The following is a 115343-nucleotide window of genomic DNA, read 5'->3' as shown; positions in this document are numbered from 1 at the left end:
GTGCGCGCCGGACAACAGGCTGATGCCGAGCACGTCGACGTCCTCCTGCACCGCGGCCATCGCCACCTCCTCGGCGGTGCGGTGCAGACCCGTGTAGATCACGTCCATGCCGGCATCGCGCAGCGCGCGCGCCACGACCTTCACGCCGCGGTCATGCCCATCCAGGCCGACCTTGGCGAGCATCACCCGGATCGGGGCTTGCTCGTTCATCGTGTTTCCTCCCTGAGTTCATGGCGCGTTTTTCTTCTTGTGGCGCGTCCGTCTTCAGCTTTGCCTGTATCTCGGCCGAAGCTGCTTCAACATGTGCGCGGGACAGGGCGCCCGCCCGTTCCGCGTGGCCATCAGCGATGGCCTTGAGGATGTCGGCGTGCTCCTGCCAGAGCCTCGTGCGATAGCTGGCCGCTTCGACAACGGCCATCATCACGCGGCGCAGATGGTGCAGATGCGGCTCCAGCGCCTGCCGGATCAGCGGGTTGCCGGACAGGCGGTAGACGCATTCGTGGAACGCCATGTCGCATTTCACGAGATCGCGCACCGCGCCGCGTTCCGCCAGTCGCTCGCCTTCTTTCAGAATGTCCCAACCCTCGGCGAGGTCGTCCGGCCGGGCGCGCTCGGCGGCAAGGCGCGCGGCGGTTTCGTCCAGCGACCCGCGCAGTTCGTAGATCGCGCGCACCATGTCCACGCTGACCGGCGTCACGATGAGGCCACGCCGCCCGGCCTCGCGGAAAAATCCTTGAGATTTCAGAAGGACGAGCGCCTGAACAACCGGCTGGCGCGACACGCCCAGCCGCTCCGCGATGTCGTCCTGCGTGATGCGCGCGCCCGGCGCCAGCTCGCCATCACAGACGGCGTCGCGGATTGCGACGTACACGGAGTCGAGGATGCTGGATCGTCTGGGCAGAGAGTCCATCGGTGCGCTTTCGTATTTTGTATACAGTATTCGCAATGCTGCGCGGGCGTCAAGCGAATGTGCACGAACGCGGCAAGTGCGCGTGTACCGTGAGCCGCTCACAAATAGTTCATCGTCATAGCGCGACGTCTTTCACAAACGTTATTGGACAGTGATCAAGAAGAAAGTCATTTCTGTCAGGGAAAGGCATGCAATTTCTATTTCTGGATTAGACAAGGAGCGATCTGATGGCTGAGCAAACCTACGTTCAAACCCCCGCGGCTGTGCGCATCTCCTCCGACTGGCTGCTTCGTCTTGCGCTTGCCTCGGTGTTCATCTTTCACGGCATCTCGAAGGTTCAGGGCCTGATGGCCGGTGGTCCCGTCCCGATGGGCCATTCTTTCGAGGTCTGGTCGCTGGTCGCCTTCGCCGAGGTCGCTGGCGGCGTGGGAATCATTCTGGGAGGTCTGCTGGCCGGCTTCATGGGCGACATCATCACCCGCCTGAGCGGGCTGGCCGTTGTCCCGGTCATGCTCGGCGCGATTGTCATGGTCCACTGGGGCCGCTGGAGCTTCGTGCCGTCGGACACGCATCCGATGGGCGGCATGGAGTTTCAGGTCGTGCTGATGCTGATCGGGCTGTATTTCGTGCTGCGGGGCAACAACGAGTAAGCTGGGACCGCGGCTCTCTCCCTGGTGACTGCTATTGGCGGGCGCGTCCCTTGGCGGGACGCGCCCGTCTGTCGTTTGTGCGTGTGAAGCCGGTCAGCATGACGAAATGCAGCTCATCGAAGTTGGTTGCTGCAGACAATGCAATTGCCCTGATTACGGAGTGAGATTATTGACCTGGAGGATCAAGAATTGTGAGTGAGGGAGGCGCGCATGATCAAGAAGGAGCAGAACCGGGTTGTCAGAGCGCGGCGCTGGGTGATGGCCGGCGCGGTCGCAACGGCGGTCGCAGGTTCCGCCGGATCCGCCCAAACGGCAGGACTGTCCGGCGAAAACAATGCGGACTGGAACGCTTCGCAGGACGAATTTCTGGTCGCGTCCGCCGAGGGCGAAGGCGAAGGAGAAGCAGCGTCTGAGGGCGGTGAAGGTGAAGGTGAGGGCGAAGGTGAAGGCGAAGGCGCTGCCGCCGTCGACCCCGAAATCCAGCTTCTCACCGACCTGGGCTTCATGCAGGGCCATGCCTATGCCGGCTTGAAGCTCTATGAGATGGGCGAAACCGAGTTGGGCGTGGAGCATATTGGCCATCCGATTGTCGAGAAATACGACGCCGTCGCCGCTCCGCTGGAAAAGATGGGTCACGCTGACCTGAAAGCGCAACTCGAAGTGATGAGCGAAGCTGCCGAGGCCGGCAAGCCGGCGGACGACGTCGCCGCGCTCTATGACGAGATGACGGCTACGCTGGAGGCTATCCGTTCGGAAACCGAGGGCGGCGCGGCGAGCCAGCTGAAGGCGCTGGCGCTGCTGACCCGCATCGCGGCCGACGAGTATCAAGTGGCTTTCAAAGGCGGCGAGATGGTCAACGCCAAGGAATACCAGGATGCCTGGGGCTTCCTCCAAATCGTCAAGCAGGAAGCGCGCGAGTTGGCCGAAAGCGATGACAAGAAAGTCGCCGAAGCCGCCGAAGCGGTCCTCGGATATGCCGAAAATGCCGAAACGGTTTTCAGCGGCGTCACGGGCGAAGGTATCTCCAAGCCCGACGCATCGGAGATTTACGGTGCTGCCGCGCGCATGGAGATTGCGGCGGGGCGATTGAGCTAGGCGATGTTCCTCGTTCTGGGAGAAGTGCTCGACCACTATGAGGTCGCGGCTTTGCGCGAGGCGGCGGGTGAGCTTGATTTTCAGGACGGCCGCGCCACCGCGGGGAAATACGCGAAACCGGTCAAGCACAACGAGCAGGCCGCTGCCTCACCCGCCCTGGACGCGATCACCGAGAAGGTCAAGACGACGCTCACGAAGAACCGGCTATTCAAGGCGGCGGCCCGCCCGCGCCGGTTCGTGCGTCTGCTCGTCTCGCGTTACAGCCCCGGCATGGAATACGGCCTGCATGTCGACGACGCGATCATGGACGGCCAGCGGACTGATCTGTCCTTCACGCTCTTCCTGTCGCCGTCCGACGCCTATTCCGGCGGCGGACTGGTCATCGACGACCCGCTTGAGGCGCGGACCATCCGGCTGGAGGCGGGCGAGATGGTGCTCTACCCGTCGAATACCCTGCACCGGGTCGAGCCGGTAACGCAGGGCGAGCGGCTGGCAGTGGTCGGCTGGGTCGCAAGCTGGGTGCGCGACCCGCAGCGACGCGAAATCCTGTTCGATCTGGAAATGACAGCCTCGGAGCTTTTTGCGCGCGAGGGCAAGTCGTCGACGATCGACAGGCTCAACAAGGCGCGCACGAACTTGTTGCGCATGTGGGCGGACGACTGAATTCGGAAGCGGAAAGGAAAACAAAATGAAACTGACAGCTATCTTTGCGGCTGCTGCGCTTGGGCTGACGCTTGTCTCAGGCCCCGCAACGGCGGACGAGGTCGACCACTACCGCGCCAAGCCGTCCGAAACGCTTGAAGAAGCGGTCAAGAATTTCTCAGAATATAACCGGAAGCTCGCCGAAGTGCTGAACAAAGACAAGCTGACGGTGGATGAATTGGAGCGCATCCATCAGTTGACCTACACGCTCGAGGTTGCCCTGGCCAAGATCAACGAGGAAATGGCTGCCTTACCGGCGACGCTTGAGCGGCTGCATCTGTCCTCCGAGGCGCACAACGCGGCTGAGGCGCGCGGAGTCGGCAAGGTCTATCTGGAGATTGGGCAAACGGTCGTCGACTGACAAACCTTGCGCCGGCTTCTTAGGCCGGCGCATTAAGCCGGCACCGGTTCGGGCGGTTCGGTTTGCGTTACCCCCTTAGCGCACCGGCGAAGGTGATCACGCAGCCAGGCATGGCAGGCGTCCCGCTCCTTGCTCAGATGCCAGATCAAATGATGCGGAATGGATGGCAGGGCGGGACTGGTGGTCAGGGAACGCGTGGCCATATGCCGCGCGGCAAGCGTGGCGACGCTTGCCGGGACCAGCGCGATGCCCTGACGCGCCAGCGCGGCATGAATCGCGATCAGCGGTGAGGCGACGGCCTCCAGTGTCGCGGGCTGCGGGTGGCCGCGCCCGTCGAACAAGTGCGTAACGTGACCAGCGGCGGTGAACAGAAGCGGCGAATCATCGGAATTAAGCCATAGGGTCTTGGCGCTCTGCCGCTCTGGCGCGAGGGCGACGAAAGGCTCGTCGTAAAGACGCTCCGCCGAAATGTCGTTGGCGCTAGGCTCCGCCTCGCCGTCGACAATCGCGAGGTCGATGCGGCCGGTACGCAGCGCGTCCACCACGCCATCAGCCTCGCGCTGATGCAGCGTGATGCCCGGGGCAGCGCTGGCAAGCGCCGCTCGCACGGCAGCCAGCAAGGTCAGCTCCAGCTCGGGCCGGCAGGCCAGCACGAAGCTGCGCTCCTGCGCTTCCGGCTCGAAATTGCGCTCGTTGTTGAGCAGACCTTCGAGCCCCGAAACGATGACATGCACCGTCGGCGCGAGTTGTGTCGCGCGGCTGGTCGGCACAAGGCGCTGGCCGGCGCGCACGAACAGCGGGTCATCAAACACCTCGCGCAGGCGCGCCAGCGCATGACTGACGGCCGAGGGGCTTCGGCCCAGCCGCTGGGCGGCCTTTGTCACGCTGGCTTCGAGAAGCAGCGCGTCGAGAATGACAATGAGGTTGGCGTCGAGTTCGCGCAGGTGCATCGCGGTTCAGTGGATCGCGCCGTCGGTCGCAGCGCCGCCGACAGGATCGACTATCGGCCCCGGCCCAAGTACCACCTGGTTGTGTCTTAGACACGCGGCAAAGCGCGACGCGCTTACGATCACCTCTTCAATGGGTTGAGCACCCAGCAGGGCATAGGCGCACGCCTTGATGGCCGGACAGTCGTGTTGGGCGGCGGCGATCATCGACACAGCGAGACACTCGTCATAGGCGAAGCGCTCACACCCAGCCGGACAGAGCCTGATCTCGCGCTGTGCATGGCCGCTGACCGCGCGCACCCAGCATGACAGGTCACGGATGACTGTCCGCGCCGCGTCCGGCCCAAGTTCGCGCGCATAGAGGTTCCAGGCATCTTCCCAGCAGGTCATTTGACCGTTCTGCTGGCCGGCCAGCCAGCAGCGGAAGCCCATGCCCGTCAGCCGCTCGGGCCCGTCGAGGTCGCGCAGGAACGCGCCTTTTGACCCATTCGCCGAGACCAAAAGGGTCCGACGGGAGATGCCGCGCTTGACCAGCGTCATGGCTTACCCTTCTGCGCTGCTTGTCTTGCCTGACCGGCTACGGCGCGAAAAGGCCACAAGCCGGCGCAAGTGATATCCGCCCGTATTCCCGAGCGTGAGAGTATGGTATTTGGCGGCGCCAGATCGGTCAAGAAGAATTCAAGTCTTATCGCTGTGTTTCTGCGAAATGGCGACAATTTAGACTTGATGTAATTCTAATAGAGATGATTTTTCCTGCCCAAGCGGAATAATTATTAGATTTATTCTAATTTCAGTCTGACGGGCCGGGCCATCACGCGCGCCCCGCCGAACCGACCCTGACCGACCAGGATCAGAGCGGAGCTTTGTCATTTACGTCAGACAAATTCCTGACTCCTGCACTTTAGAATTAGAATTAGACTGCTTCTAAGTTATTGTTTTCATTGCTTATTTTGTTTGACTCAAATCAATTCCTCCGCTTTTATTTGCCGTGGGCGTGGCCGGTCACCCTGCTGCCGACGCGTGCGACGCCCGCCATATCACGTCTGTTCAATCCGATTCCGGGGCTTTGACCCCCGATGATTGGAGGGAGAAAAATGCGACACGAATACTTTGGGCGCTTCGCGGGTTGCGCCCTTGTGGCGATGGCCGTAGCGGTCGGGATGCCCGCGCCGGCCGCAGCCAATGGCGAGTTGAATATTTATTCGGCCCGCCACTACGATACCGATGACGTGCTCTTCGACGAGTTCAAGGAGCGCACGGGGATCACCGTCAATCGCATCGAAGGCAAGAGCGACGAGTTGATCGCCCGAATGCAGGCCGAAGGCGAGAACAGCCCCGCGGACGTTTTCCTGACAGTGGACGCTGGCCGCATCTGGCGCGCGGACGAGGCGGGCCTGCTCTCGCCGGTGGATTCCGAGGTGCTGAAGGAGCGGATTCCGCCGCACCTGCGTCATCCGGATGGCCACTGGTTCGGCATGTCGCAGCGCGCGCGTATCATCTTCTACGCCAAGGACCGAGTGGAGGATCCGCCCCAGACCTATGAGGCACTGGCTGACGACCAGTACGATGACATGGTGTGCTCCCGTTCGTCCTCGAACATCTACAACCTGTCGCTGATGGCCTCGATCATCGAGACGCATGGTCGCGACACGGCCAAGGAATGGGCCGCCGGCGTTTATGAGAACATGGCGCGCGAGCCGCAGGGCAACGACACGGACCAGCTTCGCGGCATTGTCTCCGGCGAGTGCGACATCGCCATCGCCAACCACTACTACTATGTTCGCGCGCTGGTCAGCGACGTGGAGGGCGTGACCGACAGTACCGACGAGATCGGCTGGGTCTGGCCCAATCAGAGCGGTCGCGGCGCGCATGTGAACCTGGCGGCCGCAGCCGTGACGGCAAACGCGCCGAATCGGGAGAATGCTGTGGCGTTCCTGGAGTTCCTGACCTCCGATTTCGCGCAGTCGCATTTTGCCAAGCAGAACAACGAGTTCCCGGCCGTTCCGGGTGTTCCGCTTGATCAGGGCGTCGCGCAGCTTGGCTACTTCATCCCGGACACCTCAACGGGTGCCGAGGTCTACGGCGAGAACGCACCCGAAGCGCAGGCCGTCTTCAACGAAGTCGGTTGGCCGTAAGTCTCTCTCGCATTCTGCCAAGGGAGGCCGCGTCCGCTTTGGGCGCGGCCTTTCTTTGTGCGCTCAGCCGGCGCTGATCGCCGTGCCCTGACGCGCCGTCGAGGGCATGCCCTCCTGCTGCTTGCCGAGCGTGCGGCAGAGCAGGATCACCGGGATAAGCCCGACGGCAACCAGCGCGAGCGAGGGGACTGCCGCCTCGGCAAGGCGCTCATCCGCCGCCAGTCTATGCGCCTGCACTGCCAGCGTCTGGAAGTTGAACGGGTGAAGGATGAGCGTTGCGGGCAATTCCTTCATCACGTCGACGAACACGATCAGCAGCGCCGTCAGTACGCTGTTGCGCGCCAGCGGAAGATGCACGCTGCGCAGCACCCGCGGCGAGGCATGCCCCAGGGAGCGGGCAACCGCATCCATGTTCGGCGGAACGGTCGCCATGCCGCTGTCATAGGCATTGAGCGCCGCGGCCATGAACCGGCTCATATAGGCCGCAACCATGAGCCAGATGGAGCCGGTGATGAGCAGGCCCGTGTCGATGCCGAAACGCGCTTCCATGAATGCATCGATCGCATTGTCCAGTGCTGCCACCGGCACCATCAAGCCGACGGCAATGACGCCGCCGGGCACCGCATACCCCAGGCCGGAGACGACGACCAGCCAGCGGGACAGGCGGCTGGGCTTCGTGCGCGCGCGAAACCCGATGACCACCGCACCGAGTACGGTCAGGGCTGCCGCGATGCCCGCCACGGTCACGGAGTTTGACACAAAGCCGAGATAACGCGGATCGAGGATGCTCTGGCCGGAGTCGACCGCCATCATTCCAAGCATTATCAGAGGGATCACGAAGCCGCCGAGAACCGGCAGCAGGCACACCGCGGTCGCGCCCCATCCGGACCAGCCCGACAGCCTTGCGCGGTCCAGTGCCTCGAAGCGCGTGCCGTTGCCGACCGTGCCGGCGCCGCCCCGCGAGATACGCTCCAACGCCGCCACGAGCAGCGCGAAAGCCAGCAGGCAGAGCGAAAGCTGGGCCGCCGCGGCGCGGTCGTAAACGGAGAACCAGGCCTGATAGATCCCCGTCGCAAAGGTCTGCACGTTGAAGAATGAGACTGTGCCGAAATCCGCGATCGTCTCCATGATCGCCAGCAGCGCTCCGCCCGCGATCGCCGGCCGTGCCATCGGTAGCGAAACGCGCAGGAAGGCCCGCGCCGGGCTGCGGCCGAGCGTGCGCGCGACCATGTAGGCATTTGCCGATTGCTGCCTGAACGAGGCGCGCGCCAGCAGATAGACATAGGGGTAAAGAACGATCGTCAGCATCGCCGCCGCGCCGCCGAGGCTGCGGATTTCCGGGAACCAGTATTCCCGCGGCCCCCAGCCGGTGATCTCGCGGAGCAAGGTCTGCACCGGCCCCGGGTGGTCCAGCATTTGAGTGTAGGCATAGGCTAGCACGTAGGCCGGAAATGCCAGCGGAAGGGCCAGCGCGACCTCCAGCCATTGGCGACCGGGAAACTGATAGGCGGTCACGAGCCAGGCCGTGACGCTGCCGATGATCGCGGTGGACACGCCGACAATCAGGACGAGCAGCAGCGTGTTGTAGGTATAGCCCGGCAGGACCGTGGAGAGCACGTCGCGCCATGTGTCGAGATCGCCCGCGACAGCCGCCAACGCCGCCGCAACCATGGGCGCGATGCAGATCAGAACGAACAGCCATGTGAGGCGGAGCAGGGCTTTTTCGGTCATCATTCGTTGATAACCTACCTGCGCTGTCAGGAATAAAATGTCAATCTAATTAAGGCGCGTCGCGCCCCCCGGACGTCTTGGGGTATCGCGGCTTCGGCGTCTGTGATTTGGTATGTCGGCAAGGGGCTATTCCGAGAAAGATCCGCACCACAAAAAGGAGCCGCGTCATGGCCGACCATCCGCACAGCACAGCTGACACCCGGACCACGAGCGGGCAAGGCCGCCTCTACGAGAACATTGTCGAGACCGTCGGCAATACGCCCTGCGTGCGGATCAACCACCTCGCGCCGGCCGGCGTACGGCTCTATGTCAAATGCGAGTTCTTCAACCCGGCGGCCTCGGTCAAGGATCGGCTGGCACTGGGCATTATCGAGCACGCCGAGCGCACCGGCGCGCTCAAGCCTGGCCAAACCGTTGTGGAGGCCACGAGCGGGAATACCGGCATCGGGCTTGCCATGGTTTGCGCGGCGAAGGGGTATCGTCTGGTTGTGACGATGGCGGAGAGCTTCTCCATCGAGCGGCGCAAGCTGATGCGCTATCTCGGCGCAAAGGTCGTGCTCACGCCAGCGGCCGAGCGCGCGGTCGGCATGTATCGCAAGGCCAAGGAGCTTGCGGATGCCAATGGCTGGTTCTACGCCCGCCAGTTCGAGACAGAGGCGAACGCCGACATCCATGAGCACACCACCGGCCGCGAGATCATGGCGGACTTTGCTGGCGACCGACTTGATACCTTTGTGACGGGCTTTGGAACCGGCGGGACCGTCACCGGCGTCGGCCGGGTGCTAAGGCGCGAGCGCCCGGAGACGCGCATCGTGCTATGCGAGCCAGACAACGCCCAGCTCCTGGCAAGCGGGGAGCCGCAGGAACGCGGCCCGGAACACGCACCGGCGGAGACGCACCCGGCCTGGCATCCGCATCCCATTCAGGGCTGGACGCCCGACTTCATTCCCTGGGTTTTGGAAGAAGCGCGCCAGAAGCGGCTTTACGACGAGCTTCGTCCGGTAAGCGGCGACGATGGTGTTCACTGGGCCCGGCAACTTGCGGCCAAGGAAGGCATATTGACGGGCGTATCAGGTGGCGCGACCTTTGCCGTCGCGATGGAGATCGCGCGCGGCGCCCCGGAAGGCAGCGTCATCCTGGTCATGTTGCCCGATACCGGCGAGCGTTACCTGTCCACACCGCTGTTCGAGCCGTTCGGTGCCGAGATGAGCGCGGAGGAACAGGCGCTCGCCGATTCATCCGGCGGGGGCTGAGCCGTCGCCCGGGCCCCGCTTTTGCGGCGTCGGGCGTTTAAAGTAGAGGTTGAGCGTCCGAGACGACGGGCGATGCCTCTCAATTCAGGCTGAGGATCGCTCTCGCCTCGGCGGGAGAGGCCGGACGACGACCGTAGTCCTGCATAATGCTCGTGATCTTCTCGACGAGTTCGGCGTTACTTGCCGCGAGACGGTTACGATCGAAGCGGACGTTGTCTTCAAGCCCGGTGCGGCAGTGTCCGCCAAGTTCGAGCGCCCACTTGTTGACCTCGAACTGGTGACGCCCGATCCCGGCGGCGGTCCATGTGGCACCGGGCAGGATTTCGTTCAGCTCGCCCACCAGAAACTCCAATAGCTGGCGACGAGCAGGCAGAGCGTTGGGAATAGCGATGACGAACTGGACATGAACGGGCTCCTTCAACACCCCCGCTTCACGAGGTTGGCCGCATTGTAAAGCATTGCCACGTCGAAGACTTCGATCTCGGGCTTCACGTTATAGTCAGTCATCGGTTGAGCAAGCCCCTCGACGAAATCGGGCGGGTTTTCGTAGATGGAGTTCGGAAAGTTGACGCAGCCCGTGGCAAGAGAGGCCATGTCCGGCCGCAAGTGAAGCATTGCGCCTCGTTTTGACTGGTCGCGTCCGCGTCCGCCAGTCGAGAACTGCATGATCATTCCCGGACAATGCTTTTGGATCCCCTCGCCGACTTCAGCAAATTTTTCGGGATCGGAAAGGAATTCTATGCTTGACTGGATGGAATCCTGACGGCAGGCGATTCACGACAGGCCAGCGCTTTAGGTGATCGCCCGCGATACGATGTCGATAGTGTCCGCCGTGGCATGGCGAAGTTGTCGGAGAGTTGGAAAGACAGGCTCTCCATCAACGGCTCCTTCAACCTTGCCGAAGAATATGTCCGGGGTCGCCTGTGTGTCTTGATCCAGTTCGACACGCTCCCCTTGACGCAAACCTCTGATGTCGAGCAGAGCGCCGGAGCCGCGTTTGAAGGTGCAATTCTCCCACTTCGTTTTGAGAAGGCCATCGGGGCTGGAGATTGTGAAGTTGGAGAGTTTTGCGGCACTTATGACCGGGGTGAGAGCGAAGTGTTTGTCCGCGTTGTCGAGGCGACTGAGGGAATAGAGCGGTTCACCATGCCCGGTTGGGAAAGCCTCCGTCGCTTTGAGAACGGCAATAACGTTCTGGCTGGGTGTTTTTATTCCTTTGCAGGCGGCTTCAAAACTCCTGCGGTCGCTCCCAGTGGGGAATTTGAGGTTGCGGTTCTGCGCTCCGCCGTCGCGTCCGATGAGTTCCCATGTCATATGGTCGAGGGCGGTTCGCAGATTGTGGATAGAATCGCCTATTATCAGGGCGAATGTCTCAGGCAGTTCTTTGCCGAAACGGATGCGGACAGCGGGACTCCCGGTCGCATGATTCTTGCCAAACGACAGGGTATAAGGGTTGCGCTCGACGAAGCGCATGAATGCGGACTCAAGCTCCGCGATGTGATGATCGGCCCGTTCGACCTTTAGTTTGGCGCTTTCAAACATGTTAGTTTTGCAGGCTGGAGGTGGGATTATGAATGACGAACCGGATCCGACAAAAGACCCGAAATTCAAAGAGGTGGTGGACCATTTCCTGAAAACGCCGCCCAAACCGCACAAGCCGAAGAAGGACGAAGGTCGCAAACAGGGCGTTAACTAAAATCAGGATAGCGGTACAAACGGTGGCCGCCACCGGCGTTCATCTGAAGGCGATTAAGCGGGATTAACTACCGCTTGCCGCACTTCGAGGGCTTGGACCGCGTATGGCTATCCACCTTGACGGTCTTGGGCCCTGGCTTAGAGGAGGTCCGCACGGTGCGGACCTTCCTTGTACATGCCATGAGTCACCTCATATGGCCGCCGGTAGGTTGAGCCTACCGCCCTGAACGACACCGCGTCGTCCGCCTGTAAAGACTTGTGGTGTGTTCAGATGGCCAAAGAGGCTGCCGGTGGCAGCCGGCGACAGAATGTGAGATTCACCGTTTTGTGTCGAATCTGGAGCGCGATTTTTTACGCGATTGCACAAGGCGCTTCGCCTTCTGCTTAGGCGTGCGCGGCTCCGTTAGTCCGCCGATAGGTCAGCCTTTTGCCTTCGATGCCGCGCAAGGCGAGATGGGCGCGCTGGGCATCGTCCAGCTTGCGACCGTTTCATGTGAACGCGGCCTCGTTCACATAGCGCTGTAGGAGCTGCTCGGAGATGGCGTGATGCGTTCATACTCGCGGCGCTTTAGCAGGGGAAGAAGCTCTCCGCGCCGCTCACATGCACGAAGGAGCCGAAGGGCACATATTCATCCGCCGAATGGTTCACCGAGGAATGGCCTTTGAACTCCTTGGTCACGCCGACATAGACCATGCTTTCATCGGTCATGAGGTAGCTGGCGCGGTCAACTGAGGTGGCAAGGTACTTGCGCACCGTCTTTGCGGCCACGTCCGGCACATGATGGGCGCGGATTTCGCCGTCACGCTCGACCTGGGCAACAACGGCGTGCTTCTTCGGGATCGGCTTTGACTTGTGCGCGTTGCGCGCCTTGCCGCCGACGAAGGTTTCGTCGCTCTCGACAACCTTGCCTTCGCCGCCGATGGGGTCGTTGCCGTCTTTGTCCGGCCCCATGCCCTCGCGGATGCGATGCGCCATGAACCAGGCGGACTTGTAGGTGATGCCGAGCATACGGTGAAGCTGGTGCGCGTTCATGCTCTTCTTGCTGGAGCACATGAGATGCGTGGCCAGAAGCCACTTGTGCAGCGGGATATGCGAGCGCTCATAGAGCGTGCCGATTTGCGGCTCGCCCTTCTTGTTCTTCATGGCTTCGGGCGGCAGGGCTTTGACGGTCGCGCGCTGCTCGCAGAACGGGCAGACCGTGCCACCGGGCCAGCGCTGCGACTCCAGACGCTCGCCGCCGTCCGTGACCTTGTCCACAGCGTTGTGATTTACCCAAGCGAGGAACCAGGACAGGTGGAAGTCGAGATGTTCGCTCAGCTTAGAGTGCTGACCAAAACCGGGGCTGGCGAGTATAAGACGGTGGTTGCGGGGGGAGGATTTGAACCTCCGACCTTCAGGTTATGAGCCTGACGAGCTACCGGGCTGCTCCACCCCGCGCCAAATGTGCATCCCCGGCTGAACTCTGCCAGCGACAGACGCTCTTTTTGTCCAGAGAAGTCATCGCGTTCAACGCGTTACTCAGTAATATAACGCATGCGCCGACGATGTGAACCCCCTTGTCATCGAGATTTCATTATCTCCACACCGGTCATCCACCCGACGCGAAATCCAGCGCCACATCCAGACAGCGGGCCGAATGCGTGAGCGCGCCCGCGGAAATCAGGTCGACGCCGGTTGCCGCGATCGCGCCGACCGTTTCGAGGCTGACCCCGCCGGATGCCTCCAGTAGCGCGCGCCCGCCGGTGCGCGCCACAGCTTCGCGTAGGTCATCAAGGGACATATTGTCGAGCAGGATGGCGTCAACGCCCAGAGCCAGCGCCTCGTCAAGCTGCGCGAGCGTGTCGACTTCCACCTCAATTCGGACCATGTGACCCGCCGCCGCGCGCGCCCGCTCGACCGCCGGACCGACCCCGCCCGACGCGGCCACATGGTTGTCCTTGATGAGCACGCCGTCGAACAGGCCGAAGCGATGGTTGACGCCACCGCCCGCGCGGACTGCATATTTCTCGAGCGCACGCAGCCCCGGCGTGGTCTTGCGGGTGCAGGTGATGCGCGCCTGCGTTCCGCTGACGGCAGCCACGTATTGCGCGGTCAGCGTTGCGATGCCGCTTAGCCGGCCGAGGAAGTTGAGCGCAACGCGCTCCGCACTCAGCAGTGTCCGCGTGTTCCCGGTGATCAGGGCCAGCTCCGTTCCGGTTTCGACGGGATCACCATCGGCGACCTGCGCCGCGAAAGCGACCTGTGTGTCCAACGCGCGGACTGCAGCCTGCGCGAGTGGTAGCCCCGCCACCACGCCCGGCTCGCGCACGACGATGCGGGCCTCACTCGTCTGAGTCGCGGGAATGGTGGCCGTGCTGGTGATGTCGCCGGCTAGGCCCAGATCTTCCCGCAGCGCCCGTGTGACGGCTTCCTCTAGTAAATGCTCGGGCGGCGGAATGAGATCGGTCATGCGCTTAGCCGTATGGGTTCGCTGGCCGTCCCCGTGACTTCGGCGGCGATCGCTTCGGCCTGCCTCAGCGTGAGCAGGCTGTGACGGCGCCAGGCGTCGTCCGGCTCGGGGTAATCGCTGCGATAATGGCTGCCGCGGCTTTCGGTGCGCAGCAGCGCCGAGACGGTGATCAACCGCGCCGCGGCGATAGCGTTCGACAGCGCGCCCTCTGGGCCGACATCCAGCGAGTCCAGGTCGTGCAGCGCCGCGACCAGCCCGTCGCGCGAGCGCTCCATGCCCACATGTCGGCTCATGGTCTCGCGAAGTTCGGCGATCGCCTCAGCCGACGGCTCGACCCGTGCGGACACCGGACTGCTATCAACCTTTGGCGGCGGGCTGCTCCGCCAGCCCGGGGCAAAGCGCGCGATGTCCCGTGCGATGCGCGCCCCCATCACGACAGCTTCCAGAAGCGAGTTGGAGGCCAGCCGGTTCGCGCCATGCACGCCTGTGCAGGCGACCTCGCCGCAGGCCCAGAGCTGATCGACGCTGGTGCGGCCCATGCTGTCCGTCCAGACGCCGCCCATGTGGTAATGCGCTGCCGGTGCGACCGGAACCAGTTCGTGCGCCGGGTCCAGCCCTGCGTCCTTGCAGGCGCCGTAGACGGCTGGGAAGTCCTCGGCCATGCGCCCACCGATTGCGGCACGGCAGTCGAGATAGGCGCCGCGTCCGTTGACGACCTCGCGGTGGACGGCACGGGCTACGACGTCGCGTGGCGCGAGTTCGGCGTCTGGGTGTATGCTTGGCATGAACCGTTCGCTGCGGCCGTTGACGAGAATCGCGCCTTCGCCGCGGAGCGCCTCGGTAGCGAGTGGCGCTGGGTCGCGGGCCACCTCGATGCCCGTGGGGTGAAACTGGACGAATTCGGCGTCGCCGATGATCGCGCCCGCGCGCGCGGCGATCGCAAGCCCATCGCCGCGGGAGAGCACCGGGTTGGTCGTCGTGGCGTAGAGACCCCCGACGCCGCCGCTTGCCAGAACGACGGCGCGGGCGGGGATTACGTAACCCCCGGACCCCTCAGCCGAGCGGACGCGCACGCCGGTTACGCGCCGGCCGTTCTTAATAAGGTCTTCGGCCACATGCGCCTCGATCACGCGGATCGAGGGCGTGCGCCGCACCGCCGCGACGAGCGCCTGCATCACGGCCTGCCCGGCCTGATCGCCCTTGACATGGACGATCCGGTCGGCGCTGTGCGCGGCCTCCCGCGAAACTGCCAGCGCGCCCGTGCCGTCGCGGTCCAGCGGCACGCCAAGCGCCAGCAAGTCCTGGATGCGCGCCGCGGCTTCCCGCGCCAGCGACTCCGCCATTGCTGTGTTCACCAGCCCGCCGCCCGCGCGAACCGTGTCGGCGGCGTGGGCCTCCGGCGTGTCGCCCTCCGCCACGGCGGCGGCAATGCCGCCCTGCGCCCAGGCGCTGGAGGCACCGTCGCCAAGCCGCTGCGGGGAAATCAACGTAACCGGATGCGGCGCGAGCTTCAGCGCCGTGAACAGCCCCGCCAGTCCCGCGCCGACAATGACGACATCGCTCGCATCCCCTGTCTGCATCGCCTGCTCCGCCACGGACGCTACACTGGCAGGTTGATCATTCGCTCGACCGCCTCCCGCGCCTTCATGGCGACCGCTTCCTCGACATGCACCTCGTCGCGCATGTTCTCCAGCGACTCCAGGATTTTCGGCAGCGTGATCCGCTTCATGTGCGGGCACAGATTGCACGGGCGGACGAACTCGGTGTCAGGCGCGTCGACGGCGACGTTGTCGCTCATCGAGCATTCCGTGACCATCAGCACCTTCTGCGGCTTGTGCGTCTCCACCCATTTGATCATGCCGTTGGTGGAGCCGGTGAAGTCGGCCTCGGCCAGCACATCCGGCGGGCATTCGGGGTGGGCGATGATGCGCAGGCCCGGCTCGGCCTCGCGATAGGCTTGCAGTTCGTCGGCGGTGAACCGCTCGTGGACCTCGCAGTGCCCCTTCCAGGATAGGATTTCAACGTCGGTCTGCGTGGCCACGTATTTCGCCAGATATTCGTCCGGGATCAGCAGCACGCGATCCACGCCGAAGGATTCGACGACCTGCACGGCATTGGACGAAGTGCAGCAGATGTCGCATTCCGACTTCACCGCCGCCGAGGTGTTCACATAGGTCACGATCGGCACGCCCGGGTAGGCTTCGCGCAGCGCGCGGACGTCCTCCGCCGTGATCGACTCGGCCAGCGAGCAGCCCGCGCGCTGGTCCGGGATCAGTACAGTCTTGTCCGGGTTCAGCAGCTTGGAGGTCTCAGCCATGAAGTGTACGCCGCACTGGACGATGACGTCGGCATCCGTGCTTGCCGCTTCCTTTGCAAGCTGCAGCGAGTCGCCCACGATGTCCGCGACACAGTGGAAAATGTCCGGCGTCATATAGTTGTGCGCCAGGATGACCGCGTTGTGCTCCTTCTTCAGGTCGTTGATCGCCTTCACGTATGGCGCGATCGCAGGCCACTCCATCGGCGTAATGACCTTGGAGACCCGATTGTAGAGTTCACGCGTTTCTTCCGCGACTTCCGGCGTGTAAGCGAGTCTGCTTCGCGCGGGCGTGCGCTTGCGCTCGGTTCGGGTGTCCAGAGCAATATGCGGTGTCGGCATGACGAAAACCTCCTTGCATCGCCCGCGGGCTACTTTTGCTCAATCTGAGCATAAGTCCGGGCAAAAAGCAACTCGCCATTCCGCGTGGCTGCCATGAATATCTTTAAATGGTCGTGCGCGGATGCTGTTTGAAGAGGTGGCTGCTCACGCGATGCCCTTGATCTCCTCGTAGGTCAGGTTGCCGGGCACGATCGTGATCGGGATCGGGAAGCTACCCGCGCCCGCGCCGGCCGCGAGCGTCGTGACCAGCGGACCCGGGCCGCTGGGATCGGCGGATGCGCCGAGGGTGAGGACCGCGATGTCCTTGTCCTCTTCGATCACTCGACGGATTTCGTCGGCCTTGTCGCCTTCGCGTACGATTTGTTCGCGCGGCAGTTCATCCAGGCCCCAGTACTTCAGCTTGCGTGTATAGAGGCGAAACACGGCCTGCGCCTTGCTGAGGCCTTCCTCGCGTTGCGCCTCCTCAACCGCGAGCCAGTGCTGGAAGCTGCCCGGTTCGATGACGAACAGCAGGACCAGCCCGCCGCCAGTGCGCTCCGCGCGCGCCGCGGCAAAGGAGAGCGCCGTCTCGCATTCCGGCGTTTCATCGAGAACCACGAGGAACTTCCGGCGATGTCCCTCGTCGAAAACGCGTCGCGTGATGTCGGCCATGATCTTTCGCCGCCTTTCCTGCTCGTGATGCCGCGCCAGCCGCCCAGCATACTCAATGCCCGATGAAGCCCACAATATCCTTGATGATGTTCATATTCGGGTCGGCGATCTCCCGCGCGCGTCGGGCGCCGTCTGTAAGGATGGCATCGATATGGCCCGGGTCGGCCATCAGCCGGCGCATTTCCGCGTTGACTGGCGCCAGCTTTTCGATAGCCAGTTCGGCAAGCGCCGCCTTGAAGGTCGCGAAGGTCGCCCCGCCATGCTCCTCCAGCACCTGCGCGGAGGTCTGATCCGCCAGAGCCGCGTAGATGCCGACGAGGTTGCGAGCTTCCGCCCGCTCCTCCAGCCCTTCGAGTTCCGATGGCAGCGGCTCCGGATCCGTCTTGGCCTTGCGGATCTTCTTGGCAATGGCGTCGGCGTCGTCAGTCAGATTGATGCGCGACATGTCCGACGGGTCGGACTTGCTCATCTTCTTTTCGCCGTCGCGCAGCGACATGATCCGCGCCGCGGTCTCGCCGATCAGCGGCTCCGGCAGCGGGAAGAAGCCGTCCGGGTAGCCACGCTCGGCCGCGCTTTCCGCAAAGTCCACGTTGAACTTCTGCGCGATGTTCCGCGCCAGCTCGAGATGCTGCTTCTGATCCTCGCCCACCGGAACATGCGTGGCACGATAGGCGAGAATGTCGGCGGCCATGAGCGTGGGATAGGCGTACAGGCCCACCGAGGCGTTTTCGCGGTGCTTGCCCGCCTTCTCCTTGAACTGCGTCATCCGGTTCAGCCAGCCGATGCGCGCGACGCAGTTGAAGATCCAGGCCAGCTCGGAATGCGCGCAGACCTGGCTCTGGTTGAAGATGATGTGCTTCTCGGCGTCCACCCCGGCCGCGAGGAACGCCGCCGTTACCTGCCGCGTGCTGGAGCGCAGACCCTCTGGCCCGCCCCAGATTTCGCGGTCCTGCGTGATGGCGTGCAGGTCCACGACGCAGTAGATGCAGTCGTAGTCCTGCTGCAGCGCGACGAATTTGGTGATCGCGCCGAGATAGTTGCCGAGGTGCAGATTGCCGGTGGGCTGAACGCCCGAGAACACGCGCTGTTCGTTCATCATCCTTCCTTCGTGTCGGACCGGCGCAGTTTATCGCGCGCTCGCCGCGTCCGCGCAAGCCTGCGGAACCTGCTTTCCCGTGGTCACGCCGTCTGGCGTTTGAGGAGGCTGCGCATCAGCCGCGGGATGCTCGCCGCGCCGGTGAGTTGCGCCGCCAGCCCAAAAGCAATCAGGCCGCTGCCGACCAGGCCAGCGAGCGCGACAACCTGCAAGCTCAAGCCGTTGGCGGGCGCGAAAAGATGCGCCAACTGATCCTGCACGCCGATGAGCACGCCGCCCATGATGAGGCTGGACAGCAGGATTTTCGGTCCGCGCCGGCGCAGCGCCGCGTCTGTTTCGAAGAAGCCGCGCGTGTAAAGCGTGATGAGCAGCAGCAGCGCGTTGACCCAGCCGGAAACCGTCGTGGCTATGGCGATGCCCACATGGCCGAAGAACGGGAAAAGCGCAAGTGATGCCGCCACGTTCACGACCAGCCCCGCACCGGCATAATACATCGGCGTCTTGGTGTCCTCGCGCGCGAAGAAGGCTGGCGAGAACACCTTGATGAGCACGAAGGCGGGCAAGCCCCAGGCGAAGGCCGCGAGTGCCAGCGCGGTCGCTTCGGTGTCGGCGACGGTGAACGCGCCGCGCTCGAACAGAACCTGGATGATCGGGCCGGGCACGACGAACAACGCGACGGAGGCCGGCAGCGTCAGCAGCAGGGCAAACTCGAACGAGCGGTTCTGGCTGGCGCTCACTGCCGCATCATCGCCCGAGCGCAGGCTGCGCGACAGATCGGGCAGCAGCACCACGCCGATGGCGATGCCGACTACGCCCAGCGGAAGCTGATAGACCCTCTCGGCGTAATAGAGGAATGAGACCGCGCTCTCCTGCATCGACGCGATGATCGTGCCGATCAGGATGTTGAACTGTGTGATGCCGCCCGCGATAATGCCCGGAATGCCAAGTTGGACAAGACGCCGCACGCCGGGCGTAATTCGCGGCCAGCGCAGCTTAAGCTCCATACCCATGTTGCGCGCCGCCAAGGCCAGCGCGAGAAGCTGCAGAAACCCGGCTACCGACACACCCCACGCGAGAACGATGCCCGAGGCCGGCTCGTCGCCGAGGCCAAGCGCCAGCGCCGCGACCATGACGCCGATCAGCACGATGTTGAGGATAATCGGCGCGGCGGCAGCCATTGCGAACTTGCCGAGCGCGTTCAGAACGCCGGACAGCAGCGCCACCAGGGACATGCACAAGAGGTAGGGGAAGGCGATGCGCGTAAGCAGCGTGGCGAGGTCGAACTTCTCAGGGTCCTCGGAGAACCCCGGCGCGATCACATACATCAGCCAAGGCATCGCCGCTTCCGCCACCGCTGTGAACAGCAGCAGCGCGAACAGCAGCACCGCCAGGGCTTCTTCCGCGAACTGCCGCGCCGCGCTCTCGCCCTCGCCCTCCAGCCTTTTCGAGAAAAGCGGCACGAAAGCCGAATTGAAGGCACCTTCGGCGAACAGCCGGCGGAACAGGTTCGGAAAGCGGAACGCCACAAAGAAGCTGTCCGCCACCCAGCCGGTCCCGAGCACCGCGGCGATCAGCACGTCACGCGCGAAGCCGAGCACACGGCTGATGATGGTAAAGCCGCCGACGGTGGCGAAGGATCGGTAAAGGCGCATGGATCACTGCTGTAGCGGACGGCGATCAGGCCGGCAAGCCTGCGCGCCGCATGGGTCGGCATGTCCCCGGGGGTGACAGTAGTGTGTGGCGCCGACGTGGCCGCGCTTTCAGTTGCGCAGGACGATGCAGACGCCGCCGGCGGCGCGGAGGCGGTCGCAGAGCTTGCGGGCCTCCTGCCGGCTCGGCGCGCCGAGGCGGGCTTGATAAGTGGGGCGGCGACCGAGACTGAGGTTGCGCTCGCGTCGGAGGATCGGCTTGCGGTCGCCGATGATGCTGCTGAACTGGCGCTGCACCCGGCGGAATTGGGCAATGGTCTTGGCCTTGGAGAAATGCCCGGCGACCTGCACGCCCCAAGGCGCAGACGGCGCGGTCTCCAGGTCGGGCGCGCCGCGCTCAAGCACCTGAACGAGCCGCGCACAGGCGCTGTCGTCCGGCGTGACCGGCTTGTGCGTGAGTTCGCTGTCGTTGGCGCCGCTGCGCCAGTCTTGCGGGAGCCGCCCGGTAATGATTGCGACATATTTGCGGGTTTCGGCGGGCAGCATCACCAGCTCGTTCGACAGCCAGTCCCGCACGCGCTGCGGCCCGGCATTGTAGGCCGCCGCCGCGAGGCCGAGATTGCCAAATTCCTTGCGCAGATCGGCGAGGAACGCAGCCGAGGCCACCAGCGCGGATTTCGGCTCGAACGGATCGGCTAGCCCGCGCAAGTCGGCCGTGCCGGGCATGAATTGGGCGATGCCCTGGGCGCCTTTCGGGCTGACCGCGTTCGCACGGAAGCGGCTCTCCTGCCAGATCAGGCGGGCGAAGAACAACGGCGGGATTCCGGCCTTCTCCGCGATCTCGTCGAGCAGCGGACAGACGCTTTCCGAGCGCTGGCCGAGCTTCTTGGCGATGGTTTTTTCCGTCGCGTCGCGCTTGGCCTTGTCGTGCACCGGCTGAGCCCGCGCCTCCTGGGGCACCGTGAGCCCCAGCAGGAGCAGGCCTGCGAGCAGTACGCGCGCCCGGCCCCTAGCTGTCGGCTGACAAGCAGCCCACCAGCGCGTCAACGTTCTGACGCATGAGTTCGAAATACAAGTCTGGTCCCGCCGCGATGTCCGCGCCGAGGGGATCGAGCACGCCTGCCCGCGCATCCGTACCCTCCGTAACCACTTCCACCAGTTTAGGCTCGAACTGCGGTTCCGCAAAGATACAGTTGGCGCCAGCCTTTCTGACTTTTTCACCAATTTCGCGCACGCGCTGCGCGCTCGGCTGGACGCCCGGGGTCAGGGTGATCGCGCCGACGGCGTTCAGGTCGAAGGCGGCCTCGAAATACTGATAGGCGTCGTGAAAGACGAGGAACGGCTTGTCCTGCACCGGGGCGAGTTTTTCGCGGAGTTCGGCGGTCAGCTCGTCGAGCCGCGCGATCATTTCTTCGCCGTTCTGCGTATAGGTTTCACCGTTCGCCGGGTCGGCTTCGCTCAGGACACCGACGATATGCGCGATCATTGCCTTGGCGTTTGCCGGATCGAGCCAGATATGCGCGTCCGTGTCGCCATGCGCGTGGCCATGCCCGGCGTGATCGTGGCCGTGGCCTTCGGCATGTTCTTCGCCATCCTCATGGCCGTGGCCTTCGCCGTGGGCGTGCTTTTCGCCATGGTCATGGCCGTGCTCATGGCCATGTCCATGCGCCTCGCCATGCGCGTGCTGTTCGCCGTGGCCATGCGAATGCGCTTCCCAGTCGTCGCCCGTGCGGACATCCATCAGCGTCACGCCCGGCGCTTCGGCCAGCGGCACCACCTTGGCATCACCGGCGAGCGCGTCGAGCGGGCGCACCATGAAGGTCTCCATGTCCTCTCCGACCCAGAACACCACATCAGCGTTTTCCAGCGCCTGCGCGTCTGACGGTTTCATCGAGTAGGCATGCGGGCTTGCAGCGCCGGGGATCAGCAGGTACGGCTCGGTCACGCCGCGCGTCACGCCGGCGACGAGCGAGTGGACCGGCTTGATCGACACGACGATTTCGGGTTTTGCTTTGGCGGGCGCGCCGGCGAGCGCGGCAACCGCACCCAGCGCGACGGCAATTGCAGTCAGCTTGAACATGCGTTGATCCTCGTCCATCTATGGAATGTTACTTTATAACGTTAAACATATCGCCGGCGGCGTGGCAATCCCCGTCGGCGCTTGAGGCCCAGCCATGCTCAACCTGTTGACCACCAGAGACAGCCGCACTGATAGCCATCCGCACGCCGCGCCGGGCGCACCGCTGGTGGAGGCGACCGGCCTGTCCGTGTGCCGGAGCGGGCGCTGGCTGATCCGTGACGTCGATCTGCGCATCGCGCGCGGCGAAATCGTCACGCTGATCGGCCCGAACGGCGGCGGCAAATCGACCACGGCAAAGGCGATCCTCGGCCTGATGCGCTTTGATCGCGGCAGGGTCTGGCGCGCGCCGGGGCTGCGTGTCGGGTATGTGCCGCAGCAGCTTTCGATCGACTGGACCTTTCCGCTCACCGTTCGCCGGCTGATGTCGCTGACCAGTCGCCAAAGCGATGATGCCATTCGCGACGCGCTGGCGGAGGTCGAGATCACGCATCTCATTGACGCGCCGGTGCAGTCGCTCTCGGGCGGCGAATTCCAGCGCGCGCTGCTCGCCCGCGCGATCCTGCGCAAGCCCGACCTGCTGGTGCTCGACGAGCCGGTGCGCGGCATCGACTTCAGCGGCGAAATCGCGATGTATGACCTGATTGCGGATGTGCGCCGGCGGCTGAACTGCGGCGTGCTGCTGATCTCGCACGACCTGCACGTCGTGATGGCGGAGAGTGATACCGTGTTGTGCCTGAACCGGCATGTCTGCTGCCAGGGATCGCCGGAGCATGTCGCCGCGCATTCGTCCTATCGCGAGCTGCTCGGCCCGCGCGCGGCGCAGACGCTGGCGATCTACCGCCACCATCACGACCACGCACATGCGCCAGACGGCTCGGTCGTGCCGCTCTCCGAAAAAGCCGAAGCGGAGGACAGCGATGCTGGATGATTTCTTCATGCGCGCCCTCATCGCCGGGAGCGGCGTCGCGCTGGCGGCCGGACCGCTGGGGTGCTTCATCGTCTGGCGGCGGATGGCTTATTTCGGCGATACGATCTCGCACTCCGCGCTTTTAGGCGTGGCGCTCGGGTTTCTCGCGGACATCAATCTGGTCCTCGCCGTTTTCGCCGTCGCCGGGCTGGTCGCCGTGGGCCTGATGGTCATGCAGCGGGCAAACACGCTTTCGAGCGACGCCATTCTCGGTATTCTGTCGCATTCCACCCTGGCGATCGGGCTGGTGATCGTCGCCTTCATGACATGGCTGCGCATCGACCTGATGGCCTATCTGTTCGGCGACATCCTCGCGGTCACGACGCAGGACATCGCGATCATCTACGGCGGCGGGGCGGCGGCGCTGGCTGTCCTGGCGCTGATCTGGACGCGGCTGCTGGCCGACACCGTCAGCTTCGATGTGGCGCGGGCCGAGGGGTTGCGCCCGGAGGCAGCGCGCTTCATCTTCATGCTGCTGGTGGCCGCGGTCGTGGCGCTGACAATGAAGGTTGTGGGCATCTTGCTGATTACCGCGCTGCTGATCATTCCCGGCGCCGCCGCGCGCAATTTCGCCACCACGCCCGAGACGATGGCTGTTATCGCCGCGGGTATCGGCGTCGTCGGCGTGGTCGGCGGGCTGCACGGCTCGCTTTATCTGGACACGCCGGCCGGTCCAACGATCGTCGTCGCCGCGCTTTTGCTGTTCCTGGCGAGCTTGGGCGTGCGCGGCCTCACGCAATGGCGCGCAAGTCGCGTCGCGGAGGATCATCATGCCGTCTGACACGCCCAGGCTGACCAAGAACCAGGCCGTTGTGCTCAACGCGCTCAAACACGGCGATACGCCGATGACGGCCTATGAAATCCTGGGCCTGGAGGAGGTGCGCGAAGCCGGGCTGAAGGCGCCGCTCACAATTTACCGCGCGCTCGACAAGCTGATGGAGGCGGGTCTGGTCCACCGGCTGGAAACGCTCAATGCGTTCGTGGCCTGCGAGCGCTGCCCGCATCCCGGCCCCGCCGGCTTTGCCATCTGCGAGAAGTGCCGCAAGACCGTGGAGCTGACCCTGACCGACTGCGAAGCGCATCTGACCGAAAACGCGCGCCGCGCCGGCTTCCGCGTCGACGCCATGAATGTCGAGATGCGCGGGCTCTGCGCCGATTGTCAGTCATCATGAAAAAGGATGCGGCGGCGCGAAACGCGCCAAAGGACACCTCAGATAACGACACGCCGGTGATCGTCGCGCGCGACCTGGTCAAGCGCTTCGGCGCGCTGGAGGCCGTGCGCGGGGTTTCGTTCCAGGTGGAGCAGGGGCGCTGCATCGGCCTGCTCGGGCCGAACGGCGCGGGCAAGACCACCATCATGCGCATGATCGTCGGGCAGTCCACCGTCACGGCGGGCGAGTTGAACGTGTTCGGCGAGCCGCCCTATCGCTTGAGCCGCGAGATCAAGGCACGCATCGGGCTGGTACCGCAGGCCGACAATCTCGACCCGGATGTCTCCGTTCAGGAAAACCTGGAGATCTACGGCCGCTACTTCGGCCTGCCCGAGGCGACGATCGACGCGCGCGTGCCCGACCTGCTGGAATTCATGCGGCTGGAGGAAAAGGCCGATGCGCGCGTCTCACAGCTTTCCGGCGGCATGAAGCGGCGTCTGGTGATCGCCCGGGCGCTGATCGCCGAGCCGGAAGTCGTGATCCTTGACGAGCCGACCACAGGCCTCGATCCGCAGGCGCGGGTGATGATCTGGAAGCAGCTCCTCGCCTTGAAGGCGCGCGGCAAGACCATGCTGCTGACGACGCATTACATGGATGAGGCGCAGCGGCTTTGCGACCGGATCATCATCATCGACCACGGCGAAATCCTCGATGAAGGCTCGCCGGAGGAACTCATCAGCCGGCATGTGAAGGGGCACGTCTATGAGATCGACAAGCCCGTTCCGGAGCCGCTGAAGAACGGCCGCTGGGACAGCGAGGACATCGGCGATTCCGTGCTCATCTACGTACAGCAGCAGGACGACATCCGCCCCGCGCTGACCAAGGACACGAGTTATTACCACCGGCCGGCCAACCTGGAGGACGTGTTCCTGCGCCTGACAGGGCGGCAGCTACGGGAGACGTGATGCAGGCGATCCGCAGCCTTAACGCCGGCAGCATCCTCGCCGTCACGCACCGGCAATTCATCGTCTGGCGCAAGCTGATCTGGTCGGCGCTGGCGACCAATGTCGCGAACCCGCTGCTGTTCCTGTTCGCGTTCGGGCTGGGGCTGGGGCAGTTCGTCGAGCGCATGGGAGACGTGCCTTATCTCGCCTTTGTGGTGCCGGGCATGACGGCCTATGCCGCGATGTTCGCCGCCAGCTTCGAGACGACCATCGGCGCCTACACCCGCTATCAGCAACAGGGCAACTGGGATGCGATCATGGCCACGCCAGTGAGCCTGGCGGAACTGCTGCTGGGCGAGGTGCTCTGGGCGGCACTGAAGGCGCTGCTTTCGGCCGCGTGCGTGATCCTCGTCGGGTGGCTGTGGGGTGGCGTGCTGTCACTGCCGGGGGCGCTGATTTCGCTGCCGCTGGTGTTCGCCGCGTCGCTCGGCTTCGCCTGCTTCGGGTTGCTCGCAACGACCTACGCGCACGGCTATGAGTATTTCAGCTATTTCTTCAGCTTCTGGATCACGCCCATGTTCGTGTTTTGCGGCGTGTTTTTCGACATCAGCCGGTTCCCCGACCCGGTTCAGGTGATCGCCTGGGCCTTCCCGATGACGCATCTGATCGCGATTGTGCGTCCGCTGACGACCGGCGCGCCGCTCGATCCGGTGATAGTCGTCGTGCATATCGCCTACCTCGGAGCGATTTCTGCCCTAGCCTTCTGGCTCGCCTATCGTGAGGCCCGGCGGCGAATGTTCGATTAGGACGTGTCGCGGACGGCGTAGACGTCGCCGGAATTCGCGGAATGCGGCAGCGCGGCGATCACGTCGGCGGTCTCGCGCGCGGACAGCCAGTGCCGATACTCCATCGCGAAGCTCTCGCCGAGCGAAAGGTTATAGCGGTAGTCGCCCAGCGTCTCCAGCCGGTCGATGCATTGGAAGGCCACGCGCCGCTGTATGGTTGTGAACTCGAAGGATAACGCGGGAACGGCCTGCGACAGCCCGGCCAGCGCCGCGGCCTCGAAGCCCTCCACGTCGATCTTGACGAAATCCGGCTGGCCAAAGCGCGCGATAAGCGTGTCGAGCGTCGTGGCCGGCACAGTTCGCGTCTCCTCCCAGCGTTGATCCGCCCAGCCTTCCGCCCCGTCGGCGGCGGCGACGAAGTCGCGCGAGGCGGTCGAGACGGTCGGGTTGGCGAGATTTATGTTGAGCAGCACCTCGCCCGCCGTCTCCGCAACCGCGGCATTAACCAGGTGGACGCATCCCGATCCGCCGAACAGCCATTGCAAACATTTGAAGGCGCGCGGCTGCGGCTCGACCGCCACGACCTCGGCGCCGAGCGCACGGAACGCCCGCACACGGTCCCCAACATGCGCGCCAATATCGAACACAAGCCCGCCAGCCGGCACGAACAGGCGGTAGAAGGCGCGCATCCGCCGGGCGCGGCCAAGGCTTGCGTGATATTGCCAAAGCGAGCGTGTGATGCCTGCCGCTTCACGCAGTCCTCTCTGAAATTTCGGCGGACCCATTGCCGCAGCCTATTTCATCCCGCGGAGACGGGCGAGAGCTCTTTTGCGGTACTGGCCTCGATCTCCCCGAGCAGTTCGACAGGCGCAGGAGCGGTGTCATCGCGCAGTTCTGCAGGCATCTCGAATTCTTCCGGAATGGCGCAGCCGCCCCAGCGGGCGAACCACGCACCAAGTTGGGGCGAGGCGGACAGCACCGCGAGCGGCACGGCCAGCAGGAGGCCAACGACCATGGGCGCGATCCAGGGCAGGATTTGCGGTACGAACACGGCGAACACGGCGATGAGCGCCGCGCCGAACAGCGTTTGTGGCCATAACCCCTTGATCGCCGTGCGCCAGGTCAGGCGGTAGGCGTCACGCGCCTGACCGTTCCAGCGCACCGAGCGACGAAACACCAGGCCGGCCATGAAGACAGTCAGCGCGAATGCGATGACCGGCGCCAGTAGCATCATGAACAGGATTTCGACCAGCGCCCCCAGGGAAAAGCGGAGTGCACCGCCATACCGCGCCACACCGCCAGGCGCGAGCGCCGCATCGGCCAACCCCGTCATCTTGGGTGTCAAGCTCATGGTGATGACCGTGACGAACAGGCCTATGCCGATCACCGGATCAAGGCCTTCCAGTTTGCCGCTCGCGGCCTTCACGGCGCCGAGCGTGACCATGGCCATCCAGGCGGCCGCGCTTAGATACATCATGATCGCGATGAAAAGCTGCACCCGGCTCGTGAGGGTGAGGCGCGGCAGACCGAGCAGCCGCCAATACTGCATGTTTCCTTGGCACCAGCGCATGTCGCGCTTGGAGAAGTCGAGGAGCGTCGGCGGGTTGTCTTCCCAACTTTCACCCTCCACAGGCATTACGCGCACCTCATAGCCTGCCCCCCGCATCATCGCCGCCTCGACCTGGTCATGGCTCAGCACGTAGCCGCCCAGCGGCGGGTCGCCCGGCAGGACAGGCAGGTGGCAGTGCACGGCGAACGGTTTGACGCGAACGAGCGCATTGTGCCCCCAGAACGGGCCGCAGTCGCCCTGCCACCAAGCGCTGCCCATGGTGAAGGAGCGCATCCCGTGGCGCATGCCGAACTGGAAGATGCGCGCGAAGGCGCTGTTGCTGGGCGTGCCGACGACGAGGCTCTGCAGGATGCCAAGGCGCGGATGTCGCTGCATGATCCGTACCATCTGCAGGATCGCCGGTCCGGACATCAGGCTGTCGGCATCCAGTGGCAGCATCAGGTCATAGTCCGCGCCGAAGCGCTCAACGAAGTCGCGGATGTTGCCGGCCTTGAAACCGGTATTCTCCTTGCGGCGGCGGTAGACGATGTGATGTTTCCCAACGAGGCCCGCGCGCCAGTCGGCGACCAGCTTCTCCTCTTCTGCGGCGATTTCGGGATCGGAGGTGTCGCTGAGCACGTAAAAGTGGAACTGCCGGCCGAACCCCGTCGCATCAAGGCTGCGCCGCACCCGCTCCAGCTTGGCGAGCGCACGCTTCGGATCCTCGTTGCGCAGCGTCATGAGAACGGCGGTCTTTGCGTTGATCGGCGCATCGCTGTTGCCCGCCGCCAGATAAGGCGCCACTCTGGCGCGCCAACGCTTGTCGACATGCAGCAGCCAGAACCCGATAATTGCATTCCAGAAGCCGAGCACCGTCCAGGGGGCGGAGATGAGGAAGCAGGCAATCAATCCGACATCCAGCACATCGAAGCCGTTCGCGCCGAGCAGATGCGCCCACAGCGCGGTGAGGACAGCAACGGTTCCGCCGACGAGAGCGGTGATGGTGACGCGGCGGCGGTTGAGCGTGGACGCGCTTTGCAAGCCGGCGGGCGTGAGATGCGCGGACTCGTCCTTGGCTGTTGTGCAGTGCGGTGTTGTAAGTTCGGACATGGATTAGCTAAGCCCCCGGCTAGAATCACGGTGGATGGCGCGCTTCGCAGGGCGAGCACGGGAAAAACGACAGTGTAGGTGGCTTATGGACGCCGAAACGCGACGATCTGATCGCCAGCCCGCACGCGCATTATACTACGTTGCACCGCAGCAGGCCGTGCTTCGACAAACAGCGTTACTAACGGATCATGACCCGGATGTGACGCAAATTCGGTTGCTGACGCTTTTTACGGGTCTGAGCCGTGGGACGGAGCGCCTTGTTTTCGAGGGCAAATTGCCGCAGAGCGAATGGCACAGGATGCGCGCGCCCCATCAGGAGGGGGATTTTCCGTTCCCGGTGAAATACGGCTACGCGGCGGTTGGCGTCGTCGAGAGCGGACCAGAGGCGCTGGTTGGGAAAACCGTATTCGGGCTTTTTCCTCATCAGGATCAGATCCTTGCGCGCGCCGAGGATGTGGTCCCTGTGCCAGCGCGTGTGCCACCCCGGCGGGCGGTTCTGGCAGCAAACATGGAGACCGCCCTGAACGGTGTCTGGGATGCCGGCGTCACGGCGGGTCACAATGTTTTGATCGTGGGCGCCGGGGTGGTCGGGGCGCTGCTGGCGGCGATCCTCTCGCGGATGCCGGGCGTGAGTCTGGGGCTGGTCGATGTGCGGCCGGAGCGCGCCGGATTGGCCCAGACTCTTGGCGCTGATTTCTTCGCGCCCGACGACGTGCCGGGCGGCGCCGATGTTGTATTCCACACCAGCGCGAGCGAGGCGGGGCTTCGCCTTGCGCTGAACTGCGCCGGGTTCGAAGGGCGCATCGTCGAGATGAGCTGGTTCGGCGACCGAAGCGTGAGCCTGCCGCTTGGCGAGGCGTTCCATAGCCAGCGGCTGCAACTGATCTCGTCGCAGGTCGGCCATGTCGCGCCGTCGCACCGTGCGCGCTGGAGCCACCGCCGTCGACTGGAAAAGGCGCTGGCGCTGCTGGACGATCCGCGTCTCGACGCGCTGATCACCGAAGAGGTGGCGTTCGACGACCTGCCACACGAACTCCCGCGGCTGCTTGCGCCGGACGCCCCCGGCCTTGCTACCGTGATCCGTTATCCGCAAGCCTCTTAGGAGATGCCATGTATTCCGTCGAAGTCAGCGATCACATCATGATCGCGCACAGCCTGAAGAAGGAGTTTTTTGGCCCCGCCCAGAACCTGCACGGCGCAACCTTCGTCATCACCGTGGCGTTCTTCCGCCAAACACTGACGGAAAACAACGTCGTCGTGGACATCGGACGCGCGCTGGATGTGCTGAATGAGGTGCTGTCGCCGCTCCGTTACGCCAATCTGGATGAGAAGCCGGAATTCGCGGGGCAGCTCACGACGACCGAGTTTCTCTGCCGGCACATCTTCGATCAGTTCGCGCTGGCCGTTCGCGACGGTCGGCTGGGCGACGGCGCGGAGGGGCTGGAACGGATCCGCGTGACGTTGCAGGAGACGCCGAACGCCGCGGCGACCTATGAAGGGCGGGTCGGTACGTGATAGCCGCCGCCTTCGCGATTCCCGGCGACCTGAATGCGCCGACCGGCGGTTACGCCTATGCGCGGCGTATCCTGCCGCTGCTGTGCGACCATGGCGTCACGGCGCGCCACCTGGCGCTGCCGGGCGGCTTTCCCTTCCCTGACGATGCCGCGCTGCAAGCAGCGGGCGATGCGCTTGCAGCCATTCCGGCTAGCGAGGTCGCGCTGGTCGACGGGCTGGCTTTCGGCGCGCTGCCGGAAAGCGTGATCGCGCGGATCGCTGCGCCCCTCGTCGCGCTGGTGCATCATCCGCTGGGGCTGGAGACGGGCCTGTCGCCCGAGGAAAGCGCGCGGTTGATCGAGACGGAGCGGCGGGCACTTGCCCGTGCGCGCCGCGTCGTGGCAACGAGCGAGACGACAGCCGAGACATTGCGCGCGGACTTCGACGTGCCTGCTGAAAGACTCAGCGTGGCGATTCCGGGCACCGAACGGGCGGAGCGTGCAGCGGGCGGTGGCGAGGTTCCGCATCTGCTTGGCGTCGGCGCTGTCGTGCCTCGCAAGGGCTTTGACGTGCTCGTCGCGGCGCTTGCCGAGCTGGCGGATCGGCCGTGGCGCTGCACGATTGCGGGCAGTCTCGACCGCGATCCAGCGACGGCGGCTGCTCTGAGGGCGCAAATTGAGCGTTTCGGCCTGTCGGAGCGCATCACGCTGAGCGGTGCGCTGGAACCGGCGGCTCTGGACGATGTTTATCGCAGCGCGGACATCTTCGTGCTTCCCTCGCGGTACGAGGGCTATGGCATGGCATTCACGGAGGCGATGGCCCGCGGACTGCCGGTCGTTGCGGCAGCGGCAGGAGCGGTACCGGCGACGGTGCCGCCGGAAGCGGGTGTCCTGGTACCGCCGGACGACCCGGCGGCGCTGGCGGAGGCGCTGCGCAAGCTGCTGGACGATCCGGCGGAGCGCTTGGCGCTCAGCGATGCGGCGTTCGCCCATGCCCGGGGCCTGCCCTCCTGGGACGACACGGCGCGGCGGGTGGCCGAGGCGATCCGGGAGACGCACGAACAATGACCGGCTTTTCGACCGACTGGCTCGATCTGCGCGAAGAGGCGGACCAGCGTGCGCGCGACGCCGACCTCGAAGCGCGGCTGGCTGATCATTTCGCAGGGCGCGAGGAACTGCGCATTGTCGATCTCGGCTGCGGCACCGGCGCGAACGCCCGCGCGCTTGCCGCGCACCTGCCCGGCGTGCAGCACTGGCGCTTCGTGGATAACGATCCGGACTTGCTGGCGGCGGCGCGCGCGCGCATGGCGCAGTGGGGCGCGGCGGCGGGCGACCCGCAGGGCGATCTACACATGGTCGCCCAGAGCAAGCAGGTTCACATCACCTTCCAGCAGGCGGACCTCAGCAGCGATCTATCCGCCGTGATCGAGCCGAACGACGATCTCATAACGGCGGCAGCCTTCTTCGATCTTGTCTCGCCGGCGTGGATTGCGCGCTTCGTCGAGACGGTCGCCGCCACGGGGGCGGTGTTCTATACGGTCCTGATCTATGACGGCGAGGAGGTCTGGATGCCGTCGCATGAAGCGGACAACGCCGTACACGCGGCGTTTCGGCAGCACCAGCGGGGCGACAAGGGCTTCGGGCCGGCGGCCGGGTCAGACGCCGCGGACCTGCTGATCCGCCGCTTCGCGGAGGCTGGCTATCACGTTCATGCTGCGCCCAGCCCGTGGCGGCTGGAGGCCCCCGACCGTGCACTCATCGCGGCACTTGCGGACGGAACTGCGCAGGCCGCCCGCGAGACCGGCCTGATCGACGCCGCGACCGCCCACGACTGGAGGACCGCCCGCGCTAATGCCGACGCCGCCATCATCGGCCATGTCGACCTGCTGGCGCTGCCCCCTGCGGATTAGATCATCCGGCTCAGCACGCCGTCGCGCCGGATAACGCCGTGATAGAGACCCGCGGCGATATGCAGGATGGCCACCGCAGTCAGGAAGAAGCCCAGATACCCGTGAATCGCGAGCAGCTGTTTCGACAGCTCGCGATCTTCGCCGACCAGGGCGGGCATCTCGAACAGACCGAAAACCGGGACCGGCGCCGGGAACGCGGAGGTGCCCGCCCAACCGAGGATCGGCATGGCAATCAGCAGCACGTAAAGCGTGAAATGCACGATCCGCGAGACGAGGTACTGGGTTGGCGTCAGCGCGCCGGACGCCGCAGGCGCGCCGAAAGTCAGCCGGTAGCCGACGCGCACAGCCATGAGCCCGAGGATCAGCACGCCGAAGGACTTGTGCAGATTATACAGCGTGTTCCTCGTAGCATCCGGGAGTTCAACATTCACCATCACGATTCCGGCCGGGATGATGAAGATCACACAGGCCGCCACCAGCCAGTGCAACACTTTCGCGACCAGCGAATAGTCGCGCTCAACTGCCGTTGCCGTCGCCATGGCGTTCACTCCCTTCGTTTCGCCGCATGTCGCAATCGAAGATAACATCGCCATCGGGCAACGGATAGGCGTGCGTGCGCGGTCGCAGCGCCTGTGATAGACTGTCGATCGGCGGCAACACCAATCCGGGTTTGCCCGAGCCGATGATCATCGGGGCCATGAGGATGTGTAGCCGGTCCAGCGCGCCGGCTTCGATGAAGCGCGAGATGGTCTGCGCGCCGCCCTCGACCAGCAGTTTTCGGAACCCTCGTGCGAACAGCGCTGCCACGATTTCCCGGGGACAAAGACCGTTCGCCTCGCGGTTGACAAGAACCTGCTCCATACGGTCCGGGCAGTCGGCGGCATGGGCCCGGATGACCAGCACGCGCGCGCCGTCGTCAGTGAGGCATTTGGCGTCTTGCGGCAGCCGCGCATTGGGGTCGATGATGATGCGCGCCGGGTTGCGGCCGTCGGCACGACGTACGGTCAGTTCTGGGTCATCGGCGAGCACGGTGCCGATGCCCACAACGACGCCGTCCACGGCAGCGCGCAGGCAGTGAAGGTGATCGAGTGCGCCCGCGCCGTTAATGTATTTCGAGGCACCGGTCTGCGTGGCGATGCGTCCGTCCAGGGTCTGGCCGAGCTGCGCGATCACGAATGGCCGCGCGGGATCGCAGGCGGTCAGGCAGGCCAGGGGGCTGTCGAACGGTTCAACGGTCATGCGTGACGGGACTTTCGGCTGCTAACTGATCCGGAACGATGTTGCAGCATTATAATGGGGCGGGTGCTTCCGACATACAGCCGACTTTTTGCAGCTGTAAGAAAGACCACATGGAAGTGTGTGGTGTTCGCTTAAGGAAGGCTGAAATGCCGGCGCACCGATTTTGACAGAGACGATCACCGTGACTGAGGTTTCATTGCAGGATTTGTTCGGCGATCCCGACACCGTCGCCATCGAACGTGCGCTGGCCGAGATCCGCTCGGGGCGCCCGGTCGTCGTATCAGGCGAAGAGGGGTCGGCACTGACGCTCGCGGCCGAAAGCGTCGACAGCAAGGCGCTAAAGAAGCTGCGCACAGCCGGCATGACCGATCTTCGGCTGGTCCTCTCGCCGGCACGCTTGCGCCTGTTGGGACATGACGTGGAGACAGCCGGCAGCATCGAAATCGAGGATGACGACGCCGAGGCGCTGCTCAATGTCGTCTGCCAGGTCGATGCGCGGCTGGAGCGCGCGGTACCGCGTTCGGCGTGTCGCACTGAGACAGCCGGCCTGGAACTGGTTCGGCTGGCCTACCTGTTGCCCGCTGCGGTCGTCGTGCCGATCGAGGGCAAACCCGACCTGTCCGGCGTCGTCACCATCGAGACCGCGGCAATCGAGCATTATCGCAAGCACGTGCTGACCGCGCCGCACATCGTCTCGCGCGCGCCGGTGCCACTGGAGGATGTTGGCGATACCGAGTTTGTCGTGTTTCGCGGCGGCGAGGGGATGCGCGATCAGGTCGCGGTCATCGTTGGCAGCCCCGATCCGAACGAGGCCGTCTATGTGCGCATCCATTCCGCCTGTCTGACCGGCGATCTGTTCGCCAGCCTGAAATGCGACTGCGGCGACCAGCTTCGCAGCACAGTCAAGCGCATGGCCGAGATGGGTGGCGGCGTGCTGCTGTATCTCGATCAGGAGGGCCGGGGCAACGGTATCGCCAACAAGATTCGCGCCTACAGGCTGCAGCACGCGGGCTACGACACCTACGAGGCCGATGAAATCCTCGGCTTCGACCTGGACCAGCGCCGGTTCGACTTCGCCGCGGCGATGCTGCGCGAGTTGGGCTTCACCAGCGTGCGGTTGATGACCAACAACCCGGAGAAGGTCGCGGCGCTGCGCGAGGCAGGGCTGAACGTCGCGTCGAGCCACCGCGTCATGGGCCGCTCGACCGAGCACAATGTCTCCTATCTGGAGACAAAGCGCGACCGCGCGGGGCATATCATCGCCAAGGATCTGAAGGCTTAAGCAGGGCTGTCGTCGGCCGGGGTTTTGCCCGCTGCGCGCGGGCCGACGCCAAGCGCCTTCTTCGCCCGTTCGCGCGACCACTGGAACACCACGTAGAGCGCCGGGATGGCGAACACGCCGATCAGCGTCGCCACGATCATGCCGCCGGCGACCGACGTGCCGACTGTGCGTCGGGTGATCTGCGCCGCACCCGAGGCGAACACCAGTGGCAGAATGCCGACAACGAAGGAAAGCCCGGTCATCATCACGGCGCGGAAGCGCGTGCGCGCCCCGTCGATCGCCGCGTCCACGATGGGCATCCCTTCCTCCCGCCGCGCCTTGGCGAACTCGACGATCAGGATGGCGTTCTTCGCCACCAGTGCGATCAGGATGACAAGCCCGATCTGCCCGTAAATGTCGAAGGACAGGTTGGCGATCAGCAGCGCGCCGAGCGCGCCCGCCACGCCGAAGGCGACCGTCAGCAGCACCGGCACGGGGATCACCCAGCTCTCGTAAAGCCCGACGAGGAACAAGTAGGCGAACAGGACCGCGAAGGCGAGGATGATGGCTGTCTGGCCAGCCGCCTCGATTTCCTGCAGCGCCGTTCCGGTCCATTCATAGTCGAAGCCGGGCGGCAGGGTTTCCGCGGAAATCTCCTCCATTGCTGCCAGCGCCTCGCCCGAGGCCACGCCGCGCGCCGGTCCGCCAGTGATCGTCACGGAGCGATAGTTGTTGTAGCGCTTGATCGACTGCGGCCCCTGAATGTAGCGGGCTGTCGCCACCGCCGCGACCGGCACCATCTCGCCGTCCCGGTTGCGCACATGGAGCTTGTTGAGATCCTCGATAGCGGCGCGATCGGCTTCCTGCGCCTGCATCCGCACCTGCCAGGATCGGCCGAACAGGTTGAAGTCATTGACGTATAGCGAGCCGAAGGTGCCGCCCAGCGTCGTGAAGAGATCGCTGACGCGCACGCCCAGCGCCTGCAGCCGCTCGCGGTCGATGTCGAGGAAAAGCTGCGGCGTGTCGGCTGAGAAGGTCGTGAAGGTCGGGCCCAGGCGAGGGTCCTGGTTCGCCGCGATGATAACGGCGCGCGCGACGGCGGCGAGGTCTGCCGGGTCGCGGCCCTGAAGGTCATTGAGCTGATACTCGAAGCCCGAGCCGGTGCCCAGCCCGATGATCGGCGGCAGGTTGAAGGCGAAGACTTCCGCCTCGCGCACCGCCGCGCCCTTTCGCGTCGCCTCTGCGATGGCGGCGAACACGCTCTGGCTGGCCTGGGTCCGTTCAGCGAAGGGTTTCATCGTGACGGCGGCAAAGGCCGTGTTGGATACGGCCAGCGTGTCGAGCAGACTGAACCCGGCGGCGCTGACGACCGCCTCGACGCCCTCGATCTGGCGCAGCTCTGAGACGAAAGCGCGGCGCACCTCGTCGGTCCGGTTGACCGAAGCCCCCTCCGGCAGGCGCATCTCGACGAGAAACGCGCCTTGATCCTCAGCAGGCAGGAAGCCGGTCGGCACGACGGTGAAAAGCAGGCCGCTCGCCGCGATTGCGCCCACAAGCAGCAACAGACCAAGTAGCGCCTTGCGCGCGAGCCATCCGGCCACCCGCGTATAGCCGTCACGCGCGTCGTCGATGCGCCGCGAAATCCACGCCATCACGCCGCGCGGCGGGCCACTGCGCGGGCGCAGCAGCAAAGCACAGAGCGCCGGACTGAGCGTCAGCGCGTTGATCGAGGAGATGACCACCGCAACCGCGACCGCAACCGCGAATTGCTGGAAAAGCTGCCCGCTGATGCCGGGAATGAACGCGACCGGCACGAACACGGACAGTAGCACTAGGGTCGTGGCGATGACCGGTCCGGTGATCTCCTGCATGGCCTGGCGCGTGGCGTCGCGTGGCGACATGCCGGGGTTCTCGGCCATCACGCGGTCGACGTTCTCGACAACAACGATGGCGTCGTCCACCACCGTCCCGATCGCCAGCACCAGCGCGAGCAGCGAGATGGTGTTCAGCGTGAACCCGAACGCCAGCAGGACGGCAAAAGTGCCGATAAGCGACACGGGCACGGCGGCCACCGGTACCAGCGTTGAGCGGATACTGCCCAGGAATATGAACACCACCAGGATCACCAGCACGAAGGCTTGAAACAGCGTGATCTGGAGTTCGCTGATGCTGGCCTCGATGAAGGTGGTGAGGTCGTAGGTCGTGTCATAGCGCACGCCCTCGGGGAAGTTTGCCGACAGCCGGTCCAGCGTAGTTTCCACGCCATCCGCGATGCGCAGCGCGTTGGCGCCGGGCGACTGATAGATGCCGATCAGCACCGTCGGCCGGTCATTGAAGGCGGCGATTACGTCATAATTGCGCGCGCCAAGCTCGACCCGCGCCACATCGCGCACCCGCACGAAAGAACCATCGGGGCGCGCGCGCAGCACGACGTTGCCGAACTCTTCCGGGTCGCTCAGCCGGCCCTGCGTCACGAGGTTCAGCTGGAACGCGGGGTCTTCGGTCAGCGGCTGCGCGCCGACCCGGCCGATGGCGGCCTGCACATTCTGCTCGCGCAGCGCCTGCACGACATCGGCGGGCGTCAGGTTGAGGCTGGTGAGTCGGTCAACATCGAGGATGATCCGCATAGCATAGTCGCGCGCGCCGATAACGTTGACATCCCCGATGCCGGACACGCGCTTGAGCGGGTCGACGAGATTGATCGTCGCGTAGTTTGACAGGAAGATCGCGTCGCGCTCGCCGCTCTCGTCATAGATGCTGATAAGCTGCAAGAGCGCGTTGGAGCTTTGGCGCACGGTCACGCCGGTGGCGCGCACCTCCTCGGGGAGCTGCGCCTCGGCCGCTGCGACTCGGTTCTGAACGTTGACGGTGGCGATGTCCGGGTCGGTGCCCACGGCGAAGGTGACTGTCAACCGGTAGCTGCCGTCTGAGCCGCTTGTCGAGGACATGTAGATCATGTCGTCGACGCCGATGACCTGCTGCTCGATCGGCTGGGCGACAGTGGACTCGACCACGTCCGCGCCCGCGCCGGGGAAGTTGGCCGTGACCGTGACCTGCGGCGGCACGATTTCCGGGAACTGCGCGACTGGCAGACGCGTCAGGGCGATCAGGCCGGCGATCGTGAGTACGATGGAGATCACCGCCGCGAGACGCGGACGGTCGATGAAAACCGCTGAGATCATCCAGCTAGCCGCCCGCAGCCGGCGCGGCGTCGACGACGATGCCCGGCCGGACCTTGTTGATGCCCTCGGTGATGACGCGTTCGCCCTGCTCAAGGCCCGAGCCGATCACGGCGCGACCCGCCGTCGTGCGCGCGACCTCAACGCGCCGCCGCTCCACCTTGGACTCGCTGTTCACGACGAGAACGAAAGCGCCTTCCTGGTCTCTCTGCACTGCACGCCGGGGCACGCTGAGCACGAGCTGTTCCTCGCCAGCTTCCAGCATGACGGTGACTAGCGCACCGTCGGGCAGCACGCCATCGGGGTTGTCGAAGCGAGCGCGGACCGTGACCGTGTCAGTACCGCGGTCGACTTTGGTATCGACGAAGTCGATCTCGCCCTTGCGAGCATAGGTGGTGCCGTCCGGCAGGCCAAGTTGCACGCTCGGCGCCCGACCCGCTGCCTCTGCGGCGCGCTGCCGCCGGAACCGCAAAACCTGAGATGTTGCCACGGGGAACTCGACCTGCATCGGGTCGAGCCGCGTAAGCGTTGTCAGCGCGCCGGTTTCCGGGCTGACGAATGCGCCGACATCGACGTTGCTCAGGCCGGTGATTCCGTCGAATGGCGCGGTGATCGTGGTGTAGGAAAGATCGAGCTTGGCCTGCGCGAGCAGCCCTCTCAGACGCTCCAATTCGCCCTGTGCTCTGCCCAGTTCGGCCTGGGCAATATCGAGCTGCGCCGGGGCGCCCGTCCCCCGCTCGACGAGCGTCTGCTGGCGGTCGCGCTGAAGCTTTGCCAACTCAAGCTGCGCTTCGGCGGCGCTGATCGAGCCTTCGGTCTGCTGGACAGCCGCGCGATACACATCGTCCTCGATCCGGTAGAGCGCGGCGCCGGCTTCCACCCGCCTGCCCTCGGTGAACGCCACCTCCTCGACGAACCCCGAGACGCGGGCGCGGATATCCACCCGCTGGATCGCCCTGAGCCGGCCAGTAAAGGTGGCGCGTTCCCGCAGGTCCCGCATCTCTGCCGGCGCTACGACCACGGCGGGAACGGCGACCGTGTCGTCGCCCTGCGCGGCTGCGGTGGATCCGCTCAGCACATACAGGAGAGCAGCCATGAGGGCGCCCAATGCCGTTCTGGCGCGCTCATCGCCTGCGGACAGCATGGCCACCTCTCCTCTAAAACGGTTCCGCGCGGCGCGCGAGCGATGCCGGCGGATCGGGTCATGCTACGAAGAATTGCATAACAATGCGTTGAAGCACGGCAAGCGTGTGCGGGCGGCGCGAGACCGAGCGCGATACGCTGGCCATGGTGCTGAATTCGCGTCGGCGTAACGGCGGTACCGGGTCTGGGGCGCTGCGTCCGGCACACCGCATGGGGCAAAACGGATTAGCGCTCCGGCTTTTTATCGGACTGTCTGGCGCGCTGGTGCTCCGCGCGATCCTTCAGGATACCTTCCGCCACGTAGCGAACTAACGTCACGAACAACCCAAGCCCGATGATCACATAGACGATCGTGAAGGCTTTCCCGAAGACCGTTTGCGGTGCGAAGTCGCCATAGCCCACCGTTGCCAGGGTGATGACGGTGAAATAAAGCGCGTCGAACCAGTGCCAGCCCTCAACGACGGCGTAAAAGACCGTGCCGAGGCCGACGAGTATGAGGATCAGGATTGCAATATTGCGGAATTCCGGGTTGTGCCACAGAAGCGCAACGGCCTTCACGAGCCGAACGAAGGTCAGGAGAAAAGAAAACATCAGTCTATCCGTTAGTGGATGGCGTGCCCTTCTGCATCCCTGACCACCGCGCCCTGCCGGGCGGATGCGTCCTGTTCCCGCGTTTTTTGCGGGCGGGTTGCGGTAGCAGACGAACCGGAACCGAGGTACACCAAGCTTCTGAGCATCGCGAAGCACCGCCGGCCGCGCGCGTTATCAGTTTTTGAGCGCATCAAATATATACGCCATAATTTTCTCTCCTATCGTGTAATATCTGCTGTTACGCTTACATCCCGGGCGCTCCGAAATGCAGAGATAACGTCAAATTTCACGCGGAAACCGGGAGTTTGCTACGCGACCGCCATGTCCGGCGCACAATGCGGCGATACTTTTGTGGCGGTCGTCCAGGCGGTGTCATAAGCCGATGTAGGGGAGGTCGCCGTGACACACGAAGCACGCAGGAATTCCGCCGATGCTAATGCCAGGCCCCAACCGCCGCGCCGTACGCCGGTGCAAGGCTCGTGCCTCGCGATTGCTGGCGTGCTCGGCTTGCTGACGATGGAGGGGGCAGCGTTGGCCGAGACACCCGGCCAGGTCGAACGGGCGGCGCGCCTGGTCGAAGGCGAGGAGGTCGGTGTTCAAGGCCAGCGCATCGCGCAGAATGTCTCCAGCGGTTTCGCTGTTGCCGAGATTTCCGGGCCGCCGAAAACGCCTATTCCGATCCGCGTGCAGCTGCCCGAAATCAACGACGGCGTTTACAACTTCCTCGTCTTCCAGAACCTCCCGGGTGAGTTCGATATGTCCGCCGGCTTTCCGGTCGATGACCGCTGGGTCGTGCCCCTTGACGAAGTGAGCGACCTCACCGTGACAGCGCCGCAGGGCTACAACGGCTCCTTCGATCTCCGGGTCAAGCTCCGCATCGGCGGCACGGAGAAGTCCGAGACGCGGACCGTCACGGTCAACATCTCCGAGCCCGGCGCCGGAGAACGCACCGCCAAGGCGAATGAGGCAACGGGCTCGACCGGGGCGCTGTCGCCGGAAACCGAAGCGGCGATGATCCAGCGCGCTGAGTCCATGTTGCAGACACGCGACGTTTCCGGCGCGCGCAACATTTATCTTTTCCTGGTGAGAAAGGGGAGCGGAAAGGCGGCCTTTGGCCTGGCACGCACTTATGACCCCGCCTATGTCGAGGAGATCGGGGTTGCTGGGATGGACGCCGCTGATCTGGAAAAGGCCAAGAAGTGGTATGAGCGCGCAGCGCTCCTCGGCCACAAAGAAGCGCAGGAGCGACTGAAAGTCTTGGCGGCGGGGGGCTGAGCACCCCGCCAGCCGAAACTGGCAGCGCCTATTGCTGCCGTACCCACTCGGTGAACCTGCGATAAAGCTCGCCGATCTCCTGCTCGCTCATGTTCTCGCCGGCGACGCTCTTGACGAATGCCGCGAAGAGCTGCCGTTCGTTCTGGCCGCCCTGCTGGCGGCGCTCGGCGAGGATCTGGCGCAGCTTCCGCTCGGCCGGTCCGAAACGCTGCCAGCCAGGCACCTCGGCGGCGAGATTGACTTCCTTCCACTTGCGATGGCGCGACGGCGCGAGGAACTGTTCGAACTTGTCGAAGAACGCGTTCACGAACCGCTCCAGCTTGGCATAGCGCTCGGTGTCGGGCTTCCAGTTATAGACGGCCAGCACCTCGCCCACCGCAACGGTCGGGACGACTTCGCCTTCGGGGATGATGTTCGGATAGCTCGTGCTCGTGAATTCGGAAGGAATGTAGTACTGCGCCAGCTCCGGCGTGAACTCCAGCGGTACGAGATGCAGCCCCTGCTGTTTGGTCAGGTCGGCCACGGCGTCAGCCGGCTTGCCGGTGACGATAAACATTGCGTCGATCTGGCCGTCTTCGAGCTGCTCAAGCGCCTTGTCGCGGTCGCGGAAGACCTCCTCGACCTCGATGCCGGCCAGCTTGAGAATGGTGCGCCCGGTGATCAGTTCACCGGATCCGGGCTCCCCGAAGCTGACGACCTTGCCGTCCAGCTCTGCCAGCGAGTTGATATCGCGGCGTGCGATCAGGTGAACCTCGCTGTTGTGCAGCTTCGTGATGTAACGGATGCGCCCGTCGACGTCCTGATGGAGTTTGTTCTGCTTGATATAGGCCAGAGCATCGGCCTGCACGATGCTCATGTCGATGCCTTCCAGATAAAGCACATCGGCCATGCCCTGAAGCGAGCCGACGCCCAGGATCGGCAGCACCCGCGTCTCGCCGAGTTCGTTGAGCACCTTGGCCATGTCGGAGGCGAGTTCGGTACATGTGCAGCCGGCGCCCTTGGTAATGATGCGAACGGTCCCGGCGTTGACCTGCTGGCGCCATTCATTGGGCGTGAGCCGCTGATCTCCGGTGTCCTGCGCCGACGCCCCGGATGCCATCACCCAGGTCGAGATCGCCAGCGTAGCGCTGAAAGCCAGCAACCGGGCGACCTTTCGCAACGCACATGTCATCATTTCTACCTCCCACTCGACTGCTCGCTTACTCGCCCGCTGAACTTGGGGCGCCGCAGATATTCCTGTCAGTGTTTGCACACATAGTGGAATATCCGGCGGGTATTCCAAAAACAAGACATCAGTGGGGCAGACATACTTATTTTCGCCGCTGCCGCACAAGTCATTTTAAATCATTCGCGTGAACGCGACGGGTGACATACCGGCGGCGCGGCCTTTGCATGTGCAGGCGGGGATGGAACGTGGCGCGCCGCCAGACGTTGCATCCGGAGGGACACGGCGCGGGCGGCGCGGTCCATCAAAAGGCCCGCATCCGCGCGCCGTCGCAACGATCCGGGAGGCCGCAATGATCCGCAAAAGTCTCGCGATCGCGGGCGCCGTCGCCATCGGGATGGCCGCCGGCTTCACCCCTGCTGCCGCGCAGGAAAATGCGAATGAACTTACAGAGGAGCGCTTCGTCGGCACGTTTGACGAAGTCAACCCGAAGCTGGGCGCTCCCCCTGTCGGGATGGTTAGCATTCGACGCAAGGGTGATCAGTTGGAGTTCAATTTGCGCGGCACCGGTTTTGACCGGAAGATGCACCTGGTGCACATCCACGGCTTTGCCGAGGCCGATCCGCGCGAGGCGGTGTGCCCCACGATGGAAGCCGACACGAACGAAGACGGTTTCGTCGATCTGATTGAGACGCGCCCGATCGCCGGTGTGACGATGGTGCCGTTCACTGATGATCCGGCCAGCCTGAAGATCCAGGCGGACACCTATCCAAAGCCAAACGAAGACGGCAAGGCAACCTATCACCAGAGCGTCGACCTGAAGACCCTGGAGAGCGCAATGGAGGAGACCTTCGGCACATCCCCTGCGCTGGGTCGTCGCGTGGTATTCATCCACGGCGTGCCGGAGGGCACCCAGCTGCCCGACACTGTCGGATCGCTGGAGGGCGTCCCGGCCGAAGTTACGATACCGGTCGCCTGCGCCGAACTCTGAGGCCGGGGATGCGAGGGCTGACTTAAAACGCGCGAGGTTGCCATGACGCTTCATCCGAAGGCGGAAGCCACCTGCCGCAATCCGCCCGCCGACTATTCGGACCTGAAGGCCCTGTTTCTCAGCACGACCCTGAAGAAGGACCCGGAGCCCTCGCACACGGCTGACCTCATGGGTGTGTCCAAGGCGATCATGGACAGCAACAGCATCAGCACCGAACTGCTGCGCCTGACCGACTACCAGATCGCCTTCGGCGTGTACCCCGACATGACCGAACATGGCTGGGCCCGTGACGACTGGCCGGATATTCAGCGAAAGGTGATGGAGGCGGACATCCTGGTGATTGGCACGCCGATCTGGCTGGGCGAGGAATCCTCGGTCTGCCGCCTCGCCATCGAGCGGCTTTATGGCTATTCCGGCAATCTGAACGATCACGGCCAGTCTGATTATTACGGCCGTGTGGGCGGCTGCATCGTCACCGGCAACGAGGACGGCGTGAAGCACTGCGCGATGACCGTGCTCTATGCCCTGCAGCATCTTGGCTACGTGATTCCGCCGCAGGCCGACGCGGGCTGGATCGGCGAGGCCGGACCGGGACCGTCCTACGGCGACGACGGCGCCGGTTACGACAACGACTTTACCCAGCGCAACACCACCTTCATGACGTGGAATCTGATCCACATGGCCCGCGTGCTGAAGGACGCCGGCGGCATTCCTGTCCACGGCAACCAGCGGTCGGAATGGGCGGCTGGCTGTCGGTTTGACCATCCGAACCCGGACTATCGCTGAGGTGTCGCGTCAACCGCTGTTGCGCAGGCCCGCCGCGATGCCGTTGATGGTAAGCTGAATGCCCCGCAGGATCTTCGGGTCGTTGTCGCCGGCGCGGTGCTTGCGCAGCAGATCGATCTGCAAGTGGTTGAGCGGATCGATATAGGGGAAGCGGTTGCGGATCGAACGCTCAAGCATCGGGTTCTCCGCCAGCAGCCGGTCGTGGCCGGTGATGGAGAGGATCGCATCGACCGCGCGTTCATGCTCAGCCTCGATTTGCCGGAAGATGTGATCGCGCAGCCCGGGATCCTCGACCAGTTCGGCATAGCACCGGGCAATGGCCATATCCGTCTTGGCCAGCACCATGTCGATGTTGGAGATCTGCGTGCGGAAAAAGGGCGTCGTCCTGTAAATCTCCCGCAGAATCTCCATGCCCTCCCTCGGGTGCTCTTCACACCAGCGCGCCACGGCCGTGCCGAAGCCGTACCATCCGGGTAGCATCACTCGGCTCTGCGACCAGCTGAACACCCAGGGGATCGCGCGCAGGTCCTCGATGCGTCCGAGTTTCTTCCGCGAGGCCGGGCGCGAGCCGATGTTCAGCGTCGCGATCTCATTGATAACCGTCGAGTGCCAGAAATAATCGGCGAAGCCGGGCGTCTCGTAGATGAGCGCGCAATACGCCTGGAACGCGGCCTGTGAGAGCGACTCCATCACGTCTCGTGCTTGCGCCAGCGACGGGGCTGTGCGCGAGATGCTGTTCGCTGCGGGCCCGCTCGGCAGCGACGCCTCCAGCGTCGCCGCCACGAGGGTTTCCAGGTTGCGTCGTCCGAGATGCGGGTTGGTGTACTTGCTGGAGATGATCTCGCCCTGCTCGGTCATGCGGAACTGGCCGTTCACCGCGCCCTCGGGCTGCGCCAGGATCGCCTCGTAGCTTGGCCCGCCGCCACGGCCCACGGCACCGCCGCGCCCGTGGAACAAACGCAGCCGCACGCCGCGCTTGTCGAACAGGTCGATGAGTTTCTCCTCGGCCTTGTGCAGCTCCCAGCCGGAGGTGAAATAGCCGCCGTCCTTGTTGCTGTCCGAGTAGCCGAGCATGACCTCCTGTACGTTCCCGCGCGCCTCCAGCAGACGGCGATAGGCGGGCAACGCCAGCAGCCGGTCCATGATGCCGGTGCAGTTGCGCAGGTCGGCTATGGTCTCGAACAGCGGGACGATCTGGAGGCCGGGCGCGCCCGCAGGGGTGAGCAGCCCGGTCTCTTTCAGAAGCACCGCGAGTTCCAGCAGATCGGAGACCGACTCGGTGTTCGAGATGATCGACGTCGTTATCGCTGAGGCGCCAAGCCGTGCCCGGCCGCCCGCCGCGCATTCCAGAATGGCAAGTTCGCGCTTTGTGACATCGGAATAGTCCCAGTCGCGGCGGACCAGCGGGCGCGGCTCCTGCAACTCGCTGCAGAGCAGCTCGATCCGGGCGTCCTCGTCCAGCGCGGCGTAGTCCAGGGCGGGCCGAACAGCGGCGAACAGCTCCGTCACAACTTGCTCATGGACCGCGGAATTCTGCCGCAGGTCGAGGCTTGCCAGATGGAAGCCGAAGCAGCGCACCGCGCGGCGGAGATAGCGCAGGCGCCCGCGTGTCAGCCGGCCGGAGCCGTTCTCCAGCAGGGAGGCGTTGATCGTGTCGAGATCGGCGGCGAAGTCGGCCGCCCGTTCATAGGCGGGCTGATCGTTTGTCGGCTCGCTCGCCTGGCCAAGCAGCCGGGCCTCCGTGGCGGCGAGCCGCTTGCGGATGACGATGATCGCGCGGCGATAGGGCTCGACGTCCAGATGCACGTTGTCCTCGCCATACTGTTCGGCGAGGGCGGTCAGTTCCGCCGAGACGTTCACCAGCCGGCTGGAGAGCGACAGTTCCCCCTCCAGCTTCGACAGTTCCGACTGGTAATAGCCGATGATCTTGCGGGCGTGCCGGTCGAGCGTTTCCCGGAGGATGTCTTCTGTCACGTAGGGGTTGCCGTCGCGGTCCCCGCCAATCCAGCTTCCGATGCGCAGAAAACAGGCGAGATCGCGGTTGTCCGATTCTGGTGCCAGTCCGGCGTAAAGATGCGTCTCTTGCCTCTGATTGCCGCGCCGGATTGTGTTGAGTTGGTCGCTCAGCGACTCGTGCAGGCGCGGAACCTCCTTGAAGAAGGTGTAATCGTAATAGCTGAGGCCGTTCTCGACTTCGTCCAGCACGTTGAGCTTGGTCTGGCGCAGAAGGTTGGTTTGCCACAGGCCCAGAATCGCGCGGCGCAGCTTGTCGAGGAGTTCCTGGCGCTCTTCCTCGGTCCAGCCGCCGCGGTCGAGTTTGTCGAGCAGCTCGGCCATCTGAAGCTCGCGACGCATGGTCGACTGCCGGCGCACCTCGGTCGGATGCGCGGTCAGCACCGGACTGATGAGCGCGTCGTCGAGGAATCGGGCGATGTTGTCGGCCGTCCAGCCGGCCTCCAGCATCCGGTCGAGCGCGTGCGCCACCGAGCCGGGCCGCGGCGGCGAGCCGGCGATGGCATGGGCGCGGGTGCGGCGGATGTGGTGCTCGTCCTCCGCCATGTTGGCGAAGTGCGAGAAGTAGCTGAAGGCGCGCGTGACGACGATGGCCTGATGCGGATTGAGCGTGCTGACGAGGTCGGTCATCTCCGCGCGGCCGCTTGGGTCGTCCCGCCGGTAGAAGCGCACCGCCGCCCGGCGGATGTTTTCGATCAGGCCGAAAAGCTCGTCGCCCTCCTGCTCGCGGACGGTGTCGCCGAGCAATTTGCCGAGCAGACGGATATCATCCTCAAGCGGCTGATCCTTTTCCGGGTCGGTGATCAGGCGACTGACCGGATCGTGCACTGCGGCAGCGGTGGTCATGCGCACCTCCGTCAACGTAAGAACGCGACGGCGGCCAGGCCATCGCGCGAACTGTCCAGAGCCGCAATGCTGCGCTGCGGCTAAACCAGCATCACGTTGTGAGCGTTTTCGACTTCTGGCAAGAGACGTGGCACCACCGACCGGAGGACGCCGGCGGCGGCGATGGTCTCGAACCACAGCGCGTAGGCAAGAGCCATCTGGTCGACCGCCACAGCCGCCGGATTGACGATAATCGTGCCGTGGGGCCGCATGGCGTTCAAAGCCTTGCTGTCGAGCCAAAAATCGGCTCCCGTCGCCTCGACTGCCACGACGACATCGGCGATGGACAACAGCGTCTCGGTATCCTCGACGAGGTGATAGCCGTGCCCGGCGGTGCCGTCCGCGGTGCAGCTGATCGCCATGCCGAACGCCGTGCGGAGCCGCTCGGCAAGCGCGCAGTGGGTCGTCGAAGCGCCCACGATGCCAAGGCGAAGGCCGCGCAGGCTGCGCTCCGAGGCGGGCAGGTCAGCCGCGCCCGACTCCGCGCGGGCGGCATGAAGGCGCGGCGCAAGCTGTAGAATCGCCCCGACAATACGGTCCGCATCCGTGTCGGGCGTCGCCGTCTCCTCCTCATAGGCCGTCAGTGCCGCGGCATCGGCAAATATGGTCGCAGGCTGGCGCGGCGTTAGACCGGTACTGGCTGCGTCCGGCCCGATCTGGTGTCTGATTAAAGCCATTGCGTCTCTCCTAGGCGACTTCGGCAAGGACATCGGCGACCGTTGCACCAATGTCGGACGGGTGTTCGACGATGGTCACGCCCACTTCGCGCAGGATCTCGACCTTCTCGCTGGCGCTCTCGCCGAACGCGGAAATGATCGCGCCGGCATGGCCCATGCGCTTGCCCTTGGGCGCGCTGAGGCCCGCCACGTAGGCGACGACCGGCTTGGTCATGTGATCGCGGATGAAGCGCGCCGCGTCGGCCTCCTGCGGCCCGCCGATCTCGCCGATCATCATCACGGCGTGGGTATCCGGGTCTTCCTCGAAGAGCTGCAGGATGTCGCGGAACGAGCTGCCGTTGATCGGGTCGCCGCCGATGCCGACGCTGGTCGACACGCCGATGCCCAACTCCTTCATCTGCGAAGCGGCCTCGTAGCCGAGCGTGCCCGAGCGTCCGACGATGCCGACATTCCCCGGCTGATAGATATGACCCGGCATGATGCCCAAGAGCGCCTTGCCGGGGCTGATGACGCCGGCGCAGTTCGGCCCGATCAGGCGCATCTTCCGGTCCTGGCGATAGCGGCGCATGAACCGCTTGACCTGCATCATGTCCTGCGCGGCGATGCCGTCGGTGATCGCCACGCATAGCGAGATGCTGGCATCGGCGGCTTCCTGGATGCTGTCCGCGGCGAAGGGCGGCGGGACGATGACGATGCTTGCGGTGGCGCCGGTCGCCGCGACGGCTTCCTTCGCGGTGTCGAAGACGGGCACACCGTGGGCCACCGTGCCGCCTTTGCCCGGCACGACGCCGCCGACGACATTCGTGCCGTAGGCGATCATCTCCTCGGTGTGGAAGCCGGCGATGCGCCCCGTGATGCCCTGCACCAGCACGCGGGTGTCGCGGTCGATCAGGATGCTCATACTGCCGCCTCCGCGTTGCCGGACTGCGTCTTGTGGTTCTTCCAGGCGGTGACCACCCGGTCGGCGGCCTCGGACAGCGTCGCGGCGCGGATGATCGGCAGCCCGCTGCGCGCGAGGATTTGGCGGCCTTCCTTGACGTTGGTACCGGCGAGGCGAACCACCACCGGGATGTTGATTGGCGCCGCCTCAAGCGCCTGAACGACGCCCTCGGCCACCCAGTCGCAGCGGTTGATGCCCGCGAAGATATTGACCAGTACGGCCTCGACATTCTGGTCAGAGCGCACGAGGCGGAACGCCTTGGCGACCCGGTCGGGCGACGCGCCACCGCCGATATCGAGGAAGTTGGCGGGTTGGCCGCCGGCGAGCTGGATCATGTCCATGGTGGCCATCGCCAGGCCCGCGCCGTTGACGATGCAGCCGATATTGCCGTCCAGCCCGACATAGCTCAGGCCCCGGTCGGCGGCCTGCATCTCGCGGGTGTCTTCCTGCGTCTTGTCGCGCAGCTCGGAAATCTCCGGGCGGCGATAGAGCGCGTTGTCGTCAAACGCCAGCTTGGCGTCCAGCGCGACGATGCTGCCATCGGCAAGCTCGCCCAGCGGATTGATCTCCACCATGGTCGCGTCCATATCGCGGAACGCCTGATAGCAGCCGCGCAGGATGCGCACCGCATCCTGGATTTGCGACGGCGCGAATTTCAGCGCGAAGGCTATCTCGCGGGCCTGAAAGTCGAGCAAGCCGATTGCCGGGTCGATGGTGGTTCGGATGATGGATTCAGGCTGGTTAGCGGCGATCTCCTCGATCTCCATGCCGCCTTCGCGGGAGGCGACGACCATGATCCGCTCGGAGGCCCGATCGAGCACGAGCGCCAGATACGTCTCGCGCTGAATGTCTACTGCCTCCTCGACATAGACGCGATAGACGACCTTGCCGGCCGGCCCGGTCTGCTCGGTCACCAACCGCTGACCGAACATCTCGTTCGCCGCGTCGAAGACCGCGCTTTCGCTGTCGCAGATCTTTACGCCGCCGGCCTTGCCGCGTCCGCCCGAGTGGATTTGCGCCTTCACCACCCACTTGTTCCCGCCGATCTCGTGGGCGTGGTAGGCCGCCTGCTCCGGGCTGTAGGCCAGCCCGCCCTTCGGGGATGGCACGCCAAAGCGGGCGAGGATTTCCTTCGTCTGATATTCGTGAATGTCCACGGCGATGCGCCCTTTTGCCGTTTGTTGTGGCACACCGTTCGAGTCCGGGCAGGTGTCGGAGCCGCATTCAGCTGCCGTGCCCGAGGCTCGATCCTTGTGCTGGTTTCCTCCCGGTGGGTAACCCCAACTGTGTCACCCCATTCACATGCTAGAGGACAAAAGACATTCGCCCCACACCCAAATCACCCTCTTTGGAAGAGCCGAAAGGGTGGGTTTTGACACACTCTTCAAGACGGCTTACGCTGTTTGTTGATCGTCAGGACCGCTCTTTCGGGTGGGTATGCCCATGATCCCAGCGGATCAGAACGCAGCCAGCCAAGCTGCTGACGTGATCCTCGCCGACCCCAACTCGCTGATGCTGGGCGCGCTCTCGGAGTATTTCGAGAATGATCCGCGCTTCAGCCTCGTTGCCACCGCGCGCTCGGCGGAAGCCTTCGTAGAGCTGGTGCTGCAAACGCATGTGAGCGTTGGCGTCATCGACTGGACGCTGCCGCAGATGGGCGGGGCGAAGCTGCTGGAGATCCTGCGCTCGCACGAAACCGCGCCGCGCATTGTCGTCTATGGGGTGCAGCACGGCACCAGCGTTGCCCGCCAGGCGATGGCCGCCGGCGCGGCCGGCTTCTGCTCACGTGACGAGCCGCCGGAGCGGCTGCTGGACGTGGTCCACGAGGTCACGCAGGGGCGGATGGTCTTCCCGTTCCTCGATGTGCGCGAACTGGGCCGCAACCCGCTGGACACGCTGACAAGCCGGGAGCGCCGGCTGGTCGAACTGCTCGCCCAGGGCCTGAGCAACAAGGAGCTGGCCCGCGAACTCGATATCTCGCTCAACACCGTCAAATTCCACCTGCGCAATGTCTTCGAGAAGCTGTCCGTGCGCAGCCGCACCCAGGCCGTCGCGCTCTATTATGCCTCCGGCGAGGCCCCGCCGCCGGCGAAGGACAGCGCCTGAGCGCCTTCCGAATACTTCCGAACAACTTTCGCTTGACAGAATCTCGCACGGCCCGTCCCCTTTCCCAGGAGGAAACGCCGTCCGCGAGGGAGATGCGCATGAGCTTCACGTCGATTGAGCAGGCGCCCGCGCGCCTGAACCGGAGCGAACTGGCGGTGCCGGGCAGTCAGCCGCAATTGTTCGAGAAGGCTGCCATTTCGGCCGCCGATGTCATCTTTCTGGATCTGGAAGACGCGGTCGCGCCGCAGGACAAGGAGCAGGCGCGCAAGAACATCATCGAGGCGCTGAACGATATCGACTGGCGCGGCAAGACCATGTCCGTGCGCATCAACGGCCTGGACACGCATTACATGTACCGCGATGTCGTCGACGTGGTGGAGCAGGCGGGCGACAAGCTCGACCTCATAATGATCCCGAAGGTGGGCACGGCCGCGGATGTCTACGCGGTCGACATGATGGTCACGCAGATCGAGCAGGCGAAGGGCTTTTCCAAGCGCATCGGCTTCGAGCACATTATCGAGACCGCGCTCGGGATGCAGAACGTTTCGGAGATCGCCGCCGCCAGTAAACGCAACGAGTCGCTGCATTTCGGCGTGGCGGACTACGCGGCGTCCACGCGGGCGCGGACGACGAATATTGGCGGGGCGAATCCGGATTACGCTGTGCTTACCGATGCGGACGGCGGCGAGCGTGAGCGTCACTGGGGCGACATGTGGCATTACGCGATTGCGCGGATGGTTGTGGCGGCGCGGGCCAACGGCTTGCGGCCGATTGACGGGCCATTCGGCGATTTCTCCGACCCCGACGGCTATCTCGCGGCGGCCAAGCGCGCGGCGGTGCTGGGCTGCGAGGGCAAGTGGGCGATCCACCCGTCGCAGATCGAGCTCGCAAACCAGGTGATGAGCCCGGGCGAGGAAGAGGTGGAGCGCGCCCAGCGCATCCTCGCAGCGATGCGCGAGGCCGAGGCGCAGGGCAAGGGCGCGGTGTCGCTGGACGGGCGTCTGATCGACTACGCTTCGATCCGGCAGGCCGAGGTGCTGGTCGAGAAAGCGCGCGCGATCGAGAGCCGCGGCGGGTAATAGCACTGCGGCTTTTTCTCCGGGCTGATCATTTATGGGATGCGCGCCCCTCAATGAATATGCTTTCATTGCGCATGACGGGAGAGCGGGCCCTGCTGCGTACCGCCACCTCCGCGCATAGCTGCTGACCGGCTCCCGAAGCGCGGTTGGATCGCGGCGTGACCTGCGGTAACATCCGTTAACAAAAAGCCCGGAGTCATAGAATCATGGAAATCCTCGCTGCGAGCGCGCCAGAGCGCGTGAACTCTCTCGAAGAGCACTGGATGCCCTTCACCGGCAACCGGGACTTCAAGGAGAAGCCCCGGCTGGTCGTGTCCGCGGAGGGTGTTTATTACATCGATCACCGTGGAGGGCGCGTGATCGACGGCTCATCCGGCCTGTTCTGCTCGCCTGCTGGGCACGCGCGCCGGGAGATCGCGGATGCGGTTTACAAGCAACTCACGACCAATTCCTATTCGCCATCGTTCCAGGTCGGCCACCCCGCGTCGTTCGAACTGGCCCGGCGCGTCGCGAGTCTCCTGCCGGATCCGCTGAACCATGTGTTTTTCGTCAACTCCGGGTCCGAGGCCGTCGACACCGCGCTCAAGATGGTCATGGCCTATCACCGCGCGCGCGGTCAGTCACAGCGGCTGCGCTTCGTTAGCCGCGAACGGGCCTATCATGGCGTGAACATGGGCGGCGTGAGCCTTTCCGGAATGGTGAAGAACCGGGAGAGCTTTCCCGTGACCATGCCGAATGTCGTCATGCTGCGCCATACCTTCACGGGCAACGAACTGTTCTGCGACGGCCAGCCCCAGAAGGACGGGGTCGAACTCGCCAACGACCTTCAGCGCCACTGCGAAACCTATGGCGGCTCGACCATCGCGGCGGTGTTCGTCGAGCCGGTGGCGGGGTCAACGGGCACGTTGGTACCGCCGGTCGGCTATCTGGAGCGGCTGCGCGAGATTTGCGACGAGCACGGCATCCTGCTGGTGTTCGACGAGGTCATTACCGGCTTCGGCCGTCTGGGCACGCCTTTTGCCAGTCAGCGTTTCGGTGTCACGCCGGACATCACCACGATGGCCAAGGCGCTGACCAACGGCTCGATCCCGATGGGCGCCGTCGCCGTCCGCGACGAGATCTACGAGACGGTGACCGAGGCCAGCCCGGATAATGCGATCGAGTTCTTCCACGGTTACACCTACTCCGCCCACCCGGCCGCTTGCGCGGCGGGGCTGGCTGCGCTCGACATCTATCAGAACGATGGGCTGTTCGACCGCGCAGCGGAGATGGCGCCGTATTTCGCCGAGGCTATGATGAGCCTGCGCGACCATCCCCTGGTTATGGATATCCGTACGATCGGGATGATGTCAGGCATCGAGGTGCATCACGACGGCGTGCCGGGACGGCGCGGGCAGGCGATGCAGAAGGCGCTGTTCTGGAATGGCTGCCATGTGAAGTTCACCGGCGATGTCGGGATCGTCGCGCCGCAGTTCATCGCCGAACGCGCGCATATCGACGAGGTCGTGGACAAGCTGCGCCGGACGCTCGACGAGTTCGCGTAGTGAAAGATGCTGGGTCGTGGCCCACGCGCCGCGACCCTATCCGTTGTTCAGTGGACGTGATTGCAGGGCGTGAGACCGGGCGATCCAGGCAACTGACCTGGCGATGAGATGAAGGCCCGCATCAGGCGCGGGCATGACGTGGCAGTCCGGAAATCAACGTCGTCAAGGTGAGGCCGCCGCATCCGGCGGCCTCGTTTCCGTCCTACACCTTGCCCTTCCATGGCACGAGCTTGCGCTCCACCCAACGCATGAACAGGTCGAACAGGTAGGCGATGATGCCGATCACGATGATTCCCATGACGACGATGTCGGTCACGAGGAACTCGGACGCTGTCATGATCATCGCGCCGAGACCTTCCTGCGTCGCCACCAGCTCGGCGGCGACCAGCGTCGTCCAGCCGAACCCGATACCGATGCGCAGGCCAGTGAGGATTTCGGGCATCGCCCCCTTGAGGATCACGTGCTGAAGGATCTGCCGGCGCGATGCGCCGAGCGAATAGGCCGCGTGGATCTGCTCGATCGCAACCGAACGCACCCCGGCCCGCGTGTTCAGCACGATCGGCGCGAACATTGCCAGGAACAGCAGCACCAGCTTCTGCGTCTCGTCGATGCCGAACCAGATCACCGTCAGCGGCAGATAGCCGAGCGGCGGCAGCGGGCGATAGAATTCGATCGGCGGGTCGAAGATGCCGCGGAAAATGCGGTTCGTCGCCATCGCGATGCCGACCGGGATGCCGATCACCAGAGCGAAGAAGAACGCGCCGAAGATACGGGTCAGGCTCGCCCAGGTGTGTTCCCAAAGCGTGTAGCCCTGATAGCCGTCGAACCCGACGGAGATGAACTTGTTCCAGACGGCCAGAGGTGAGGGCAGGAACAGCGGCGGGATCAGCGGGCTCTCGCCAGCCGTCACGAGGATCCACAGCACGAACAGCGAGATCGCCGCGGCGACAGCGATACCCGTCGAGTTGCCCATGCCAGGCGCCCCGTAGGAATCGCCCGGCTTGGCAGGGCCCGCCGAGAACTTGTCCGAAATCCAGCGCAGTGCCGCCCACGGACGCGGACCGCGGTTGAGGGGAGTCGTTGTTACGTCAGGATTGGCCATGCTGCGCCTCGTCGGCGTGGATGATCGAAAGGATTTTTTCGCGCATTTCGATGAAGTCCGGGTCCGACTTTACCTTGCGCGCGTCACGGCACTCGAAGAACCGGTGGCAGAAGTCAAGGTCGTATTCGTGTGTGATCCGCCCCGGCCTTGGCGACATAACGATCAGGCGTGTCGCCATGAACAACGCCTCCTCGACCGAGTGCGTGATGAAGAAGATCGCCTTGTGCGTCTCGCGCCAGACATCGAGGATCAACTCCTGCATGCTCTCTCGCGTGAGCGCGTCGAGCGCCCCGAGCGGCTCGTCCATCAACAGCACCTTGGGGTCGCTGGTCAGCGCCCGCGCCAGCCCGACGCGCTGCTGCATGCCGCCCGAGAGCTCATAAATCTGGTGGGTTTCAAAGCCCTTCAGCCCGACGAGTTCGAGGTTTTTCAGCGCGATCTCACGGCGCTTCGCCTTGGGCACGCCCTGAAGCTTCAGCCCGAACGTCACGTTCTGACGCACATTCAGCCAAGGCAGCAGTGCGTGTTTCTGGAAGACCACGCCGCGGTCGGCGCCAGGGCCGGTGACCTGCTTGCCAGCGAGCGTGACAGTGCCCGAACTCGGCTTGATGAACCCCGCAAGCAGGTTGAGGAATGTTGTCTTGCCGCAGCCCGACGCCCCAAGCGCCACGACGAAATCGCCAGGGTCAATGCTCAGCGAGACATTCTCCAGCGCGTGGACGCCCTCACCGTCCTTGGTGGGATAGACGACAGCAACATTCTCGGCCCTGAGCCCTTCACCCGTTCCGGCGGGACGGGTCGTCGACGTTTGCGTTTCGGGCGGGGCGTCGGCTTTGACCGCGCTCTCTGACATGGTGTCTTTCTCCTTCTCGGAGCTTGGCGAAGCGGGATGCAGAAGGCGGGCAGCACGAGAGGTCGGCCGCGCCGCCCGCCAGTTCAGCAGTAGGCTTTAGCAGCCCTCAAGAGCCATATTCACGAAGCGATTGGTCACGACTTCGCTGTAGTCGGGAAGCAGGCTGTCGATCTGCTTCTGCTCCTTCAGGAAGGCGGAGGTCGCGCGGAGGGCCTTGGCCGCGCCGGTATCTTCACCGCCGCCGAGCCAGGCATCCGAAGCCTGCTCTTCCATCGTCGGGAACTCGTACAGCTCCAGAACGCCCGGCACCTGCGCCGGCTCGCCGCCAACGAGGCTCACGATCTTCTTGGCGTTTTCGGAGTCCGGGCCGAAGGCTTCCGGGTTCGAGCGATAGGCTTCGTCGGCTTCGGCCATGGTGGCCACGAACTTGCACATGAACTCCGGGTTCTCTTCGGCGAAGTCATTGCGGACGACCATGCCGTCGAACGTGGCCCGGCCTTTCGCGGCCAGATCACCCGAGGTGATCAGCACTTCGCCGGATTCCTTGATACGGCCGAGTGCCGGGTTCCAGACGAAGGCGGCATCGATGTCGCCCCGCTCCCAGGCCGCGGCGATCGTGTTCGGCTGCATGTTGAGCAGTTCGACCTCATCCGGACTGATGCCCCAGAGTTCGAGCGCGAAGAGCGTGTGGAAGTGCGTGGTCGACACGAACGGCACGCCGATGCGCTTGCCCTTCAGGTCTTCCGGCTTTTCGATGCCCGAGCCGTCGCGAACCACCATTGCTTCGGCGTCTGCGATGTTCTCGACGATCCAGAACAGCGAGATCGGCAGCCCGCGGCTGATGCCTGCGGCGATCGGGCTGGAGCCGGCCATGGCGATGTCGATGTCGCCGGAGGACATGGCGTTGATGACCTTGGACCCCGAGTCGAAGCGGCGGAAATTGATTTCGGCGCCCGTGGCTTCCTGGAATTTGCCGTCAGCGATGTAGACCTTCCACGGGTTATAGGGCAGTTGGTAACCGACATTGACCTCCTGCGCGGCGGCCGGGCCAGCGGCAATGCCGAATGCCAGAAGGGCAGCCGTTACGAGTTTTTTCATCTCTCTCTCCTCTTTCTGCCTTCTCATCATACCTGAGCCACCTCGGCTCCGGTAGCCCCGTCACTCCGGCGCTCCAGCTTGGAGCAGAGGCCCCTTGAGCGGGCGTTTGCGCCGCGGCGCCGGGCGGTAAAACGTTATCATGCTGTTTAATCAAGGCGCAACGATCGAAACTCTTGGTCTCATTTCCAGAAATGTTTTGGCTGGAACGGCCCCCTTCCGTCGCGTTTTGTGTCGGGCGCGGAAGAAGCCGGATTTGACCTCGCGTCACGTTACGCAAGGAGTGTGCCAGATGGGGGGCTCGTGCAGGCGGGCGCCGTCCGCCTGCATCGCGGTGGGGAAACCGGGCCGCCGGCGGGTCGAGCAGCGCCCGATGCGCGGCCGGGGTGCTGATTTTTTGGGCGCGTAGGCAGCGCTGGCGTCCCGAGAGGCATCTGCCAGCGGGGTGGCCAGATGATCGCGGTTAGCGCCGATCGCGGGATGCGGCTCCATCGGGCGTGTTCTCGTACCGGTAGTGAAGCGTCAGGTGATAGGCAATCCGGTTGAACAGATGGTGTGCAAGCGCGGCCTTTCCGTCGGTGGGGGCGTCCTGCGCGTTGTAGATGGCGGCAAGCCGGTCCAGTTCGCCGTGATCGAGCGCCCCCTCGGCGTCGAGTTCGCCTTGCCTGCGGTGCCGTGCCTGCCTGATCAGGCGACGGGCCACCCCTCGCGCAGCGCATGGTTCCAGAAGCTTTGATGCCGTCGCCACCTGCGTCTTCCAGCCCGCCGGGTCGTCGGCGACCGCGGCGAGCGAAAGAGCCCGGCTCAAGCGGATCTGGCCGGGACCATAGCTGAAATCCGGTGGTGTCAGACCAAGCCAGCCACTCACGCGCACGGCCAGGGCTTCTGCCGTGGTTTCGAACGGCGAGACGCCGAACCTTTCCAGGGCGAAGAGGGCGCTAATCAGGTTGTCGAGGTCATCCGTCGGTCCGGTGGGATGGCACACGGCCGTTCCGGCGCCGAACCGCTCGGCGATCGCCGCGGCCGCCGAGGCGGGAGATTGCGCGGCGGTGGACAGTATGTCGGACCGTCGGTAATCGTGCCGGATCGCCTGCCCGATAACGAAGACGAACAGGATCGCGGCAGCGGCGAGCGGAAACAGCGGCCAAATCCGCCCGTCGCGGACGCCGCTGCGCGTCATTTTAGGTCACGGCCGCCGTCAGCGGGATCACCATGTTGGTGGCATAGACGGCGATGTTGATAAAGACCGACGCGCCCAGATTGATGATGAAGTCCCGGAACGTGACGGCATTGGCCGCGGCCGAATTCCCGGCGGTCGTCAACAAAGGCTCGGATCGCCGCATCACCCCGCGCCGGATCAAGGCTCCGATGACCGCGCCGAAGCGGGCTGTGAAATAGAACGACAGGATGTAGACGCCATAGAACACGAGGAACAGCGGTCGCTGGTCGTTCCACCGAGGATCGACGAGGTTCTCCCACATCAGCATCAGCGGCCAGCTCAGAAGGAAGGCCGCGAGTGCCGCCGCTACCGAGATCGAGACGAATTCGTGTCGCCCGAACGCGATGCCGGCCACGATACCGAACAAAAGCACCGCAGCGAGCCTGATGAGCGCAGAGGCTGCGTAGTCACGCAGACCGGCTGCAGAGAGTTCGGTGAAGACGACTTGCTGAAGCTCGTCGCTGCTGCGTAGCTGCAGGCCTTGAGCGGCCACGGCGTTCGTCAAGGTGCTATCAATGACCGCCTTCATTGGCGCGGCGTGATGCTCGGTGATTTTCGCAGAGAGGTCGTACTTGCCCCAGGCGTTCTCCACGAACCCGTCCAGATCGGATTTTCTGACAGGCGGCGGTGAGGCCTGGCCGATGCGCGTGTTGATCGCTTCGATGAAGGCTGAATGGGCGGCGCGCAGGCGTGCCTGCTCATTTTCGTTGAGCGGGGGCAAGCTGAGCCGCTCGCGCGTGGCGCCGGTGTATGCCGGCTCGGGCAGCGCGGCGAGAAGCTGCTCGACATTCTGCCGCAACGGCTGCTCGATCCCCTGGTTGACCTGATAGCTGTATCGCAGGGAAATCGCTTTGACCGCGGCGTCCACCGACTGGGCGCGCGTGAGAATCTCCTCAAGCTCCTCGCCGGTCATGGGGGTCAGCCGGAAGCGGTAGGCAAGTTGCTGGCTGCGCTCCTGCAAGCTCCCGGAATTGACCAGAACGCTGTTGTAGATCGCGTCGATTTCCTGCGGCGAGAAACGCGGGCCGGTCGCCGCCGATTCCGATTGCCCGGCGAGCATGTTCTGGTTGCAGTCGATCTCGACGGTCTGGAGATCTTCGCTCGAAATCCGGTTGCGGCGGAGGAGTTCGCATAGCTTGGCGCCCGACACGCTCGGTGGGTCGACAAGAAACGGACCGCGATCGCCCGAAACGAGTTTGGAAAAGCTGAAATAGTACTGGGCCGGTAGCAGGGATGTCAGCTTGATCAGCAGCATGACACTGAACGCGCCGAGAAAAACCAGGGCAAGGTTCACGCGAACCGTCAAAATCTTGTGCAACATCTGCTGGCCGCCGGAGGATGTTGTAGGAAGGCCGAGACATTAGGAAGCCCCCGCAGCCCCGTCAACTGGAACGTCGTCTCGGTGTCGCCGGCGCGCACAGGGTTGTTGCCGATTGGACTGGGGCTGACGAGAGCCACAGAATGAAGAAGCGGTACCGCGGCTGCGGCAGCGCGCCTGGCTAGCCTCCGCGCTGGTTCCTCAGATAATCAACTGCGCCGTCCACCGTCGTGAGCTTCGGGTAGTCCAGCTCCGGCACATTCACGCCGAGCCGGTCGTGCAGCGCGGTGATGAAGTTCAGGAAATCCATGGAGTCGATGTCGAGTTCCTCGCGCAGATCGGCCTTGGGGTCGACCGTGCTCATGTCTGCTTCCGGCGCGATGTTGCCCAACTCTTCCAGCACGACCGCGCGAATATCCACCTCGTTCATAGCTTCTCCGGCTCCTGCAGCAGTTGACCGATTTCCGCCAGGAACAACCCGCCAGCATGGCCGTCGGTGACGCGGTGATCGGCGGAGAGCGTGATCGTCATGACTGTGCGCGGGACCACCGCGCCATCGACGATCCAGGGGCGCGTCTCGGGCTTGCCGAAGCCGACGATGGCGACTTGTGGCGGATAGATGATGCCGTAAAGCGCCTCGACGCCGCGATCCCCCATGCTCGACACGGTGATAGTCGGGTCGGAGATTTCGGAACTGCGCATCCGCCCGGCGCGCGTGCGGGCGACAAGATCACGGATGTCGGCCATCAGTTCATCGAGCGGCTGCTTGTCCGCGTCGCGCAGCGCGGGGGCGGCCAACCCGCCGCCGCGAATGGCGATCGCCATCCCGACATGGATCGCGTCGGAGGGCTGGAATTCGCCATCCTCGAAAAAGCCGTTGAATTTGAGATGTTTGCGCGCGGCGAGCGCGGTGGCCTTGACGTTCAGCGCGCCCATCAAGAGGCGTTCGGCGGGCGGGCGCTCCGCGTTGACCTCGGCGAGCCACTCTTCGCAAGCAGTCATGTCGATGCGGTGCGCGAGGTAGTAATGCGGAATTTCGCGCTTGGAGCGTGCCATCGCCGCGGCGATCGCCTCGCGCATCGCGTCGAGGTTGAGCGCGGCGCGCTTCTTTTCGGGCTTTTCAGGCTGGGCTGCCGCCGCCTGCTCAATATCTTCCTTGACGATCGCGCCACCGGGGCCGGTGCCCTTGATCTGCGAGATGTCGACGCCGCGCTCATGGGCGAGCCGGCGCGCGACAGGCGAAATGCGCACCCGGCCGGCGCTCGGCGGGGCTTTGGCGGCGGCGGGGGGCGGCGCGGCAGCTCTGGGCGGGGCGGACGGTTCTACCAGGGCCTCGGGGGCAGCGCGCGCTTCGGCTTCGGTTTCCCCTTCCTTGCGCACGATGGCGAGCGGCGTGCCGACGGGCACCTCGGTGTCCTCGTCCACCAGCAGCTTCTCGACCTCACCGCTGTCGAAAATCTCGATCTCGATCGCGCCCTTCTGCGTCTCGACCACCGCCACGATGTCGCCGCGCGTAACGGTGTCGCCTGGCTTCACCATCCACTCGACGAGCGTGCCCGCTTCCATGTCAGCGCCAAGCGAGGGCATGCGGAATTCTGCCATCGGCTCACTCCCGCCCCATCAGCGCCTTGGCCATCGCCACGACCTCGTCGGCCTGGGGGATCGCGGCCTGTTCGAGGTGATGCGGATAGGGGATCGGCACCTCTTCGCTGCAAACCCGGCCAAGCGGCCCGTCGAGGTCCCAGAACGCCTGCTCCATAATCCGCGTGCAGACCTCCGCCGCGAGGCTGCCGGAGCGCCAGCCCTCATCCACGACGACGGCGCGGCGCGTCTTGCGCACCGACGCCATGATCGTCTCATCGTCCAGCGGGCGCAGCGTGCGCAGATCGACGACCTCTGCCGAAAGCCCCTCCCCCGCGAGCGTCTCGGCGGCCTCCAGCGTCTTCCAGAGCGAGCCGCCATAGGTGATCAGGCTGATGTCCGCGCCCTCGCGGCGGACAGCGGCCTTGTCGATGTTGACCGCGCCCGCATCCTCGGGAAGCTCTCCGCTCATGTTGTAGAGCATGACGTTCTCGAAAATCAGAACCGGGTCCGGGTCTTCCAGCGCGCTCCAGAGCATCCCGCGCGCGTCCGCGAGCGTGGCCGGGGCCAGCACCTTGATGCCGGGGATGTGCGCGTACCAGCCCTCCAGGCTGTGCGAGTGCTGCGCGGCGAGCTGCTTGCCCGCGCCGGTGGCCATGCGGATCACCAGCGGCACGCCAAACTGGTTGCCGGACATGTGCCGGATGGTGGCGGCGTTGTTCATGATCTGATCCAGCGCCAGCAGGCTGAAATTGACGGTCATAAGCTCGACAATCGGGCGCATTCCGCCCATCGCGGCGCCAATACCTGCGCCGGTGAAGCCGGATTCCGATAGTGGCGTGTCGCGAATGCGCGCCGGCCCGAATTCCTCCAGCAAGCCCTTGCTGACCGCGTAGCAGCCGCCATAGCGCCCGACATCCTCGCCCATGAGGAACACGCGCTCGTCGCGCTGCATCGCGTCGCGGATCGCCGCGCGCACGGCCTCGCGGTAGGTGATCTCGCGTGTTGTGCTTTTCGCCGCCGCGTCCGCCATGGCTCAGGCCGTCCTGTCCGCATAGGTGAAGCGCGTCAGCTCGGTGACCGGTTCCCAGCTTCCACGCTCGGCGAAGGCGACCGCCTCAGCGACTTCGCCCTCGATCTCTTCCGCGATCTTTTCGATCTCCTCGCCGTGCGCCATGCCGGCGTCCTCAAGCCATTCGCGAAAGCGCACGATCGGCCCCTTCTCGCGCCATTCCTCGACCTCCGACTTGTCGCGGTAGAGTTGCGCGTCAAACATCGAATGGGCGCGGAAGCGGTAGGTCCGGCATTCGAGGAAGTGCGGCGCGCCGGTCTCCCGCACCTTGGCGATCGCGCGGCGGGCGGCCGCCTCGACCGCAACCACATCCATCCCGTCCACCACCTCGGCGTCGATGCCGTAACAATCCGGTTTCTTGTGGATGTCGGTGACGGACTCTGAACGGTCGAGCGCGGTCCCCATCGCGTAGAGGTTGTTTTCGCAGATGAACAGCACGGGCAGCGACCAGAGCGCGGCAAGGTTCAGGCTTTCGTGAAACTCGCCCTCGGCGACCGCGCCCTCGCCGAAAAAGCAGGCCGTCACGACATCGTCGCCGCGCATGTGGTCCGACAGCGCCAGCCCTACGGCCACCGGCATCCCGCCGCCGACGATGGCGTTGCCGCCGTAGAAGTTGGTCTCGCTGCTGAACAGATGCATCGAGCCGCCCCGCCCGTGGCTGCAGCCTTCCTGCTTGCCGAACATCTCGGCCATGACCGCGTTCATGGGAATGCCCCGCACCAGGGCATGGGCGTGCTCGCGATAGGTCGCCACGATCCGGTCGCGCGCTTCGAGCACCGGGATGATGCCGGCTGCGATCGCCTCCTCGCCATCATAGAGATGCAGGAAGCCGCGGATCTTCTGTTCGGTGTAGAGCCGTGCGCACTCGCCCTCGAAACGGCGGATGCGCATCATCGCCCGCAGCAGGTCCAATGCATGCTCGCGGGACAGATGCGGTTTGTCGGCGGCGCGGCTCATTTCTCGTCGCTTTCCAGGGTAGAGGTGTCGCCTTCCGGCAGGCCAAGCTCGCGCGCTTTCAACAAACGGCGCATGATCTTGCCGCTGCGCGTTTTCGGCAGGTTCTGGCGGAACGCGATCTCGCGCGGCGCGACGGCTGGGCCAAGCTTTTTGCGTGCGTGGCCGAGCAGCTCCTTGCGCAGCGCTTCGTCGGGCTCGTGGCCTTTCTTGATCGCGACATAGGCCTTCACGATCTCGCCGGCCGCCTCGTCCGGAATGCCGATCACGCCGACCTCGGCGACCGCCGGATGCTCCATCAGCGCGCTTTCCACCTCGAACGGGCCGATGAGGTGCCCGGCGCTCTTGATCACGTCATCCGCGCGGCCGACGAACCAGAAATAGCCGTCCGCATCGCGCATGGCGAGATCGCCGGAGAGATACCAGCCGTCCGCGAAGCTTTTGTTGTAGCGTTCCTCTTCGTGGAGATACGCGCGCATCATCGACGGCCAGCCAGGTTCGAGCGCGAGTTCGCCGACCGTCATCGGCTCAGCGACTGGGCGCATGTGCCCGTCCTCACCTTTCTCGACGACCGCCGCCGTCACGCCGGGCAGCGGCTTGCCCATGGAGCCGGGCCGCACATCCATCGCGCGGTAATTGGCGATCATGATGCCGCCGGTCTCGGTCTGCCACCAGTTGTCGTGGAAGGGCATCCCGAAGGCCTCCTCGCTCCAGACCACGGCTTCGGGGTTGAGCGGCTCGCCCACACTGGCCATGAAGCGCAGCGCGGACAGGTCGTGTTCCTTCACGATGTCGCTGCCGATGCGCATCAACATTCGGATCGCGGTCGGCGCGGTATACCAGACATTGACCTTCTGATCCTGCAGGATGCGATACCAGCGCGCGGCGTCGAACTCGGCCTGATCGACGATCATGGTCGCGCCATTGGTGAGAGGCGAGATGATGCCGTAGGAGGTGCCCGTGACCCAGCCGGGATCGGCGGTGCACCAGAAGACGTCGTCGGGGTGCAGGTCGAGCGCGAGCCGCCCGGTGATGTGATGCGCGACGACCGCTTCATGCACATGCACGGCGCCCTTCGGCCGCCCGGTCGTGCCGCTGGTGAAGTGCAGCAGCGCCATGTCTTCGGGCCGCGTGCGCGCGGTCTCGAAGCTGTCGGAGGCGTCGGCCATCGCCGTCGTCAGGTCAACAGTGCCCTCGGGCAGGGTGTCCGGCGCATCGATGATGAAGACCTGCTTGAGACCGGGAAGCTCCTGCCGCCACGGCGCGATCTTGCGGCGATAGAGGGAGGCGGTCGTGACCAGCGCGCTCGCCTCGCCGATGGTCATTCGCGCTTTCACAGGCTCCGGGCCGAAGGCGGAGAACAGCGGCGAGAACACGCTGCCATTCTTCAGCGTGCCAAGCGCCGCGATATAGAGCTCCGGCTCGCGACCGAGCAGCGAATAGACCCGCTCGCCATTTCCGATGCCATGTGCTTGGAGGACATTGGCGAAGCGGGCCGTCTCGCGGGCAAGCTGGGCGTAAGTGAAATCGCGAGTTTCGCCGTCACGGCCGATCCAGCGCAGCGCGATCTTGTCGGCCTTCTCGCCGGCGGCATGCCGGTCCACCGCCTCGTGCGCGATGTTCAGTCCACCGCCGGGGAGCCCGTCAAGCTGCGCTCGCGCGTCATTCCAGGAGAAATCAGCCGCGAACGCGGGATAATCGACAAGATTGGCACCCGAGTAATCCTCGGGGCGCTTGTGAATTGGAGCCCATTCCATCGAACCGTTTCCACCCGCGTTCGTGAAGCATTTTGCGACTTTTCGTTCAGATTGCGGGATCATCTCGGCCAGCGCCTTGATCCAGGTTAATTTCGTGGCTTTCTCGTCTGGTCGCCGATCATTCGCCTGGTGTGAAAACACGAAACCGCATTGGTGGTGTGCGGAGCGGCGTGATCGCCCTCATGCGTTGCTCAGCCGTCTCAGGCGCCCGACTGAGGCCCCTCAGCGGAAAAATCGCCGTTTACAGTCGGCTTACTGGAAGCCTATTCGCGCTTCGCGGAGACTCTGGGAGAGGCCGTGAGAGCAGTTTTGACAGTGCTGCCGAGCCCCGGGGGCTGTTCCGACAGATCTGGCCTTGCCCGTTTGGTCTTCATGCATCAGAGGCTGCCGAACGCGGTGCTGGAACTTCTCGGCAGCTTTGATCATGCCGGGCCCAATCTTGAGGGCCAGCGGATGTCTTTGCTGATCCGCGGATTGGAGCGGCAACAGGCAACCATGGGCGCCACGTTTGCCGTCGCCTTTCAGTTGAAGACCGAAATCCTCGCGGCAAGCTGCCGGGCGTTCGGCACTGTCAGCAGCAGCGCAAAGCCGGCCGTGAAGAACACGAGCAGCGCGCTCATGCCGATGACCTGGCTTCCCGTCCAGTAGCTTATCCAGCCGACCGCCAGCGGCCCGGCGAAGGACGTGGCCTTGCCGGAAAGCGCATAAAACCCGAACATCTGAGCCCGCAGCTTCTCGGGCGCGATCTCCGCGAGGAAGGAGCGGCTTGCCGCCTGCACCGGCCCGACAAAGACTCCGAAGAGGAGCCCGAACAGCCAGAATGCCATCAGGACGTCGCTGGTGTAGAGCATCCCCAGCGCGGAACTCATCAGCCCGACGAGGCCAAGCAGGATTGCCGTCCTGCTGCTGAGCAGATGGCTGATGACGGCAAAGACGAAGGCGCCAACCCCGGCGCTGATGTTGAGCGCGATCCCGAAAAGCAGGACCTGCTGCGCATCCATGCCGACCGTGCCGCCTGCGAAGACGCCGCCCATCACGAAAACCGCCGCCAGCGCGTCGATGTAAAGCATGTGCGCGACGAAAAACCGGAACAGGGGGCGGCAGCGCAGGATTTGGCGCACGGTCCTGCCCAGCCGGACCAGCCCTTTGCGGACGGCCTCGCGAAGCGGCACGCCGGTTGCCGCTGCATCCGGCGTGATCAGTATTAGCGGCAGCGAAAAAAACACGAGCCAGCCCGCGGTAAAGAGGCAGGCGGCGCGCACCTGCATGCCGGTTTCGTTGGGCAGGACAAACACGGGGTCAGCGCCGAGAAACCCGAACCAGATGGCGGTGAGGCAGGCTAGCCCGCCGAAATATCCAAGCCCCCAGCCCCAGCCCGACCATCCGCCCTGCCGCCCGGGCGGCACGAGGTGCGGGAGCATCGCATTGTAAAAGATGAAGGCGAGATGGGCCCCCAGAGTGCCCACCCCGACGAGCGCGAGGGCCAGGACCAGCGATTCCGGCGACGGCTTGACGAACCACAACCCCGCGGTGGCCGCCGCGCAGAGCAGGGTGAACGCGGCGACCCAGGGCTTGAGCCGGCCTTTCTTGTCCGCCAACGCGCCGAGAAAGGGGGCGAGCACGGCCACGATGAAGGTTGCAATGCCGACGGTGTTCCCCCACAGCGCCGTTCCCGTCGTCGTATCCGGTGCGATCTGGCGCGTGAAATAGGCAGAGAAGACGAACGTCAGGACGACGGTCCCAAAGGCATTGTGCGACCAGTCATAGATCGCCCAGGCGACCATGCCCTTTGTGTCGGCCATGCGGCGCTGCTCCGGGGTTAGGCGGCCACGGCGCTCCCCGGTCACAGCATGTCATCCATCTGGTCGTGCAGAACCCGGTTGATCCGCTTCCAGGGCCGGTCTTCTTCGCCGGCATCGGCCATTGCCCCCGGATCGAGCGGCTGGCCGAAGCGTACGCGGACCGGCTTCGGTTTCGGGATTTGATGCCCGGGCGGCAGGGCGTCGCTGGTGCCCTGAATGATGACCGGCACGACAGGCACCTGGAACTTGTCCGCGAGCAGTGCCGCGCCGGGCTGAAAATGCTTCAGCTTTCCGGTTCGGGAGATGTCGCCCTCGGGGAACCATACCAGCGTTTCGCCTTGCTTGAGCGTCGCCGCGCCATAGGCAAGGTCCCGGCGGGCTGAGGCGCCGGGATCAATCGGCACGATTCGCGCTGCTCGCGAAAAAAATCGCCTGATGCGGCTGCTCATCAGGATGTTGCGCGAGCCGGCCCAGCGCAGCCGCGACAGGATATCATTGTCCAGGGCGGCGGCAAGCGCCGGCCCGTCCATGTAGCTGGTGTGATTGGGCGTCAGTATCACCGGGGTGTCCTTGGGGACGCTCTCGGCGCCCTCGACCTTCAGCTCAAAGAAGGTGCGGAAAATCAGCCGGTTCAGGCCGTATCCGATCGCCCCGAGCCAGCGCGTCGGCACACTGGCCGGCCGGAGCCAAACCCGCTCCGCTTCGGAGAGCACTTTTTCCGGATACTCCAGCGGATCGGGCGGCTCTGCCGCGACGCCCTTTGGCGTCTTCCGGGTAACCGTTCGCAGGAGGTCGCGGACGGTCTGGATTTCGGCGACGTCGTCTTCCGTGAGCTCCGCGCCAGAAGCGTGCTGAATGTCCAGTGACAGGTCGACCCAGCCCAGCGAATCCACGCCGAGGTCATGCGTGAAGGAGCTGTCGGGCCGCAGCCTGACGTCCGGAAACCGGTCGGCGAGAAAGCGCCAGACCTGGCGCGCGGGCTCATGCTCCAGCAGGGCGCGGTCTTCCTCGCGCATGTTTTCCAGTGGGATCGAGCCGGTTTCCGCTTCGGCCTGGCCGGCGCGCAGGGTATCATAGCGTTGCTGCAGTTTCCTGCGGCGGATCCTGCCCAGCCGGGTGCGCGCCAGCGGCTCGCGGCTGACCTCGAAGCCGCTCAGACGCTGGAAGGATGGGAGGCTGCGCGCCTGTGCACTCAGCGCCTCGGAAATGGCGGCGCGGACGTCCTCGCCCGCGGCTTCGACCTCCGGCACGACAACGGCAACCAGCTTGTGGTCGCGCTGCAGAATGCCGATCTCGCCGATGGTCGGATGACGCTCGTAATGTTCTTCGAGCGGGTCCGGCTGGATCTTCTCGCCCGAGGGCGTGATGATGAGTGTGGAGAGCCGCCCGAACAAGTGGAGCACCCCGCTTTCGTCGAGGCGCCCGCGATCGCCAGTCTTGAACCAGCCATCTTTCGTGAAGCTTTTCGCCGTTTCCTGCGGATTCTCCAGATAGCCGGCAAAGACGTTCGGTCCCTGGACCTCGACCTCACCCAGCTCGTCCTCGGTCTTGCGAATCCGCACCGTGACACCGCGCACCGGCTTTCCCGCCCCATCGAAATTGCGGCTCTGCGGCGTTATCAGCGTCAGCAGCGGCGAGGTTTCCGTCAGCCCGTAGCCGGCAGCGACCTGCCAGCCGAACCCTTCAAGCCGCCGGGCCAGATCGGGTGCGAGTGGGGCGCCGCCCGAGACAAGCGTGCGCAGCTTCGGCGCGAACCTGCCGTGCAGGGGGCGCAGCAGCCATCGTCCCGCGGAGACGCCGAAGCGGGCGCGCAGCCAGGTGCTCAGACTTGCTAGCCCGCGAACCGCCGGGCGCAGCGGCCAGCGCAGCTTGGCAACCCGGTTCTGGATCCCGTCGTAAAGCGCGCTGTAGAGCCGCGGCAGGCCGAGGATGAAGGAAGCTTCCTGATCCCGAAGCGCCGCCATGAGTTCAGCACCGGTGAGGCCGGCTGGAAAGATGATCGGAACGCCTAGATACATCGGCGTAAGCAGCCCGATCGTGAACGGATAGACATGATGCAGCGGCAAGGGCAGGAGCAGCCGGTCTGTCTCCGTCACGAGCCGAAGATCACGCAGGACTTCGAGTTGGTGCATCAGGTTGCGGTGGCTGAGCGGGACCCCTTTGGGCGGCCCGGTTGTGCCCGAGGTGAAGAAGATGACGGCGGTGTCGTCGGCCGAGACCTCGGGGAAATCGCGCTCGGGATGCTCGGCCTGTCCGCCACGGAGGTGGCCTTCGAGCAACTCGGTTTCCGGCGCGTGTTCCAGGTCGATCGCCGCCAACCTTTTGCGCAACCTTTCGGAGACAAATGCTTTCTTCGGCCGAGCGAGCTGGAGCATGTGCTTGAGCTGCTCATCGGTGGCCTGGGTGTCGATCGGGATGCAAACCGCACCGGCGCGCAGGATGGCAAGCGCAGCAATGACCCACGCGGCGCTGTTGGGGGCGATCAGCGCGACACGATCCTGCGGTCTCAGGCCCTCGGCGAGAAGACGATTTGCCAGGGACTCGCTTTCGTCGCGGAGCGCTGGAAACGTCCAGACATTCTCCATGTCGCTGGAGAGGTCGACAAGGCCCGTGCGGTCTCCGTATGCGCCGATCCGGTCAGTTAGCTGCTGCAGAGTTTCCATGCTGCAGTCCTCAGGATCTCCTTGCCTGCAAAGCGCAATGAACTCCGCGTGGCCTGAACTGTAGGCGTGTTGGCTTGTCGATCGAAACGCCAGCGCACGTTTCACCGGAGCGAACGAACACCTCCCGCACTTTCAACGCCCTGAAATTGGGGAAGGTTCCAATCGACCTCCTTACCGGCTTGCGTATGCACGCGCGAATTGCGCCGCACAAATTCCACACTCTGACGTCATGTCTCGCGGCCAGGAAGGTAAGTTCGGGAAACAAGATTGATGAGCGTCATCGGGTTACGACACCCTGAACCGCGCAGCAGTGTTGCGGCTGTGCTGTTTCTGTTCCTTTCCGCCAGCTCTCAAACCCTTCAGGCGGCGAGCATCTGTGAAAGTGAGGGAACCGTCGTCACCACTTGTGCTGACCGGCTCGCGGACGTGCATCAGAACCTTCTGCAGCAGCGCAAGGATCGCGCCATCAACGTCGAACCCGAGCACGGTCAGGTCGCTGGACGCATCAACGGACGCGCGTGGGATGCGGGCGCCAACGGCAATTTTCCTTTGTTCCTGGCACCGCAGGGAACAGCCGTCGAGCTGCGGACCAGCCTGAGCCAATGGGGCGCCTATTTTGCCCGCGAGGACGCCGAAAAGATCGAGAAAGTACAGGGCTCCGTGCCCGAGGGCACCGATTTGCCCGATCCGGCGACCGCTGCAAGCAAGAAGGTTGACGTCTGGAGCAGCACGAAGATCGAAGGAATCGCCCCCGGCAGTTCCCGACAGGGCGTCATTAGCCATTTCGGTGCGGATTATACCGTCAGCGAGGATTTCCTGGTCGGTGCATCGGTCGAATTCGAGGACCTGGAACAGCAGACCGGCATTTTGGGCGGCGCGACCGCTGCCGGAACCGCGTATATGATTGGGCCATATGTGGCGCAGCGGCTTACGGAGAATCTGGTATTCGACGCGCGGCTTGCCTGGGGTGAGAGTGACGATCTTGTTGACCCAGACGGGGTTGCCAGCCGTTTCGCCGCGGAACGCAGGCTCGCCAAGGCCCGGCTGAAGGGGGATTTCGACTTGGCGGGCTGGCAGGTTTCATCTTCCGCCGCCTTCATCCATGCAACCGAGGTTCCTGAGGGGTTCGGGCAGGGCGTAACGACCAACAAGCTCAGTCTGGGGCCGGAAATGCGGCGCAGCTTCCAACTGGAGAACGGATCGGTTATCGAGCCGTTCCTGCATTACCGCAGTACGGCCGAGCTCGAGCCCGTTGAAGGGCTCTCCGAGCTGGACGCCCTTGCCGTAAATGGTGCCCTGGGCGGAGGCGTGAACGTCACCATGCCGGATGAATATCGGATTCAGGCGACGACCCAGTTTGAGAGCGTGGATGCCCAGACCGATCCAAACGTGACGGGCCGCGTGCAGCTTACGGTGCCTCTGCCCTGAGCGCTCGCCGTGCCGGTGCAGCCGGAAGTGCTGGCGCTCGGGTCGTCATTTCTGGCCGGCGGGATCATCCTCGTTACGACCGTCAGCGAGCTGCCGCATATGCGCACGCGGCTGGAGTTTGGCGCCTTCACGGTGGGCGCATCCGTCGTCGCGGTGCTGCTGCTCATGCTGGAGGGGTCGGATCACTGACTTGGCCAGGCGAAAGCGGCGGTTTCCGTTCGCGGTTTGCTAACGACGGACGCAGGCTGGGATGGCCAACTCTGGTCTCGGGGGCTTATTCGTAGAGTCGTATCGTCCCGCAGCGCCCGCTATGACCGGAAACGGCGCCCATGACCGCCCGCAACGTTGTTGCCATTGATCTCGCGCTTCAGGGCGGCGGTTCCCACGGCGCCTTCACCTGGGGCGTGCTCGACCGGCTGTTGGAAGAAGACTGGATCCAGATCGAAGCCGTCAGCGGCACCAGCGCGGGCGCGATGAACGCCTGCGCCCTCGTGGAAGGTCTGGCGCGCGGCGGGCCGGACGCGGCGAGGGCGAAGCTGCGTGCTTACTGGACGGCGGTCGCTCGGGCAGGGCTGTTCAGTCCGATCCAGCGTTCGCCGCTTGACCGGATGATGGGCCGCTGGTCGCTGGAGTTCTCCCCGAGCTTTCATTTCTACCGGAACGTGCTGAGCAGGATTTCGCCCTACGTTCTCAACCCGTTTTCGGTGAACCCTCTGCGCGATGTCGTCCGCGATGTTTTCGACTTCGACGCCATCAACGCCTGCACCTCGGCCAAGCTGTTCATCGCGGCGACGAACGTGCGCACCGGACGGCGCAAGGTCTTCCGCCAGCCCAAGATCAGTGCGGAAGCGGTGCTGGCGTCGGCCTGTCTGCCGTACCTGTCCCACGCCGTGGAAATTGACGGGGACGCTTACTGGGATGGCGGCTTCATGGGCAATCCGCCGCTATTCCCGCTGGTGGACGAGACCAACGCGCGCGACCTTATGATCATCTGGATCAACCCGTTCGAGCGGCCGCAACTGCCGCTCACCGCTTTCGAGATCGAGGACCGGCTGAACGAGATCGTCTTCAACGGCAGCCTGATCGAGGAGCTGCGCGCGCTCGGCTTTCTGGCCGAGATCATCCGGGAGGAGAACCTGGAGCGCGACGCCTATCGCGAAATCAACCTGCACTGCATCGACGCCGAAGCCGAGATGCGCCAGCTCGGCGCATCCAGCAAGCTGAATGCCGAGTGGGCTTTTTTCGACCATCTGCACAAACTGGGCCGGCGCACTGCCGACAACTGGATGACCAGGCACGGCAACGATCTCGGCGCCCGCACAACCTTCCGTCCGTATTTCGTTTTCGAGGAAAGCCTGCGTCCGGCGCATCTGCGCGGCGGAACGCGACGGCCGCGAGAGGTCGATCCGGCGAAATGATCGACGTCTTGATCGTCTTTCTGGCCCTCGTCCTGCTGATGTATCTCGCTTATCGCGGGATCACGCTGTTGATCCTCGCGCCGGGTATCGCCGTGCTGACCGCCCTCGTCACCGGCGGGCTACCGGTTCTGGCGGCGTATACGCAGATCTTCATGTCGAACATGGGCGATTTCATCATCGCCTTCTTTCCGCTGTTCCTGCTCGGCGCGATCTTCGGCAAGCTGATGGATGACAGCGGCTCGGCCACAGCGATCGCCAACACGGTCATCCGCTGGCTCGGGCCGGAGCAGGCGATCCTTGCCGTCGTGCTGTGCTGTGCTGTGTTGACCTATGGCGGCGTCTCGCTGTTCGTCGTCGCCTTTGCGATTTATCCGATTGCCGCATCTCTGTTCCGCGATGCGGATATTCCGAAGCGGCTGATCCCTGCAAGCCTGGCGCTCGGCTCGTTCAGTTTCACCATGTCGGCATTGCCCGGCAGTCCGGCCATCCAGAACGCGATCCCGATGCCGTTCTTCGGCACGACGGCCTTCGCGGCGCCCGGCCTCGGCATCATCGCCGCGCTCATCATGCTGGCTTTTGGCATGTGGTGGTTGAACCGGCAGCGCGCCCGCGCTGGGTCCAGGGGCGAAGGCTACGGGGAACACGACGATGCGGTGCCCGAAAGCGATCTGATGATGCGCGAGGGCGCGGTGCGCGACGGCTACGACATCCGCGAACTGCCGCTGGGGACGCCAACGGAGGCCGCGCCGCCCTCCTTTCCGGCGGCGATAGCGCCGGTCGTGGCGGTCGTTCTGGTCAACCTGCTGTTCATCCAGTTCGTTGTTCCGGCCATGGACACGACCTATCTCGCTCAGCCGAAATTCGGCGCGACCGACATTGACGCGGTGCGTGGCGTCTGGGCGATTATCGTCGCGCTGGTGGCGGCAATCCTGCTGATCGTCGGGCTGAACTGGTCGCGGCTGACCCGTCTTCAGGCCAGCCTGGACGAGGGTGCGAACGCGTCCGTCCTCCCGATCGCCGCGACGGCGAGCCTTGTCGGCTTTGGCGCGGTCATCGCGGCGCTTCCGGCGTTCGAGATTATCAGCGACGCGCTACTGGCCCTGGGCGATTTGAACCCGCTGGTCTCGCTGGCGGTGGCCGTCAACCTGCTCAGCGCCATCACCGGCTCGGCTTCGGGGGGCATGAGCATCGCGCTGGAAACGCTCGGGCCGACCTATGTGCAGCTTGCCGAGGCGCAGAACATCTCGTTGGAGGCGATGCACCGCGTCACCTCGATCGCATCCGGCACACTCGACGTGCTACCGCACAACGGCGCGGTCATCACCGTGCTGAGCATCTGTAAGCTCGACCACAGACAGGCTTACGGCGATATCTTCATGGCCGCGATTGTGGGCCCCCTGATCGCGCTCATAGCAGTCATCCTGCTCGCCAGCCTCTTCGGGGGCTTCTGAGACCCACGCGCCCCAAGCTCACATAGATGTGCGATCATCACTTTACTGATTTCGCGCGTGTCTAACCCCGCCTTAACTCTACAGCGATAAGTTGTATAGCGATGGGGATGCGGAAACGAAACGATGTTACGCGTCGCTCTCGGGATCCTCGCACTTGTTGCGGGGCTTTATATCGTCGTTGGCGAACACCTGGCGGGCGTCAGTGCAAATGCCACCGTCAATGCCCGACTGACTACGATCCGCGCCCCCATTGACGGCACCGTCACCTTCGCATTCGACCAGATCGGCAGGGTGATCCGCCGGCGCCAGCGCCTGGGAGATATCAAAAACGACCGCGTCGACAACTCCCGTCTTTCGGACCTGTCAAACCGCCGGGCGCGGCTTGCAGCCGAAATCCGCAAGGTGAAGGCCCAACAGCGGGACACGAAAGCCGCCCGCAAGGCGCTTGACACACAGGTCGCGTCCTACAAGCGCGGGCGCATCGACCAGCTTCGGGCACGTATCGAGGAGGCGAGAGCACGGATCGAAGCAGCCGAAGCGCGCGAGCGCGAGGCGTTGCAGGCTCATAAGCGCGCGCAGAAGCTGCGGTCGCGCGGCGTCATGTCGGCGGCCAATCTGGAGGAGGCTAAGTCAAACTACGAGGTCGCGGTCAAGGATACCGAGGCTGTGCGCCAAAAGAAGGCCTTTCTTCAAGTCGAGTTGTCGGCCGCGCGGCAGGGCACCTTCCTCGGCGACTCCTACAATGACGCCCCTTATTCCCAGCAGCGCATCAAGGAACTGGAACTGCGCCTGAAGCGGCTCGACGCGGAACTGGAAAGCCTGCGCGAGCAGAAGAAACAACTTGAAACCCAGCTCGATGTGGAACGGGTCCGCCTTGCGCGCCTGTCGCGCGCCGAGCTGGTCTCGCCGGTCAACGGGGTCGTCTGGGACTTTCTGGCCAATAGTGGCGAAACGGTCCGGAAGGGCCAGGACCTGCTGCGCGTCGTCGACTGCGACACGGTGATGGTAACGGCGGGCGTGAGCGAGCGGCTCTACAATGGGCTGAAGCGCGGTGACGCGGCACAGTTCCGCTTGCGCGGCGGCGAGCGGTCATATCAAGCCACTGTCACACGGCTGGCAGGCTCGGGCGCCGGCGGACGCTATGACAAGCTGGCCATCGCCCCCGGGCCGGAGCAACTGGAGCGCTATGACGTGCTCCTGAAAGTCCCGGACCTCAACTTCAAGCGCGACACGGGCTGCATGGTGGGGCGGACCGGGCGGGTGGTTTTCGCACACTCGCCGCTCAACGCAGCGGATTCGCTGCTCATGCGGCTAGGGTTGTGAGCGCGAGAGGCTGACATGCTGGTTTTCAACGAGTACCTCGCCAATCTCGGCCTGACACTGGCGATCGTCGGCTTCGCGTGTCTCGTGCTTCCCTATTGCCGGCGTGACAATCCGTGGCTTCGCGCGGTCCTGATGGCCGTCGTCATCATACTGAGCTGGCGCTATATCGCCTGGCGCTTTGGCAGCACCATCCCGCCGCTGGCCTTCGAGATCGACAGCGTCGTGGCCTGGAGCTTCGCAAGTCTGGAGGCTTTGGCGATGGCCTCCTCGACGATCGCCGCGCTCATTCTTTCGCGCAGTAGGGATCGCCATCAAGAGGCCAACCAGTTTCAGGGCTGGTGGGGTGATCGCGATCCGCCCCGCATCGACGTCTTCATCGCCACCTATAATGAGGACTCCGACGTCCTGCAGCGCACAATTGCCGGGGCGCAGGCAACCACTTACTCGAATGCCCGGACCTTTGTGCTGGATGACGGGCAGCGTGACTGGCTTAGGGCGCTTTGCGCCGAGAAGGGCGTCGGCTACATCACCCGACAGGACAACGCGCACGCCAAGGCCGGCAACATCAATCACGCCTTTACCCTGCGCAGCCAGGCCGCCGACGCGCCTGACTTCATCGCGGTTCTCGATGCGGATTTCGTTCCGCATCGCCAGTTTCTGCACCGCGCCGTCAGCCTGTTCCACGACCCCGCGGTAGCGCTCGTCCAGACACCGCAGCATTTTTTCAATCCCGACCCGATCCAGCACAATCTCGGCGTGACCGATGTCTGCCCGGACGAGCAACGCTTCTTCTTCAATCACGTGCAGCCCGCGCGCGACGCCTGGGGTATCGCCATCTGCTGCGGCACCTCGTCGCTGATCCGCGCCAGCGCACTGGAAGAGATCGGCGGCGTGCCGACGGAAAGCGTGACGGAGGACTTCCTCCTCAGCCTGCGCTTTGCCGAGCATGGCTACAGGACGGTCTATCTGAACGAGGCGCTGACGGAAGGGCTCGCCGCCGAAGGGCTGCCGGAATACATCACCCAGCGGGCGCGCTGGTGCCTTGGCATGATGCAGATCGTGCGCGGGGGTTACAATCCCTTGGGCGTGGGTCACAGACTGAGCTTGCGCCACCGGATCAGCGTTCTCGACTCCCTGTTGTTCTGGAGCACGACGTTTTCCTTCCGCATCGCAGCGATCGTGGTGCCGTTGCTCTACTGGTATTTCGGCATTCTCGCGGTCGACGCGGATGTTGCCGATGTGCTCAACTATTTCGGCCCGGCCTACGTCGCGAACCTGATCGCGCTGAACTGGCTGTCGCGCGGGCTTATCATACCGTTCGTGACGGATGTGGCGCAGCTTGTCGCTGCCTGGCCCATCACGCGCGCCGTTTGGACGGGCCTGCTGACCTCCGGACCGCACAAGTTCAAGGTGACGGACAAGGGCGGGCACCGCGGCGAGCGGGTGATCCAGTGGCAACTCGCGCGGCCGTTCCTGCTGCTGATGGCGCTCACGGTGTTCGGGCTGTGGCTGCCGATGCTGACCGACTACAACCCCGGCCAGTATGCGGGCGACGGGGTGGCGGTGATCCTGTTCTGGACGCTGTACAACCTTGTCGTGCTGATCCTCGCGGCGTTTACCTGCGTGGAACTGCCGCGCTATGGCCATACGCTGCGCCCCCATGTCGAAGCCGCGGCGATCTTGACGGGTGGCGAAGTCTTGCCGGCCTGGATCATGACGATCGAACCGGCCGAGGCGCGCGTGCGCGCCGCGCCCGGCTTGCGGGAGCATCAACTGGTTGAGCTGCGCGTCGATGATGTCGGCGCGATCCGCGCGGAAGTTGCTGCATTTTACCAGGATGGCTATGCCCTGCGCCTGTTTGCGACCGATGCGCAACACGACCGGCTTGTTCACAAGCTGCACACCTCGGGCGGGGCGCCCGGGACCGTTGAAGGCCGGATCGGCCAGATTCTCGCGGGGCTGGGGCGCCGGATCCTCGCGCCGGAACTCGACGCGCGGAGGCGGCCATGACCGATACGCAGCCCCTCTCGTTGCGGCGCTGGCTTGTGCTGGTGCTTATCCTGGCGCTGATCTGCCCGCTGCTTTTGTTCGGTTTGGTGTATACGTTCAGGCTGGCCGGAGTCGGTGAAGCGCTCGTGCTGAACAGCCTGAAGGAGCGCGGCCGGCTTCAAGCTCATGCCCTTGCGCGGCAGCTTTATCTGCCATGGCGGAATATTACCCGGCTCGCGGATACGGTCCGCATGGACGATCCGATCCAGCTGCGGGAACTTCTCACGCGGATCGTCGAGACAGATCAGCGCTATCTTTGGCTAGGTATCGCGCGAACCGACGGCAGGGTCTATGCCGCGTCATCCGGCGTCCGCGAAGGGCAGCGGGTCAGCGGCAGGCCGTGGTTCGAGAGCGGCCTGCATGGCTCCTTCGCCGGGGATTATCACCGCGATCCCGGGCTGGCCGCGATGCTGCCGCCTCAGGCCGCCACGGAGCGCATGTTCGACTTTGCCGCGCCAATCCGCGACGAAGAGGGGCACACCGTCGGCGTCCTGGGCGCGCATTTCGACTGGGACGAAGTGCGCAGCATCCTCGCGGGCTTTGGCGCCGATGACGCGCAGAGCCTGCTGCTGAGCGCGGACCGGCAGGTGCTTTTCGGCCCCCAAGGCCTGGAGGGCGAAAGCCTGCGGCTGAGCACCGTCGCGCCCGATAGCCGCCTTGAGCCGACCGCGCGGATCGAAACCTGGCCGGACGGTAAACGCTACGTCACCGTCACCGTTCCAGAGATTGACTACCGCGATCTGCCCAGCTTTGGATGGCGGCTCGTCATCCGAAAGGATGCCGCCCTGGCCTTGCAGCCGGTGCACTGGCTGCTTCGGCATTTCTGGATCGCGTTGGGGATCGGGGTGGCCGCGACCTTCGGCATCCTTCTGCTGTTCCTCCAGGGCATTGCCGCTACCATGCGTCGGCTGGCGGATTTCGCGTGGGCGCTGGCGCGTGGCGATGTGAACGGTCAGCCGCCCGACGAGCAGTCCTTCCATGAAGCGCAGAAGCTCTCGACCGCGCTGGTGCGGCTGCAAGCCCATTTCATCCCGATCGATGGCAGCGGGCAGCCGTCCCATATGAGCGATTCGAACGATGCGTCGGCTGAGCGGCGCCTGCGTGACAAGGATCGCGGGTCCGCGTCGGGCTAACCCGCCTGCGTGAGCATGTTGACGCTGAAGAGGTTGTTGTCATCCACCCAGGCGCGGGCATGGGTCCAGCCCGCGGCCTCCGCCATCGCGGCAATGTCGGCAAGCGCGTATTTGTGGGAGTTCTCGGTGTGGATGCGCTCGCCGCGCGCGAAGGAGAAGGGCTGGCCGAGCACTGTAACCTCCTGATCTTCGCGGCTGGTGATGTAGATTTCCATCCGACCGGCCTCGGCGTTGTAGATCGCCTCGTGGGCAAATTTGGCGAGGTCGAAGGTGCCGCCCAGTTCTCGGTTGATGCGCGTCAAGAGGTTGAGGTTGAACGCGGCCGTCACGCCTTCGCTGTCGTCGTAGGCGGGCACAAGGATCGACTCGTCCTTCTTCAGATCGACTCCGATCAGCAGCGCGCCGTCCGCGCCCAGCAGTTCGCGGGCGGTTTTGAGGAAGCCGATCGCTTCGTTCTTGCCCAGATTTCCGATCGTTGAGCCGGGGAAGAAACCCAGCTTTCGCGTGCGGATCAGCTTGTCCGGCAGGTCGATCGCATCGTTGAAGTCGCCCGTCACGGTGATGACCTCCAGCCCGGGGAATCGTTCACGAAGCCGGATCGCCGCTTCCGAGAGGGCCGCTGCCGAGATATCGATCGCGACATACGCGTCCAACTCCGGCAGCGCGGCGATCAGAATTTCCGTCTTGCGGCTGGAGCCGGAGCCGAACTCGACGATCGCCACGTCCTCGCCGGCCATCTCGGCGATGTCGTCCGCGTGACGCTCCAGCAGGCCGATCTCGGTGCGGGTCGGGTAATACTCCTCAAGACCGGTGATCTGCTCGAAAAGCTCGGACCCGCGCGCGTCATAAAGAAAGCGGCAGGGGATAGAGCGCGGCCGGCGGCTCAGGCCGTTCAGCACTTCCGTTGCGAAATCATCCTGGATGGTGGCCTGGGCCTGAGCGATTGTCTGCATGTTCGGCTCCCCCGTTGGGTCTTACGCGTCCGAGGCGAGGCGCAGGCCCATGAACTGCCAGCGCTGGTGCGGATAGAAGAAGTTGCGGTAGGTCCGCCGCACATGCCCGTCCGGCGTGGCGAGCGAGCCGCCGCGCAGCACGTACTGACCGCACATGAACTTGCCGTTGTATTCGCCCACGGCGCCCGGCGCGGTGCTGAAGCCGGGATAGGCGCTGTAGGCGCTGGAGGTCCACTCCCACACATCGCCGAACATTTGCTGGAGGGTGCCGTCCGGTGCGCGGGTCGGGGCGGGTCGGAGAAGCCCCGCGCCAATCGTATTGCCCTGCTCGGGCAGGTCACGGCTGGCGATCTCCCACTCGAACTCGGTGGGCAGGCGCTTGCCAGCCCACAACGCGAAGGCCTGGGCTTCGTAATAGCTGATGTGGCAGACCGGGCGAGCCGGATCGACGGGTACGAGACCGCCGAGGCCCATCTGATGCCAGACGCCATCGCGCTTTTCCCAATAGCAGGGCGCGCACCAGCCCTCCGCGTTTACCGTTGCCCAGCCGTCAGACAGCCAGAGTGTCGCGGTCTCGTAGCCGCCATCTGCCATGAATTCGAGCCACTCACCGTTCGTGACGGGGCGATGGGCCAGCTTGAACGGGCGGATGAGCTGTTCATGGCGCGGCCCCTCATTGTCGTAGGCGAAGCTGTCGCCCTTGTGCCCGACCTCGAAGATGCCGCCGTCAAAACTCAGCCATTCCAGCGGTGGCGTCTCGCCCTGCGTGGTCTCCGTCTCGGCGCGGTAGGCGGGTCGTAGCGGTTGCACCGCAAACAGGCTGAGGATGTCGGTCAGTAGCAGTTCCTGATGTTGTTGTTCGTGATTGATGCCGAGTTCGATCAGGTCGAGCGCTTCGTCCGAGAGTTCATCGACCTCAAACATCCGCATAATCGCGTCGTCGACGTAGGCCCGATAGGCGCGAACCTCGGCGCAGGTGGGGCGCGTCAGCATTCCGCGGCGCGGGCGCGGGTGCCGCTCGCCGAGGGTTTCGTAGTAAGAATTGAAGCAGTACGCGAAGCGCGGGTCGTATTCCCGGTATCCCGCGGCGTGCGCCTTAAGCACCAGCTCCTCGAAGAACCACGTCGTGTGCGCCAGGTGCCATTTGGTCGGGCTGGCGTCTTCCATTGACTGCGGGGTCTGATCCTCATCGGACAGCGGCCCGGCGAGGCGAGTGGAGAGTTCGCGGGTTTCGGCGAGACGTTGCTTGAGATGAGCCTGGCGGGCGGCGCGGTCCTGCTTCTCACGCGGAATTTGTTCTGCGATGGCCATGAAGACCTCCTGGACGTCGTGGTCGGATGCGGCTTGCGGCAGCGCGCCGACGAGCCGGGGCGCACTTGCGTCCGAGTTTTTGGGGAGGATTTTTCAAGGTCGATGTGTCGTCGACGCGGTGATCGGTCTCGTGCCTGCAAGCGGCGGTTCGCGCCAAGAAATAACTTACTCGGCAGGTCGTTTTCTACCCCGTCGCGGAAAAAACATTGCAGCAAGCTAAGCGCATTCGGGGAAATGTGCCGTTCCGCGACGCTGCGTCGCGTCCGGCTTGGCGCGATGTGCTTGCGCCGGCGCTAGCTGTCCTTGGACCTTTTGGCCAGTTCCTGGGCCTGTTCGACCCATTTCTCCCGCTGGATGCGCCCCCGGAAGTTGAGCTGATCGTCGACATCAGCGATGTCGCTGTCTGTCCAGTTTGCGATCTGCTCGAACCGCTCGATACCCATGGCGTTGAGCTTCTTTTCGAGCACAGCGCCGATACCCTTGATCTCCTGCAGGTTGTCGCGAGTGGAGCTTGTCTTTTCGGCTGCGGGCGCAGGCTTTTCTTTGCGCTTCGGCGCGGCTTTCTCGGCCGGCTTCTTCCCCGTGCTCGTTGAAGCAGTTTTCGCCGCGCTTTTTGATTTTGTGGCGCTGCCCCCGCGCAGCAGGGCGTGGGCTGGCCGTTCCTGACGGCTTTCAAGCGTAATCCCCTCCCCCGTGTCCGCCTCGGCCACTTGCGGGAACACACGCGTGCGCAGGAAATAGCCGATCACCACGCCGATGATGAAGGCGACAAGGATGAGAGCGATGATCTGGAATTCGAATTCCGTCATTGACCTTTGTCCCGGGAGCGGTGCCCTGTCTCAGCTTCTGGTTAGCCTGTCACGTTTCCACTGAATACCAGCCAACGGCTATTCCGACCAAAAGGGCAAGCAGGAGGAACGGCCACAGTTGAGCGATTAGGTATGCCATTTCATGTCATCCTTCTGGCGAACGCGAAGCGCGCCGGCTTTGAAGCCGGCGAGGGCTCCGTTTTACGCATAATCCATGTGTTGGCAAATCGTTAAGGCATTTGGCAAGGCGGACGTGACGCTCGCGCCACACGGCCGGCAAACATAAGGCCCTTGCGCAGCTATCACGCGCTCATTGAAAGTCCGCCAGCCCCCCATCGCCGCCCACCGGATCAAGATCAAAGCTGAACAGGCCAAGTGTGTGCGGTGCTTGCCTTCCGCCGCGGCCTTTCGGCGGGTCCTTGCTGCGATAGCCGCACTGATGCCTTGAAATCGAAACCGGACGGCCAGGCGTCCTTGAGGGCGGAAATCGCGCGCTGGGCGTCAAGGCTCTTCGCCACGCCTTCGACCGTGACCTCAGACGGCCCTAACGTCACCGATCCGCTACGAAGATGGTTCAGTGCCTGCACGGCCAATTCTGCCGCGTCCCACCAGTCGTCCGGCTCCCCTTTTGCGATGAAGGTTTGATCAACAATGTCGGCGTTCGGGAAAAGCCGCTCCGCCAGGCTGGTCATCCAGATCTTCGCATCATCATTGGGCACGTAGCCGGCAAGGATCACCCGGTCCCCCTCCAGTTGGACCGTCCAGGTGAACGGCTCGGCCTTGGGCGGCTGGACGCGCATTTGCCTCACGGAGATGCTCTGCGGGGTTTCTTCCTCGAATGCGGTTATAAGCGCCTCATAAGCGCCGGGCTTTGCAGCGCGCCCCTCGAAGGACAGGTCCGTGTCCGCGAGCACCGAGCGCCCGGAGGAAACATGCTTGAGCTGGCTCAGGGCGAAGCCCACGCCGGTCAACCACCGCTCCGTCTCGGCCATGTTCGGGTCGATCTTGAGTTTCGTGGAGATATCCAGGCCCGGGAAATTGGCGTTCGCCAGCCCGATGATGGTTTTGCGCGCTTCCTCGTTCGGGACGCTGCCACGGAGCTTCAGTTCATCGTCCGAGCGTGTCATGGAGATCGTGTACGGCTCTTCGCGCACCGCCACCTGAAGCTGGCTCTCGACATTGCCGACGCCCCACACCTCGCGCAGTGCCGCCTCGACCCGGTCCTTGTCATGCTCGGAGAACACCGCCCCCTTCAGGACCACGTCACGCCCGGTGACCGCTACGTCGAGCCAGGAATAGCCTGCTTCGACCAGTTTTTCGGCCGCTCGGGACTGGATCTCGGCCTCGATCGCGGCACGTGCGCTCAGGACAGCCACACCCGCGATGACGGCCAGGGAAACAAACCCGATGATCCAGACCCGGCGTCTGACACCGGGAGATCGCGCCTTCATGTTCGCATCACTCCGCCAGCGTGTCTCCGGCGGTGACAGGCGATGTGCATAGGTTGGCGATCCGCGTTGCGTGGCAAGATGAGCAGACCGGGGCAGCATCGCCGCCGCCGAGATTGATAATTGCTTATATCAAAACGATGCGGTGTTTGACCAGCAGTCAACACAGCTTGAACGCTCAAGCGGTCATAGCAATCCACAAGTGTATGCCATGGATTCTGCAACTCAGTGCGTAGATGTCATCAGCCGCTCGCCGTGATGCGGTCGAAAATGATCGCCACCTCGCGCTCGGTTTCGATCAGCTTGGCCTCCACCCGGTCGAAATCGGTCTCGCCGCCCGCGCGCGCGATGACGCCCTTCAGCCCCTCGGGCGCGGTGGACGGGTCAAACGATTCCTCGACGCAAAGACGGATCACTTGCGTCAGATCGTGATAGAGCGCTGCGGCCCGCGACAGGGTGTCAGCATCCGGCCTGGCAAGGAAGTCGTGACTGGCCAGCGCGCGCAGCACGGCGACGGTGTTCCGCCGCAGGATGTCCGGCGCGGCATGGGCGTGGACGAGTTGCTTGTACTGCGCGATGAACTCGATATCGAGCAGCCCGCCGCGCTCCATCTTGATGTCCCAGATACCGGCGCTGCCCTTGTCACGAGCTATACGCTGGCGCATGTCGCGCATATCGTCGAGCACCTTGTCCGGGTCGCGCTCCTGCGTGAGAACCTGCCGGATCGTGTCCTCGATGCGCTGGCGCAGATCCGCGCCGCCACTGATGACGCGGGCGCGCGTGAGCGCCATGTGCTCCCACGTCCAGGCCTTGTGGCTCTGGTAGTCGATGAAGCTGTCGAGGCTCACGGCGACCGGCCCCGCATGACCGGAGGGACGCAGGCGCATGTCGACATCGTACAGCGCGCCCTGAGCGGTCGGCGCGGAGAGCGCGGCGATCAGGCGCTGGGTTAGGCGGGCATAATATTGCTGTGGCGAAAGCGGCTTCGGCCCATCGGACTGCTTCGCATCCGGCGCATGGTCATAGACGATGATGAGGTCGAGATCTGACGACGCCGTCATCTCCCCACTGCCGAGCTTTCCCATCGCGAGCACGGCGCACTGGCCATCGGGCATCCGCCCATGCGCGTTTTCCATCTCGATCTCGACCTGCTCCTTGAGCGCATCGACAAGGATGGCGGCGAGGTCGCTGTAGGCCTTGGCGGCACGGTCGCTGTCCACGGAGCCGGAGAGCAGGCCGAGGCCAATCAGAAACTGCTGTTCCTGACCCAGCACCCGGGCACGGTCGAGTGCGTCCTGATAATCTTGCGCTTCGCCAAGCTCCTCGGCCACCATCCGCCGCAGGTCGTCAGGTTCCGGCAGTTCACCCATGTAGCCCGGGTCGAGCACCGCGTCGATCACACGGCGGCGCTGGCTCAGCACGCGGGCGAGCCGGGGCGCGGAGCCCATGATGTCGGCGATCAGCTTCAATAGCGCCGGGTTGTTGCGAAGCATGGCGAAAAGCTGCACGCCCGCGGGCAACTCGGCGAGAAACTTGTCGAAGGAGGCCAGCGCGAAGTCCGGCTGCGCGGTCTCGGCGAGCGATTCCAGCAGCGCAGGCAGAAATTCCGTCAGCCTCGCGCGGGCCGCGGGCGTGCGCGTGGCGCGGTGATGGCCGTAGTGCCAGCCGCGGACGATCGACGTCACCGCTGAGGGGTTCTGGAAACCCATGCGCTCCAGTGTGCGCAGCGTGTCCGGGTCATCGCTATCGCCGGTGAAGACGAGATTCCCGGAGGCCCGCCCGGAGGTCAGCTCCGGCACATCCTCGAACAGCGCGGCGTAGTGTCCTTCAACGTTGCTCAGATGCTTGCTGAGATCACTGGAGAAATCGGGGATCGTGCGATATCCCGCGAAGTTCACCACGCGCGCAAGCTGGTCCTCATCGCGCGGCAGGGCGTGGGTTTGCTCGTCGGCGATCATCTGCAGCCGATGCTCGATCCGGCGAAGGAAGCGATATGCCTCCGCCAATTCCTCTGCCGCCTGCTCCGAAATCCAGTCGCGGGCCAGCAGCGCGCGCAGCCCCTCCAGCGTGCCGCGGCAGCGCAGCTCCGGCTGGCGCCCCCCGGCGATAAGCTGCTGCGTCTGCACGAAGAATTCGATCTCGCGGATGCCGCCGCGCCCCAGCTTGAGATTGTGGCCGTGTAGCGCGATCTTGCCGTGGCCGCGCACGGCATGAATCTGGCGCTTCATGGCGTGGACATCGGCGATGGTGGCGAAGTCGAGATATTTGCGCCAGACGAACGGGGCCAACTCCTCCAGGAATTGCTCGCCGGCTGGGATGTCCCCTGCCACCGGCCGCGCCTTGATGAAGGCCGCGCGCTCCCAGTTCTGGCCGTGGCTCTCGTAATATTGGAGGCCCGCATCGACCGACAGCGCAACCTGCGTCGAGGAAGGGTCGGGGCGCAGCCGCAGATCCGTGCGGAACACGTAGCCTTCGACGTCACGCTCGCTCAGCAGGTGGACCAGTTCGCGTGTCAACCGGACGAAGAAGGGGCCCGCCTCCTCGGACTCCGCGATCGGCGCGCGCTCCGGGTCGTAAAAGACGATCAGGTCGATGTCGCTAGAATAGTTCAGCTCTCGCGCGCCGTACTTGCCCATGCCGAGCACAATGTAGCCGCTGTCTTGCTCCGGCGCGTTCGGGTCGGCGGGCTGGAACTTGCCGCGCGCCGCGCTGCGCCGTAAGCAGAAGCGGACAGCGTGCTGCAGGAGCGTATCGGCCGCCTGCGACCATGCCGCCATCATCCGGTCGAGATCGAACACCCCGCCCAGGTCGGCCAGCGCAACGCACAGTGCATAGCGGTTCTTGGCCTGGCGCAGCGCGTGCATCGCGGCCTTCTGCTCGTCGGTATCCATCGCCGCGGCCAGTGCGGTATTGATCTGTTCGAGCCGCGCATCTGGCGACTGCGACAGGGTCAGCCAAAGCGCCTCCGGGTCGCGCAGGCATAAGCCCGACAGGTAGGGCGAGTCGGCGCCGATGCTCCGCAGCAAATCGACCGCCTGCCCGCCGGTTTCGAGCCGTGCGGCGAGATCGGTCAGCCCGGCTTCGGAAGCGCGCGCTGTGACATCGCGGACAAAGTTAGCGGCGGCCTGTTCATCGGCTATGATGGGCGTCGCAGCGATCTGGTCGGCAAGTGCGGTATCCGTCATGCGCGCGCCTTTCCTGAGTGGGTCTGCGTGGCGGGCAACGTGACGACAACGCGCAGGCCGGGCCGGTTGTCCTCTAGCGCAATGCTGCCGCCATGCAGTCGGGCAACTGCCGCGACGAGGCTCAAGCCCAGGCCGCTGCCCGGACGCGATCGGCTGGTCTCCAGCCGGGCGAAGCGTTTGAGGGCGCGCTCGCGCTGATCTTCAGGGATGCCGGGGCCATTGTCGGCGACGATCAGGCGCACATGCGACCCGGCCGGTTCGACGCCCACAGTTATCGCGCCTTCCCCGGAGTCGGGGCGCGCATATTTGATCGCATTGTCAATGAGATTGGCCGTGGCCTGCGCCAGCAGTTGCCGGTTCGCGTTGACCTGGGCCGGCTGCGGCGCATTCAGCGAGACGGTGATGTCTTCGCCTTCGGCGACCGGCTCGTAAAGCTCCACGGCATCCGCCGCCAGCGCAGCAAGATCGAAGGTCTCGAAGTCCTCGACCTGCGCGCCCGCCTCCAGCCGCGCGATGCTGAGAAGCGCGTTGAAGGTGCGGATCAGCTCGTCGGCTTCCTCGATGGTCTGGATCAGCGTCTCGCGGTAGGTTTCCGAGTCCGGTGCGTCGCGCAGCGCCGTGTCGATGCGGTTGCGCATCCGCGTGAGCGGAGTCTTGAGATCATGGGCGATGTTGTCGGACACTTCGCGCAGCCCGCTGATGAGCTGCTCGATCCGATCGAGCATGCTGTTGAGGCTGCCCGCCAGCCGGTCCAGCTCGTCGCCAGTGCCCGCGAGTGGAAGGCGCTGTGACAGGTCGCCATGCATGATCCTCTGGCTGGTGTCGGTGATCGCGCCGATCCGGCGCAGCAGGACGCGGCTGACCAGAAGCCCGCCCAGCACGCCAATCAGCGCGATGAATCCGACGCCCCAGATGAAGGCAGATGTGAAGATGTCCTCCAGCTTGCGCCGGTCCTCGATGTCTCGGCCCACGACGAGCCTGTAGCCTCCCGAAAGCTGGAATACCTGGCCAATGGCCAGCCGGGTCTCCGTTCCGCCCGGCGCAGGCGCGCGATAGGGAAACTGGACGCGTCCGCGCTTCTCCAGCAGTGCGGCGGACGGCGCGGCCAGATTTCCCGAAACGCGCTCGCCGTCCGCATCCGCGATGAGGTAAAGGCCGCCGCCAGCCGCGGCACTGCGCTGCGCCACGACCTGATTGAGGCGCGGGAGACCGCCCAGGCGGTACTGCTCGGCCAGGCCGCGGATTTCTGCCTGGATGGTGTTGTCGAGTTGGCGCGCGTAAAAAACGCTGGTTTGCCAATAGACATAGCCCATCGCCAGCGCGGCTGCCGCCGCGAACAGCGCCGCGTAGAGGAGCGACAGGCGGAAGGCGGTGCTGCGAAAGATGTTAGGGCCCGGTTTCGCCGACCATGTATCCCGCGCCCCGAACGGTGTGAAGGAGCGGGCGGTCAAAGCCCTTGTCAATCTTGGCGCGGAGCCGCGAAATGTGGACATCAATGACATTCGTCTGCGGATCGAAGTGATAGTCCCAGACATTTTCGAGCAACATTGTCCGCGTGACAACTTGCCCGGCATGTTTCATGAGATATTCCAGCAGCCGGTATTCGCGCGGCTGCAGCACGATGGGTTCGCCGCCACGCGTGACCTTGTGGGCCAGCCGGTCAAGCACGAGGTCGCCCACGACATAGCGCGTTTCCGCTTCCTCCGGCGCCGGACGCCGCGCCAGCGCCTCCACACGGGCCAGCAGCTCCGACATCGCATAGGGCTTGGTCAGGTAATCGTCGCCGCCTGCACGCAGGCCCGTCACCCGGTCATCGACACCGCCCAGCGCGCTGAGAACGAGGACAGGCGTCTTCACGCCTTCGCGCCGCAGCGTCTCTATGATGCTGATGCCATCGCGGCCCGGCAGCATCCGGTCGATGATCATCACGTCGAAATCGTCCGAGCGCGCTGCCTCAAGCCCGTCCGCGCCGTCGCCATAGAGGTCGCAGACATGGCCGGCCTCCTTGAGCGCGCGGATCAGATAGCCGGCGGCCGTCTCGTCATCTTCGATGATCAGGATGCGCATGGCCGTGTCAAAACCGCGGAATGGGCGTTGATCCTCAAATGCATGGCCCGGCCATCATAGGACGGCCGGGCCGGGAATGCCAGTTGCGGCAATCACTTACCCCTGGTCAAGCGGCAGGGCGACGAAGCGGCGCTGGTCACCTCGACGGATCTGCAGCACTACGACTTCGCTCTGGTCGCCGCGCATCTGGCGCATGCTCTGGCGCACATCGCGCGGGCTGTAGACCGGCTCGCCGCCGACCTCGTCGATCACGTCACCGGCGCGCAGGCCCTTCTCCGCCGCGACCGATCCGGGCTCCACATCTTCGATGCGCACACCCTGCTCGCCGCGCGGACCTTCGGGTGGGGCCAGGGTGATGCCCAGGTCTTCCATCCGCATCTCGGACGGTTCACTCGGCTGCAGTGCCGCCATGCGATCGGAGGTCGGGAACTGGCCAAGCTCCACCGAGACGGATTGCTCGCGGCCATCGCGCATGACCGTGAGCTCCGTCGGCGTGCCGGGCTCGATCTCGGCAATCTTGCGGGCCAGATCGCGGGAATCCTCGACACGCTTGCCCTGCACTTCGATGATCGCATCGCCGACCTGCACCTCGGAGTCGGCGGCGGGGCCGTCATCGAGGATGTTGGTCACAAGCGCGCCATGCGGATCGTTCGGGTTCATGCCCAGGCCTTCGGCGAGGTCCTTGTCCACGTCCTGAATGGTCACGCCGAGCCAGCCCCGGTCGACCGTGCCGTCGTCCTGCAGGTCCTGAACGATCTGCTGGACCAGGCCCGCCGGGATCGAGAAGGCGATGCCGACATTGCCGCCCGAGGGCGAGAAGATCGCGGTGTTCACGCCGACGACCTTGCCTTCCAGATTGACCGACGGACCGCCGGAGTTGCCCTTGTTGATGGCCGCGTCGACCTGGAGATAGTCGTAGGGGCTGGAGCCGATGTCGCGGCCGCGCGCGGAGACGATACCGGCCGAAACCGAGCCACCGAGGCCGAACGGGTTGCCGACGGCCAGCACCCAGTCACCCACGCGCGCGGGCGTGTCTGTAAATTCGAGATAGGGGAAGTTGCCGTTGCCCTCGATCTTGAGCAGGGCGATGTCCGTGCGCGCGTCCGAGCCGATCAGGCGAGCGTCATAGGTTTGCTGTTCCTCGCCCATCGTCACTTCGATGCGCTCGGCGTTCTCGACCACGTGGTTGTTCGTGACCACGAAACCGTCAGCCGAAATCAGGAACCCCGAACCGGCCGAACGGGACGGACGTGGACGTTGCGGCATCCGCTCGCCGAAACGTTCGAAGAACTCGCGCAACGGGTGGTCCTCCGGCAGACCGAAGAAATCCTCGTCACCATCCCGGCCCCGTCCGCGGCCCGGACCGCGCCGTGGGGTGCCACGACCGCTGACCTCGATGCTGACAACCGCCGGGCGCACCTGCTCCGCAAGATCGGCGAAAGTGTAGGGCACGCGGCCCTGCATCTCCTGCGCCTTGGCCGGCGTCGTCAGCCGGGGCGTTTCGGGAGCGCTCTGCCAGGCCGATGTGCCAGCCAGGGCGCCCACCAGCACGACGGCGGCTGTTCCCAGGCCTGCGCGCCGCCAGGGGCTCTTTCTCGCGCGTTCAGATTTGTTGAACTCTTCCGCCATTGGACTTACTCTTCTCCTCTCAGGTTTCGTATTTCGATAGCTCGGATATATGCGGACGCCCATTACTGGTCACTTTCCGGCAGGTTAAACTTTGTTCATGGAGCGCCAGCCCGGCGGCGGTGGTCCGTGACAACATCCTTTTTGCGGCCAGTCGGCGAGGCCGAAGCGAAACGGGGGACACAAGAAGGCAAATGCTTGGGCGGGCCTTTGCGGTGGTTCGAGAGGTGCCGGCTGCGGCCAGGCGTGTGGCCAGCGGGGTGCTTGCTGCTGGGGTTATGCTGAGTGTGGGGAACGCCGCCGCGGCGGTGTTCGGCGAGGATACCCGGCGGGACGTTCCGCAGTCCTATGCGCACATGGCCGGCCAGATCGGGATGATCTACGAGCCGGATACGCAGACGCTGTGCTCTGCCTTTTGCGTTGCGCCGAACGTCGTCGCCACCGCCTCGCACTGCCTGTTTCAGCCGCGCAAGGGCAGGCTGCCCAATCTCTTCGACATGAGTTTTCGGCTGGAGTATCGCGACCTGTCGCTTTCCTCGGGAATTGCAGGGCGAATGGCTGGCACGCCGAAGCACAGCGTCGCCGTGGGCACCACCCGTTTCGGCAAGGAGCCTCCGCTCTCCGCGCCGAAGGACTGGGCGCTTGCCAAGCTGGAACGTCCCATCTGCAAGTTTGGAACGATGAACGTGTCGCCGCGCGCGACCGACGAACTCATCGAAGCGTCCCGCGAGCGCCGCATCTTCCAGCTCAGTTATCACTGGGACTACACGCACTGGAAGCTCGCCTACAGCGACCGCTGCAAAATCCGGCGCAGCTTCAAGGGTATCGAGTGGCGCTATATCCGCCAGCATTTCTCCGGCGCGGACGACCTGCTGCTGCATGATTGCGATACGGGCGGCGCATCGTCGGGCTCGCCGATACTGATGGACACAACGGATGGACCGGTGGTTGTCGGGCTGAATGTCGGTACGTACACGCGTACCCGGCTGCTGCTAAGCCAGGGTGATGTCGTGCGGCGGCAGAAGCCGGACATCATCGCCAATACGGCGGTGAATGTTCGGGCCTTTGCGCCGGTGATCGGGCCCCTCGCGACGCGGACGATGATCTCCACGGAGCGAGAGGTGATCGACCTGCAGAAGGAGTTGCAGGCGCGGAACCTGTATACCGGGCCGATTGACGGGATTTTCGGGCGCGGAACGCGCAGCGCCATCCGCGCCTATGAGAGCCTGCGCGGCGAGACCATGACCGGCCTGCCGACCCGCCTGCTGCTCACAACGCTCATTACCGAGGGGGCAGGCGCGGCGATCGAGCACCAGAATGTACGCGAATGGGCGGTCAAGCCGTTCGACTGAGCAGCTAGCTTCGCTCGTCCGACAGCTTCGTCTCGATTACCGATGAGGCCTCAAGCGTGCGGTGAACGGGGCAGCGGTCGGCGATCTGCTTCAGGCTTTCTCGTTGCTCGGCGGTGAGATCGCCGTCGATAAACAGTTCGCGTTCAAATCGGTCGATCCGCCCGCCCTTTTCCTTTTGCTCATCGGTGCAGGCATCGCAGTCCTCGGCGTGGACCTTGTCATGGCGCACATCCACGCGGACCCGGTCCAGATCGAGCTTCTTGCGGTCGGCATACATGCGGATCGTCATGGACGTGCAAGCACCCAGCGCCATGCTCAGCAGGTCATAGGGCGACGGTCCCGTGTCGAGGCCGCCATAGGCCGTCGGCTCGTCCGCCAGCAGACGGTGGCGCTCTGACACGATCTCCTGCTGGAACTTGCCCCGCCCGGTCTCGCCGACGCTGACGACGCCCTTCTTGCCGGGATAGGCGAGCCGGTAGCCGTCATCCGCCTCGCGCAGGTAGCGAGACGCCCAGCCGCTCAGCACCTCCGCGACATAAGCCGCGTCTTCGCGGCGCGAGAGCAGATGGTCGGCGTTGTCCAGCGAGATGAAGCTCTTGGGGTGCTTGGCAGCGCCGAAGATGGTCGCAGCGTTTTCGATGCCCACGGTGTTGTCCACCGGCGAATGGAAGACCAGCAAAGCCTTCTTCATGGCCGCGATGCGGTCCGTCAGCGTGTGACCCTTCACGTCGTCGAGGAACTGCTTCTTGATGGTGAACTTGCGCCCGGCAAGCGCCACCTCGGCGACACCCTCCTGTTCGATGGTGTCCAGATGCGCCCCGAAGTTTTGGACGACGTGCTCGGCATCGGCCGGCGCGCCGATCGTCGCGACTGCCTTGACCTCGGGGATCTCGCCGGCAATGCCCAGCACAGCCGCGCCGCCCAGGCTGTGCCCGATCAGCAGGGTCGGCGCTTCATGCTGCTCGCGCATGAAGTTGGCGGCGTGCACGAGATCGGCCATGTTGGAGGAGAAGTTGGTGTTGGCGAACTCCCCCTCGCTCGCGCCCAGGCCGGTGAAGTCGAAGCGGAAAACGGCGAAGCCCCGGTCGGTCAGTTCGCTGGCGATGCGCGCGGCGGCGAATATGTCCTTTGAGCAGGTGAAGCAGTGCGCGAACAGGGCGCAGGCGCGCGGTTCGCCGGCAGGAAGGTCGAGCCGGGCGGCGAGTTGCGTTCCCTGGGAGCCGGAGAAGGTGAGTTTCTGCGAGTTGGCGGGCATCGGTCGTCTCCTGCTGCGGATCGCGGAATTCGCCAGGAGGATGCCCACCGCGCCGCGTATTACGCAAGCGCGCCGGCTTCACGGCCCGTCAAAGCTGCGTTATCGCGCGCCGGTACTGTCGTCCGACCCTTCGGCGAGCAGGTTGTTGAGCCGTTGGCGCTCGGCCTCGCTCAAAGGCTTGGGCGCGCTCGCCTCGACCCGCGCGGCCCGCCCCCGGAACAGCTTGTAGGCCAGCATAATCCCGAAAAGCAGCAAAAGCGCCGGCGCCAGCCAGAGCAGATAAGTGTGCGGCGCAAAGCGGGGTTCCAGAAGCACAAATTCGCCGTAGCGCGCAACGACGTAATCCACCACCTCTTCATTGGTGTCGCCGGCCTTCAGCCGTTGGCGTACGAGAATGCGAAGGTCCTTGGCGAGATCCGCGTTCGACTCGTCGATGGACTCATTCTGGCAGACGACGCAGCGCAGACCCTTGGAAATCTCGCGGGCACGCTGCTCCAGCTTGGGGTTGTCGAGCACCTCGTCCGGCTCCACCGCTTGAGCGGCGGCGGGAAGCATCAGGACAAGGGCCAGGGTGATTGCCAGAATACGCATGACCATCTCGCTTCATTCCGCGGGCGCAGGCGCCGCCGCTGGACTGCGGCTCTTGCGCGGCGCCCCGATACGCAAGCGCCGATCCGCCAAAGAGATCGCGCCGCCGAGGAACATGATGCCCGTACCGATCCAGATGAGTACGACCAGGGGATGGAAATACATCCGCACCGAATAGGCCCCGTCATCCAGCTTGTCGCCAATGGCGATATAGAAGTTGCCCGACCAGAACGGGTGGATGCCAACCTCGGAGGTCGACTGGCGGGGCTGGTCGTACAGGCGCTTTGATGGCGTAAGCGTGAAGCTGCGCTCACTGCCTGTGCTGACGGTGAAGCGCGCCTGCTCCTCGACGAAATTTGGTCCGCGCCACGGCGTGACCTCGTTCAGCGTAACGCTCGTTCCGGCAAACTGCAGCGTTTCACCCGGCTTCATGGCCGCGATCCGCTCGCTCGCCCATGCGCTCACGCCGACGATGCCGAGCACCATCACGCCGACGCCCAGATGCGCCAGCATTGCCCCATAGCTGGACCGGGGCAGGCCGCGCGCCCGGCGCCAGCTCTCGGCCAGCGGCGCCTGGAACAGCTTGATCCGGAAAGCCGTTTCCGACAGCGCGCCGAAAATCAGCCAGATGCCCAGCGCCACCCCGATCGGCGCGAGGGTCGGCCCGTCCATCGTCAGTGCAAAGGCCGCGACACCCGCCAGGAACGCCAGTCCGGCCGCGACCGCCAGGCGCTGGGTCGCGCCCAGGATGTCGCCGCGTTTCCATGCCAGGAACGGGCCGTAGGGCATTGCGAGCAGAAGCGGGATCATCAGTGGGATGAACGTTGCGTTGAAGAAGGGCGGCCCAACCGAGATCTTCTCGCCGGTCACTGCTTCCAGCGCCAACGGGTAAAGCGTGCCGACAAACACGACGCCGCAGGCGGTCGACAGCAGCAGGTTGTTCAGCACCAAGCCGCCCTCGCGCGAGATCGGCGCGAACACGCCACCCTGGCGCAGCAGCGGCGAGCGCCACGCGTAAAGCGTCAGCGCGGCGATCATGAAGAAGCCGATGATAGCGAGAATGAAGATGCCGCGATCGGGGTCGTTCGCGAAGGCATGGACGGAGGTCAGCACGCCGGAGCGCACCAGGAAGGTTCCCAGCAGGCTCAGGCCAAAGGTCAGGATCGCCAGAAGGATCGTCCAGACCTTGAGCGCCTCGCGCTTTTCCATGACGACGGCGGAATGCAGCAGCGCCGTTCCCAGCAGCCACGGCATGAAGGAGGCGTTCTCCACCGGGTCCCAGAACCACCAGCCGCCCCAGCCAAGCTCGTAATAGGCCCACCACGACCCCATCGAGATGCCGATGGTCAGAAACATCCACGCCGCCAGCGTCCACGGGCGCACCCAGCGCGCCCAGGCGGCGTCGATCCGGCCCTCGATCAGCGCGGCGACGGCGAAGGAAAACGCCATTGAGAAGCCGACATAGCCGGCATAGAGCATCGGCGGATGGAACGCGAGCGCCACGTCTTGAAGGATCGGGTTCAGTCCGTTGCCTTCCGGCGGGGCCGGATTGAGCCGCTCGAACGGGTTGGACGTCGCAATGATGAAGATCAGGAACGCCAGCGACAGTGACCCCTGCACCGCAAGCGTGTTGGCCTTGAGCGTTGAAGGCAGGTTGCGCCCGAACACAGCCACGCCCGCGCCGAACAGCGCCAGGATCAGCACCCACAGAACCATGGAGCCTTCGTGGTTCCCCCACACGCCGGTGATCTTGAAGATCATCGGCTTTGCCGAGTGGGAGTTGTAGGCGACGTTGGAGACCGAGAAGTCCGAGATGACATAGGCATGCGTGAGCGCGCCAAACGCGATCAGGACGAGCGCAAACTGTGCGACCGCCGTCGGCACGCAGGTCTCCATCAGCGCTGCGTTGCCGCGATGCGCGCCCCAGGCGGGCACGATGGTCTGAACCGCCGCCACGCCCAGCGCCAGCAGCAGCGCAAAATGTCCGATCTCGGTGATCAAGGCTCCGGCCTCTCCTGTTTCGCGTTACTGCGCAGTCTACTGGACCGAGGTCTCCGCCGCGGGCCGAGCCTGTGCGGCGTTGTCATCGTTTTCGGTCTGGCCATGCTGCCAGACGCCTTGCTTCTTTAGCGCGTCGGCCACTTCCTTCGGCATGTAGTTCTCATCATGACGTGCCAGCACAGTGTCGGCTTTGAAGACGCCGTTCTCATCCAGGCGGCCTTCCGTCACGACCCCTTGCCCCTCGCGGAACAGGTCGGGAACAATGCCGGAGTAAGTGACCTCGACGGAGCGGGCGGTGTCTGTCACGGAAAAGCGGATCGTCGTGCCCTCGCCGCGCACCACGCTGCCTTCTTCCACGAGGCCACCCAGGCGGAAGCGTTCGCCGGGGCCCACAGATTTTTCGACGACGTCGCTGGGGCTATAGAAAAACGTGATCTTGCTCTGCAGGGCAGTGAGGACCATGGCGGTCGCCGCGCCCAGCGTGATCAGGCCGAGGACAATCAGTACGCTCCGGCGCTGTTTCCGTGTCATCTGTGTCTAACCGCTCCCGCGTTTCCCGTTATGACTGCAGTCCCAGCTGGCGCGCCGCGCTGTCGATGCGCTCCAGCGCGCTGGGGTCATCCTTGAAATTTTCGCGCGCCGAGGCCGCGGCTTGCTTTGCTTCGCCCGACTTGCCGAGCACCTTGTAGGCGCGCATCAGGCGCAGCCACCCTTCGAGGTCGCTGCCGTCAGCTTCAAGCCGTTCGGCGAGGCCGGCGACCATGTTCTCGATCATTTGCGCGCGCTCTTCCCGGCTCATGTTCTCCGCGGAGCGCCTCATTTCCGGGGACAGCGCCGGTGCGCGCCCGCCCGTCGGGTCCATCCGCTGCTGCACGACGGCAAGCCGCGTTCCGACCATCGCCCGCCACGGGGCGCCTTCCGGGCTGGCATCCAGAATTTTTCTGTAGGCTTTGGCGGCTTGCTCTAGGTCGCCGTTCTGCTCGTCGCTGACGGCCAGCCAGAACTGCGCCTTCAGGCTACCCGGATTGCGTACCAAGGCCCGTTCAAAGGCCATGCGCGCCGTCTGGCTCACCTGGCCGTTGTCGCGCAGCACCATCGCCTCGCCCAGTCCTTCGAGCCGGGCCGCGTTTTCGCCGTTCAGCCGCAGCGCTTGCTGAAAGGCGAAAACGGCGTCGTGATATTTCTGCTGGCGCAGATAGACTGGCGCGATCACGTCCCAGCCCTCGCCGTCGTTTGGACGCTCCCGCAGGCGCTCTTCCACCCGGCCGACCAATTCTGCAACGCGCTGGGCCTCCGGCGATTGATCGAAGCGCGCGGCGTAAGGCTGCTGCGGCAAGGAGGGGGAGCCGAAAATGAGATAGCCGCCGAGCGCGAGTAACGGCACCAGCACCGAGACGAGGACCAGCGCCCCGTCGTTCTCCTTGGCGGTGGGGCTTGCGGCGCCGCTCTTTTCGCCCTTCTCGGCACTGCGCAGCAGTCGGCGGCTAACCTCGATGCGCGCGGCCTCGGCCTCGCTTTCGGTCAGGATACCGCGCGCGCGCTCATCTTCGATTTCGGCGAGCTGCGCCTTGTAAATTTCGGCGTCCGACGCTGCGGCAAGCGTCTGCTGTCCCTTCTGCCGAACCAACGGCAGACAGACCACAGTGATGACGATTGCTGTCAGAACGGCCAGAACTGTCCAAAGGACCATCACGCCCTGCTCATTTCCGCATCATATAGGCGTAAAATAGGAAATGATCCGCTCGAAGCGCAAGCGAATCCGGTCGCGATTCAAGGCGCTGGCGGCGAAAAGACGCGTATGCGCCGGGGCCACGCAAGCCCCGGCGACCATCGCTTCGGCGCTGAAAACAGTGCGGATCGTCAGCCGATCGAGCGCCAGCGCCCGTCGTTGCCGCGGCACGAGGTGCCGGTCAGCACGTCCGGTTCGCCCTCGATATAGATCGTATGCTCGTAGTCGCGGCAGAGGCGCCCGTTGCGGCGGTACTCGCGCTTGATGACCACTTCGCCGCGATGGCCGGACTCGGGATTCCGCCAGCCACGGCTGCTGCCGACCTCTTCCTCTTCCAGCGCGTAGTATTCCGCGGCGGCGGCACGGCGACGGTCCGCCTCGTCCAGTTCGCGGCCGATCTCGCTGCCCACGATGCCGCCGACAACCGCGCCTGCGGCTGTCGCCAGCGCGCGGCCGGTGCCCTCGCCGACCTGGTTGCCAATGATCGCTCCGGTGACCGCGCCGATCACCGCGCCGGATTCCTGCCGGCTCGCACAGCCGGTCACGGCAATGCTTAGCACCGCGACCAGCGCCAAGGTAACGCCTTTTCGCAAAGTTGCCCCCGAAAGTTTAGCTGCTCGTGACTCGCTCGATCGGTCACGATTTGTTCACGATTACCAAAAGAGGGAATTGCGATATTCTGTCATTTTTGCGGCGTCTCAAGGGCTCTGAACCGACGGCAGGATCAACACGGCGCGCAGACCGCCCAGCGGCGATTCCTCCAGCCGGAAATCACCCGAATACAGGTTCGCCAGATCGGCGACGATCGACAAGCCGAGTCCGGAGCCGGGCTTGTTCTCGTCGAGCCGGCGCCCGCGCTTCATCGCCTTTTCGCGCGCCTTCGGCGACAGGCCGGGACCGTCGTCATCGACGCAGATACGCAGAAAGTGCCCGCCCCCGTCCTGCGCGGCGGCGGACACCGCCACCCGCCCATTGGCCCACTTGCAGGCGTTGTCCATCAGGTTGCCGATCATCTCCTGCAGATCCTGCTTCTCGCCCTCGAAGTGCAGATTGCCGGGGCAATCGGTCGTCAGGTCGAGTTGACTGTCGCTGTAAATCTTTGCCAGCGCGCCGCGCATCGTTTCGATGACCGGCTGGATGGCCGTCGCGCGCCCGACGACGCCCGCGCGCGCGGCCACCCGCGCCCTGTCCAGATGGTGCGTGACCTGCTGGCGCATGATCTCGGCCTGTTCGCTGACTTTGCGCGAGAAGGGATCGTCGCGGTCGCGCGCCTCGTTGGTGATAACACTGAGCGGCGTCTTCAGCGCGTGCGCGAGATTGCCGACATGCGTTCGCGCGCGCTCGATGATTTGCTGGTTCGCACGGATCAGCGAGTTCAACTCCTTCTGCAGAGGCTGAATCTCGGCTGGCAGCTCTCCTTCCAGCCTCTCGGCATCGCCGGACCGGATCGCGGCCAGCCGTGCGCGAATGTCGCCCAGGGGACGCAGGCCATAGCGCACCTGGATGAAGGTGGCGACGAGCAGCGCCGCCCCCAGCGCGGCGAAGGCGGCAATCAGCATGGTCGTGAAACTCCAGACGGACTCGTCGATCTCCCCTGCATTCCCTGCCACGGCAAAGGTATAGGTTCGCGTTTCGCCAGGACCAGGAAATATGATGTCTCGCGCCACGACGCGCAGCAGCTCGCCGTCAGGCCCGGTGATATAGGCATTCTGCAATTCGCCATCATCGTTTCCGGCCGTTGGCAGCGCCAGCGATTCCGATACCAGCGATGCGGATTTCAACAGTGGCTCACCCTCGCCGTTCGCCGGCGCGATCTGCCAGTACCAGCCCGAGGCCGGGAGCGAAAACAGCGGCTCACCCAGCGTCTCCGGCGCTTCCAGGCGAAGGCCCTCCTCGGCCCGGAAGGTCGAGCCGATCAGGTATTTGACGTAGGTGTTCAGCCGGCCATCGAAGCTGTCTTCAATGGCGCCCCGGTAAACCGAGACGAGGACGACGCCCGTCGCCGGCAGGATAAGCAGGATGCAGGCCGCCGCCGCGGCCGATAGACGAAAGGCGAGAGAGTTGCGGGTCATCACTCCTGGTCGCCGTTACCGGCCTCCGCCAAGCGATAGCCCAGCCCCCGCACCGTCTCGATCAGATGAGCCGGGATCTTTTTGCGCAGCCGGCCGATGAAAACCTCGATCGTGTTGGAGTCGCGGTCGAAGTCCTGCTCGTAAAGATGCTCGACCAGTTCCATGCGCGGCACGACGCGCCCGCGATGATGCATCAGATAGCTGAGCAGTCGAAACTCCAGCGAGGTGAGTTTCACTGGCGCGCCGTCGCAGGTGACGCGGGCCGAACGCGTGTCCAGCCGCAGCGGGCCGCACTCAATCTCCGAGCTGGCAAAGCCGGCCTGCCTCCGGAGTAGCGCCCGAATGCGCGCCAGCAGTTCCTCCATATGAAACGGCTTGGCGACGTAATCATCGGCGCCGGCGTCCATCCCGGCCACCTTCTCGCTCCACCGATCGCGCGCAGTGAGGATCAGCACTGGCATATTCCGCTGCTCGCGGCGCCAGCGTTCCAGGATGCTCAACCCGTCCATGGTTGGCAGGCCGAGATCAAGGATCACCGCGTCGTAGGCTTCTGTGTCGCCGAGGAAGTGACCTTCTTCGCCGTCAAAGGCGCAGTCCACCGCATAGCCGGCTTCGGACAAGGCGGTCTTGATCTGCCGGTTCAGGTCCTGATCGTCCTCGACCACCAGTATCCGCATTGCAGCAGACCTTTAAAATGTGCTCCACACTCGCGCGCTTCGCCTTATCGGGCGCTGATGCGCAGTTCCCGGCGCGTAGCACTCCCATCACCGCCCGTCAGCGCAATGACTCGAAAATATGCCGAAGCGCCGCTGCCGCAAAGCTCGACCCGCACAATCCGCGCATTGCCCAGTCGTGCCCGGACCTCGCGCTTGATCTGAGAATAGGACTTATAGCCAGACTTTGACCAGGATGAGGTACAGGCCTGCGCGTCCGCGAGCGAGAAAGGCGCGACCAGTCCGATCAACAGCGTGATGATCCAGATACTGCCGCGCAGCCGTGTCAAAAGCGTGTTCATTCTTCCGATTTGGCCGTGACATCATGCATTTGCGGCTAAACTAGCGGGCTTGGCGTGAACTGTACATGAATGGATGAGCCGGACGCTCAAGCATCCGGTCAGCGCAGGGCAGGCCGCCACCCGGCGGCGCGGGCCTCCGCCTCGGAGCAGAACCAGCGCTCGCCTTCGCTTTCGTCGACCCGTGTTTGTCCGTAGTAGTAGCCGCCGGGGACGTGATAGATGCGTTCGCCGGCCGCGCTGATGTTGCCCTTGATGGCGCACCGGCGCGTGGCAACGCGTTGGCCGAGCCGCTTGCCGCGACGGGCCTCCCAGGGCTTGACGAAACGCGTTGCCCACACGCCCTTGTTCGCGCGGCGCGCCTTCTCCTCGTGCTCCACATACAAACGCGAGTAGCGTCGGTAGGCGAGCGCCCACCCCTCGGCGACCAGCCAGGCATTCAGGTCTTCGCCGTCCGCATAGCAGACGCCGACAATCCGATCGTAGCGGTCTCGGGCGCGCTTTTCGCAGAGGACGTTGCGGCGGCCGATCTTCTCGGACAGCGCATTCGCGGCCCGCTGCGCGCAGCGCTGGCGCTTGCCGCCGGCGAGACATTTCTGATCGTCTTCGAGCGCGTCGATGCCGAACAGGCGGATGGACTGGCCCCGGATTTCGATGGTGTCGCCGTCGATGACCGACGCCCGCCCGACGATGCGGTCAGGGCGATCCGGGAGAGCCGCGCCATACCGCACATCGGGTGCTTCGCGCGGTACGAGTCGAAAGGTACCAGGCCGCTCGGCCGGCGCACGGTCAGCCGCGTCGCGCTGCGGCACCAGGAGGGCGACGACAGCGCCAGCGACGAGACCCACGGCGATGGCTATGAGCACCGATCTGAGAATTCGCCTTCCCCGGCCATCTCTGCAGCGCACTGCGCTGACCTGCTGGGGAAAGCACGCCTGATTCGCGGGATGACGTCATGCGGCGGGCGTCATGGCTGTGGATGACGCCGCTTGCTGAGGTTGCTGAAAAATTTGCAGGGGGCGGCCGTCGCCGTCGCCCCTCCATTTTCAGCTAGCTCTTCGTCTGGCGAGCGCGCAGGGCCGCCTGCGCCGCGGCCAGCCGGGCGACGGGGACGCGGTAAGGCGAGCAGGAAACGTAGTCCAGCCCCACGCTTTCGCAGAAGGCGATCGACGCTGGGTCGCCGCCATGTTCGCCGCAGATGCCCAGCTTCAGGTCTGTGCGGGTGGCCCGGCCGCGCTCGCTCGCGATCTGCACCAGTTCGCCGACCCCATCGGCATCCAGCGTCACGAACGGGTCGTTCGTGATGATCCCGCGCGACATGTAATCGCCCAGGAAGCTGCCGCTGTCGTCGCGGCTGAGGCCGTATGTCATCTGTGTCAGGTCGTTGGTCCCGAAAGAGAAGAACTCGGCTGACTTGGCGATCTCCTTGGCCCGCAGCGCCGCCCGCGGGATCTCGATCATCGTGCCAACCTGATACTCCAGCTTGACGCCGGTTTCGCGCGCCACCTCCTCGGCCGTTGCATCGATGCGCGCCTTGATCTCGTTGAACTCCCCCGCCAACCCGACCAGCGGCACCATCACCTCCGGCACGACCGGCGCGCCGGTGCGCTGGCCGGCCTCGGTCGCGGCCTCGAAGATCGCCCGGGCCTGCATTTCCGGGATTTCCGGATAGCTGATCGCCAACCGGCAACCGCGGTGGCCGAGCATCGGGTTGAATTCCTTGAGCTGGGCCAGCCGCGTGCGCAGCTTCGCCTCGTCGACGCCCAGCCGCTGCGCGGTTTCGCGGATGTCGCTGTCTTCATGAGGGAGGAACTCGTGCAGCGGCGGATCAAGAAGGCGGATCGTCAGCGGCAGGCCGGCCATGATCTCGAACAGTTCGAGGAAGTCCTGGCGTTGCATCGGCAGGATCTTGGCGAGCGCGACGCGGCGGCCCGACTCGTCGTCCGCCACGATCATCTCGCGCATCGCGGTGGTGCGCTCGCCCTCGAAGAACATGTGCTCCGTCCGGCACAGGCCGATGCCTTCGGCGCCAAACTCGCGGGCCTGCTTTGCGTCGCGCGGCGTTTCGGCGTTGGCGCGCACCTTCATGCGGCGCACCTCGTCGGCGTGGTCCATGAGCTGCTGAAAGTCAGCCCCGAGCTCGGGCTGAAGCGTCGGCACCTCGCCTGCGATGACCTCGCCGGTGCTGCCGTCGATGGTGATGACGTCGCCGCGGTGCAGGGTTCGTCCGCCGGCTGTCATCTTGTGGCCCTCGTAGTCGATCGACAGGTCCTTCGCGCCTGATACGCAGGGCCGGCCCATGCCGCGGGCGACCACGGCCGCGTGCGAGGTCATTCCGCCGCGCGCAGTCAGGATGCCGGCGGCCGCGTGCATGCCGTGAATGTCTTCCGGGCTGGTCTCGATGCGTGCGAGGATCACCGACTTGCCCAGGTTGCGCAGCGTCTCCGCCTCGTCCGGGGTAAAGACCAACTCCCCCGTTGCCGCGCCCGGCGACGCCGGAAGTCCGGTTGTCAGAACCTCCTTCTTGGCGTTCGGGTCGAGCATCGGATGCAGGAGCTGGTCAAGCTGTTCCGGGTCGATGCGCAGCAGCCCCTCTTCCTTGGTGATGAGGCCCTCGGCCGTCAGATCGGTTGCAATTTTGAGCGCCGCCTTGGTGGTGCGCTTGCCCGCGCGAGTCTGCAGCATCCAGAGCTTGCCGTCCTGGATGGTGAACTCGATGTCCTGCATGTCGCGGTAGTTGCGCTCCAGCTTCAGGCAGATGTCGCGCAGTTCGGCGAAGGCCTCGGGCATGACGGTTTCGAGGGAGGGGCGATCATCGCCGGCCGCTTGGCGCGCCGCCTCGCTGATGTATTGCGGCGTGCGGATGCCCGCGACGACGTCTTCGCCTTGCGCGTTTACGAGGAACTCGCCGTACAGTGCGTTTTCGCCCGTCGATGGATTGCGCGTGAAGGCCACGCCGGTGGCGCTGCGGTCTCCGGTGTTGCCGAACACCATCGCCTGGACGTTAACCGCCGTGCCCCAGTCCTCGGGGATGTTGTGCAGCCGGCGATAGGTGACCGCGCGCGCGGTATGCCAGGACTCGAAGACAGCGCCGATAGCGCCCCAGAGCTGTTCGTGAATGTCCTGCGGGAAGGGCTTGCCCAGCTTGTCCTGAACGATCTGCTTGTAGCGCTCGACAAGCTGCGCCCAGTCCTCGGCGGACAGCTCCGTGTCGAGCTCCATCGCGTTCAGGTTCTTGTATTGCTCCAGCGCCTGCTCGAACAGGTGATGGTCCAGGCCGAGCACCACGTCCGAATACATCTGGATGAAGCGTCGGTAGGAATCGAATGCGAAACGGCGGTCATCGGAGCGGCGCGCGAGGCCCTCGACCGTCTCGTCGTTCAGGCCGAGATTGAGAACAGTGTCCATCATACCCGGCATCGAGACCCGCGCGCCCGAGCGCACCGAGACCAGCAGCGGGTTCTGGTTGTCGCCGAAGCGCGCGCCGACAGCTTCGCCGATGAAGTTCAGTGCTTTTTCGACCTCTTCCTTCAAGCCGGCGGGAAACTGGTGATCGTTGGCAAAATACGCGGTGCAGACATCGGTTGTCACGGTGAAGCCGGGGGGCACGGGCAGGCCCAGTGAGGCCATCTCCGCGAGGTTGGCGCCCTTTCCGCCCAACAGGTTGCGCATGCCGGCGCCGCCATCGGCCGCGCCCGCGCCGAAACGGTAAACATGTTTGCGTCCCGTGGCTTGCGGGTTGTCCTGGCCTTCGGTCGTGATCGTGTCCATCATCTGCGTTTTCTGCCGTGGGTTACCGGGAGAAGCCGAGGTCATTGTCTCCAGCAGGCGCGCGTGAAACGCCAGCCAGCGGCTCTGAAGTTCAAGGGCGCTGGCGAAAAATGATGTGAGCGACTGGAGAGACATCCTGGCTGTCTTTGTACTTTACTCGTGCACAGCGCTCCGCGCCAGTGAGCCGTTTTTGACCCTTTTACGGCAGCGTAAGCGCTCAAAACTTCTTATTGGTATATGAAACGCAATGCGATCTCAACCGCGTGGGCATTCCAAACGCGCGGATGCACGCTCACCCGCAAGTGCCCAGCTGTGGGCTCAAGAGGTAGCACCAGGCGTCGATCCAGACGCCGCGCCCGGCCGCGTCGAGCCGGACGGGAATGCGGCGACGTTCATAGCCTGGATTTACCTCGTGGCAACCTTCATAGATATCGAGCACGCGCCAAAAGTGGCGCCCGCCCATGACCTCGAAAACGTCGCCCATGATCCAGCCAGCCTGCTCGTCCTCGACCACGGCGGGGTACGGGCCGAGATAGGTCATGCTGCCGCGGATCGCGCCGGGCCCGAGCCGCCTTGCGTTGTGCGCAAGCGCCCGGCTCATCGGATGACCGCTAGCGCGCCGGAGCGTGCCATAGACAAAAAGGGGCTGGCGAGCGGGATTCCCTGCCTGCCAATTCATCAGGCCGCCTCACTTTGCTGACCATCAACTGTTCGCGCGGATTTTGAGCCTCACGCCGGCACCATTTTGAGTTGCTGGGGATCATTTTTTTGCCACAACACCCTTGGCACGTGCTAGCAGGTTCTGAAAAAGTTTTTACGCCACCCGTGTTCGAGGGCGTCGCGGCGTGGCACACTCGCCGGCAAGACAGATGATGCAGCGCGCAGCGTTGTGGGGCGGTCTGGGCGACCCGCGCGCAGTTGCATCAAATTGTCGGTGAATTTGGAGAAATTTTTCCGCGCACGGCTTGCTTTCAGGGCAGGGCGGCCAAGCGCGGCAGTGCGTACGACGCGGGAGAGGGCTGAATGAAACGCCGAACCTTTCTTACGGGTGGGGCAGTTGCTGCGACATCTTCGGTTGCCGCCCCGGCGGTGGCACAGGGCAAGCGCGAGCTGAAAATGGCGCTCGCTTGGCCGCTGAACTACCCGGGTTACGGGACCAGCGCGCAGATCCTCGCCAAGAAGATCACCGAAGCCACGGGCGGCCGGCTCACCGTGAAGCCCTACGGCGCGAATGACCTCGTCCCGGTGGCGGAGATGTTCGACGCCGTGGCCGAGGGCCGGGTCGATATGTATCATGCCATCGAGTACTACTGGGAAGACAAGGACCCGGCGTTCAACTTCTTCGCCTCGGTGCCCTTCGGCCTCAGCCCGATCGAGATGGACACCTGGCTCAACAAGTACGGCGGCCAGGAGCTGTGGGACGATCTCTCGGCCCGCTACAACATCAAGCCGCTAGCCGCCGGTAACACCGGGGTGCAGATGGGTGGCTGGTTCAACAAGCCGATCCGCAGCGAGGCGGACTTGCAAGGTCTGCGCATCCGCGTGACCGGCCTTGCCGCTGAAGTCTACAGATCCTTCGGGGCTGAACCCGTCGTCCTGCCAGGCGGCAAGGTGGTCGACGCATTGAGCGCCGGCGAGATCGACGCAGCCGAGTGGGTGGGGCCCTGGAACGACATGGCGCTCGGGCTGCACCGCGCGGCGCGATACTATTACCATCCGGGGTTCCACGAGCCGGGCACGCAGATCAGCGTGGGCATGAACCTCGATCTCTGGATCGGGCTATCCGAGGGCGAGAAGGAACTGATCAAGATGGCCTGCCGCACCGAGGCCGTGCGGATGCTCGCCGAGTTCAACTCGCGCAACGCCGCGGCGATCACCCAGCTTGTGCGCTCCGGCAATAACGAGATCATCGGCTTCCCCGACAATCTGCTCAACGAGTTCGGCAAGGCCTCCAGCGATGTTGCCATGCGGCTGGCCGACAGCAGCGAGCACGCCAAGGCGATTTTCGACAACTTCGTGAGCGCCCGCTACCAGCTTCTCCGCTGGACCAAGGTCGCCGAGGATGCGTTCCTGCTCGCCCGGCGTTTGCCGTTCAACTATGACCGCTCCGAAGCGCTTGGACTGGACCGGGATGTGTCGCCGGGAGAGGACGGGTCCGGGCAGCAGCTTCTGCGGCAAGGCTCGCGCGAGGTTCCCGGCGAAACGCGCAGTTCGGTGGACGCGGAACCGAAAATCATCGACGTCCAGCCGGACTAGTTCAACGACCCATCCAGGACACGACTCCGCGGCACGGAAGAGTTTTTGAGGGCAGGTTATGAAACGTAGAGCATTTATCGGCGGTCTGGCGGCGACCTCGGCGGCAGCGGCGAGCTTTCCGCGCCCCGCGATTTCGCAGGGGAAGCGGCAGTTCCGGCTGGCCTCGACCTACAATTCCAGCGCACGCGGCTATTCGACCAGTTTGCGTCGTCTGGTGGAGCGCATCCGGCTGGCGACCGAAGGCCAGATCGAGATCAAGATTTTCTGGCCGGGCGAGATCGTCGACGCTTTCGACAGCTTCGACGCTGCCTCGCGCGGTGATGTCGACATGTATTATGGCTCGGAGCAGTACTGGTACAAGCGCAAGTCGCCGGGCTACGCCTTCTTCGGGTCGCTGCCCTACGGCATGACAGTTACCGAGCACGAGGCCTGGATGGAGTATCTCGGCGGCAAGGAGCTGTGGCGCGAACTCTCGGCGCGCTACAATATCATGCCGCTGGCCGCGGGCGATACCGGCGTGCAGATGGGCGGCTGGTTCAAGCAGGAAATCAACTCCATGGCCGACTTCCAGGGGCTGCGCTATCGCGTCCCGGGGATTTACGGGCCAATCATCGACAAGATCGGCGGCCAGTCCGTCAGCATGCCGGGCGGCAAGATCACCGAGGCGTTTCGCAACGGCGAGCTGGACGCGGCGGAGTTCGTCGGGCCCTGGGCAGACCGCGAAAAGGAATTTTACAGATACGCACGCTACTACTACTGGCCGGGCGTGCACTCGCCGATGGCGATGCAGGCGATCGGCGTGAACATGCAGGTCTGGAACAGCCTGAAGCCGGAGCACCAGAAAGTCATGGAGCTGGCCTGCCAGCAGGAGCGCCGCGATATGACGGAAGACTATTACAGCTTCCACGGGCTGGTGCTGCAGCAGCTTATCAAGGAAGACGGGGTGCGATTGCGCCAGTTCCCGGACGAGGTGCTGACCGGCATCGGCAAGGCCGCCGGCGAAGTCATCGCCGAGCAGGTGCAGGGGGACGAGCTGCTCTCGCGGATCTACGCCAGCTTCATGAATGCGCGCAAGCGCTTGCTGCGCTGGGGGTCTTACGGCGACGAGAGCTTCCTGGTCGGACGCCGGCTGCCGTTCCGCTATGGCCCGGCGGGTGATGTCGAGCTGATCCGGCCGAAGCCTGTCGATTCGCGCTTCCTGCCCTCGGGTGACGCGGACCAGATGCCCGACCCGAGCGCCGAGCCGGTGATTACGAACACCATCACCCGCATCTAGCCTGCAGGGTGATGCGGGACGCTGAAGGCTGATGTTCACGCTCGCCCACTTGTCCGACCCGCATCTCGGCCCCCTGCCGCGTGCGCGCTTCCACCAGCTCCTGAGCAAGCGCCTCTTCGGCTACGTCAACTGGTACAGGCGGCAGGGCGTTCACCGTCCCGAGGCGCTTGATGCGATCTTAACGGACCTGCGGGCGCACGCACCAGATCACACCGCTGTGACGGGCGATCTTGTCAATCTGGCGCTTCCGGCCGAGTTCACCCACGCACTTGCCTGGCTGCGCGGCCTGGGCGAAGCGGGCGATGTCAGCGTCATTCCCGGCAATCACGACGCCTACGTGCCGCAGTGGGGCGGTGATGGGTTCCGGCTCTGGACGGACTATATGCGCTCGGATGCGCGCGGTGCCGAATTTCTTGAAAGCGGCAGTGCCATATTTCCCTATGTGCGCGTGTTCGGTGAGGTCGCGCTGATCGGCACGTCCACGGCCCGCGCGACCGCGCCGTTCATTGCGGCGGGGCGGCTGGGGCGCGCGCAGCTCGGGCAGCTGGAGGCAGCGCTAGAAGCGCTTGCTGCGGCAGGGCTGACGCGGGTGCTTCTGATCCACCATCCACCGCTGCCGGGGATGGCCAGTTGGCGGCGCGGTCTCCATGACGCGCGTGCACTGCGGGACGTGCTGGAGCGCGTCGGTACAGAGCTGGTGCTGCACGGCCATGAGCATCGCTTCACGCTCAACTGGCTGACCTGGGCGGGCGGGATAACGCCGATCGTTGGCGCCCCATCGGCGTCCGCGGCGGCCTCGGCGACCCGGCCCAGTGGCCATGGCAAGCCGCCAGCAGCATATCACCTCTATCGCATTGAACGCGATAAAGCCGGCTGTGTGATTCATATGACACGCCGCGGGCTCATCGAAGGCGGCGCGCGGGTTGGAGACCTCGGCGAAATGCGTTTGTCCCCAACCCGGGGAGACGCGAATACTGGCGAAATTCTCCGGAAAAACGGCTGATCCCCAGCTTTTCCAGAGGCTTGCGCACCGGCGCTCGGCGTCGTGTCGGGGCGTGCGCGAATCGCCTTACAAACGGTAACGAGTCGCCGCAGGGATTGTAGCGGCCGAACACAAGACCTCGCGAAAAAACGGGGGTGGCACTATATGTTGCGTCCACTGGGAAAACCATGCACCAAGACTTGACCTTGCGCCCCGACTCACCCCATCGTGCGGGGGAAGTCGCCAGCGGGGCGTCATCACTCTGACCAATCAAGCTGCGTACGCCGTCGGCAAAGCATGATGTCGGCGCGCGATCTGTATGGCGCCAACCCAGGGCGCCGCCGCGTATGCGTTTCACCATAGTAGTTTTAGCGTATTGAGCGCCGAAATTGTCTTCGGGCACGGACGTCGGCGTGCGTCATTTCCGTTTTGCGTTTGCGTTCTCGCGTCAAGCTGGACAATTCACAAATTGAAAATCGCCCGGCAACGTGGCGAAATCTTGAGGGATGCACAGATGCGGATCGAACGGCGCTTTACCACTGAGGGGCAATCACCATACGCGGAGATCGGCTTTCGCAAGGCCAGCAGTGAAATCCGCAATCCCGACGGCTCGGTCGTGTTCCGGCTGGACAGCTTTTCGGTGCCCGCGCATTTCAGCCAGGTCGCGGCCGATATTCTCGCGCAGAAATACTTTCGCAAGGCTGGCGTGCCGGCGCGGTTGAAGCGGGTCGAGGAAAACGACGTGCCGTCCTGGCTGTGGCGCTCGGTGCCGGACGAGGCGGCGCTGGCGGAGCTGGCCGAAGACGAGCGCTACGGTAGTGAGACAGATTCGCGCCAGGTGTTCGACCGGCTCGCCGGAACCTGGACCTACTGGGGCTGGAAAAACAACTATTTCAACAGCGAGCGGGACGCGCGCGCCTTCTTCGACGAACTTCGCTACATGCTCGCCATGCAGATGGCTGCGCCGAACAGCCCGCAGTGGTTCAACACCGGCCTGCACTGGGCCTACGGCATTGACGGGCCGAGCCAGGGGCATTTCTACGTTGATCCGCAGACCGGCGAGCTGACCCGGGCCGATTCTGCCTATGAGCATCCGCAGCCGCATGCCTGCTTCATCCAGTCGGTCGAGGATGACCTGGTGAACGAGCGCGGCATCATGGACCTGTGGGTTCGCGAGGGCCGCCTGTTCAAATACGGCTCCGGCACCGGCTCCAACTTTTCCAAGCTGCGCGGGGAAGGCGAGCCGCTGTCCGGGGGCGGCAAATCCTCCGGCCTGATGAGCTTCCTCAAGATCGGCGACCGCGCGGCCGGCGCGATCAAGTCGGGCGGAACCACGCGGCGCGCCGCCAAGATGGTAATTGTCGATGTCGATCACCCGGATATTGAAGAGTTCGTCAACTGGAAGGTCGTCGAGGAGCAGAAGGTCGCCGCGCTGGTCGCCGGCTCAAAGGCCTGCGCCAAGCATCTTAACGCGGTGATGCGCGCGGCGGTGAACTGCGAGGGCAGCGGCGACGACTGCTTCGATCCGGCGCGCAATCCCGCGCTCAAGCGCGAGATCAAGGCCGCGCGTGCGGCGCATGTTCCGGAGAACTACATCCAGCGCGTCATACAGTTCGCGCGGCAGGGCTACAAGAAGATCGAGTTCGAGGTCTACGACACAGACTGGGACAGCGAAGCCTATCGCACTGTCGCTGGTCAGAATTCGAATAACTCGGTCCGGGTCAATGATGACTTCCTGCGCGCGGTCGAGAAGGGCGAGAGCTGGCCGCTGCGCGGCCGAATCACGGGTGAAACCGTCCGCGAGATCGACGCTGCTGCACTCTGGGACCAGATCGGCTATGCGGCCTGGGCCTCCGCCGATCCGGGTATCCAGTTCCATACCACCATCAACGACTGGCACACCTGCCCGGCCTCGGGGCCCATCCGCGCCTCGAACCCGTGTTCAGAATACATGTTCCTCGACGACACGGCCTGTAACCTGGCCTCGCTGAACCTGATGGCGTTCCGCGACAGCGAGGGGGCGTTTGATGTCGATGCCTTTATTCATGGCTGCCGCCTCTGGACGGTTGTGCTGGAGATTTCCGTGACGATGGCGCAGTTCCCCTCGCCGGAGATTGCGCAGCTCTCCTACGAGTACCGCACGCTGGGGCTCGGCTTCGCCAATCTGGGCGGACTGCTGATGGCGTCGGGCATTCCGTACGACTCCGACGAAGGACGGGCGCTGGCCGGGGCGATTTCGGCCCTGATGACCGGCACGTCCTATGCCACGAGTGCGGAAATGGCGGCCGAGCTTGGCGCCTTCGCGGGCTATGCCAAAAACGCCGAGCACATGCTGCGGGTGATGCGTAACCACCGCCGCGCGGCGCACGGTCAGATCGACGGCTACGAGAAGCTCAACACGCCGCCGGTTCCGCTGAACGCCGCGGCCTGTCCGGAGCCGCGGGTGGCCGAAGCGGCCTGCGACGCCTGGGACAAGGCTTTGGCGCTGGGCGAGCAGCACGGTTACCGCAACGCACAGGCAACGGTCATCGCGCCGACCGGCACCATCGGGCTCGTCATGGATTGCGATACCACGGGCATCGAGCCGGACTTCGCGCTGGTGAAGTTCAAGAAGCTGGCGGGCGGCGGCTACTTCAAGATCATCAACCGCACGGTGCCCGAGGCGCTCGGCAGGCTCGGCTACGACAAGGCGGCGATCGACGCGATCGTGACCTATGCGGTCGGCCACGGCACGCTGCAAGGGGCGCCGCACGTCAACCACGAGACGCTGCGGGCCAAGGGCTTTACGCCGGAGAAGATCGCGGCGGTGGAGGCCGGGCTGGCCAGCGCCTTCGACATCAAGTTCGCCTTCAACAAGTTCACGCTTGGCGAGGACTTCTGCACGGAGGTGCTGGGCTTGCCTGCTGAGCGGCTGGACTCGCCGGACTTCGACATGCTGGCCGAGCTTGGCTTCACGCGCCAGCAGATCGACGCGGCGAACCAGTATGTCTGCGGGGCGATGACGCTGGAGGGCGCGCCGGGCCTCAAGCCCGAGCACTTGCCGGTGTTCGACTGCGCCAATCCTTGCGGCCGCAAGGGCAAGCGTTTCCTCTCGACCGAAAGCCACATCCAGATGATGGCTGCGGCGCAGCCCTTCATCTCCGGCGCGATCTCCAAGACCATCAACATGCCGGGCAACGCCACGGTCGAGGACTGCAAGAACGCCTACCTGCAGTCCTGGCGGCTGGCTCTGAAGGCAAACGCGCTGTATCGCGACGGCTCGAAGCTGTCGCAGCCGCTGAGCACGCAGACGCTTGACGATGATGAGGAGACGGACGACGCTGATGTCCCGGCGATGCAGCCGGCGCAGGCAAAGGCCGAGGTCGTCGCCGAGAAGATCGTCGAGCGCGTGGTGGAGCGCGTGCGGATGCGTGCCCAGCGCGAGAAGCTGCCCGACCGCCGCAAGGGCTACACTCAGAAGGCGACCGTCGGCGGTCACAAGGTCTATCTCCGCACGGGCGAGTACGAGAACGGCCAGCTCGGCGAGATCTTCATCGACATGCACAAAGAGGGCGCGGCCTTCCGCTCGCTGATGAACAATTTCGCCATCGCCGTTTCGCTCGGCCTGCAGTACGGGGTGCCGCTTGAAGAGTACGTTGACGCCTTCACCTTCACCCGGTTCGAGCCGGCAGGCATTGTGCAGGGCAACGACACCATCAAGAACGCCACATCCATCCTCGATTACATCTTCCGGGAACTGGCGGTGTCGTACCTTGAGCGCCAGGATCTCGCCCATGTCGATCCGGCCGAAGCGGGTGATACCACCATTGGCAGCGGCGAAAACGAAGGCGGCGAGGTCGCCGTGGTGGCAGACCGCTACATGAGCCGGGGCATGATGCGCGGGTCGTTCGACAACAAGGTCGTGATGGTCGCCGAGGACAAGGCGAACGCCAATCCTGTGGCCGCTCTGCAGCAGAACATCACAACCGCGCTGCACGAAGCGCAGGCGTCACGGGTGATGGAAGAGGCCGTCACGCCGACCAGCGTGGAGGCTGAGGTGGTATCGACCGCGCGCCTTAGCTCAGAGGCCCGGCTGAAGGGCTATGAGGGTGAAGCATGCGGTGACTGCGGCAACTTCACGCTTGTGCGCAACGGCACCTGCCTGAAGTGCGACACCTGCGGGGCGACGAGCGGCTGTTCGTAAAACGCGCGCCGCACAGCTTTCAAGCATCGCCGGTCCGGCTCTCATGGGAGTCGGGCCGGTTTTGAGTCCGGGGTCCGCGTTTCCAACAACCAGACGAAGCATTTTCCGGGGGCAAGAGATATGTGGCCGATCAAGCGCAAGAGCGCGGAAGAACTGGACGGCATCCTCTATTTCCTATCGAGCGCGCTCACCTCTGTGATCGACGAGAGCAGCTATCTGGCGCACCACGAGGCGGCGCTGCCAAAGCTCGGCGCTGGGCTTGCAACGGCGGAGATCGCTTCGCGCCTCGCGATGTTCCGGGAGCAGGTGCGCGATGTAAGCGAGCGCGAGTTTGTCATCGTGACGAAACTGGCGCGTGCGCGGCACTGGGCGCAGGAATTGCGCCGCTACGAGCCGCACCTGCGCGCGGACATTGACGCGTTTCTCGCGACAACGGCGCGCTGCGAAACAATGGCCCGAGAGCGGCCCGCCGATGCGCAGAGCCTGTTCGACGGGCACGCACAGCCGAAGCGATTTCTGGCCGATCGCGTCCCTGGCGGTCGCGTGGCCGCGGAAGCCGCCGTGTCGCTGGTGTCGCGGTTGGAGGCTGCGGAGTCGGGCAAGTCGCGGGCCGAGGACGGTCCCAGCTATCTGATCGGCGGGGAAATCAGCGTCGAGCTATTAAATGAGGCCTGCGAGACGCTGCTGGCCCGGCTGGCCGCGCATTACGGCTGGGAAGACGATACCGCGGAAGGGCTTGCCGAGGACGAGCTGCAAGAACGTGACAGGCCGGAACCATCCGAACCTGACGACGAAGCAGATGCCGTCATGACTCCCAGCGAAACGGCGGAGGCCAAGGCTGACGCAGAGCCGCCCGGCGAAGAGGCGCCGGACAGCAGGGCCGAGGATGCGTCCGAGGAGCGGGCCGCATCGACGGAGAAGAGATCTGAACAGGCCGACACGACTACGGCGCCCGAAGAGCGGTCCCCGGCGGCCGACCGGTCGTCGCCGGCTGCCTCGGGCTAGCTCACGTCGTCCTCGCCGGGAAGGTCGGAAAAGATGCTTCGCCCGGCAAGTGCCTCCTGCACCTGGCGCAAGGCGGCCTCCAGACGCTCGTCGTCCGGTCCGCGGAACACGACGTTGACGCCGAAGCGGTTGTCCACGTGAAACGGATAGCTGCCGATGGCGATGTCGGCAAACGCCGCCTGCACCTCGCCCAGCACGTCTGCGATATCGCCCTCCTTGGCAGAGACGCGAAGCGTCCTGCTGAGGATTTTCCGCCCCGCGCGCAGGTCCGGCAAGACCTGATCGAGCATGCCCTGCATGATCTGGGGGACGCCGGCCATCACATAGACATTCTCGACCGAAAAGCCCGGCGCGACCGAGACCGGATTGTCGATCAGCGCCGCGCCCACCGGCATCCGCGTCATCCGCAGCCGCGCGGGCGTCAACTGGCTCTCGCGGAAGTGCCGGCGCATGATGTCGAGCGCGCGCTCATCCATTTCGACCGGCAAGCCGAACGCCGCGCCGATGGCATCCGCCGTGATATCGTCATGCGTCGGGCCGATGCCGCCGGTCGTGAAGACATAATCGTGGCGCTGGCGGAGCGTGTTGACCGCCTCGACGATGGCGGCCTGATCGTCGGCGACAATTCGCACTTCCTTGAGCTGGATACCGGTCTCCGTCAGCTTTTCGGCGACATAGCCGATGTTCTTGTCCTTTGTCCGGCCGGACAGGACTTCGTCGCCGATCACAACCAGCCCGGCCGTCACGATACCCGTGTCAGTTTCCGCCATCAGCGCTCGCCGTTGCCTTTCGTTGCTACGCCCATAGGCGGCTCTTGCCGCGCGCGCAGGCGCATCTTACTCTTAAGTAATGCAGTTTCCGCGCCCGCTTATACCCGGTCAGCTTGAGCGAAGATACAAGCGTTTTCTCGCCGATGTGCAGGTCGAAAGCGGGGAGACGGTGACGGCGCACTGCCCCAATCCGGGCTCGATGCTCGGGCTCGCTGAGCCGGGGATGCGCGTATGGCTTTCGCCCAGTACGGACCCGAAGCGCAAGCTGAAGTACTCCTGGGAACTGGTCGAAATGGCCGGGGCGGACGGCGTGGAGTATGTTGGCATCAACACCGCCCATCCGAACGTGCTGGCGGGCGAAGCGATTGCGGACGGACGTATTCCCGAACTTCAGGGCTACGACACGATGCGCCGGGAGGTGCGCTACGGCGCAAACAGCCGTGTGGACATCCTGCTTGAGGGCGCCAGCGAGCGTTGCCTGGTCGAGGTGAAGAACGTGCATCTCAGCCGCGCGCCCGGCCTGGCCGAGTTCCCGGACAGCGTGACGGCGCGTGGGGCAAAGCATCTGGACGAGCTGGCCGTGCGCGTCGCGGAAGGCGACCGGGCTGTGATGCTGTACATCGTGCAGCGCCCCGCCGATCGGTTTGCGCTGGCCGGGGATATCGACCCTGGTTACGCCGCGGCTTTTGTGCGGGCGCAGGAGGCTGGCGTCGAGATGCTGTGTTATGTTTGCGATGTCAGCCTTGACGGTATAAGTGTTCGGGGGCGCATTCCGTTCACGGATACCGTGACGACAGCGAAAGCAGCGTCCTGAGCGGCGCGTAAGCCGCGAAAGAACGGAATGACAGAAGTGGAGAGCAATATGAGGCGCGCGGATCGCAAGGTCCGGCTTTACGACGAGGAAGCCTTCGAGGGGCTGCGTGCGGCCGGCCGGCTGGCGGCAGAGGCGCTCGACATGATCGCGCCGCATGTCCAGCCGGGCGTCACGACGCAGGAACTGGACGATCTGGTGCTGGAATTCGCGCTGGACCACGGCGCGATACCGGCGACGCTGAACTATCGCGGTTATACAAGGTCAATCTGCAGTTCGATCAATCATGTCGTCTGCCACGGCATTCCCGGCCCGCGTCAGCTTTACGAGGGCGACATCGTCAACATTGACGTGACGCTGATCCTCAATGGCTGGCACGGCGACACTAGCCGGATGTACCCGGTCGGGCAGGTGGCGCGGCGTGCCGAGCGGCTCATCGAGGTGACACACGAGGCCCTGATGCGCGGCATTGGCGCGGCGCAGCCCGGGAACACGACGGGCGACATCGGCGCGGCGATCCAGCGCTATGCCGAAGCCGAGCGGTGCAGCGTCGTGCGCGATTTCTGCGGCCACGGCGTCGGCGATGTGTTTCACGACAAGCCGAACATCCTGCACTACGGCAATCCCGGCGAGGGGCTGGAGCTTGCACCGGGTATGGTCTTCACCATCGAGCCGATGATCAATCTGGGCCGGCCGCATGTGAAGATCCTCAAGGACGGCTGGACGGCGGTCACCCGCGACCGCTCGCTGTCGGCGCAGTTCGAGCACACGGTGGGCATCACCGAAGACGGTTGCGAGGTGTTCACCTATTCACCAGTCGGTCTTCACAAGCCGCCCTATGATGTGGAGCAACTGGGTGCATGACGAGCGGTTTCGACGACGCCCAAAGCCGTGAGTCGCCAGCTGCTGCCGAACAGGCCACGCTGCCGATCGGTGAGACCGAGGCAGAGTCCAAACGCGTACGCAAGAGAAACGGCAAGGCCGCCAGGCCGCACCATCACGGCCACCGCCAGCGCCTCCGCCAGCGCTTCATGGAAGGCGGGGCTGACGCGCTTCCCGACTATGAGCTTCTCGAACTGATCCTGTTCCGGGCCATCCCGCGCCGGGATACCAAGCCGCTTGCCAAGGAATTGCTTGCCAAGTTCGGCTCCTTCGCCGCCGTAATGAACGCCTCGCCCGCACGGCTGCGCGAGGTCTCGGGAATGGGTGACGCGGTGATTACCGAGTTGAAGCTGGTGCGCGCTGCCTCGCTCCGCTTGCTCAACAGGGAGATAATGGACCGCCCGGTGCTCAGCTCCTGGACCCAGGTCATGAATTACTGCCAGGCGGCGATGGCTCATTCGGAGATTGAGCAGTTCCGCATCCTCTTCCTCGACAAGCGCAACCGGCTGATCGCCGATGAGGTGCAGCAGGAAGGCACGGTGGACCACACGCCGGTCTATGTGCGGGAGATCATCAAGCGCGGGCTGGAACTGTCGGCGACCGCGCTGATTCTGGTGCACAACCACCCTTCGGGCGATCCGACGCCCTCACAGGCCGACATCCACATGACCAAGGAGATCATGGAGACGGCCGGCAAGCTCGGGATCGTCGTGCATGATCACATCATCGTCGGGCGGGAAGGTTCGGGCAGCCTCCGCGCCGCCGGGCTGATGTAGCTCTGGCGCCCAACGCGTGAGATCGTCATTGAGAGGCCCACAGGGCCGAAGCAATTGTGTGTTCGTGATGGTGTATGAGGGTTGTGTGGGTGGGCAACCGTAAGCAATCGGATCGTGCGATCGTCTGGATCGAGGTCTCCCACCCACACCGTTCCTGACCG

The 115343-nt window shown here is 64.6% G+C and carries 98 protein-coding genes, 1 tRNA gene and 2 pseudogenes (1 of these 101 running past the window's edge); 39 read left to right on the top strand and 62 right to left on the bottom strand.

From position 1 onward, the window contains the following. Both BXY53_RS00500 and BXY53_RS00495 read right to left on the bottom strand, forming a co-directional pair. A protein-coding gene (locus BXY53_RS00500; protein ID WP_119060006.1) for a cobalamin B12-binding domain-containing protein crosses the window boundary here: on the bottom strand, positions 1-210 show its 5' portion. Its footprint begins 204 nt before the window's first position; the window shows 210 of its 414 coding nt (coding positions 1-210); its start codon is at positions 208-210; its stop codon lies beyond the left edge, outside the window. After that, positions 152-910, bottom strand: coding sequence for a GntR family transcriptional regulator (locus BXY53_RS00495; protein ID WP_119060005.1), 759 nt, complete (start codon positions 908-910; stop codon positions 152-154). Before BXY53_RS00495 ends, BXY53_RS00500 begins: the two co-directional genes overlap by 59 nt. Before the next feature lie 227 nt (positions 911-1137). On the opposite strand from BXY53_RS00495, the gene BXY53_RS00490 reads away from it, so the two are divergent. The 4 genes from BXY53_RS00490 to BXY53_RS00470 all read left to right on the top strand — a co-directional run bounded on the left by BXY53_RS00490 (position 1138) and on the right by BXY53_RS00470 (position 3718). Next, on the top strand, positions 1138-1560 hold the full coding sequence (locus BXY53_RS00490; RefSeq protein WP_119060004.1) for a DoxX family protein: 423 nt from the start codon (positions 1138-1140) through the stop codon (positions 1558-1560). Between the two features lie 210 nt (positions 1561-1770). Continuing rightward, on the top strand, positions 1771-2655 hold the full coding sequence (locus tag BXY53_RS00480; protein WP_170144271.1) for a hypothetical protein: 885 nt from the start codon (positions 1771-1773) through the stop codon (positions 2653-2655). A gap of 3 nt (positions 2656-2658) precedes the next feature. Next, positions 2659-3318: a Fe2+-dependent dioxygenase gene (locus BXY53_RS00475; RefSeq protein ID WP_119060002.1), complete on the top strand. Its 660-nt coding sequence runs from the start codon at positions 2659-2661 to the stop codon at positions 3316-3318. A gap of 25 nt (positions 3319-3343) precedes the next feature. Then, positions 3344-3718: a DUF6746 family protein gene (locus BXY53_RS00470; RefSeq protein WP_119060001.1), complete on the top strand. Its 375-nt coding sequence runs from the start codon at positions 3344-3346 to the stop codon at positions 3716-3718. Between the two features lie 32 nt (positions 3719-3750). On the opposite strand, the gene BXY53_RS00465 is transcribed toward BXY53_RS00470, so the two are convergent. Further along, positions 3751-4668 (bottom strand): LysR family transcriptional regulator, encoded by a 918-nt coding sequence (locus BXY53_RS00465; RefSeq protein WP_119060000.1) that lies wholly within the window; start codon positions 4666-4668, stop codon positions 3751-3753. Between the two features lie 6 nt (positions 4669-4674). Then, positions 4675-5205: a hypothetical protein gene (locus BXY53_RS00460; protein WP_119059999.1), complete on the bottom strand. Its 531-nt coding sequence runs from the start codon at positions 5203-5205 to the stop codon at positions 4675-4677. Positions 5206-5759: 554 nt separating this feature from the next. On the opposite strand from BXY53_RS00460, the gene BXY53_RS00455 reads away from it, so the two are divergent. After that, positions 5760-6800, top strand: a complete 1041-nt coding sequence (locus BXY53_RS00455; protein WP_210209106.1) for an extracellular solute-binding protein — start codon at positions 5760-5762, stop codon at positions 6798-6800. Between the two features lie 63 nt (positions 6801-6863). Here BXY53_RS00455 and BXY53_RS00450 read toward each other — a convergent pair whose 3' ends face one another. Next, positions 6864-8534, bottom strand: coding sequence for an ABC transporter permease (locus tag BXY53_RS00450; protein ID WP_245410307.1), 1671 nt, complete (start codon positions 8532-8534; stop codon positions 6864-6866). Positions 8535-8698: 164 nt separating this feature from the next. Here BXY53_RS00450 and cysK point away from each other — a divergent pair, with 164 nt between their 5' ends. After that, positions 8699-9784: a cysteine synthase A gene (gene cysK / locus BXY53_RS00445; RefSeq protein WP_119059998.1), complete on the top strand. Its 1086-nt coding sequence runs from the start codon at positions 8699-8701 to the stop codon at positions 9782-9784. 79 nt (positions 9785-9863) lie between these two features. Here cysK and BXY53_RS00440 read toward each other — a convergent pair. Together BXY53_RS00440 and BXY53_RS13930 are read right to left on the bottom strand one after the other, a co-directional pair. Further along, positions 9864-10456, bottom strand: a pseudogene (locus BXY53_RS00440) (beta-keto acid cleavage family enzyme). A gap of 120 nt (positions 10457-10576) precedes the next feature. Beyond that, positions 10577-11326: a hypothetical protein gene (locus tag BXY53_RS13930; protein ID WP_147361457.1), complete on the bottom strand. Its 750-nt coding sequence runs from the start codon at positions 11324-11326 to the stop codon at positions 10577-10579. A 28-nt stretch (positions 11327-11354) separates the two neighbouring features. Here BXY53_RS13930 and BXY53_RS14335 point away from each other — a divergent pair, with 28 nt between their 5' ends. Continuing rightward, entirely contained in the window at positions 11355-11480 is a 126-nt protein-coding gene (locus BXY53_RS14335; RefSeq protein WP_280985235.1) for a hypothetical protein, read from the top strand. A 567-nt stretch (positions 11481-12047) separates the two neighbouring features. Here the strand turns inward: BXY53_RS14335 and BXY53_RS00430 are convergent. From BXY53_RS00430 to BXY53_RS00385, 10 genes and pseudogenes are all read right to left on the bottom strand, one after another. Further along, a pseudogene (locus BXY53_RS00430) lies at positions 12048-12593 on the bottom strand (IS1595 family transposase); the annotation flags it as partial. A gap of 247 nt (positions 12594-12840) precedes the next feature. Continuing rightward, positions 12841-12917 (bottom strand) — tRNA-Met (locus BXY53_RS00425). 151 nt (positions 12918-13068) lie between these two features. Further along, positions 13069-13929, bottom strand: coding sequence for a carboxylating nicotinate-nucleotide diphosphorylase (gene nadC, locus BXY53_RS00420; RefSeq protein WP_119059995.1), 861 nt, complete (start codon positions 13927-13929; stop codon positions 13069-13071). After that, entirely contained in the window at positions 13926-15509 is a 1584-nt protein-coding gene (locus BXY53_RS00415) for an L-aspartate oxidase (RefSeq protein ID WP_119059994.1), read from the bottom strand. Before BXY53_RS00415 ends, nadC begins: the two co-directional genes overlap by 4 nt. Positions 15510-15529: 20 nt before the next feature. After that, complete coding sequence (gene nadA, locus BXY53_RS00410) at positions 15530-16585, bottom strand: quinolinate synthase NadA (protein ID WP_119059993.1); 1056 nt, start codon at positions 16583-16585, stop codon at positions 15530-15532. A 144-nt stretch (positions 16586-16729) separates the two neighbouring features. Then, positions 16730-17236: a universal stress protein gene (locus BXY53_RS00405; RefSeq protein ID WP_119059992.1), complete on the bottom strand. Its 507-nt coding sequence runs from the start codon at positions 17234-17236 to the stop codon at positions 16730-16732. Between the two features lie 52 nt (positions 17237-17288). Further along, a complete protein-coding gene (gene trpS / locus BXY53_RS00400; protein ID WP_119059991.1) occupies positions 17289-18335 on the bottom strand; it encodes a tryptophan--tRNA ligase in 1047 nt (348 codons plus the stop codon). Between the two features lie 80 nt (positions 18336-18415). Continuing rightward, positions 18416-19984: a murein biosynthesis integral membrane protein MurJ gene (gene murJ, locus BXY53_RS00395; RefSeq protein ID WP_119059990.1), complete on the bottom strand. Its 1569-nt coding sequence runs from the start codon at positions 19982-19984 to the stop codon at positions 18416-18418. Positions 19985-20092: 108 nt separating this feature from the next. After that, positions 20093-20941, bottom strand: a complete 849-nt coding sequence (locus BXY53_RS00390; RefSeq protein WP_170144270.1) for a lytic transglycosylase domain-containing protein — start codon at positions 20939-20941, stop codon at positions 20093-20095. A gap of 49 nt (positions 20942-20990) precedes the next feature. Beyond that, positions 20991-22061, bottom strand: coding sequence for a zinc ABC transporter substrate-binding protein (locus BXY53_RS00385; RefSeq protein WP_119061678.1), 1071 nt, complete (start codon positions 22059-22061; stop codon positions 20991-20993). Positions 22062-22155: 94 nt separating this feature from the next. Between BXY53_RS00385 and BXY53_RS00380 the strand changes: the two genes are divergently transcribed. Genes BXY53_RS00380 through BXY53_RS00360 form a run of 5 tightly spaced genes read left to right on the top strand, consistent with a single transcriptional unit; the run spans position 22156 to position 25929 of the window. After that, entirely contained in the window at positions 22156-22989 is an 834-nt protein-coding gene (locus BXY53_RS00380) for an ATP-binding cassette domain-containing protein (protein WP_119059988.1), read from the top strand. Then, positions 22979-23809, top strand: coding sequence for a metal ABC transporter permease (locus tag BXY53_RS00375; RefSeq protein WP_119059987.1), 831 nt, complete (start codon positions 22979-22981; stop codon positions 23807-23809). The genes BXY53_RS00380 and BXY53_RS00375 overlap by 11 nt, the downstream gene beginning before the upstream one ends. Then, positions 23799-24200 carry a Fur family transcriptional regulator gene (locus BXY53_RS00370; RefSeq protein ID WP_119059986.1) on the top strand — a complete coding sequence of 134 codons (402 nt, stop codon included), beginning with the start codon at positions 23799-23801 and terminating at the stop codon, positions 24198-24200. The genes BXY53_RS00375 and BXY53_RS00370 overlap by 11 nt, the downstream gene beginning before the upstream one ends. Beyond that, complete coding sequence (locus BXY53_RS00365) at positions 24197-25144, top strand: ATP-binding cassette domain-containing protein (protein ID WP_119059985.1); 948 nt, start codon at positions 24197-24199, stop codon at positions 25142-25144. Before BXY53_RS00370 ends, BXY53_RS00365 begins: the two co-directional genes overlap by 4 nt. After that, a complete protein-coding gene (locus BXY53_RS00360; protein ID WP_119059984.1) occupies positions 25144-25929 on the top strand; it encodes an ABC transporter permease in 786 nt (261 codons plus the stop codon). Before BXY53_RS00365 ends, BXY53_RS00360 begins: the two co-directional genes overlap by 1 nt. Here the strand turns inward: BXY53_RS00360 and BXY53_RS00355 are convergent. After that, the gene (locus BXY53_RS00355) at positions 25926-26693 is read right to left on the bottom strand and encodes an FkbM family methyltransferase (protein ID WP_119059983.1); all 768 of its coding nucleotides are present in this window, start codon (positions 26691-26693) and stop codon (positions 25926-25928) included. The two genes, BXY53_RS00360 and BXY53_RS00355, sit on opposite strands and share 4 nt — an antisense overlap. Positions 26694-26707: 14 nt before the next feature. Then, entirely contained in the window at positions 26708-28567 is a 1860-nt protein-coding gene (mdoH, locus tag BXY53_RS00350; RefSeq protein WP_119059982.1) for a glucans biosynthesis glucosyltransferase MdoH, read from the bottom strand. A gap of 274 nt (positions 28568-28841) precedes the next feature. Here mdoH and BXY53_RS00345 point away from each other — a divergent pair, with 274 nt between their 5' ends. From BXY53_RS00345 to BXY53_RS00330, 4 genes are read left to right on the top strand one after another with little or no spacing between them, the layout of a single operon-like run. Next, positions 28842-29669 (top strand): zinc-dependent alcohol dehydrogenase, encoded by an 828-nt coding sequence (locus tag BXY53_RS00345; protein WP_342634953.1) that lies wholly within the window; start codon positions 28842-28844, stop codon positions 29667-29669. 8 nt (positions 29670-29677) lie between these two features. Then, positions 29678-30082: a 6-pyruvoyl trahydropterin synthase family protein gene (locus BXY53_RS00340; RefSeq protein WP_119059981.1), complete on the top strand. Its 405-nt coding sequence runs from the start codon at positions 29678-29680 to the stop codon at positions 30080-30082. Beyond that, the gene (locus tag BXY53_RS00335) at positions 30079-31128 is read left to right on the top strand and encodes a glycosyltransferase family 4 protein (protein WP_119059980.1); all 1050 of its coding nucleotides are present in this window, start codon (positions 30079-30081) and stop codon (positions 31126-31128) included. The genes BXY53_RS00340 and BXY53_RS00335 overlap by 4 nt, the downstream gene beginning before the upstream one ends. Continuing rightward, positions 31125-31970 (top strand): class I SAM-dependent methyltransferase, encoded by an 846-nt coding sequence (locus BXY53_RS00330; RefSeq protein WP_119059979.1) that lies wholly within the window; start codon positions 31125-31127, stop codon positions 31968-31970. The genes BXY53_RS00335 and BXY53_RS00330 overlap by 4 nt, the downstream gene beginning before the upstream one ends. Here BXY53_RS00330 and BXY53_RS00325 read toward each other — a convergent pair. Both BXY53_RS00325 and BXY53_RS00320 read right to left on the bottom strand, forming a co-directional pair. After that, a complete protein-coding gene (locus BXY53_RS00325; RefSeq protein ID WP_119059978.1) occupies positions 31967-32509 on the bottom strand; it encodes a cytochrome b in 543 nt (180 codons plus the stop codon). The genes BXY53_RS00330 and BXY53_RS00325 overlap by 4 nt on opposite strands. Beyond that, positions 32487-33143 carry a RibD family protein gene (locus tag BXY53_RS00320; protein ID WP_245410306.1) on the bottom strand — a complete coding sequence of 219 codons (657 nt, stop codon included), beginning with the start codon at positions 33141-33143 and terminating at the stop codon, positions 32487-32489. The genes BXY53_RS00325 and BXY53_RS00320 overlap by 23 nt, the downstream gene beginning before the upstream one ends. Positions 33144-33390: 247 nt before the next feature. On the opposite strand from BXY53_RS00320, the gene ribA reads away from it, so the two are divergent. Next, complete coding sequence (gene ribA, locus BXY53_RS00315; RefSeq protein ID WP_245410305.1) at positions 33391-34491, top strand: GTP cyclohydrolase II RibA; 1101 nt, start codon at positions 33391-33393, stop codon at positions 34489-34491. Here the strand turns inward: ribA and BXY53_RS00310 are convergent. The 3 genes from BXY53_RS00310 to BXY53_RS00300 all read right to left on the bottom strand — a co-directional run bounded on the left by BXY53_RS00310 (position 34488) and on the right by BXY53_RS00300 (position 39383). Further along, positions 34488-37652, bottom strand: a complete 3165-nt coding sequence (locus BXY53_RS00310) for an efflux RND transporter permease subunit (RefSeq protein WP_119059976.1) — start codon at positions 37650-37652, stop codon at positions 34488-34490. The genes ribA and BXY53_RS00310 overlap by 4 nt on opposite strands. 4 nt (positions 37653-37656) lie before the next feature. Beyond that, positions 37657-38745 carry an efflux RND transporter periplasmic adaptor subunit gene (locus BXY53_RS00305; protein WP_245410304.1) on the bottom strand — a complete coding sequence of 363 codons (1089 nt, stop codon included), beginning with the start codon at positions 38743-38745 and terminating at the stop codon, positions 37657-37659. Positions 38746-39017: 272 nt separating this feature from the next. Next, positions 39018-39383 carry a potassium channel family protein gene (locus BXY53_RS00300; RefSeq protein ID WP_119059974.1) on the bottom strand — a complete coding sequence of 122 codons (366 nt, stop codon included), beginning with the start codon at positions 39381-39383 and terminating at the stop codon, positions 39018-39020. A 498-nt stretch (positions 39384-39881) separates the two neighbouring features. On the opposite strand from BXY53_RS00300, the gene BXY53_RS00295 reads away from it, so the two are divergent. Next, positions 39882-40658 carry an SEL1-like repeat protein gene (locus tag BXY53_RS00295; RefSeq protein WP_119059973.1) on the top strand — a complete coding sequence of 259 codons (777 nt, stop codon included), beginning with the start codon at positions 39882-39884 and terminating at the stop codon, positions 40656-40658. 28 nt (positions 40659-40686) lie between these two features. Here BXY53_RS00295 and BXY53_RS00290 read toward each other — a convergent pair whose 3' ends face one another. Next, positions 40687-41832, bottom strand: a complete 1146-nt coding sequence (locus BXY53_RS00290) for a TAXI family TRAP transporter solute-binding subunit (RefSeq protein WP_119059972.1) — start codon at positions 41830-41832, stop codon at positions 40687-40689. Between the two features lie 343 nt (positions 41833-42175). On the opposite strand from BXY53_RS00290, the gene BXY53_RS00285 reads away from it, so the two are divergent. Together BXY53_RS00285 and BXY53_RS00280 are read left to right on the top strand one after the other, a co-directional pair. Next, positions 42176-42814: a hypothetical protein gene (locus tag BXY53_RS00285; protein WP_119059971.1), complete on the top strand. Its 639-nt coding sequence runs from the start codon at positions 42176-42178 to the stop codon at positions 42812-42814. Positions 42815-42856: 42 nt separating this feature from the next. Beyond that, positions 42857-43600: a flavodoxin family protein gene (locus tag BXY53_RS00280; RefSeq protein WP_119059970.1), complete on the top strand. Its 744-nt coding sequence runs from the start codon at positions 42857-42859 to the stop codon at positions 43598-43600. A gap of 9 nt (positions 43601-43609) precedes the next feature. Here BXY53_RS00280 and ppc read toward each other — a convergent pair whose 3' ends face one another. The 4 genes from ppc to BXY53_RS00260 all read right to left on the bottom strand — a co-directional run bounded on the left by ppc (position 43610) and on the right by BXY53_RS00260 (position 49272). Then, positions 43610-46459, bottom strand: coding sequence for a phosphoenolpyruvate carboxylase (gene ppc / locus BXY53_RS00275; RefSeq protein WP_119059969.1), 2850 nt, complete (start codon positions 46457-46459; stop codon positions 43610-43612). 80 nt (positions 46460-46539) lie between these two features. Next, on the bottom strand, positions 46540-47175 hold the full coding sequence (locus BXY53_RS00270) for an NAD(P)-dependent oxidoreductase (RefSeq protein WP_170144269.1): 636 nt from the start codon (positions 47173-47175) through the stop codon (positions 46540-46542). Between the two features lie 10 nt (positions 47176-47185). Further along, the gene (sucD, locus tag BXY53_RS00265; protein ID WP_119059967.1) at positions 47186-48076 is read right to left on the bottom strand and encodes a succinate--CoA ligase subunit alpha; all 891 of its coding nucleotides are present in this window, start codon (positions 48074-48076) and stop codon (positions 47186-47188) included. Beyond that, on the bottom strand, positions 48073-49272 hold the full coding sequence (locus BXY53_RS00260; protein WP_119059966.1) for a malate--CoA ligase subunit beta: 1200 nt from the start codon (positions 49270-49272) through the stop codon (positions 48073-48075). The genes sucD and BXY53_RS00260 overlap by 4 nt, the downstream gene beginning before the upstream one ends. A 286-nt stretch (positions 49273-49558) precedes the next feature. Here BXY53_RS00260 and BXY53_RS00255 point away from each other — a divergent pair, with 286 nt between their 5' ends. The 3 genes from BXY53_RS00255 (at position 49559) to aptA (ending at position 52844) form a co-directional block, all read left to right on the top strand. Then, positions 49559-50221 carry a LuxR C-terminal-related transcriptional regulator gene (locus BXY53_RS00255; protein WP_119061675.1) on the top strand — a complete coding sequence of 221 codons (663 nt, stop codon included), beginning with the start codon at positions 49559-49561 and terminating at the stop codon, positions 50219-50221. Between the two features lie 98 nt (positions 50222-50319). Further along, positions 50320-51300, top strand: a complete 981-nt coding sequence (locus BXY53_RS00250; RefSeq protein ID WP_119061674.1) for an HpcH/HpaI aldolase/citrate lyase family protein — start codon at positions 50320-50322, stop codon at positions 51298-51300. 206 nt (positions 51301-51506) lie between these two features. Beyond that, entirely contained in the window at positions 51507-52844 is a 1338-nt protein-coding gene (aptA, locus tag BXY53_RS00245) for an omega-aminotransferase AptA (protein ID WP_119059965.1), read from the top strand. A 202-nt stretch (positions 52845-53046) separates the two neighbouring features. Here the strand turns inward: aptA and BXY53_RS00240 are convergent, their stop codons facing one another. From BXY53_RS00240 to BXY53_RS00185, 12 genes are all read right to left on the bottom strand, one after another. Then, positions 53047-53946, bottom strand: a complete 900-nt coding sequence (locus BXY53_RS00240) for an ABC transporter permease subunit (RefSeq protein WP_119059964.1) — start codon at positions 53944-53946, stop codon at positions 53047-53049. Next, the gene (locus BXY53_RS00235; protein ID WP_119059963.1) at positions 53933-54799 is read right to left on the bottom strand and encodes a taurine ABC transporter ATP-binding protein; all 867 of its coding nucleotides are present in this window, start codon (positions 54797-54799) and stop codon (positions 53933-53935) included. The genes BXY53_RS00240 and BXY53_RS00235 overlap by 14 nt, the downstream gene beginning before the upstream one ends. 96 nt (positions 54800-54895) lie before the next feature. Then, positions 54896-55897: a taurine ABC transporter substrate-binding protein gene (gene tauA, locus BXY53_RS00230; RefSeq protein WP_210209104.1), complete on the bottom strand. Its 1002-nt coding sequence runs from the start codon at positions 55895-55897 to the stop codon at positions 54896-54898. A gap of 460 nt (positions 55898-56357) precedes the next feature. Beyond that, a complete protein-coding gene (locus BXY53_RS00225; protein WP_119059962.1) occupies positions 56358-57074 on the bottom strand; it encodes a hypothetical protein in 717 nt (238 codons plus the stop codon). A 1-nt stretch (position 57075) separates the two neighbouring features. Beyond that, on the bottom strand, positions 57076-58434 hold the full coding sequence (locus tag BXY53_RS00220; protein ID WP_119059961.1) for a hypothetical protein: 1359 nt from the start codon (positions 58432-58434) through the stop codon (positions 57076-57078). 178 nt (positions 58435-58612) lie between these two features. Then, entirely contained in the window at positions 58613-58861 is a 249-nt protein-coding gene (locus BXY53_RS00215; RefSeq protein WP_119059960.1) for an acyl carrier protein, read from the bottom strand. After that, positions 58858-60033, bottom strand: coding sequence for a dihydrolipoamide acetyltransferase family protein (locus tag BXY53_RS00210; RefSeq protein ID WP_119059959.1), 1176 nt, complete (start codon positions 60031-60033; stop codon positions 58858-58860). The genes BXY53_RS00215 and BXY53_RS00210 overlap by 4 nt, the downstream gene beginning before the upstream one ends. Before the next feature lie 4 nt (positions 60034-60037). Beyond that, entirely contained in the window at positions 60038-61045 is a 1008-nt protein-coding gene (locus BXY53_RS00205) for an alpha-ketoacid dehydrogenase subunit beta (protein WP_119059958.1), read from the bottom strand. Between the two features lie 3 nt (positions 61046-61048). Continuing rightward, entirely contained in the window at positions 61049-62041 is a 993-nt protein-coding gene (gene pdhA / locus BXY53_RS00200; protein WP_119059957.1) for a pyruvate dehydrogenase (acetyl-transferring) E1 component subunit alpha, read from the bottom strand. After that, entirely contained in the window at positions 62038-63795 is a 1758-nt protein-coding gene (gene acsA / locus BXY53_RS00195) for an acetate--CoA ligase (protein ID WP_119059956.1), read from the bottom strand. Before acsA ends, pdhA begins: the two co-directional genes overlap by 4 nt. A 521-nt stretch (positions 63796-64316) precedes the next feature. Then, on the bottom strand, positions 64317-65597 hold the full coding sequence (locus tag BXY53_RS00190) for an MFS transporter (protein WP_119059955.1): 1281 nt from the start codon (positions 65595-65597) through the stop codon (positions 64317-64319). A 41-nt stretch (positions 65598-65638) separates the two neighbouring features. Further along, entirely contained in the window at positions 65639-68260 is a 2622-nt protein-coding gene (locus BXY53_RS00185) for an AMP-binding protein (protein WP_119059954.1), read from the bottom strand. A gap of 270 nt (positions 68261-68530) precedes the next feature. On the opposite strand from BXY53_RS00185, the gene BXY53_RS00180 reads away from it, so the two are divergent. The 7 genes from BXY53_RS00180 (at position 68531) to BXY53_RS00155 (ending at position 77062) form a co-directional block, all read left to right on the top strand. Beyond that, positions 68531-69688: an autotransporter outer membrane beta-barrel domain-containing protein gene (locus BXY53_RS00180; protein WP_147361456.1), complete on the top strand. Its 1158-nt coding sequence runs from the start codon at positions 68531-68533 to the stop codon at positions 69686-69688. A gap of 9 nt (positions 69689-69697) precedes the next feature. Continuing rightward, complete coding sequence (locus BXY53_RS13925) at positions 69698-69877, top strand: hypothetical protein (protein WP_147361455.1); 180 nt, start codon at positions 69698-69700, stop codon at positions 69875-69877. A gap of 140 nt (positions 69878-70017) precedes the next feature. Then, positions 70018-71106, top strand: coding sequence for a patatin-like phospholipase family protein (locus BXY53_RS00175; RefSeq protein WP_119059952.1), 1089 nt, complete (start codon positions 70018-70020; stop codon positions 71104-71106). Further along, on the top strand, positions 71103-72557 hold the full coding sequence (locus tag BXY53_RS00170; protein ID WP_119059951.1) for a GntP family permease: 1455 nt from the start codon (positions 71103-71105) through the stop codon (positions 72555-72557). The genes BXY53_RS00175 and BXY53_RS00170 overlap by 4 nt, the downstream gene beginning before the upstream one ends. A 123-nt stretch (positions 72558-72680) precedes the next feature. Further along, a complete protein-coding gene (locus BXY53_RS00165) occupies positions 72681-73880 on the top strand; it encodes an HlyD family secretion protein (protein ID WP_119059950.1) in 1200 nt (399 codons plus the stop codon). Positions 73881-73895: 15 nt separating this feature from the next. Continuing rightward, complete coding sequence (locus tag BXY53_RS00160) at positions 73896-75890, top strand: glycosyltransferase family 2 protein (protein WP_119059949.1); 1995 nt, start codon at positions 73896-73898, stop codon at positions 75888-75890. Continuing rightward, entirely contained in the window at positions 75887-77062 is a 1176-nt protein-coding gene (locus tag BXY53_RS00155) for a cache domain-containing protein (RefSeq protein ID WP_119059948.1), read from the top strand. Before BXY53_RS00160 ends, BXY53_RS00155 begins: the two co-directional genes overlap by 4 nt. Here BXY53_RS00155 and egtD read toward each other — a convergent pair. The 8 genes from egtD to BXY53_RS00115 all read right to left on the bottom strand — a co-directional run bounded on the left by egtD (position 77059) and on the right by BXY53_RS00115 (position 88464). After that, complete coding sequence (egtD, locus tag BXY53_RS00150; RefSeq protein ID WP_119059947.1) at positions 77059-78015, bottom strand: L-histidine N(alpha)-methyltransferase; 957 nt, start codon at positions 78013-78015, stop codon at positions 77059-77061. The two genes, BXY53_RS00155 and egtD, sit on opposite strands and share 4 nt — an antisense overlap. A gap of 21 nt (positions 78016-78036) precedes the next feature. After that, positions 78037-79326, bottom strand: a complete 1290-nt coding sequence (egtB, locus tag BXY53_RS00145; protein WP_119059946.1) for an ergothioneine biosynthesis protein EgtB — start codon at positions 79324-79326, stop codon at positions 78037-78039. Positions 79327-79619: 293 nt separating this feature from the next. Beyond that, on the bottom strand, positions 79620-80135 hold the full coding sequence (locus BXY53_RS00140) for a hypothetical protein (RefSeq protein WP_119059945.1): 516 nt from the start codon (positions 80133-80135) through the stop codon (positions 79620-79622). A 356-nt stretch (positions 80136-80491) separates the two neighbouring features. Continuing rightward, the gene (locus BXY53_RS00135) at positions 80492-81586 is read right to left on the bottom strand and encodes a BON domain-containing protein (RefSeq protein WP_170144268.1); all 1095 of its coding nucleotides are present in this window, start codon (positions 81584-81586) and stop codon (positions 80492-80494) included. A 239-nt stretch (positions 81587-81825) separates the two neighbouring features. Continuing rightward, complete coding sequence (locus tag BXY53_RS00130; RefSeq protein ID WP_119059943.1) at positions 81826-84768, bottom strand: bifunctional [glutamine synthetase] adenylyltransferase/[glutamine synthetase]-adenylyl-L-tyrosine phosphorylase; 2943 nt, start codon at positions 84766-84768, stop codon at positions 81826-81828. After that, complete coding sequence (locus BXY53_RS00125) at positions 84765-86219, bottom strand: HAMP domain-containing sensor histidine kinase (RefSeq protein WP_245410303.1); 1455 nt, start codon at positions 86217-86219, stop codon at positions 84765-84767. Before BXY53_RS00125 ends, BXY53_RS00130 begins: the two co-directional genes overlap by 4 nt. Continuing rightward, complete coding sequence (locus BXY53_RS00120) at positions 86155-86835, bottom strand: response regulator transcription factor (RefSeq protein WP_119059941.1); 681 nt, start codon at positions 86833-86835, stop codon at positions 86155-86157. The genes BXY53_RS00125 and BXY53_RS00120 overlap by 65 nt, the downstream gene beginning before the upstream one ends. A gap of 96 nt (positions 86836-86931) precedes the next feature. Further along, entirely contained in the window at positions 86932-88464 is a 1533-nt protein-coding gene (locus BXY53_RS00115) for a Do family serine endopeptidase (protein ID WP_245410302.1), read from the bottom strand. Between the two features lie 284 nt (positions 88465-88748). Here BXY53_RS00115 and BXY53_RS00110 point away from each other — a divergent pair, with 284 nt between their 5' ends. Continuing rightward, positions 88749-89813, top strand: a complete 1065-nt coding sequence (locus BXY53_RS00110) for a peptidoglycan-binding domain-containing protein (protein ID WP_170144267.1) — start codon at positions 88749-88751, stop codon at positions 89811-89813. Between the two features lie 4 nt (positions 89814-89817). Here the strand turns inward: BXY53_RS00110 and BXY53_RS00105 are convergent, their stop codons facing one another. The 12 genes from BXY53_RS00105 to BXY53_RS00050 form a co-directional block, all read right to left on the bottom strand. Beyond that, complete coding sequence (locus tag BXY53_RS00105; protein WP_119059938.1) at positions 89818-91068, bottom strand: bifunctional alpha/beta hydrolase/OsmC family protein; 1251 nt, start codon at positions 91066-91068, stop codon at positions 89818-89820. A gap of 99 nt (positions 91069-91167) precedes the next feature. After that, positions 91168-91653 (bottom strand): cytochrome c-type biogenesis protein, encoded by a 486-nt coding sequence (locus BXY53_RS00100; RefSeq protein ID WP_245410409.1) that lies wholly within the window; start codon positions 91651-91653, stop codon positions 91168-91170. An 18-nt stretch (positions 91654-91671) separates the two neighbouring features. Further along, a complete protein-coding gene (locus BXY53_RS00095; RefSeq protein WP_119059936.1) occupies positions 91672-93657 on the bottom strand; it encodes a heme lyase CcmF/NrfE family subunit in 1986 nt (661 codons plus the stop codon). Between the two features lie 36 nt (positions 93658-93693). Next, positions 93694-94188 (bottom strand): cytochrome c maturation protein CcmE, encoded by a 495-nt coding sequence (gene ccmE / locus BXY53_RS00090; protein WP_119059935.1) that lies wholly within the window; start codon positions 94186-94188, stop codon positions 93694-93696. A gap of 28 nt (positions 94189-94216) precedes the next feature. Continuing rightward, entirely contained in the window at positions 94217-95347 is a 1131-nt protein-coding gene (gene ccmI, locus BXY53_RS00085) for a c-type cytochrome biogenesis protein CcmI (RefSeq protein WP_119059934.1), read from the bottom strand. A gap of 170 nt (positions 95348-95517) precedes the next feature. Beyond that, positions 95518-95961: an RT0821/Lpp0805 family surface protein gene (locus BXY53_RS14330; RefSeq protein WP_280985233.1), complete on the bottom strand. Its 444-nt coding sequence runs from the start codon at positions 95959-95961 to the stop codon at positions 95518-95520. 123 nt (positions 95962-96084) lie between these two features. Further along, complete coding sequence (locus BXY53_RS00075; protein ID WP_119059933.1) at positions 96085-97458, bottom strand: ATP-binding protein; 1374 nt, start codon at positions 97456-97458, stop codon at positions 96085-96087. Then, positions 97458-98135, bottom strand: coding sequence for a response regulator transcription factor (locus BXY53_RS00070; RefSeq protein ID WP_119059932.1), 678 nt, complete (start codon positions 98133-98135; stop codon positions 97458-97460). Before BXY53_RS00070 ends, BXY53_RS00075 begins: the two co-directional genes overlap by 1 nt. Positions 98136-98179: 44 nt before the next feature. Further along, positions 98180-98473: a hypothetical protein gene (locus tag BXY53_RS00065; RefSeq protein ID WP_119059931.1), complete on the bottom strand. Its 294-nt coding sequence runs from the start codon at positions 98471-98473 to the stop codon at positions 98180-98182. A 98-nt stretch (positions 98474-98571) separates the two neighbouring features. Beyond that, positions 98572-99336, bottom strand: a complete 765-nt coding sequence (locus BXY53_RS00060; RefSeq protein WP_245410301.1) for a thermonuclease family protein — start codon at positions 99334-99336, stop codon at positions 98572-98574. Between the two features lie 184 nt (positions 99337-99520). Continuing rightward, the gene (gene ppdK / locus BXY53_RS00055) at positions 99521-102241 is read right to left on the bottom strand and encodes a pyruvate, phosphate dikinase (protein WP_245410407.1); all 2721 of its coding nucleotides are present in this window, start codon (positions 102239-102241) and stop codon (positions 99521-99523) included. 292 nt (positions 102242-102533) lie between these two features. Continuing rightward, positions 102534-102920, bottom strand: coding sequence for a gamma-glutamylcyclotransferase family protein (locus BXY53_RS00050; RefSeq protein WP_119059930.1), 387 nt, complete (start codon positions 102918-102920; stop codon positions 102534-102536). A gap of 344 nt (positions 102921-103264) precedes the next feature. Here BXY53_RS00050 and BXY53_RS00045 point away from each other — a divergent pair, with 344 nt between their 5' ends. The 5 genes from BXY53_RS00045 (at position 103265) to BXY53_RS00025 (ending at position 111943) form a co-directional block, all read left to right on the top strand. Beyond that, positions 103265-104497 (top strand): TRAP transporter substrate-binding protein, encoded by a 1233-nt coding sequence (locus BXY53_RS00045; protein WP_119059929.1) that lies wholly within the window; start codon positions 103265-103267, stop codon positions 104495-104497. Positions 104498-104555: 58 nt separating this feature from the next. Then, positions 104556-105773 (top strand): TRAP transporter substrate-binding protein, encoded by a 1218-nt coding sequence (locus BXY53_RS00040; RefSeq protein WP_119059928.1) that lies wholly within the window; start codon positions 104556-104558, stop codon positions 105771-105773. Positions 105774-105804: 31 nt separating this feature from the next. Next, positions 105805-106776, top strand: coding sequence for a metallophosphoesterase family protein (locus tag BXY53_RS00035; protein WP_119059927.1), 972 nt, complete (start codon positions 105805-105807; stop codon positions 106774-106776). A 493-nt stretch (positions 106777-107269) separates the two neighbouring features. Then, entirely contained in the window at positions 107270-110938 is a 3669-nt protein-coding gene (locus BXY53_RS00030) for a vitamin B12-dependent ribonucleotide reductase (RefSeq protein ID WP_119059926.1), read from the top strand. Positions 110939-111058: 120 nt separating this feature from the next. Further along, complete coding sequence (locus tag BXY53_RS00025) at positions 111059-111943, top strand: hypothetical protein (protein ID WP_119059925.1); 885 nt, start codon at positions 111059-111061, stop codon at positions 111941-111943. Here the strand turns inward: BXY53_RS00025 and BXY53_RS00020 are convergent. After that, complete coding sequence (locus BXY53_RS00020; protein WP_119059924.1) at positions 111940-112713, bottom strand: competence/damage-inducible protein A; 774 nt, start codon at positions 112711-112713, stop codon at positions 111940-111942. The two genes, BXY53_RS00025 and BXY53_RS00020, sit on opposite strands and share 4 nt — an antisense overlap. 79 nt (positions 112714-112792) lie before the next feature. Here BXY53_RS00020 and sfsA point away from each other — a divergent pair, with 79 nt between their 5' ends. Genes sfsA through radC form a run of 3 tightly spaced genes read left to right on the top strand, consistent with a single transcriptional unit; the run spans position 112793 to position 115182 of the window. Then, positions 112793-113527: a DNA/RNA nuclease SfsA gene (gene sfsA / locus BXY53_RS00015; RefSeq protein WP_119059923.1), complete on the top strand. Its 735-nt coding sequence runs from the start codon at positions 112793-112795 to the stop codon at positions 113525-113527. Between the two features lie 27 nt (positions 113528-113554). Continuing rightward, a complete protein-coding gene (gene map, locus BXY53_RS00010) occupies positions 113555-114388 on the top strand; it encodes a type I methionyl aminopeptidase (RefSeq protein ID WP_119059922.1) in 834 nt (277 codons plus the stop codon). Next, on the top strand, positions 114385-115182 hold the full coding sequence (gene radC / locus BXY53_RS00005) for a RadC family protein (protein ID WP_119059921.1): 798 nt from the start codon (positions 114385-114387) through the stop codon (positions 115180-115182). Before map ends, radC begins: the two co-directional genes overlap by 4 nt. The last annotated feature ends 161 nt before the right edge of the window (positions 115183-115343 follow it).

The sequence above is a fragment of the Dichotomicrobium thermohalophilum genome, from assembly GCF_003550175.1.
GTDB classification, from domain to species: domain Bacteria; phylum Pseudomonadota; class Alphaproteobacteria; order Rhizobiales; family Rhodomicrobiaceae; genus Dichotomicrobium; species Dichotomicrobium thermohalophilum.
The sequence above is the reverse complement of the archived record's forward strand: the minus strand, read 5'-3'. Positions and strand labels throughout refer to the sequence as shown.

What these genes read in the sequence shown, in the direction of transcription:
- BXY53_RS00495 (WP_119060005.1), bottom strand. Translation starts at nt 910, where the DNA reads ATGGACTCTCTGCCCAGACGATCCAGCATCCTCGACTCCGTGTACGTC.
- BXY53_RS00490 (WP_119060004.1), top strand. Translation starts at nt 1,138, where the DNA reads ATGGCTGAGCAAACCTACGTTCAAACCCCCGCGGCTGTGCGCATCTCC.
- BXY53_RS00480 (WP_170144271.1), top strand. Translation starts at nt 1,771, where the DNA reads ATGATCAAGAAGGAGCAGAACCGGGTTGTCAGAGCGCGGCGCTGGGTG.
- BXY53_RS00475 (WP_119060002.1), top strand. Translation starts at nt 2,659, where the DNA reads ATGTTCCTCGTTCTGGGAGAAGTGCTCGACCACTATGAGGTCGCGGCT.
- BXY53_RS00470 (WP_119060001.1), top strand. Translation starts at nt 3,344, where the DNA reads ATGAAACTGACAGCTATCTTTGCGGCTGCTGCGCTTGGGCTGACGCTT.
- BXY53_RS00465 (WP_119060000.1), bottom strand. Translation starts at nt 4,668, where the DNA reads ATGCACCTGCGCGAACTCGACGCCAACCTCATTGTCATTCTCGACGCG.
- BXY53_RS00460 (WP_119059999.1), bottom strand. Translation starts at nt 5,205, where the DNA reads ATGACGCTGGTCAAGCGCGGCATCTCCCGTCGGACCCTTTTGGTCTCG.
- BXY53_RS00455 (WP_210209106.1), top strand. Translation starts at nt 5,760, where the DNA reads ATGCGACACGAATACTTTGGGCGCTTCGCGGGTTGCGCCCTTGTGGCG.
- BXY53_RS00450 (WP_245410307.1), bottom strand. Translation starts at nt 8,534, where the DNA reads ATGATGACCGAAAAAGCCCTGCTCCGCCTCACATGGCTGTTCGTTCTG.
- cysK (WP_119059998.1), top strand. Translation starts at nt 8,699, where the DNA reads ATGGCCGACCATCCGCACAGCACAGCTGACACCCGGACCACGAGCGGG.
- BXY53_RS13930 (WP_147361457.1), bottom strand. Translation starts at nt 11,326, where the DNA reads ATGTTTGAAAGCGCCAAACTAAAGGTCGAACGGGCCGATCATCACATC.
- BXY53_RS14335 (WP_280985235.1), top strand. Translation starts at nt 11,355, where the DNA reads ATGAATGACGAACCGGATCCGACAAAAGACCCGAAATTCAAAGAGGTG.
- nadC (WP_119059995.1), bottom strand. Translation starts at nt 13,929, where the DNA reads ATGACCGATCTCATTCCGCCGCCCGAGCATTTACTAGAGGAAGCCGTC.
- BXY53_RS00415 (WP_119059994.1), bottom strand. Translation starts at nt 15,509, where the DNA reads ATGCAGACAGGGGATGCGAGCGATGTCGTCATTGTCGGCGCGGGACTG.
- nadA (WP_119059993.1), bottom strand. Translation starts at nt 16,585, where the DNA reads ATGCCGACACCGCATATTGCTCTGGACACCCGAACCGAGCGCAAGCGC.
- BXY53_RS00405 (WP_119059992.1), bottom strand. Translation starts at nt 17,236, where the DNA reads ATGGCCGACATCACGCGACGCGTTTTCGACGAGGGACATCGCCGGAAG.
- trpS (WP_119059991.1), bottom strand. Translation starts at nt 18,335, where the DNA reads ATGATGAACGAACAGCGCGTGTTCTCGGGCGTTCAGCCCACCGGCAAT.
- murJ (WP_119059990.1), bottom strand. Translation starts at nt 19,984, where the DNA reads ATGCGCCTTTACCGATCCTTCGCCACCGTCGGCGGCTTTACCATCATC.
- BXY53_RS00385 (WP_119061678.1), bottom strand. Translation starts at nt 22,061, where the DNA reads ATGTTCAAGCTGACTGCAATTGCCGTCGCGCTGGGTGCGGTTGCCGCG.
- BXY53_RS00380 (WP_119059988.1), top strand. Translation starts at nt 22,156, where the DNA reads ATGCTCAACCTGTTGACCACCAGAGACAGCCGCACTGATAGCCATCCG.
- BXY53_RS00375 (WP_119059987.1), top strand. Translation starts at nt 22,979, where the DNA reads ATGCTGGATGATTTCTTCATGCGCGCCCTCATCGCCGGGAGCGGCGTC.
- BXY53_RS00370 (WP_119059986.1), top strand. Translation starts at nt 23,799, where the DNA reads ATGCCGTCTGACACGCCCAGGCTGACCAAGAACCAGGCCGTTGTGCTC.
- BXY53_RS00365 (WP_119059985.1), top strand. Translation starts at nt 24,197, where the DNA reads ATGAAAAAGGATGCGGCGGCGCGAAACGCGCCAAAGGACACCTCAGAT.
- BXY53_RS00360 (WP_119059984.1), top strand. Translation starts at nt 25,144, where the DNA reads ATGCAGGCGATCCGCAGCCTTAACGCCGGCAGCATCCTCGCCGTCACG.
- BXY53_RS00355 (WP_119059983.1), bottom strand. Translation starts at nt 26,693, where the DNA reads ATGGGTCCGCCGAAATTTCAGAGAGGACTGCGTGAAGCGGCAGGCATC.
- mdoH (WP_119059982.1), bottom strand. Translation starts at nt 28,567, where the DNA reads ATGTCCGAACTTACAACACCGCACTGCACAACAGCCAAGGACGAGTCC.
- BXY53_RS00340 (WP_119059981.1), top strand. Translation starts at nt 29,678, where the DNA reads ATGTATTCCGTCGAAGTCAGCGATCACATCATGATCGCGCACAGCCTG.
- BXY53_RS00330 (WP_119059979.1), top strand. Translation starts at nt 31,125, where the DNA reads ATGACCGGCTTTTCGACCGACTGGCTCGATCTGCGCGAAGAGGCGGAC.
- BXY53_RS00325 (WP_119059978.1), bottom strand. Translation starts at nt 32,509, where the DNA reads ATGGCGACGGCAACGGCAGTTGAGCGCGACTATTCGCTGGTCGCGAAA.
- BXY53_RS00310 (WP_119059976.1), bottom strand. Translation starts at nt 37,652, where the DNA reads ATGATCTCAGCGGTTTTCATCGACCGTCCGCGTCTCGCGGCGGTGATC.
- BXY53_RS00305 (WP_245410304.1), bottom strand. Translation starts at nt 38,745, where the DNA reads ATGGCTGCTCTCCTGTATGTGCTGAGCGGATCCACCGCAGCCGCGCAG.
- BXY53_RS00300 (WP_119059974.1), bottom strand. Translation starts at nt 39,383, where the DNA reads ATGTTTTCTTTTCTCCTGACCTTCGTTCGGCTCGTGAAGGCCGTTGCG.
- BXY53_RS00290 (WP_119059972.1), bottom strand. Translation starts at nt 41,832, where the DNA reads ATGATGACATGTGCGTTGCGAAAGGTCGCCCGGTTGCTGGCTTTCAGC.
- BXY53_RS00285 (WP_119059971.1), top strand. Translation starts at nt 42,176, where the DNA reads ATGATCCGCAAAAGTCTCGCGATCGCGGGCGCCGTCGCCATCGGGATG.
- BXY53_RS00280 (WP_119059970.1), top strand. Translation starts at nt 42,857, where the DNA reads ATGACGCTTCATCCGAAGGCGGAAGCCACCTGCCGCAATCCGCCCGCC.
- ppc (WP_119059969.1), bottom strand. Translation starts at nt 46,459, where the DNA reads ATGACCACCGCTGCCGCAGTGCACGATCCGGTCAGTCGCCTGATCACC.
- BXY53_RS00270 (WP_170144269.1), bottom strand. Translation starts at nt 47,175, where the DNA reads ATGGCTTTAATCAGACACCAGATCGGGCCGGACGCAGCCAGTACCGGT.
- sucD (WP_119059967.1), bottom strand. Translation starts at nt 48,076, where the DNA reads ATGAGCATCCTGATCGACCGCGACACCCGCGTGCTGGTGCAGGGCATC.
- BXY53_RS00255 (WP_119061675.1), top strand. Translation starts at nt 49,559, where the DNA reads ATGATCCCAGCGGATCAGAACGCAGCCAGCCAAGCTGCTGACGTGATC.
- BXY53_RS00250 (WP_119061674.1), top strand. Translation starts at nt 50,320, where the DNA reads ATGAGCTTCACGTCGATTGAGCAGGCGCCCGCGCGCCTGAACCGGAGC.
- aptA (WP_119059965.1), top strand. Translation starts at nt 51,507, where the DNA reads ATGGAAATCCTCGCTGCGAGCGCGCCAGAGCGCGTGAACTCTCTCGAA.
- BXY53_RS00240 (WP_119059964.1), bottom strand. Translation starts at nt 53,946, where the DNA reads ATGGCCAATCCTGACGTAACAACGACTCCCCTCAACCGCGGTCCGCGT.
- BXY53_RS00235 (WP_119059963.1), bottom strand. Translation starts at nt 54,799, where the DNA reads ATGTCAGAGAGCGCGGTCAAAGCCGACGCCCCGCCCGAAACGCAAACG.
- tauA (WP_210209104.1), bottom strand. Translation starts at nt 55,897, where the DNA reads ATGAAAAAACTCGTAACGGCTGCCCTTCTGGCATTCGGCATTGCCGCT.
- BXY53_RS00225 (WP_119059962.1), bottom strand. Translation starts at nt 57,074, where the DNA reads ATGACGCGCAGCGGCGTCCGCGACGGGCGGATTTGGCCGCTGTTTCCG.
- BXY53_RS00220 (WP_119059961.1), bottom strand. Translation starts at nt 58,434, where the DNA reads ATGTTGCACAAGATTTTGACGGTTCGCGTGAACCTTGCCCTGGTTTTT.
- BXY53_RS00215 (WP_119059960.1), bottom strand. Translation starts at nt 58,861, where the DNA reads ATGAACGAGGTGGATATTCGCGCGGTCGTGCTGGAAGAGTTGGGCAAC.
- BXY53_RS00210 (WP_119059959.1), bottom strand. Translation starts at nt 60,033, where the DNA reads ATGGCAGAATTCCGCATGCCCTCGCTTGGCGCTGACATGGAAGCGGGC.
- BXY53_RS00205 (WP_119059958.1), bottom strand. Translation starts at nt 61,045, where the DNA reads ATGGCGGACGCGGCGGCGAAAAGCACAACACGCGAGATCACCTACCGC.
- pdhA (WP_119059957.1), bottom strand. Translation starts at nt 62,041, where the DNA reads ATGAGCCGCGCCGCCGACAAACCGCATCTGTCCCGCGAGCATGCATTG.
- acsA (WP_119059956.1), bottom strand. Translation starts at nt 63,795, where the DNA reads ATGGAATGGGCTCCAATTCACAAGCGCCCCGAGGATTACTCGGGTGCC.
- BXY53_RS00190 (WP_119059955.1), bottom strand. Translation starts at nt 65,597, where the DNA reads ATGGCCGACACAAAGGGCATGGTCGCCTGGGCGATCTATGACTGGTCG.
- BXY53_RS00185 (WP_119059954.1), bottom strand. Translation starts at nt 68,260, where the DNA reads ATGGAAACTCTGCAGCAGCTAACTGACCGGATCGGCGCATACGGAGAC.
- BXY53_RS00180 (WP_147361456.1), top strand. Translation starts at nt 68,531, where the DNA reads ATGAGCGTCATCGGGTTACGACACCCTGAACCGCGCAGCAGTGTTGCG.
- BXY53_RS00175 (WP_119059952.1), top strand. Translation starts at nt 70,018, where the DNA reads ATGACCGCCCGCAACGTTGTTGCCATTGATCTCGCGCTTCAGGGCGGC.
- BXY53_RS00170 (WP_119059951.1), top strand. Translation starts at nt 71,103, where the DNA reads ATGATCGACGTCTTGATCGTCTTTCTGGCCCTCGTCCTGCTGATGTAT.
- BXY53_RS00165 (WP_119059950.1), top strand. Translation starts at nt 72,681, where the DNA reads ATGTTACGCGTCGCTCTCGGGATCCTCGCACTTGTTGCGGGGCTTTAT.
- BXY53_RS00160 (WP_119059949.1), top strand. Translation starts at nt 73,896, where the DNA reads ATGCTGGTTTTCAACGAGTACCTCGCCAATCTCGGCCTGACACTGGCG.
- BXY53_RS00155 (WP_119059948.1), top strand. Translation starts at nt 75,887, where the DNA reads ATGACCGATACGCAGCCCCTCTCGTTGCGGCGCTGGCTTGTGCTGGTG.
- egtD (WP_119059947.1), bottom strand. Translation starts at nt 78,015, where the DNA reads ATGCAGACAATCGCTCAGGCCCAGGCCACCATCCAGGATGATTTCGCA.
- egtB (WP_119059946.1), bottom strand. Translation starts at nt 79,326, where the DNA reads ATGGCCATCGCAGAACAAATTCCGCGTGAGAAGCAGGACCGCGCCGCC.
- BXY53_RS00140 (WP_119059945.1), bottom strand. Translation starts at nt 80,135, where the DNA reads ATGACGGAATTCGAATTCCAGATCATCGCTCTCATCCTTGTCGCCTTC.
- BXY53_RS00135 (WP_170144268.1), bottom strand. Translation starts at nt 81,586, where the DNA reads ATGAAGGCGCGATCTCCCGGTGTCAGACGCCGGGTCTGGATCATCGGG.
- BXY53_RS00130 (WP_119059943.1), bottom strand. Translation starts at nt 84,768, where the DNA reads ATGACGGATACCGCACTTGCCGACCAGATCGCTGCGACGCCCATCATA.
- BXY53_RS00120 (WP_119059941.1), bottom strand. Translation starts at nt 86,835, where the DNA reads ATGCGCATCCTGATCATCGAAGATGACGAGACGGCCGCCGGCTATCTG.
- BXY53_RS00115 (WP_245410302.1), bottom strand. Translation starts at nt 88,464, where the DNA reads ATGGCGGAAGAGTTCAACAAATCTGAACGCGCGAGAAAGAGCCCCTGG.
- BXY53_RS00105 (WP_119059938.1), bottom strand. Translation starts at nt 91,068, where the DNA reads ATGCCCGCCAACTCGCAGAAACTCACCTTCTCCGGCTCCCAGGGAACG.
- ccmE (WP_119059935.1), bottom strand. Translation starts at nt 94,188, where the DNA reads ATGACACGGAAACAGCGCCGGAGCGTACTGATTGTCCTCGGCCTGATC.
- ccmI (WP_119059934.1), bottom strand. Translation starts at nt 95,347, where the DNA reads ATGGTCCTTTGGACAGTTCTGGCCGTTCTGACAGCAATCGTCATCACT.
- BXY53_RS00075 (WP_119059933.1), bottom strand. Translation starts at nt 97,458, where the DNA reads ATGACCCGCAACTCTCTCGCCTTTCGTCTATCGGCCGCGGCGGCGGCC.
- BXY53_RS00070 (WP_119059932.1), bottom strand. Translation starts at nt 98,135, where the DNA reads ATGCGGATACTGGTGGTCGAGGACGATCAGGACCTGAACCGGCAGATC.
- BXY53_RS00065 (WP_119059931.1), bottom strand. Translation starts at nt 98,473, where the DNA reads ATGAACACGCTTTTGACACGGCTGCGCGGCAGTATCTGGATCATCACG.
- ppdK (WP_245410407.1), bottom strand. Translation starts at nt 102,241, where the DNA reads ATGGACACGATCACGACCGAAGGCCAGGACAACCCGCAAGCCACGGGA.
- BXY53_RS00050 (WP_119059930.1), bottom strand. Translation starts at nt 102,920, where the DNA reads ATGAATTGGCAGGCAGGGAATCCCGCTCGCCAGCCCCTTTTTGTCTAT.
- BXY53_RS00045 (WP_119059929.1), top strand. Translation starts at nt 103,265, where the DNA reads ATGAAACGCCGAACCTTTCTTACGGGTGGGGCAGTTGCTGCGACATCT.
- BXY53_RS00040 (WP_119059928.1), top strand. Translation starts at nt 104,556, where the DNA reads ATGAAACGTAGAGCATTTATCGGCGGTCTGGCGGCGACCTCGGCGGCA.
- BXY53_RS00035 (WP_119059927.1), top strand. Translation starts at nt 105,805, where the DNA reads ATGTTCACGCTCGCCCACTTGTCCGACCCGCATCTCGGCCCCCTGCCG.
- BXY53_RS00030 (WP_119059926.1), top strand. Translation starts at nt 107,270, where the DNA reads ATGCGGATCGAACGGCGCTTTACCACTGAGGGGCAATCACCATACGCG.
- BXY53_RS00025 (WP_119059925.1), top strand. Translation starts at nt 111,059, where the DNA reads ATGTGGCCGATCAAGCGCAAGAGCGCGGAAGAACTGGACGGCATCCTC.
- BXY53_RS00020 (WP_119059924.1), bottom strand. Translation starts at nt 112,713, where the DNA reads ATGGCGGAAACTGACACGGGTATCGTGACGGCCGGGCTGGTTGTGATC.
- sfsA (WP_119059923.1), top strand. Translation starts at nt 112,793, where the DNA reads ATGCAGTTTCCGCGCCCGCTTATACCCGGTCAGCTTGAGCGAAGATAC.
- map (WP_119059922.1), top strand. Translation starts at nt 113,555, where the DNA reads ATGACAGAAGTGGAGAGCAATATGAGGCGCGCGGATCGCAAGGTCCGG.
- radC (WP_119059921.1), top strand. Translation starts at nt 114,385, where the DNA reads ATGACGAGCGGTTTCGACGACGCCCAAAGCCGTGAGTCGCCAGCTGCT.